The 113466-nt window shown below is 65.8% G+C and carries 103 protein-coding genes, 1 tRNA gene, 2 pseudogenes and 1 riboswitch (2 of these 107 cut by a window edge); of the genes and pseudogenes, 42 read left to right on the top strand and 64 right to left on the bottom strand.

What is annotated here, in order from left to right:
* Positions 1-774, bottom strand: partial view of a stage II sporulation protein M gene (locus ASPHE3_RS06050; RefSeq protein WP_181405761.1) — the 5' portion only. It extends 219 nt beyond the left edge of the window; the window shows 774 of its 993 coding nt (coding positions 1-774); its start codon is at positions 772-774; its stop codon lies beyond the left edge, outside the window.
* A 71-nt stretch (positions 775-845) separates the two neighbouring features.
* Between ASPHE3_RS06050 and ASPHE3_RS06045 the strand changes: the two genes are divergently transcribed.
* The gene (locus tag ASPHE3_RS06045) at positions 846-1646 is read left to right on the top strand and encodes an RDD family protein (RefSeq protein ID WP_013600346.1); all 801 of its coding nucleotides are present in this window, start codon (positions 846-848) and stop codon (positions 1644-1646) included.
* Positions 1647-1648: 2 nt separating this feature from the next.
* On the opposite strand, the gene ASPHE3_RS06040 is transcribed toward ASPHE3_RS06045, so the two are convergent.
* From ASPHE3_RS06040 to ASPHE3_RS06025, 4 genes are all read right to left on the bottom strand, one after another.
* On the bottom strand, positions 1649-2887 hold the full coding sequence (locus ASPHE3_RS06040; protein WP_013600345.1) for a L,D-transpeptidase: 1239 nt from the start codon (positions 2885-2887) through the stop codon (positions 1649-1651).
* A 63-nt stretch (positions 2888-2950) separates the two neighbouring features.
* Positions 2951-4429, bottom strand: coding sequence for an adenosylhomocysteinase (gene ahcY, locus ASPHE3_RS06035; protein WP_013600344.1), 1479 nt, complete (start codon positions 4427-4429; stop codon positions 2951-2953).
* A 9-nt stretch (positions 4430-4438) separates the two neighbouring features.
* On the bottom strand, positions 4439-4666 hold the full coding sequence (locus ASPHE3_RS06030) for a Trm112 family protein (protein WP_013600343.1): 228 nt from the start codon (positions 4664-4666) through the stop codon (positions 4439-4441).
* Between the two features lie 74 nt (positions 4667-4740).
* Positions 4741-5127 carry a DUF3499 domain-containing protein gene (locus ASPHE3_RS06025; RefSeq protein ID WP_013600342.1) on the bottom strand — a complete coding sequence of 129 codons (387 nt, stop codon included), beginning with the start codon at positions 5125-5127 and terminating at the stop codon, positions 4741-4743.
* Positions 5128-5245: 118 nt separating this feature from the next.
* On the opposite strand from ASPHE3_RS06025, the gene ASPHE3_RS06020 reads away from it, so the two are divergent.
* A complete protein-coding gene (locus ASPHE3_RS06020) occupies positions 5246-5758 on the top strand; it encodes a metallopeptidase family protein (protein ID WP_041652001.1) in 513 nt (170 codons plus the stop codon).
* 22 nt (positions 5759-5780) lie between these two features.
* Here the strand turns inward: ASPHE3_RS06020 and ASPHE3_RS06015 are convergent, their stop codons facing one another.
* The 3 genes and pseudogenes from ASPHE3_RS06015 to ASPHE3_RS21440 all read right to left on the bottom strand — a co-directional run bounded on the left by ASPHE3_RS06015 (position 5781) and on the right by ASPHE3_RS21440 (position 11419).
* Positions 5781-7454: a DUF5719 family protein gene (locus ASPHE3_RS06015; RefSeq protein WP_013600340.1), complete on the bottom strand. Its 1674-nt coding sequence runs from the start codon at positions 7452-7454 to the stop codon at positions 5781-5783.
* Positions 7447-10856, bottom strand: a pseudogene (locus tag ASPHE3_RS06010) (glycosyltransferase family 2 protein). Before ASPHE3_RS06010 ends, ASPHE3_RS06015 begins: the two are co-directional and overlap by 8 nt.
* Positions 10857-10885: 29 nt before the next feature.
* A complete protein-coding gene (locus ASPHE3_RS21440; RefSeq protein ID WP_013600339.1) occupies positions 10886-11419 on the bottom strand; it encodes a WhiB family transcriptional regulator in 534 nt (177 codons plus the stop codon).
* A 393-nt stretch (positions 11420-11812) separates the two neighbouring features.
* Between ASPHE3_RS21440 and ASPHE3_RS06000 the strand changes: the two genes are divergently transcribed.
* Positions 11813-12511, top strand: a complete 699-nt coding sequence (locus ASPHE3_RS06000) for a TIGR03089 family protein (protein ID WP_013600338.1) — start codon at positions 11813-11815, stop codon at positions 12509-12511.
* Between the two features lie 115 nt (positions 12512-12626).
* Here the strand turns inward: ASPHE3_RS06000 and ASPHE3_RS05995 are convergent, their stop codons facing one another.
* On the bottom strand, positions 12627-13193 hold the full coding sequence (locus tag ASPHE3_RS05995; RefSeq protein WP_013600337.1) for a GtrA family protein: 567 nt from the start codon (positions 13191-13193) through the stop codon (positions 12627-12629).
* Positions 13194-13369: 176 nt separating this feature from the next.
* Here ASPHE3_RS05995 and ASPHE3_RS05990 point away from each other — a divergent pair, with 176 nt between their 5' ends.
* The 4 genes from ASPHE3_RS05990 to manA are packed head-to-tail and all read left to right on the top strand — an operon-like array spanning position 13370 to position 18081.
* Positions 13370-14566 carry a 5-(carboxyamino)imidazole ribonucleotide synthase gene (locus ASPHE3_RS05990; protein ID WP_174266587.1) on the top strand — a complete coding sequence of 399 codons (1197 nt, stop codon included), beginning with the start codon at positions 13370-13372 and terminating at the stop codon, positions 14564-14566.
* Positions 14563-15147 carry a 5-(carboxyamino)imidazole ribonucleotide mutase gene (gene purE / locus ASPHE3_RS05985; protein ID WP_013600335.1) on the top strand — a complete coding sequence of 195 codons (585 nt, stop codon included), beginning with the start codon at positions 14563-14565 and terminating at the stop codon, positions 15145-15147. The genes ASPHE3_RS05990 and purE overlap by 4 nt, the downstream gene beginning before the upstream one ends.
* A gap of 10 nt (positions 15148-15157) precedes the next feature.
* The gene (locus tag ASPHE3_RS05980) at positions 15158-16801 is read left to right on the top strand and encodes an LCP family protein (protein WP_013600334.1); all 1644 of its coding nucleotides are present in this window, start codon (positions 15158-15160) and stop codon (positions 16799-16801) included.
* Positions 16802-16833: 32 nt separating this feature from the next.
* Positions 16834-18081, top strand: coding sequence for a mannose-6-phosphate isomerase, class I (gene manA, locus ASPHE3_RS05975; RefSeq protein WP_013600333.1), 1248 nt, complete (start codon positions 16834-16836; stop codon positions 18079-18081).
* An 84-nt stretch (positions 18082-18165) separates the two neighbouring features.
* Here the strand turns inward: manA and ASPHE3_RS05970 are convergent, their stop codons facing one another.
* Positions 18166-19221: a lipid II:glycine glycyltransferase FemX gene (locus ASPHE3_RS05970; RefSeq protein WP_013600332.1), complete on the bottom strand. Its 1056-nt coding sequence runs from the start codon at positions 19219-19221 to the stop codon at positions 18166-18168.
* A gap of 78 nt (positions 19222-19299) precedes the next feature.
* Entirely contained in the window at positions 19300-20322 is a 1023-nt protein-coding gene (gene glpX / locus ASPHE3_RS05965) for a class II fructose-bisphosphatase (RefSeq protein WP_174266612.1), read from the bottom strand.
* Between the two features lie 222 nt (positions 20323-20544).
* Between glpX and ASPHE3_RS05960 the strand changes: the two genes are divergently transcribed.
* From ASPHE3_RS05960 to ASPHE3_RS05950, 3 genes are all read left to right on the top strand, one after another.
* Positions 20545-21225 (top strand): DUF4245 domain-containing protein, encoded by a 681-nt coding sequence (locus ASPHE3_RS05960; protein ID WP_013600330.1) that lies wholly within the window; start codon positions 20545-20547, stop codon positions 21223-21225.
* 9 nt (positions 21226-21234) lie between these two features.
* Positions 21235-21849: a carbonic anhydrase gene (locus ASPHE3_RS05955; protein WP_013600329.1), complete on the top strand. Its 615-nt coding sequence runs from the start codon at positions 21235-21237 to the stop codon at positions 21847-21849.
* An 87-nt stretch (positions 21850-21936) separates the two neighbouring features.
* Positions 21937-23367: a class II fumarate hydratase gene (locus ASPHE3_RS05950; RefSeq protein ID WP_013600328.1), complete on the top strand. Its 1431-nt coding sequence runs from the start codon at positions 21937-21939 to the stop codon at positions 23365-23367.
* Between the two features lie 126 nt (positions 23368-23493).
* Here the strand turns inward: ASPHE3_RS05950 and ASPHE3_RS05945 are convergent, their stop codons facing one another.
* A complete protein-coding gene (locus tag ASPHE3_RS05945) occupies positions 23494-24042 on the bottom strand; it encodes a prepilin peptidase (RefSeq protein ID WP_013600327.1) in 549 nt (182 codons plus the stop codon).
* Positions 24043-24101: 59 nt separating this feature from the next.
* Between ASPHE3_RS05945 and ASPHE3_RS05940 the strand changes: the two genes are divergently transcribed.
* Together ASPHE3_RS05940 and ASPHE3_RS05935 are read left to right on the top strand one after the other, a co-directional pair.
* Positions 24102-24896 carry a hypothetical protein gene (locus tag ASPHE3_RS05940; RefSeq protein WP_013600326.1) on the top strand — a complete coding sequence of 265 codons (795 nt, stop codon included), beginning with the start codon at positions 24102-24104 and terminating at the stop codon, positions 24894-24896.
* Positions 24897-24938: 42 nt separating this feature from the next.
* Positions 24939-25586 carry a GNAT family N-acetyltransferase gene (locus ASPHE3_RS05935; protein WP_013600325.1) on the top strand — a complete coding sequence of 216 codons (648 nt, stop codon included), beginning with the start codon at positions 24939-24941 and terminating at the stop codon, positions 25584-25586.
* 157 nt (positions 25587-25743) lie between these two features.
* On the opposite strand, the gene ASPHE3_RS05930 is transcribed toward ASPHE3_RS05935, so the two are convergent.
* Together ASPHE3_RS05930 and ASPHE3_RS05925 are read right to left on the bottom strand one after the other, a co-directional pair.
* A complete protein-coding gene (locus ASPHE3_RS05930) occupies positions 25744-27162 on the bottom strand; it encodes a PhoH family protein (protein ID WP_013600324.1) in 1419 nt (472 codons plus the stop codon).
* Between the two features lie 240 nt (positions 27163-27402).
* Positions 27403-28164, bottom strand: coding sequence for an isoprenyl transferase (locus ASPHE3_RS05925; RefSeq protein WP_041652630.1), 762 nt, complete (start codon positions 28162-28164; stop codon positions 27403-27405).
* 275 nt (positions 28165-28439) lie between these two features.
* Here ASPHE3_RS05925 and trhA point away from each other — a divergent pair, with 275 nt between their 5' ends.
* The gene (trhA, locus tag ASPHE3_RS05920; RefSeq protein WP_013600322.1) at positions 28440-29102 is read left to right on the top strand and encodes a PAQR family membrane homeostasis protein TrhA; all 663 of its coding nucleotides are present in this window, start codon (positions 28440-28442) and stop codon (positions 29100-29102) included.
* Between the two features lie 44 nt (positions 29103-29146).
* Here the strand turns inward: trhA and ASPHE3_RS05915 are convergent, their stop codons facing one another.
* Together ASPHE3_RS05915 and mca are read right to left on the bottom strand one after the other, a co-directional pair.
* Positions 29147-29494: a hypothetical protein gene (locus ASPHE3_RS05915; protein WP_013600321.1), complete on the bottom strand. Its 348-nt coding sequence runs from the start codon at positions 29492-29494 to the stop codon at positions 29147-29149.
* A 101-nt stretch (positions 29495-29595) separates the two neighbouring features.
* Positions 29596-30501 (bottom strand): mycothiol conjugate amidase Mca, encoded by a 906-nt coding sequence (gene mca, locus ASPHE3_RS05910; RefSeq protein ID WP_013600320.1) that lies wholly within the window; start codon positions 30499-30501, stop codon positions 29596-29598.
* Between the two features lie 225 nt (positions 30502-30726).
* Between mca and ASPHE3_RS05905 the strand changes: the two genes are divergently transcribed.
* Positions 30727-31074 carry a DUF4307 domain-containing protein gene (locus tag ASPHE3_RS05905; protein ID WP_013600319.1) on the top strand — a complete coding sequence of 116 codons (348 nt, stop codon included), beginning with the start codon at positions 30727-30729 and terminating at the stop codon, positions 31072-31074.
* Between the two features lie 168 nt (positions 31075-31242).
* Complete coding sequence (gene greA / locus ASPHE3_RS05900) at positions 31243-31737, top strand: transcription elongation factor GreA (protein WP_013600318.1); 495 nt, start codon at positions 31243-31245, stop codon at positions 31735-31737.
* A 97-nt stretch (positions 31738-31834) separates the two neighbouring features.
* Here the strand turns inward: greA and ASPHE3_RS05895 are convergent, their stop codons facing one another.
* Genes ASPHE3_RS05895 through ASPHE3_RS05880 form a run of 4 tightly spaced genes read right to left on the bottom strand, consistent with a single transcriptional unit; the run spans position 31835 to position 36035 of the window.
* Complete coding sequence (locus ASPHE3_RS05895) at positions 31835-32455, bottom strand: rhomboid family intramembrane serine protease (RefSeq protein ID WP_013600317.1); 621 nt, start codon at positions 32453-32455, stop codon at positions 31835-31837.
* A 7-nt stretch (positions 32456-32462) separates the two neighbouring features.
* Positions 32463-33701, bottom strand: coding sequence for a threonine ammonia-lyase (gene ilvA, locus ASPHE3_RS05890; protein WP_013600316.1), 1239 nt, complete (start codon positions 33699-33701; stop codon positions 32463-32465).
* 3 nt (positions 33702-33704) lie between these two features.
* Positions 33705-35039 (bottom strand): AI-2E family transporter, encoded by a 1335-nt coding sequence (locus ASPHE3_RS05885; RefSeq protein ID WP_013600315.1) that lies wholly within the window; start codon positions 35037-35039, stop codon positions 33705-33707.
* 39 nt (positions 35040-35078) lie between these two features.
* Positions 35079-36035, bottom strand: a complete 957-nt coding sequence (locus tag ASPHE3_RS05880) for an aldose 1-epimerase family protein (protein WP_013600314.1) — start codon at positions 36033-36035, stop codon at positions 35079-35081.
* Between the two features lie 99 nt (positions 36036-36134).
* Between ASPHE3_RS05880 and galT the strand changes: the two genes are divergently transcribed.
* Together galT and galK are read left to right on the top strand one after the other, a co-directional pair.
* Positions 36135-37289, top strand: a complete 1155-nt coding sequence (galT, locus tag ASPHE3_RS05875; protein ID WP_013600313.1) for a galactose-1-phosphate uridylyltransferase — start codon at positions 36135-36137, stop codon at positions 37287-37289.
* A complete protein-coding gene (galK, locus tag ASPHE3_RS05870) occupies positions 37286-38473 on the top strand; it encodes a galactokinase (protein WP_013600312.1) in 1188 nt (395 codons plus the stop codon). The genes galT and galK overlap by 4 nt, the downstream gene beginning before the upstream one ends.
* Before the next feature lie 103 nt (positions 38474-38576).
* On the opposite strand, the gene ASPHE3_RS05865 is transcribed toward galK, so the two are convergent.
* Positions 38577-39491: a Bax inhibitor-1/YccA family protein gene (locus ASPHE3_RS05865; RefSeq protein ID WP_013600311.1), complete on the bottom strand. Its 915-nt coding sequence runs from the start codon at positions 39489-39491 to the stop codon at positions 38577-38579.
* 347 nt (positions 39492-39838) lie between these two features.
* On the opposite strand from ASPHE3_RS05865, the gene ASPHE3_RS05860 reads away from it, so the two are divergent.
* The 4 genes from ASPHE3_RS05860 to ASPHE3_RS05845 are packed head-to-tail and all read left to right on the top strand — an operon-like array spanning position 39839 to position 43967.
* Positions 39839-41131: a branched-chain amino acid ABC transporter permease gene (locus ASPHE3_RS05860; protein WP_013600310.1), complete on the top strand. Its 1293-nt coding sequence runs from the start codon at positions 39839-39841 to the stop codon at positions 41129-41131.
* A 9-nt stretch (positions 41132-41140) separates the two neighbouring features.
* Positions 41141-42109, top strand: a complete 969-nt coding sequence (locus tag ASPHE3_RS05855) for a branched-chain amino acid ABC transporter permease (protein WP_013600309.1) — start codon at positions 41141-41143, stop codon at positions 42107-42109.
* Positions 42106-43197, top strand: coding sequence for an ABC transporter ATP-binding protein (locus ASPHE3_RS05850; RefSeq protein WP_013600308.1), 1092 nt, complete (start codon positions 42106-42108; stop codon positions 43195-43197). Before ASPHE3_RS05855 ends, ASPHE3_RS05850 begins: the two co-directional genes overlap by 4 nt.
* Positions 43194-43967 carry an ABC transporter ATP-binding protein gene (locus ASPHE3_RS05845; RefSeq protein ID WP_013600307.1) on the top strand — a complete coding sequence of 258 codons (774 nt, stop codon included), beginning with the start codon at positions 43194-43196 and terminating at the stop codon, positions 43965-43967. The genes ASPHE3_RS05850 and ASPHE3_RS05845 overlap by 4 nt, the downstream gene beginning before the upstream one ends.
* Positions 43968-44035: 68 nt before the next feature.
* Here ASPHE3_RS05845 and ASPHE3_RS05840 read toward each other — a convergent pair whose 3' ends face one another.
* The 24 genes and pseudogenes from ASPHE3_RS05840 to ASPHE3_RS05725 all read right to left on the bottom strand — a co-directional run bounded on the left by ASPHE3_RS05840 (position 44036) and on the right by ASPHE3_RS05725 (position 68885).
* Positions 44036-45391 carry an ABC transporter substrate-binding protein gene (locus tag ASPHE3_RS05840; RefSeq protein WP_041651998.1) on the bottom strand — a complete coding sequence of 452 codons (1356 nt, stop codon included), beginning with the start codon at positions 45389-45391 and terminating at the stop codon, positions 44036-44038.
* 217 nt (positions 45392-45608) lie between these two features.
* Positions 45609-45682: transfer RNA gene (locus tag ASPHE3_RS05835), tRNA-Leu, on the bottom strand.
* A gap of 20 nt (positions 45683-45702) precedes the next feature.
* Positions 45703-46647 (bottom strand): N-acetyltransferase, encoded by a 945-nt coding sequence (locus tag ASPHE3_RS05830; protein WP_013600305.1) that lies wholly within the window; start codon positions 46645-46647, stop codon positions 45703-45705.
* 153 nt (positions 46648-46800) lie between these two features.
* Positions 46801-48306 carry an NAD(P)/FAD-dependent oxidoreductase gene (locus ASPHE3_RS05825; RefSeq protein ID WP_013600304.1) on the bottom strand — a complete coding sequence of 502 codons (1506 nt, stop codon included), beginning with the start codon at positions 48304-48306 and terminating at the stop codon, positions 46801-46803.
* 58 nt (positions 48307-48364) lie between these two features.
* Positions 48365-49753 carry a S8 family serine peptidase gene (locus ASPHE3_RS05820; RefSeq protein ID WP_013600303.1) on the bottom strand — a complete coding sequence of 463 codons (1389 nt, stop codon included), beginning with the start codon at positions 49751-49753 and terminating at the stop codon, positions 48365-48367.
* A 6-nt stretch (positions 49754-49759) separates the two neighbouring features.
* Positions 49760-50707: a Ppx/GppA phosphatase family protein gene (locus ASPHE3_RS05815; protein ID WP_041651996.1), complete on the bottom strand. Its 948-nt coding sequence runs from the start codon at positions 50705-50707 to the stop codon at positions 49760-49762.
* Positions 50704-51375: a DUF501 domain-containing protein gene (locus ASPHE3_RS05810; RefSeq protein ID WP_013600301.1), complete on the bottom strand. Its 672-nt coding sequence runs from the start codon at positions 51373-51375 to the stop codon at positions 50704-50706. Before ASPHE3_RS05810 ends, ASPHE3_RS05815 begins: the two co-directional genes overlap by 4 nt.
* A 28-nt stretch (positions 51376-51403) precedes the next feature.
* Positions 51404-52051: an FtsB family cell division protein gene (locus ASPHE3_RS05805; protein ID WP_013600300.1), complete on the bottom strand. Its 648-nt coding sequence runs from the start codon at positions 52049-52051 to the stop codon at positions 51404-51406.
* A gap of 123 nt (positions 52052-52174) precedes the next feature.
* Positions 52175-53455, bottom strand: coding sequence for a phosphopyruvate hydratase (gene eno / locus ASPHE3_RS05800; protein WP_013600299.1), 1281 nt, complete (start codon positions 53453-53455; stop codon positions 52175-52177).
* 133 nt (positions 53456-53588) lie between these two features.
* Entirely contained in the window at positions 53589-54179 is a 591-nt protein-coding gene (locus ASPHE3_RS05795) for a MazG nucleotide pyrophosphohydrolase domain-containing protein (RefSeq protein WP_041652624.1), read from the bottom strand.
* An 82-nt stretch (positions 54180-54261) separates the two neighbouring features.
* Entirely contained in the window at positions 54262-55392 is a 1131-nt protein-coding gene (locus ASPHE3_RS05790; RefSeq protein ID WP_013600297.1) for an adenosine deaminase, read from the bottom strand.
* 39 nt (positions 55393-55431) lie between these two features.
* A complete protein-coding gene (locus tag ASPHE3_RS05785; protein ID WP_013600296.1) occupies positions 55432-56160 on the bottom strand; it encodes a DedA family protein in 729 nt (242 codons plus the stop codon).
* Positions 56161-56284: 124 nt separating this feature from the next.
* Positions 56285-56914 (bottom strand): DedA family protein, encoded by a 630-nt coding sequence (locus ASPHE3_RS05780; protein WP_013600295.1) that lies wholly within the window; start codon positions 56912-56914, stop codon positions 56285-56287.
* A gap of 6 nt (positions 56915-56920) precedes the next feature.
* Positions 56921-58239, bottom strand: a pseudogene (locus ASPHE3_RS05775) (thymidine phosphorylase).
* Positions 58236-58685 (bottom strand): cytidine deaminase, encoded by a 450-nt coding sequence (locus tag ASPHE3_RS05770; protein ID WP_085930061.1) that lies wholly within the window; start codon positions 58683-58685, stop codon positions 58236-58238. Before ASPHE3_RS05770 ends, ASPHE3_RS05775 begins: the two are co-directional and overlap by 4 nt.
* Positions 58672-59994, bottom strand: coding sequence for an ABC transporter permease (locus ASPHE3_RS05765; protein ID WP_013600293.1), 1323 nt, complete (start codon positions 59992-59994; stop codon positions 58672-58674). The genes ASPHE3_RS05770 and ASPHE3_RS05765 overlap by 14 nt, the downstream gene beginning before the upstream one ends.
* A complete protein-coding gene (locus ASPHE3_RS05760; protein WP_013600292.1) occupies positions 59991-61364 on the bottom strand; it encodes an ABC transporter permease in 1374 nt (457 codons plus the stop codon). Before ASPHE3_RS05760 ends, ASPHE3_RS05765 begins: the two co-directional genes overlap by 4 nt.
* Positions 61357-62922 (bottom strand): ABC transporter ATP-binding protein, encoded by a 1566-nt coding sequence (locus ASPHE3_RS05755; RefSeq protein ID WP_013600291.1) that lies wholly within the window; start codon positions 62920-62922, stop codon positions 61357-61359. Before ASPHE3_RS05755 ends, ASPHE3_RS05760 begins: the two co-directional genes overlap by 8 nt.
* A 176-nt stretch (positions 62923-63098) precedes the next feature.
* Positions 63099-64208, bottom strand: coding sequence for a BMP family lipoprotein (locus ASPHE3_RS05750; protein WP_013600290.1), 1110 nt, complete (start codon positions 64206-64208; stop codon positions 63099-63101).
* A gap of 249 nt (positions 64209-64457) precedes the next feature.
* Positions 64458-65483, bottom strand: coding sequence for an NADP-dependent oxidoreductase (locus tag ASPHE3_RS05745; protein ID WP_013600289.1), 1026 nt, complete (start codon positions 65481-65483; stop codon positions 64458-64460).
* Entirely contained in the window at positions 65480-65908 is a 429-nt protein-coding gene (locus tag ASPHE3_RS05740) for an organic hydroperoxide resistance protein (protein ID WP_013600288.1), read from the bottom strand. The genes ASPHE3_RS05745 and ASPHE3_RS05740 overlap by 4 nt, the downstream gene beginning before the upstream one ends.
* 44 nt (positions 65909-65952) lie before the next feature.
* Positions 65953-66387, bottom strand: a complete 435-nt coding sequence (locus tag ASPHE3_RS05735) for a MarR family winged helix-turn-helix transcriptional regulator (RefSeq protein WP_013600287.1) — start codon at positions 66385-66387, stop codon at positions 65953-65955.
* A 107-nt stretch (positions 66388-66494) separates the two neighbouring features.
* Positions 66495-67694 carry an amidohydrolase gene (locus tag ASPHE3_RS05730; protein ID WP_013600286.1) on the bottom strand — a complete coding sequence of 400 codons (1200 nt, stop codon included), beginning with the start codon at positions 67692-67694 and terminating at the stop codon, positions 66495-66497.
* Positions 67695-67751: 57 nt separating this feature from the next.
* The gene (locus ASPHE3_RS05725; protein WP_013600285.1) at positions 67752-68885 is read right to left on the bottom strand and encodes a mannose-1-phosphate guanylyltransferase; all 1134 of its coding nucleotides are present in this window, start codon (positions 68883-68885) and stop codon (positions 67752-67754) included.
* A 281-nt stretch (positions 68886-69166) separates the two neighbouring features.
* On the opposite strand from ASPHE3_RS05725, the gene sdhC reads away from it, so the two are divergent.
* From sdhC to ASPHE3_RS05700, 5 genes are all read left to right on the top strand, one after another.
* A complete protein-coding gene (sdhC, locus tag ASPHE3_RS05720) occupies positions 69167-69547 on the top strand; it encodes a succinate dehydrogenase, cytochrome b556 subunit (protein ID WP_074446982.1) in 381 nt (126 codons plus the stop codon).
* A gap of 3 nt (positions 69548-69550) precedes the next feature.
* The gene (locus ASPHE3_RS05715) at positions 69551-70012 is read left to right on the top strand and encodes a succinate dehydrogenase hydrophobic membrane anchor subunit (protein WP_013600283.1); all 462 of its coding nucleotides are present in this window, start codon (positions 69551-69553) and stop codon (positions 70010-70012) included.
* 108 nt (positions 70013-70120) lie between these two features.
* On the top strand, positions 70121-71920 hold the full coding sequence (gene sdhA, locus ASPHE3_RS05710) for a succinate dehydrogenase flavoprotein subunit (RefSeq protein WP_013600282.1): 1800 nt from the start codon (positions 70121-70123) through the stop codon (positions 71918-71920).
* Position 71921: 1 nt separating this feature from the next.
* Positions 71922-72704 carry a succinate dehydrogenase iron-sulfur subunit gene (locus ASPHE3_RS05705; RefSeq protein ID WP_013600281.1) on the top strand — a complete coding sequence of 261 codons (783 nt, stop codon included), beginning with the start codon at positions 71922-71924 and terminating at the stop codon, positions 72702-72704.
* Between the two features lie 153 nt (positions 72705-72857).
* Positions 72858-73628: an alpha/beta hydrolase family protein gene (locus ASPHE3_RS05700; protein ID WP_013600280.1), complete on the top strand. Its 771-nt coding sequence runs from the start codon at positions 72858-72860 to the stop codon at positions 73626-73628.
* Here the strand turns inward: ASPHE3_RS05700 and ASPHE3_RS05695 are convergent.
* The 10 genes from ASPHE3_RS05695 to glyA form a co-directional block, all read right to left on the bottom strand.
* Positions 73585-74655: a YihY/virulence factor BrkB family protein gene (locus tag ASPHE3_RS05695; protein ID WP_081459891.1), complete on the bottom strand. Its 1071-nt coding sequence runs from the start codon at positions 74653-74655 to the stop codon at positions 73585-73587. The genes ASPHE3_RS05700 and ASPHE3_RS05695 overlap by 44 nt on opposite strands.
* Positions 74656-74752: 97 nt before the next feature.
* Positions 74753-75349 (bottom strand): 2'-5' RNA ligase family protein, encoded by a 597-nt coding sequence (locus ASPHE3_RS05690; protein WP_013600278.1) that lies wholly within the window; start codon positions 75347-75349, stop codon positions 74753-74755.
* Positions 75350-75419: 70 nt separating this feature from the next.
* Positions 75420-76463, bottom strand: a complete 1044-nt coding sequence (gene trpS, locus ASPHE3_RS05685; RefSeq protein ID WP_041651994.1) for a tryptophan--tRNA ligase — start codon at positions 76461-76463, stop codon at positions 75420-75422.
* 20 nt (positions 76464-76483) lie between these two features.
* Positions 76484-77317, bottom strand: coding sequence for an exodeoxyribonuclease III (locus ASPHE3_RS05680; protein ID WP_041652622.1), 834 nt, complete (start codon positions 77315-77317; stop codon positions 76484-76486).
* A gap of 10 nt (positions 77318-77327) precedes the next feature.
* Entirely contained in the window at positions 77328-77888 is a 561-nt protein-coding gene (locus tag ASPHE3_RS05675) for a hypothetical protein (protein ID WP_013600275.1), read from the bottom strand.
* 68 nt (positions 77889-77956) lie between these two features.
* Positions 77957-78790 (bottom strand): ABC transporter permease, encoded by an 834-nt coding sequence (locus ASPHE3_RS05670; RefSeq protein ID WP_013600274.1) that lies wholly within the window; start codon positions 78788-78790, stop codon positions 77957-77959.
* The gene (locus ASPHE3_RS05665) at positions 78787-79635 is read right to left on the bottom strand and encodes an ABC transporter permease (protein ID WP_013600273.1); all 849 of its coding nucleotides are present in this window, start codon (positions 79633-79635) and stop codon (positions 78787-78789) included. The genes ASPHE3_RS05670 and ASPHE3_RS05665 overlap by 4 nt, the downstream gene beginning before the upstream one ends.
* Entirely contained in the window at positions 79628-80587 is a 960-nt protein-coding gene (locus ASPHE3_RS05660; RefSeq protein WP_174266611.1) for an ABC transporter ATP-binding protein, read from the bottom strand. Before ASPHE3_RS05660 ends, ASPHE3_RS05665 begins: the two co-directional genes overlap by 8 nt.
* 137 nt (positions 80588-80724) lie before the next feature.
* Positions 80725-81627 (bottom strand): bifunctional methylenetetrahydrofolate dehydrogenase/methenyltetrahydrofolate cyclohydrolase, encoded by a 903-nt coding sequence (locus tag ASPHE3_RS05655; RefSeq protein WP_013600271.1) that lies wholly within the window; start codon positions 81625-81627, stop codon positions 80725-80727.
* 4 nt (positions 81628-81631) lie between these two features.
* Positions 81632-82930 carry a serine hydroxymethyltransferase gene (gene glyA / locus ASPHE3_RS05650; RefSeq protein ID WP_013600270.1) on the bottom strand — a complete coding sequence of 433 codons (1299 nt, stop codon included), beginning with the start codon at positions 82928-82930 and terminating at the stop codon, positions 81632-81634.
* 145 nt (positions 82931-83075) lie between these two features.
* A riboswitch (ZMP/ZTP riboswitch) is annotated at positions 83076-83161 on the bottom strand.
* A 43-nt stretch (positions 83162-83204) separates the two neighbouring features.
* On the opposite strand from glyA, the gene purU reads away from it, so the two are divergent.
* Positions 83205-84065: a formyltetrahydrofolate deformylase gene (purU, locus tag ASPHE3_RS05645; protein WP_041651993.1), complete on the top strand. Its 861-nt coding sequence runs from the start codon at positions 83205-83207 to the stop codon at positions 84063-84065.
* A 193-nt stretch (positions 84066-84258) separates the two neighbouring features.
* Positions 84259-84777 carry a gamma carbonic anhydrase family protein gene (locus ASPHE3_RS05640; protein ID WP_013600268.1) on the top strand — a complete coding sequence of 173 codons (519 nt, stop codon included), beginning with the start codon at positions 84259-84261 and terminating at the stop codon, positions 84775-84777.
* On the opposite strand, the gene ASPHE3_RS05635 is transcribed toward ASPHE3_RS05640, so the two are convergent.
* Together ASPHE3_RS05635 and ASPHE3_RS05630 are read right to left on the bottom strand one after the other, a co-directional pair.
* Positions 84774-86507 (bottom strand): flavin monoamine oxidase family protein, encoded by a 1734-nt coding sequence (locus ASPHE3_RS05635; RefSeq protein WP_013600267.1) that lies wholly within the window; start codon positions 86505-86507, stop codon positions 84774-84776. The two genes, ASPHE3_RS05640 and ASPHE3_RS05635, sit on opposite strands and share 4 nt — an antisense overlap.
* Positions 86504-88051: an amino acid permease gene (locus ASPHE3_RS05630; protein WP_013600266.1), complete on the bottom strand. Its 1548-nt coding sequence runs from the start codon at positions 88049-88051 to the stop codon at positions 86504-86506. The genes ASPHE3_RS05635 and ASPHE3_RS05630 overlap by 4 nt, the downstream gene beginning before the upstream one ends.
* A gap of 109 nt (positions 88052-88160) precedes the next feature.
* Here ASPHE3_RS05630 and ASPHE3_RS05625 point away from each other — a divergent pair, with 109 nt between their 5' ends.
* A complete protein-coding gene (locus ASPHE3_RS05625; protein WP_013600265.1) occupies positions 88161-89783 on the top strand; it encodes a PucR family transcriptional regulator in 1623 nt (540 codons plus the stop codon).
* On the opposite strand, the gene ASPHE3_RS05620 is transcribed toward ASPHE3_RS05625, so the two are convergent.
* The gene (locus ASPHE3_RS05620) at positions 89762-90556 is read right to left on the bottom strand and encodes a nitrilase-related carbon-nitrogen hydrolase (RefSeq protein WP_013600264.1); all 795 of its coding nucleotides are present in this window, start codon (positions 90554-90556) and stop codon (positions 89762-89764) included. The two genes, ASPHE3_RS05625 and ASPHE3_RS05620, sit on opposite strands and share 22 nt — an antisense overlap.
* Positions 90557-90760: 204 nt before the next feature.
* Here ASPHE3_RS05620 and ASPHE3_RS05615 point away from each other — a divergent pair, with 204 nt between their 5' ends.
* From ASPHE3_RS05615 to ASPHE3_RS05575, 9 genes are all read left to right on the top strand, one after another.
* Positions 90761-91951: an ROK family transcriptional regulator gene (locus ASPHE3_RS05615; protein ID WP_013600263.1), complete on the top strand. Its 1191-nt coding sequence runs from the start codon at positions 90761-90763 to the stop codon at positions 91949-91951.
* Positions 91952-92083: 132 nt separating this feature from the next.
* The gene (mmsA, locus tag ASPHE3_RS05610) at positions 92084-93640 is read left to right on the top strand and encodes a multiple monosaccharide ABC transporter ATP-binding protein (protein WP_013600262.1); all 1557 of its coding nucleotides are present in this window, start codon (positions 92084-92086) and stop codon (positions 93638-93640) included.
* A 44-nt stretch (positions 93641-93684) separates the two neighbouring features.
* Positions 93685-94974 carry a multiple monosaccharide ABC transporter permease gene (mmsB, locus tag ASPHE3_RS05605; RefSeq protein ID WP_013600261.1) on the top strand — a complete coding sequence of 430 codons (1290 nt, stop codon included), beginning with the start codon at positions 93685-93687 and terminating at the stop codon, positions 94972-94974.
* 51 nt (positions 94975-95025) lie between these two features.
* Positions 95026-96123, top strand: coding sequence for a substrate-binding domain-containing protein (locus ASPHE3_RS05600; RefSeq protein ID WP_041651992.1), 1098 nt, complete (start codon positions 95026-95028; stop codon positions 96121-96123).
* A 111-nt stretch (positions 96124-96234) separates the two neighbouring features.
* Positions 96235-97305 carry a Gfo/Idh/MocA family protein gene (locus ASPHE3_RS05595; protein WP_041652617.1) on the top strand — a complete coding sequence of 357 codons (1071 nt, stop codon included), beginning with the start codon at positions 96235-96237 and terminating at the stop codon, positions 97303-97305.
* 170 nt (positions 97306-97475) lie between these two features.
* On the top strand, positions 97476-98417 hold the full coding sequence (locus tag ASPHE3_RS05590; protein WP_081459824.1) for a hypothetical protein: 942 nt from the start codon (positions 97476-97478) through the stop codon (positions 98415-98417).
* Between the two features lie 84 nt (positions 98418-98501).
* Positions 98502-99752 carry a hypothetical protein gene (locus ASPHE3_RS21200; RefSeq protein ID WP_013600257.1) on the top strand — a complete coding sequence of 417 codons (1251 nt, stop codon included), beginning with the start codon at positions 98502-98504 and terminating at the stop codon, positions 99750-99752.
* A 290-nt stretch (positions 99753-100042) separates the two neighbouring features.
* Positions 100043-101269 carry a serine/threonine-protein kinase gene (locus ASPHE3_RS05580; RefSeq protein ID WP_013600256.1) on the top strand — a complete coding sequence of 409 codons (1227 nt, stop codon included), beginning with the start codon at positions 100043-100045 and terminating at the stop codon, positions 101267-101269.
* Positions 101266-101778, top strand: a complete 513-nt coding sequence (locus tag ASPHE3_RS05575) for a hypothetical protein (protein WP_013600255.1) — start codon at positions 101266-101268, stop codon at positions 101776-101778. Before ASPHE3_RS05580 ends, ASPHE3_RS05575 begins: the two co-directional genes overlap by 4 nt.
* A gap of 61 nt (positions 101779-101839) precedes the next feature.
* Here ASPHE3_RS05575 and ASPHE3_RS05570 read toward each other — a convergent pair whose 3' ends face one another.
* Together ASPHE3_RS05570 and ASPHE3_RS05565 are read right to left on the bottom strand one after the other, a co-directional pair.
* Entirely contained in the window at positions 101840-104062 is a 2223-nt protein-coding gene (locus ASPHE3_RS05570; RefSeq protein WP_013600254.1) for a catalase, read from the bottom strand.
* A gap of 167 nt (positions 104063-104229) precedes the next feature.
* The gene (locus ASPHE3_RS05565; RefSeq protein WP_013600253.1) at positions 104230-106449 is read right to left on the bottom strand and encodes an NADP-dependent isocitrate dehydrogenase; all 2220 of its coding nucleotides are present in this window, start codon (positions 106447-106449) and stop codon (positions 104230-104232) included.
* A 330-nt stretch (positions 106450-106779) separates the two neighbouring features.
* Here ASPHE3_RS05565 and ASPHE3_RS05560 point away from each other — a divergent pair, with 330 nt between their 5' ends.
* The gene (locus ASPHE3_RS05560) at positions 106780-107745 is read left to right on the top strand and encodes a trypsin-like serine peptidase (protein ID WP_013600252.1); all 966 of its coding nucleotides are present in this window, start codon (positions 106780-106782) and stop codon (positions 107743-107745) included.
* The gene (locus tag ASPHE3_RS22245) at positions 107729-107899 is read left to right on the top strand and encodes a hypothetical protein (RefSeq protein WP_167536975.1); all 171 of its coding nucleotides are present in this window, start codon (positions 107729-107731) and stop codon (positions 107897-107899) included. The genes ASPHE3_RS05560 and ASPHE3_RS22245 overlap by 17 nt, the downstream gene beginning before the upstream one ends.
* 134 nt (positions 107900-108033) lie before the next feature.
* On the opposite strand, the gene purH is transcribed toward ASPHE3_RS22245, so the two are convergent.
* Positions 108034-109719: a bifunctional phosphoribosylaminoimidazolecarboxamide formyltransferase/IMP cyclohydrolase gene (gene purH / locus ASPHE3_RS05555; RefSeq protein ID WP_013600251.1), complete on the bottom strand. Its 1686-nt coding sequence runs from the start codon at positions 109717-109719 to the stop codon at positions 108034-108036.
* A 142-nt stretch (positions 109720-109861) separates the two neighbouring features.
* Here purH and ASPHE3_RS05550 point away from each other — a divergent pair, with 142 nt between their 5' ends.
* A complete protein-coding gene (locus tag ASPHE3_RS05550; RefSeq protein ID WP_013600250.1) occupies positions 109862-111214 on the top strand; it encodes an MFS transporter in 1353 nt (450 codons plus the stop codon).
* Positions 111215-111283: 69 nt separating this feature from the next.
* Here the strand turns inward: ASPHE3_RS05550 and ASPHE3_RS22620 are convergent, their stop codons facing one another.
* Positions 111284-111802, bottom strand: coding sequence for an endonuclease domain-containing protein (locus tag ASPHE3_RS22620; protein ID WP_254362990.1), 519 nt, complete (start codon positions 111800-111802; stop codon positions 111284-111286).
* Between the two features lie 568 nt (positions 111803-112370).
* Complete coding sequence (gene purN, locus ASPHE3_RS05540; RefSeq protein WP_013600248.1) at positions 112371-112955, bottom strand: phosphoribosylglycinamide formyltransferase; 585 nt, start codon at positions 112953-112955, stop codon at positions 112371-112373.
* A 39-nt stretch (positions 112956-112994) separates the two neighbouring features.
* Here purN and ASPHE3_RS05535 point away from each other — a divergent pair, with 39 nt between their 5' ends.
* Positions 112995-113426 carry a hypothetical protein gene (locus ASPHE3_RS05535; protein WP_013600247.1) on the top strand — a complete coding sequence of 144 codons (432 nt, stop codon included), beginning with the start codon at positions 112995-112997 and terminating at the stop codon, positions 113424-113426.
* Between the two features lie 37 nt (positions 113427-113463).
* Here ASPHE3_RS05535 and ASPHE3_RS05530 read toward each other — a convergent pair whose 3' ends face one another.
* Positions 113464-113466 carry the final stretch of a cell division protein PerM gene (locus tag ASPHE3_RS05530; RefSeq protein ID WP_013600246.1) on the bottom strand. It continues 1311 nt past the right edge of the window, so only the last 3 of its 1314 coding nucleotides appear in the window; its start codon lies off the right edge, out of view; the stop codon is at positions 113464-113466.

The raw sequence follows: 113466 nt of genomic DNA, 5'->3' as shown, positions 1-113466 counted from the left end.
GGTGATCAGGGACCTGCCCTCCTCAGCCACTGCCCGCCCCCGGGTCCGGGGGCCCGGGGACACCATGGCCCAAAAGATCCGCAGTCCTGCGGCGCAGGCAATGAAGACGGCGGTGAGTTCCATCAGGCCGTGCGGAAGGATGTAGCTGAAGAACACGTCTGTCTTGCCGGACGCGGCGAAGAGTCCTGCTGCAATGCCCACGCCCTGGGCGTTGCTGAACAGGATCATCGGAACCCAGACGCCAGTGATGCCCAAGGCAACGGCCTGCGCGCTGATCCAGGCATTGTTGGTCCAGACGGCTCCCGCGAAGGACGCTGCCGGGTTCTCGGAGTAGTAGTCGATGAAGTCCTCCTCGACGTACTGCTGGACGGCCGCTTCGGAGGCAACCGCCCGCAGCGCCTCCGGGGACGTGCCGATCCATAGGGCGTACGCTGCCCCGATAAGCGTAAACGCCGCTCCGCAGGCCAGCGTGAGCCAGGTGAGCCGGTAGAACGCTGCCGGGAGCGCCACTGCAAAAAACCGTGCCAGGTCGGCCGCAAGGTTGGAGCGGGCCCCGGTGAACCTGGTCCTCGCCTGCGCCAGGGTTGCCGAAAGAGAGGCGGAAAGCCCGCTTTCGGGGGCCACCGACCGGATCAGGGACAAGTGCGCGGACGTGGACTGGTAGAGCGCCAGCAGTTCGTCAGCTTCACGCCCGGTCAACCTGCCCTTGGTGGCAAGCTGGTTCAGCCGTGCCCACTTATCCGCGTTAACAGCGGAGAAGGCGTCCATATCCACGGCACCAGCCTAGTGCCACAACACTAGACTTTGAGCGACGGCACCAGCGGCCGGAAGATTGGGGAGGAACTGTGGGTTCGATTGTCACCGGCGAGGCCGTGGTCCTGGAACTGCGTCCGGCATCGTTTGCTGCCCGGGCCCTGGGGCTGTTCCTGGACGTGGCCTTCCATGCCGTACTGCTCGTGGCCCTCCTGATCGGTCTCGCGGCAGCCGGCGAGGACCTGGACGAGGCAGCCTCGCGGGCGCTGGTCCTGGCCGCTGTGGTCTTTTGCCTGGTCATCGTGCCGGTGGCTGTCGAAACCCTGAGCCGCGGGCTGTCCCTGGGAAAACTCGCCGCGGGCCTGCGGGTGGTCCGTGAGGATGGCGGCGCCATCCGCTTCCGCCACGCCGTCATCCGCGGCCTCACGGGATTCCTCGAGATTTACCTGACCTTCGGAGGACTCGCCATCGCGGTGGCCCTGTTTAACGACAGGTCGCGGCGGCTCGGTGACCTGATGGCCGGCACCTACGCCATCCGCACCCGCGTGCCCGTTGAGCAGCCGGTCCCGGTCTTAATTCCGCCGGGGCTGCGCGCCTGGGCGGCGGCCGCGGACATTGGCCGGATTCCCGATGCCACCGCGCGCAGGGCTTCCCAGTTCCTCCGCCAGGCAGGACGGATGGCGCCCTTGTCCCGTTCCGGGATGTCGGCGTCGATAGCCACCGAACTGTCTGCCTTCGTGGCTCCGCCCCCGCCGCCGGGAACAGGGCCGGAGGACTACCTTGCCGCCGTCGTTGCTGAACGCCGGACCAGGGAACTGGGCCGGCTGAGCCGGTCACGCAGCCGCAACACTGAGGTTGGCGAGCGGCTTCAACGGCTGCCTTTCAGCGGCTGACGCTAGTTGTCGTACTCACTCCACGGGATGTTCCAGTCACCGAACCCGTCGTCGTGTGCTGCGTAGTCGCCTTCGGTGTTCACGATCTGGACCACGTCCCCGGTGCCCATGTTGTCAAAGACCCAGGCGGCGCCGTCGGGAGCGAAGCCAATGCAGCCATGCGAAACGTTCGTATTGCCGATGAACGGATAGGCGGATTCCAGCGCCTGGTGGATGTAGGCACCGCTGAGCGTGAGGCGGATGGTGTATTCCACGTCCACGTCACCGTAGTAGGCGGGATCGTCCGGCTTCAGTCCGATGCTGGATGCCCGGAAGTGGTCGTAGCGCTTCTTTTCCATCAGGACCCCATAGCCGCGGGCTGAAGGGAAGCGCTTGTCTCCCATGCTGACGGGCAGGGTCTTGACCACCTGGTCGTTGACGCTCAGCGTGAAGGTGTGCGCGGCGGCATCGGCCACTGCCACCTTCTTGTCACCGATGGCCACGTTGACTTTCTTGTTGAAGTTGGCGATCTGGCCGTTGCCAAGATCCACCCCGAAGAGCTTCATGTCCATGCTGATCGTGGAGTTAGCCGCCCAGAAGTTTTCCGGCCGGTACCGCACCATGGTGTCGCTGTGCCAGTGGAAAGCGCCCACCTGCCCGGCGCTGCTGGTGATGGTGATGGCTTTTTCCACGGCGTCGCGGTTGACCACAGGCTCGCTGAAGATGACTTGCAGCGGCTGCCCCACGCCCACCTTCATGCCGTCCAGCGGGTAGATGGCGGCATCGGCCTCGTGCGAACTGGACACGGTGCTGAAAGACTGTGTGGTGCTCGTTTCGCGGCCGGCGCCGTCCTTGACCACGTAGGTGTAGCTGTACTCCGTATTGAATTTGAGCGGCCCGGACGCCGTCCAGCCGGAACCGGCAGAATCGATGCGCCCCTCCACTGTTACCCCGGAGGTGCTGGTGAGGGTCACGCGTTCGATGGTGCCGTTGGTGACCTTCAGGGAGACCGGGGCTGCAGGATTCACCTGCTTGGCGCCGTTGGCCGGCGCGGCATCAGCTTTCACCGGTGCAATGACCGGCGCCGCAATGCCAGGAGAGGACCGCACGGCGGAGCCTGCCTCGGATTCGACCGCTCCGCGGGCGATGCCCGGCGCGACGGCGGCGAACACCCCGCCCACGGCCGCGAGGATGCACACCGCAACCACGACGAGAATTTTTTTGAAGGTACCCGGGCGGCGGGATTGGACTTCAGGCTCCATATGTTGATCCTAGGCGCAGAAAGTAACAGCCCGGGTGCGCACGGCACCCGGGCACTTCACTTCTTAGTAACGATAGTGCTCGGGCTTGTAGGGACCGGCCACGTCAAGGTCCAGGTATTCGGCCTGGTCCTTGGTCAGCTCGGTCAGTTCCACGCCAAGGGCGTCAAGGTGCAGGCGGGCCACCTTCTCGTCCAGGACCTTGGGCAGGACGTAGACCTGGTTTTCGTACTCGCGTTCGCCTGCCGGCTGGTCCTTCTTGGTCCACAGCTCAATCTGGGCAATGGTCTGGTTGGCGAACGAGTTGCTCATCACGAAGGACGGGTGTCCCGTGGCGTTGCCCAGGTTCAGCAGCCGGCCTTCGGAGAGGACGATGATGGAACGCTCGGCGGCAGTTCCTGCCTCGAAGACCCATTCGTGGACCTGCGGCTTGATTTCAACCTTCTTGATGCCGGGGATCCGGGCCAGGCCGGCCATGTCGATTTCATTGTCGAAGTGGCCGATGTTGCCCACGATCGCCTTGTTCTTCATGCCGGCCATGTGCTCTGCCAGGATGACGTCCTTGTTGCCCGTGGTGGTGATGAAGATATCGCCCTGCGCCAGCACCGACTCCAGCTTGGCCACCTGGTAGCCGTCCATGGCGGCCTGCAGTGCGCAGATGGGATCGATCTCGGTGACGATCACCCGTGAGCCCTGGCCCCGCAATGCCTCCGCGGCACCCTTGCCCACGTCGCCATAGCCGCAGACGACGGCGACCTTGCCGCCCATGAGCACGTCCGTGGCGCGGTTGATCCCGTCCGGCAGCGAGTGGCGGATCCCGTACTTGTTGTCGAACTTGCTCTTGGTGACGGAGTCGTTGACGTTGATGGCCGGGAACAGCAGTTTGCCCTGTTCAGCCAGCTGGTACAGGCGGTGCACGCCGGTGGTGGTTTCCTCGCTGACGCCCTTGATGGTGGCGGCCGTCCGGGTCCACTTCTTCGGGTCCGCTTCGAGGGAACGGCGGAGCACGTCAAGGAAGATGCCGTATTCTTCCGAATCGGTGGGGTCGGCGGACGGTACGTTGCCCACTGCCTCGAACTCCACGCCCTTGTGCACCAGCATGGTGGCGTCGCCGCCGTCGTCCAGGATCATGTTGGGGCCGAGCTCCGGGTTGGAGTCCGCGCCGGGCCAGGTCAGGATCTGCTCGGCGGTCCACCAGTATTCCTCAAGGGTTTCACCCTTCCAGGCAAAGACGGGGACGCCCTGCGGGTCCTCCACGGTGCCCTTGCCCACCACTACGGCGGCCGCGGCCTCGTCCTGGGTGGAAAAGATGTTGCAGGAAGCCCAGCGGACCTCTGCACCCAGGGCGGTGAGGGTCTCAATCAGGACGGCGGTCTGCACCGTCATGTGCAGGGACCCTGCGATCCTGGCACCCTTGAGCGGCTGGGTGGGGCCGAACTCCTCCCGCAGCGACATCAGGCCCGGCATTTCGTGCTCGGCCAGACGGATCTGGTGGCGGCCGGCTTCCGCCAGGGTGATGTCGGCAACCTTGTAATCAAAAGTCATGAAGGGTCCTTAGTTCGTTCCGGAAGCTGAATCGTGTTGGTCCGATCCTGCCGCTGTGGCAGCCGCCAGGAGTTCGGGGGGCAGGAGAAGGGGAATCCCGTCCTCGATGGCGTAACGGGGCTTGACTCCGGATTCCGCGGCGACGGCGGCAACCAATTCTTCGCCTTCCTGCACCAGCGCTGAGCCGGTCACGGGGCAGCGCAGGACGGACAGCAGTTCAGGACTGATTTTTGGCATTTCTGCTCCCTGGCGGGCGCGCTCGCGCCGGTAGCGGACTGATGTGCACCATCCAGCCTACCGCCAGATGGGCCTCAGGACGGCTCACGCAGCACCCGCAGGTGCCCCCTGCGGGTGCCTTCAGTCCCGGCGGGCGCCTCCAGCGCCGAGTGGGGCCCGCGCTGGGCGGGCTGCTGGGGCTGGGCGGGCAGGGCTGCGGCATCGCGGACCGCATTGGCAAGCGCAAGGAGGTCATCGGGGCCGGGCTGCTGGGGCGTGCTGGGCATGGCCAGGCGAAGGACTTCCCAGCCCCGGGGAACCGTCAGGGAGTCAGCGTGCTGCTCGCACAGGTCGTAGCAGTGTGGTTCGGCGTACGTGGCCAGTGGACCAAGGACAGCGGTGGAATCTGCGTAGACGTACGTCAGGGTAGCAACCGCAGACTGGCGGCATGCAGATCTTGAACACTGACGGATAGCTCCCACGACATCACAGACTACTCCGTCTTCGCGCAAAAACCGGGCATTGCCGCTCGGCCCGACGCGCCCCCCAAAGCCGGGAGTATGTATCGCATAAATGGTGCCCCGGGTTTACAGTCGATGTATGCAGTCATCGAACCAGAAATCAGGTTTCACGGTCCGGTTGGCTGATCCGGATGCCCCAAAGGCTGCCGGTACCGGCTCTCCGGGTAAGAGCTTCATGATGCGCCGCAGGAACCGGCATGGCCGCGGCCTCCGCGGCGAAGTGATGTTGCCCACGCACCCCGGATACCGGACGCGCGGGGACCGCTTTGATGACATGGTGCTGGATTCGGCGCAGCGGCTCCACGATATCTGGGGCAAGACCCTGGATGGCGTCCGGTTCGGTGTGGATGAGATTCCGCCGGACCTGGAGCAGTTGGCGGCGAACTCGTCCGCGGCCCCCATGGGCTCCTATACGCCCGCCTCTGAAGGGGACGGTCCCATGATCACCGTTTACCGGCGCGTGGTGGAGCAGGCGTGCCCTGGTCCGGAAGACCTGCAGGACCTGGTCCATGACGTGGTGGTGGAGCATACAGCGGAGATGCTGGGTGTTGCTCCGGAGACACTGGATCCGGTCTACCGCCGCCGCTACTGACAACCACACGCCGGCTGCCCGTTCAGTAGCTGAGTGTGACGGGGACTGTTTCCTGTCCTGCTGCTGCAGCCTGGAAGGCCAGGGATGATACGTCGTTCCTGCCGTCCTGCTGCAGCAGGACAGCACCGTACACGGCATCACCGGATGCGGACACCACGTAGCCCACGACGTCTGACTCCTCTACCTTGTCCGGGACGGCGATGGAGGACGTGGTGCCGCCGGCGATGTCTGCGCTTGCGGGAGCCCGCACTTTCCCGTCCGCCGTGATCGCGGCGTAGGTGATGGTGGCGCGGGTGTCCAGGGCGCCAAACACCAGGGTGCGGCTTCCTCCCTGCGGAACCGGCACCACGTGCTGGCTGCCGAGGCGAACTCCGGATGCTGCCCAGGCAACGTCCGCCGGCTGCTCCTCCTGCAGGCCGCGGGTGATCCTTGCCGCTGCCACGAAGGAAACATCCGATGTTGCGGCCACGGTGTATTGCCCTGCGGGAACGCCCGCGAGGGAAACCTCGGTAACGGTGCCCGCCTTGGCCGTGATCACTCCGCCCGAAGGCAGCGCCTTCTGGCCGTCACGTCCAAACAGCTTGATCTCGACGACGGCGTCCGTGGCACCTGGAACGGTGAGCTGGAGGGAAGGCGCCGCATCCTCATAGCCGGCCTTGCCGGTGAGCTGGGCGAGCCCGGCGGGGTCCTGGATGTCCACCCCCGTCATCACCTGCCGCACGGCCGGCGCTGCCCCGGGACCGATGAAGTCCACCCCTCCGGGAGTGAGACCCCGAAGGACGCTCTGCTGGATGACAGCGGCAACGGGCCCGCCTGCACTGCGCACATGGACGCTGAGCTGCGGCTCCGCGGGCGCCAGCCCGGCAAGGACGATGGACCGGGAGGTGCCTGGGGCCACCAGCAGGCCGCGGCTGCCCGGTGCCTGGATTTGTCCCTGTGACCCGAAAAGTTCCAGGCTCACAGTGGCAGGTGTGCTGGAGGCGTTGCTCAGCACCAGCACGGAGGTCCGGCCCACGGTTGTGCCCGCGCCGGCCAGCCACTGGTCGTTGGAGGGCTGCTGGCAGTTGGAGGCCGCGCTGCCTTGCAGGTCGCCGTCGGTGGCGGTGAACTTCATGACCCCTGCTGCAGATGCTTGCTGGTTTGCCAGTGCCTCGGCGCTCAGCACGCTGGCCTGTTCAACTGGCCGTCCGGCCACAACCCCTGCCACAAGTTCCTGCGCAGCAGCACCGGAAGCAGGCTGGGCAGGTCCCTGGGCGATGTCGACGGCGGTTGTTCCGTCCAGCTGCGACAGCCTGCTCTCCGGCAGCACGCCGGCCGCCCCAAGTACAGCACCTGTCACGGTGCTCACCGCGGTAGCAGATTTTGGACTGAACTGCGGGTCTGTTCCTGCCTCGGTGCCTTCCAGGAGACGGGCAGGGCCAGGGCAGACACCGAGGCTTGTGCCGGCAGGGACGGCTGCCGCAGCCGCAGGTATGCTTCGGCTCGATTCGGGCGCAGGCAGCAGCGAGCCGCCGGCCACCACGGCACCCGCCCCGGCGAGGACCAGCGCCGCGGACGCCAGTCCAACGAGGGCCGTCCTGCGTCCCTTGGCGGCCGGGGGCTGCCGGTCCTCCCCTTGGGCCGTGCCGCCGTCGCCGTCCGGTGCGTCGGCGGAGTGGGCTTCCCGCGCCTCAGCCGACATGGTGTGCTCATGCATTCTGGTGTTCCTTACGCAGGGAGCCCTCGTCCCGTGAGAGGCCGGTCCGTGGCCGCCGGGCCGGCATGGGGATGGCCAGCAGGACCGTCAGCCCGATCACCGTGGCTTGGGCGACAGAAGTCCAGACCGCCCAGGGGTTTTCGTAGCGGATAGTGAGCTGTCCCGCGGAAGCGGGGAGCGTGAAGGCCTGGGACCAGCCGGACGTGGTCGCCGTCAGCCGGCGGCCGTCAAGCCAGGCGCTCCAGCCGGGGTCTGCCCGTTCGGCCAGGACAACAAGCCGCCCCTCGGCGCCGCCGGGAACCGGCGCGTCCACCTCGTTATAGCCGGACGGTACCAGGCCCACGGCGGTGCCGTTTGCGTCCACAATGCGCACGCGGTGTGCAACATCGGCAGCCTGAAGCGCCGGCTGGTTCAAAGGCGTGATGCGCCAGAGCCATCCCACGTCGGTCTGGCCCACGGCCACCAGCCCGGGCACGGCGTCCATCCTGCTGGCGGTCAGCTGCGCCGCGGTGTCCGCCGACCGCAGCACCACGAAACCAACGCCCAGCTGTTCAAGGTCGGTTCGCGGATCAACGCCGTGGCCCGCGACGAGCGTTGCCACCACCCGGCGGACCGCGGCGGTGACATCGTCGTCGTCGCGGACCGTTTCGGCACCCGGACTGCCCATGATGCGGCGGGCGGAGGCGATGGTGGAAAGGCTGTCCAAGGTAGTGCCGGCACCCCTCATCAGCGACGCGTCAAAGGTGCCGTTGTCCCGCGTGCTGATGAGCAGGGTGCGGGTCTGTTCCGGTCCGGTTCCACGGTCGATCGCCGTGGCCGGAAGCGTCCGCGGGTTCGCCGCCTCAACCAGCCGGGGGTTCCCAGGGGACCAGCGTCCTGGACGCCTGTGGCAGTGGGGCCATTGTTGCTTGAGGGTTCACTGGTGGGCAGGGTGTTTGACAGAATGCCGGCAGTACTGGTCCCCGCGGCGGCCGTGGCCGGCCGGAGCAGGTTCTGGGCAGACCAGGCCGCCATCCCCGCCAGGGGTCCGGCGAGCAGGATCACCATTCCAGCCGCAACGGCGGTCCGCAGGAGTGTCCTGTGCCTGGCGTCGCGGCTTGCAGCTGATGTGTCTGCCATCGCGAGCAGGTGTTCCCCGCCCAGGACGCCCGCTGCCAGGAGGGCGAGGGCCGCCGCCGAGACAACCGGCCCGGTGAAGGGCGTGACCATTGTTTCCGCGTTCATGCCGGTAGCCACATGGCCCGCGAGCCAGCCACCGGCCAGGACCATGACTCCTGCAGCCCAGAACGCCATCACGGCAGACGTGCGGCTCCCGGGGATCACAAGCCCTGCAACGGCCAGCGCGAGGATGGGGGCAGCCACGAGCAGCGCCAGCAGCATGGCCCAGGGCACGGCTCCGGCGCCAAAGGCGGGAAGCCCTTCCAGCCCGCCCAGGGGATCAAACTGCAGGGGCTGGCCCAGAAGCTGCTGCCACAGCGGGGCAGCGTCAAAGGCCAACGGCAGCCCGGGATCCGCCAGCAGCGCCCGCGGCCGGTCAAGCACGGACAGTCCGAAGGGGATGAACAGCGCCGCGGCGGGCAACAGCGCCCACCAGACCGTGCGGCCCCGGCGGCCCAGCAGAAGGCCGCAGAGCACAATGACCACGGTGGCCGGGACCAGGAGCGAGGGTGCCGACGCCACGACGACGGCCAGTGCCAGGCCCGCGGCGGCGGCAGCTGTCCAGGACGGAGTGCCGTTGATGCCGGGCCTGGCCGCTGGCCTTTCCTGCGGCCGCCGGTCGTCCGGGGAAGGCGGAGCAAAGCGGCCATGGCCCACTGCCGAGCCTGTGGCCCGCAGCAGCGCCAGGACCAGGAGGGGAAGCATAATATGGGCAACCAGCGCGCCCACCCTTCCCTGGTTGAGCGCCACCTGGAGGGCGGGGGCGGCTGCCCAGAGTATTGCCGCGGCCAGCCGCAGCCGGCGGCGGGCTGTAAGTCCTCCCGCAGCAAACCACGCCGTCAGCGCCGAAAGGGGCGTAGCGAGGAGCAGCAGCCAGGCCATGGCGCCGTTCGCGTCACCGCCGCCCAGGACACCCAGGACCCAAAGGACGTATCCGAAGGGATCGCCGCGTCCCGGCAGCCCAGCCCCCACAGTGAGCCACCAGGTGGAGGCATGGTGCCAGATGTCCCCGAGGCCGGCAGAGACAGGAATGAGGGCGCCGCCTGATACGGCGTCGGCGCGGAAGAGTCCTGTCAGCGCCAGGAGCGATGCGATGGCGCCGAGGATGGCTGCAGCCAGGGCTCCGTTACCCACCCAGCCGCGCTTTGTGGTGGCCAGCGCCGCGAAGTCATCGGAGGCGTCGCCAGTGGGCTGGTGCGCCAGCGGATCCTGCACAAGCTCATCCGCAGCGGAGTTATCGGACCCCAGCGCCTCGATGAGCGATCGCCGGTGGCTCCAGACCTCGCGCCGGGGCGTCTGGAGCTTACGGATCACGGACCGCCGGATCCGGCGGGTTTGCCTGGCACTGCGGCGCGCCCTGGCTATGGCACCCGGCCTTCCCAGGGCGGCGAAGGTGGCGGCCAACTGGGAAACTCCATGCCCCGGATCCTTGACCAGGATACTGAGCACGAACCTGAAGAGGCTTCCCACCAGGGCACCTGCGCCGTGAACGGGAACCATCCACAAAGGTGCGTGCTTCAGGCGCAGGTGGACCTGGCCTTTCCGGGCCGCAGCGGCATTCCCCAGCGCATGGGGCCGGTGGGCCACATGGAACATCCGGGCTGCAGGCACCACAACCACACGGTGCCCCGCAAGGCGGTTGCGCCAGCAGAAGTCGACGTCGTCGCCGCTGCCGGGCAGGGCAGGGTCGAAGCCGCCAAGCTCCTCCCAGATGTCACGCCGCACCAACATCCCGGCAGAGTTAACGGCGAAGGTATCACTCCGGCCGTCGTACTGGCCCTGGTCGAGCTCATCCGCGTCGATCAGGGTGAGCCGTTCGGCCCACCTGCTGGTGGACAGGCCTACATCAATGAGTTTGCGCCCCGCATGCCAGTCCAGTTGCTTGCAGCCGGCAACGGTCACGGAAGGTGCGCGCTCAACAGCGCCCAGCAGTTCAGCCAGAGCCTGTGGTGCGGGGGCAGCGTCATCATGAAGCAGCCAGATCCACTCCACCTTGTCCCCGGCGCTGGCTCCCCGCCATGGAGACAGTTCGGCCAGGCCGGCGGACACTGCTGCCCCCATGCCGCTTTTGCCGCGATGCTGGTGGCTGACAACGTTGGCCCCGCCCAGGGCCTGCTCGAGGAGGGCTCTGGAGTCATCCCGCGATCCGGTATCAACGCCGATGGCGTAGTCCACGGGCCGGGTCTGGTCCGCTAATGCTGCGAGGGTTCGGGGGAGATAGGCACTGCCGTTGTGGGCAACCACAACGGCAGTGACATGGACATCCTGGTGAATTAGATTGCTCGCTTCCTCAGCCGCCGGCGCTCACGCTCGGACAGGCCTCCCCAGATGCCGAAACGTTCGTCGTTCGCCAGCGCATATTCAAGGCACTGCGAGCGGACATTGCAGGCACCGCAAACCTTTTTGGCGTCCCTTGTGGAACCGCCCTTTTCGGGGAAGAAAGCCTCGGGGTCAGTCTGGGCGCACAGGGCATCCGTCTGCCACCCCAATTCGCCCTCGTCGTCGAAATCCTGCTGGAACGGCAGGCCGATCCATACCGGCTGGCTTGCGCCTGCAGCAGCCAGTTCCATGGGCGGGTCCAGGAGGTCCTCAGGATCGGCGCCCCCACCCAGCAATGCCTCGTGGGCTGCGAGGAAAGCAGTAGCCTGGTCCTCCAGCACGCCGCCCGCATTCCTGTTGTACCGTTCTGCGGCATCAGGATCAGCAGGATCCACATACCAGTCGCTGGGTACCCCCCGTGCGCGGTATGTTGCCGTTGCCTGTCCGGCCACGACGGCATCTTCCTGGATACGCTCTGCTTGCCCCATGGCGACCCTCCTGCTGTTGCAGCCCCTGCATGGATACGTGGCACTCGGTGGTGTGCCGGCATTTACGCAGTTGCCTTTAGTTATCTAATTACACGCGTGTAACTTAGGCGAGTCAAGCCGCTGCCGGATAATAATCACTCAGCCTAACGAACGCGCCGCACGCCACGCCCGGGAATATTTTCGCGGGACACCTCGGAAGCAGCGAACGAGGGGCATGACGCCAGCCAAAGGCCGCGATTCTCCACCAACGGCGGGAAAATACCTGCAAAATCAGGAAATAGCAAGCAGGCTGAGTATCTCGTGTGAGATATGTCACACTCCCGCGAAGCCGGGTTTGCCAGCCTGTCAGCTGGCTGCCGTGACCATGCCGGCCGCCGGTGGCAGGATGGAGCCATGAGCATCCCGGCAGCTGACCTAATGGCATCCCTTCGTGCAGGAAACTCCACCTCCCCGCGCCTCACGTGGTACGGGCCGGACGCGGAACGCGTGGAGCTGTCCGGAAGGGTCCTGGACAACTGGGTTGCCAAGACCAGCAACCTCCTCCAGGACGAGCTGGACGCGGCCCCCGGCATGAGCCTCCGCCTCCAGCTGCCCGCCCATTGGAAGTCGATCGTCTGGGCGCTGGCCGCCTGGCAGCTCGGACTGCAAACCGTCCTGGAAAAGGGCGCCGCAGATTTCCTCGCCACCTCCGAGCCGGAGAGCGTGGAGGAGAAGTACGACGCCGTCATCGCCGTCGCGCTGCCTGCGCTGGCAATGCGCTGGCCGGGAGAGCTGGCGGCCGGGTGTATTGACTATGCTGCGGAAGTCCGCTCCCACGGCGACGTCTTCATGGCCCACGCCGATCCCGATCCTTCAGGATGCGCGGTTGTGACCGGCGACGGGCGCCGCCACCTCCACCAGGAGCTTCTGGATACTTTCGCGGCGCCCCACGACGACGGCGTTCGGCTCCATATTCCGGCCGGAAACGGGCTGGAGTCAGCGTTGGCCAACGCACTGGGTGCCTGGCGGCACGACGGCTCCGTTGTGGTCACCCATCCGGACGTGGAGCTGACGGACAAGCTTATGGCAGCTGAACGCATCCACGGCAGGTGAGCACGGGGCTGCCGGTCCAGCGGGGCTTTTGCGGCGGGAAGGCACCATCCAGGCACCACGCTTCAGACGCAGCGCAGCCAGCGGCAGGATAGGACCGAAGCACCTGCCTGCCCCGCTATTTGGTCGGACCCTCCGGCGAGGGCTCCCGGCTGAGCCTCTCCTCCGCCACTGGACTGTGGTCCTTGTGGTGGGGGTGGAGCTCGATGAGTTCGTGGTCGTGCGAGAACTCCGGCTCCTGGTCCAGTTCCTGGTTGAACACCAGGAACCGGTAGGCGAAGAAGCGGACCACCGTTGCCACCAGGATGCCCACCACGCCCGCGGAGAACAGCAGATTCTTGTCCGTGACGCCCATTCCGTACTTGGCGAGGGCGGTGAAGCCGGTGGAGATGCCAATGCCTATTCCGTTGATCAGGACGAACATCAGGAATTCGCGGAGCACGTTGGCCTGACGCCGGTGGCGGAAGGTCCAGAGCCGGTTGGCGATCCAGGAGAAAACCGTAGCCAGCGAGGCGCCAACAAACCTGGCCTTCGCCTCGCTGTCGGTCATGGGACCGTGCATGAGGTAGTAAGTGAGGCCGTTATCAATGACGAAGGCCACCCCGCCAACCGCTCCAAACTTTGCCACCTCGCGCCAAAACAGCGAGGCGAGCCCCCGGATACGGTCTGCAAGTGCGGTGAACATGGCCCTCCATGGCTGTGTGAACTGTGGGCCATCGGGCCAGAGGCCTATTTTAGCCCCCAAACCTGCAAGCCAGCCTCCCTAACCTTCAGCCGAAGGCGGTCCTGCTGCTGCAACACTCTTCCCCCATGCGTGACGGGAAGGCGGGATACCGGGCGGTCTTCGGTAGGCTGGCACATGTGACTTTTCCAGTAATAGGCGTGGTTGGCGGCGGCCAACTTGCCCGAATGATGGCCCCAGCCGCAACTGCACTCGGTTTCGAACTCCGTGTCCTCGCCGAAGGGGACGACGTTTCCGCGGTGTCGGCAGTCTCCTCCTCACCCGTGGGCGACTACAAGGACCTGCAGACCCTCCTGGACTTCGCGCAAGGCCTGGACGTCATGACTTTCGACCATGAGCACGTCCCCACGGCCCACCTCCGCGCCCTGCAGGATGCAGGCGTCAATGTCCAGCCCGGGCCGGATGCGCTGGTCAATGCCCAGGACAAGCTGGTGATGCGTGCAGCAATCGACCGCCTGGAGCTTCCCAACCCTGCATGGGCTTCCGTGCAGGACGTGGAGGCCCTGGTCAGTTTCGGTGAGCAGACAGGCTGGCCCGTGGTCCTGAAAATGCCGCGGGGCGGCTACGACGGCAAGGGTGTCCGCGTGATCTCCTCACCTGAGGAAGCTGCAGGCTCGGCTGAGTGGTTCGAAGCCATGAGTCCCCTGCTCGTCGAAGCCAAAGTGGAGTTCACCCGGGAATTGTCGGCCTTGGTGGCCCGGACGCCGGACGGCGAAGCCCGTGCCTGGCCGGTCGTGCACACCATCCAGGTGGATGGGGTGTGCGATGAGGTCATTGCCCCTGCCCTGGACATTCCGGTGGAGGTGGCCGCTGCCGCCGAAGACGCCGCTCTGCGGATTGCCAGTGAACTCGGCGTCACGGGGGTGCTCGCCGTTGAACTCTTCGAGACGCCCGGGTCCGGGGCAGGCTTCCTGATCAACGAACTCGCGATGCGCCCCCACAACACCGGCCACTGGACCCAGGACGGCTCGGTGACCAGCCAGTTTGAGCAGCACCTGCGAGCGGTCCTGAACCTCCCCCTGGGCGCCACTGATGCCCTCGCCCCCGTTGCCGTCATGAAGAACTTCCTGGGCGGCGACAACCAGGACCTGTTTTCCGCGTATCCGCTGGCACTTGCCAGCGAACCTGCCGCAAAGGTGCACTGCTACGGCAAGTCCGTCCGGCCCGGACGCAAGATCGGCCACGTCAACCTCGTCGGTTCATCCACGGCGGAGGTCGAGTCCGTGCGGCAGCGTGCCACCATGGTGGCGAACATCATCCGTGACGGCCGGCTGACGGCGGAAGAACCGCCCAGCACTTTTGAGGAGAACGCATGAGCGCCCAGCCCACTCCCGCCCCCGCCCCGGAGGCCGCCCCGCTGGTTGGCCTGGTGATGGGATCGGACTCTGACTGGCCAGTCATGGAAGCCGCAGCCGAAGCCCTGGCGGAGTTCGGCATTCCCTTCGAGGCCGACGTCGTGTCCGCCCACCGGATGCCCACCGAAATGATCCGCTACGGACAGACAGCCCATGAGCGGGGACTGCGCGTCATCATCGCCGGCGCGGGCGGTGCTGCCCACCTGCCTGGCATGCTGGCCAGCGTTACGCCGCTTCCGGTCATTGGAGTTCCCGTCCCACTGAAGACCCTGGACGGCATGGATTCGCTGCTGTCCATCGTCCAGATGCCGGCCGGCGTCCCCGTGGCCACCGTCTCCATTGGAGGGGCCCGCAACGCCGGACTCCTCGCCGTGCGCATGCTCGCTGCAGGCACGGACGAACTTGCCGCTTCCCTTCGCGCCGACCTCCTGGATTTTGCTGCGGACCTCAACGCCGTTGCTGCAAGGAAGGGCGCCAACCTGCGGCACAAGGTCAGCGAGGTCTTCGCCGAAGGCAACGGCGCCCTGCGGGGCAGCCGCTAGGCCGGCGCGTATGTCCAGCAGCAAGGTCCAGCAGCAGTCCCCCGCCGCCGCGGCCATGACGGACCCGGTCCGGTACCCCGCCGGCGCGTCCCCGCCCATGCGCACCAAGCGTGCGTTCGTACTGATCCTCCTCACGCTCCTGGTTCCGGGCAGCGCCCAGATTGTGGCCGGCGACCGCAAACTCGGCCGGGCCGCGCTGCGGGTCACGCTGGCTGTCTGGGCAGCACTGGTGCTGGCGGTGCTCCTGCTGGTCCTCAACCGGTCCTTGTTGATCAGCATCGTCACCAATCCCTTCGCTTCGCTGGCCATAGTGGTTGTGCTGGTGGCACTGGCCGCCGGCTGGGCAGTCCTGTTCATCAACACCCTGCGGCTCATCCGCCCGGTGCTGCTGCCACCGAAGGCGCGTCCCGGCGTCGCGGTCGCCCTGGTCCTGGCCCTGGTCCTCGGGACCGGCTCACTGGGTTACGCTGCGTACCTGCTTAACGTCAGCCGCAACGCCATCGGCAGTATCTTCTCCTCCGGGCCCGCGATCGACCCGGTGGACGGACGCTACAACTTCCTGATGATGGGCGGCGACGCCGGGGAAGACCGGACCGGCAGGCGCCCGGACAGCCTCTCCGTGCTCAGCGTGGACGCCGAAACCGGACAGACCGCCATCATTTCCGTCCCGCGTAACTTCCAGAACGCGCAGTTCAGCGAAGGTTCGCCCATGCGGGAGATCTACCCCGACGGCTACAACTGCGGGGACGAATGCCTGATCAACGCCATCAACACCGAGGTCACCAACGAATACGCGGACCTCTACCCTGGCGTGGCCGATCCCGGGGCGCAGGCCACTATGGAAGCCGTCTCCGGCACCCTCGGCCTGGAAATCCAGGCCTATGTCCTGGTGGACATGGAGGGATTCGCCACACTGATCGACGCCATGGGAGGGATCAGGATCAAGGCAGGCGGATGGGTCCCCATGAGCGGCTATTTCGACGACTACACCCAAACCCACGGCATGCCCCTCGGCTGGATCCCTGCCGGTGAGCAAACACTCGACGGCAACCAGGCCCTGTGGTATGGCCGGTCACGTGAGTACGTGGACGACTACTCCCGGATCCAGCGCCAGCAGTGCGTCCAGCAGGCCATGCTGAAGCAGCTGGACCCGGCCACGTTGCTGAGCAAGTTCGAGGACATTGCCAACGCCGGCACAAAGGTGGTGGACTCCAATATCTCAGCCACGCAACTGGGCAGTTTCGTTGACCTCGCCATTAAATCCAAAGGCCAGGAGGCCAAGCGGCTGACCATCGGCCCGCCGGACTTTGACGCCTCGTTCTCCACGGTCCCGGACTTCGCCCAGATCCACGAGCGCGTGGACCAGCTGCTGGCATCGGCTTCGGCCGGGGGCGCGCAGTCTGCGGGAATTGTCGACGACGTCATGGCAGCCCCCGCCGCCGGGCCTGTCCGGGCGGCAGGGGCTTCCCCGGCAATCCTGCCGGCGAGCGGCAGCATGGTTCAGCAGCCCACGCCGTCGGACTTCGTACCGGTGACCACGACGCCGGACGGCGAGCCGATCACCGAAGAGCTGCTGACGCAGCTCAAGCTCGAGGGCAACGAAGAGGCCATCCGCCAGCTCGTGGCCACCAACGGCCAATGTGCGGCTCTCTAGCCTGCAAACCAGACGAAAGAAACGGAACGGTTTTGTACGAGATTGAGAACGTCCTCCGCGACTACGCCTGGGGTTCGACGACGGCCATCGCCGCACTCCTTGGGAGGCCGGAGTCCGGCGGCCCCGAGGCGGAGCTGTGGATCGGCGCGCACCCCGATTCGCCGTCCGTTGCGCATGTCCCCGAGGACGGCTCAGCGACGCCGCTGGATGCGCTGGTTGCACGGGATCCCGAACATTTCCTTGGGGCCGAATCCGTGGCCCGGTTCGGCCCACGCCTGCCCTTCCTGGCAAAGATCCTGGCGGCTGCCCAGCCGCTCTCCCTGCAGGTCCATCCCAGCCTCGAACAGGCCCGGGCCGGTTTTGCCAGGGAGAACGCTGCCGGCGTGGCCCCGGACGCACCGCACCGGAACTACCGGGACGACAACCACAAGCCGGAGATGATTCTCGCGCTGACGCCGTTTGAGGCCCTGTGCGGGTTCCGCGCCGTCCAGGAGACGCGGAACATCCTGGCGCATATTGCCGCGGCGTTTGATTCCGTGGAGGGCGACGTCCCGCCGCTGCTCGGGAGGTTGCTGGCAGACCTCGAAGGCACCGATGAAAGCGCGGGCCTCCGCGCAGCCTTTGAGCGGCTCATCAGCGGCGGCCAGGCAGTTGCTGATGCCACTGCCCTGGTGGTGGCCGCCCTCATTTCCGGCGCTCCCCTTGCCCCCTACGAAGCCGAACTCCGCACGGTTATCAGCCTGAACGAAAAGTACCCGGGCGATCCCGGCGTCCTGATCTCCCTGCTGCTGAACCGCATCTCGCTCGAACCGGGCCAGGCAGTCTACCTCCCGGCCGGAAACGTCCATGCGTACTTGCACGGCCTGGGCGTTGAGGTCATGGCGTCTTCCGATAACGTCCTGCGCGGCGGGCTCACACCCAAGTTCATCGACGTTGCGGAGCTGTTGGGGACCATCGACTTCCATCCTGTGGCCGTGCCCATGCTCGCACCGGAGCGGACAGTGATGGACCAGGAACTGTTCCGCCCTCCGTTTGAGGAGTTCCAGCTCCAGCGCATCGACCTGGCACCCGGCTCTGCGCCCGTCCCGCTGGCACAGTCCGGCGCAGCCGTGGTGATCGTGGTGGCCGGGGACGTCTACCTGGATTCACCCAAGGGCGACCTCCAGCTTTCCCGTGGAGGCAGCGCCTTCCTGGCCGCTGCTGAGGCTCCCGTCAACGTCCATCCCGTGGCCGGCAGTACCGAACCGGCACTGGCTTTTGCGGTGACCACGGGCCTGTAGCGCGGCGCATCCCCTTACACCACTGAGCAAAGGGCGACGCCGGCACCTGGGTGGGTGCCGGCGTCGCCCTTTGCCCCAGGACAGTTAGCTGCCCGCGCGTACCTTCTGGATCAGCGGCCGGACCCTGCCGGCTGCCGTCTTCAGCAGGCGCCGGCCGGTCTGGAGTCCCCGGCGTGCCAGGGGCATGGCCTGGGCGTAGGCCGGGTACAGGGGCGACAACGGCTTTTCCCAGGTGCCCAGCAGCATGTTTTCATGCTTTGCGAACTGCTTCTTGAAGTCGGAGATGCCGTCGTTGAGGAGGCCGTTGAAATCGTAGCGGGAGCAGCCGTCCTCGCGCATGGCCTGCAGCGCGGCCCACTTGACGCCGTAGTTCACGCGCTGTTTCTGCCCGTCAGCGGAGACGCCGCCGTACAGTTCGAAGGCAGTCGAACCGCTCCTGGCAAGCCAGACGAACGCCAGCAGCTGCTCGCCGTCGAACGCGCCAATGATCGGTGACCCGTCTCCCATGTTCCGGAAAATGTCCCGGTAGTACTGGTCCTCGTGGATCCCGAACCCGGCACGCTCCGCCGTCTCGTGGTAGATGCTGAGCACCTGCTCAAGTTCGGCGTCGTTCTTCACCTTGCGGAATTCGACGTCGCTGCGCATGGCCTTGCGGATATTGGCCCGGGTGGACTTGGACATTTCGGCCATCAGTTCATCGTCAGAACGGGTCAGGTCCAGGATCAGCGTCCGCGGGATCAGCACGGTATTGGTGGAGGACCGGAAGCCGGCGGCGGCAACGGCACCGGCGTAGACGGAGTCCTGGTCCCAGTCCGGTTCGATGCTGAGGGCGACTCCCCGGTGCCGGACTGCAGCATGCTCGGCGAGGCGGTTGAGGACTGCCTGCGCATTCTCCGGGGCACACATCGGGCCCCTCGGAATGTAGACAAGGGCACGGAAGGGGAACGGAAGCCGGCGGACCAGCAACTGGGCGCATCCCAGGGTGTTGTCGCCGTCGTTGACCAGGACCCGGTCCACGGACCAGCCGTGCATGGCCTTGGTCTCGCCCCAGCCCCAGAGCTGTTGTGGATGTCCCTGGAACCGGTCAACGAATTCGTCCCAGAGGGCGCGGTCAGTACAGGGCACAACAGCAGGAATCATGGCTTCAACCCTATACCAACGCCTTAACGGGAGAGCCCCGAAGCACCATGGGCGCTCCGGGGCTCGTCTGGCTGGGCGTCAGCTCTTGCGGGCGTAGCCTTCCCACTTGTCGGCGCGGTGCTCGCCGTCCACGAACCGGATGGTGCCGGACTTGGAACGCATCACGATGGACTGGGTGAGGACCTTGTCCTTGGAGTACCGCACGCCCTTCAGCAGGTCACCGTCGGTGATACCCGTGGCCGCAAAGTAGCAGTTGTCGCTGGAGACGAGGTCGTTGGTGGAGAGGACCCGCTCGAGGTCGTGGCCGGCGTCGATGGCCTTCTGCTTCTCTTCGTCGCTGGTGGGCCAGAGGCGGCCCTGGATAACACCGCCCAGGGACTTGATGGCGCAGGCTGCAACGATGCCCTCGGGGGTGCCGCCGATACCCATCAGCGCATCAACACCTGTACCGGACCGTGCTGCAGCGATGGCACCGGCGACGTCGCCGTCCATGATGAACTTGGTGCGGGCACCGGCTTGACGGATTTCCTCCACCAGCGGCTTGTGGCGGTCGCGGTCAAGGATCATGACGTTGAGCTGGTTGACCTTGACGCCCTTCGCCTTGGCAATCAGGTGCAGGTTCTGCTTGACCGGGAGGCGAAGGTCCACCATGTCCGCGGCTTCCGGACCGGTGACGAGCTTCTCCATGTAGAACACGGCGGAGGGGTCGAACATCGAGCCCCGCTCAGCCACGGCGAGGACGGCGAGAGCGTTGTTGATGCCGAGCGCCGTCAGCCGCGTTCCGTCAATCGGGTCTACGGCGACGTCGCATTCGGGGCCGGTGCCGTCGCCAACGCGTTCGCCGTTGAACAGCATGGGGGCTTCGTCTTTTTCACCTTCGCCGATGACCACAACGCCGTTGAAGTGGACGGTCTGCAGGAAGGAGCGCATGGCATCCACAGCGGCGCCGTCGGCGGTGTTCTTGTCGCCGAAACCAACCCAGTGGCCGCCGGCGATTGCAGCCGCCTCGGTAACCCGGACAAGCTCGAGGGCGAGGTTGCGGTCCGGCTCGTCGTTGCCCACCGCCAGGGACGGGGAGATCGTGGAGTACTTCTGGGTCATGGACGCTGGTGACACGTGAACCTCTTCTTCGAGTGGCGATCATTGAACCCGCCCGCCGGAACAGCTGAGCGGTGATTCCTCTACTACTGATCATAGTCGCGGCGCCGTCCGTCGGATGGTGGATGACGCGGCCCCGCAATGTGCCCGGGCGGGGCAGGCTGCCCGACGGCGGCCAAATGGAACTTGCCTGCCGGCATAGGCGACTATAGAGGGGTGAATGACATGCAGGAGAAGACCAGTCCCAGCCCCGAACCGGCCGGATCCGAAGGCAGCAGCGGGTCCGGCGCAGCGGCAGGAAATGGGCCCGTCAAGCCTGTCATTCCGGCTGCCGCAGCCAAGCGCGCCAACGCCTCGGCGATAGGAATGATCATCGCCCTGGTGGTGAGCATTGCCGCGTTCCTGCCCATCCTCCTCATGAACCCGCTGCCCAAAAGCGATGGCTACCGGCCGGACATCGACGTTGCGGCAACGGCCCGGAACGCAACGGATGTGGCAGGATTCACACCTGTGGCGCCGGACACCGGCAGCACGTTCCGCCCCAACTACGCCCGGTGGGAATCCGGTACCGGAAGCGGCGTCCCCACCTGGGAAGTGGGCTACCTGACGCCCAGGGAGTCCTTCATCGCCCTGGTCCAGACGCGGAGCGCAAACCCGACCTGGCTGTTGCAGCAGACACGCAATGCACCCGTCACCGGTTCCCGCAACGCCGGCGGCCAGGAGTGGGAGCTGCGCGATACCGGAAAGGGCGAAAAAGCCCTGGTCCTGGACTACCGCGGCACCACGGTGGTCCTGTCGGGAGAAGCGCAACTGGAGGAATTCGCCGCACTGGCAGACGCCGTCGTCAAGTCCCTGGAAGCCAACCCGGCTGTCACAGTTTCACCCTCCGCGCCCGCAGCATCGTAAGGTAGGCGCGTGGCTACCTACCTGACTCCTGCACTCGCCTGGCGCCGCCTGCGCGAAGGCAATGAACGCTTTGTCAATGGCGAAACCTCGCACCCCAACCAGGATGCGTCCAGAAGGTCGTCCCTGGTGGAAAACCAGCACCCCTTCGCGGTGATCTTTGGTTGCTCGGACTCGCGGCTCGCCGCAGAGATCATCTTCGACGTCGGGCTCGGCGACGTCTTCGTCGTCAGGACGGCAGGGCAGGTTATTGATGACGCCGTCCTGGGCTCGCTGGAGTACAGCGTGGCAGTGCTGGGCGTGCCCTTGATCGTCATCCTGGGACATGACAGCTGCGGAGCCGTCAGCGCCACGAAGTCCGCAGTGGAAACCGGAGAGATGCCGGCAGGTTTCATCCGGGACCTGGTGGAGCGGATCACGCCCTCGGTCCTCACGTCCCTGCGCAACGACGAGAACGACGTCAACGACATGGTGGTGGAACACGTGAAGCAGACGTCGCAGCGGCTGGCGGACAGCTCCCGTGTGATTTCGGACGCAATCGAATCCGGTCGCACGGCGGTGATCGGCCTTTCGTACAGCCTCCAAGAGGGCCGCGCCAACCTTGTTTCCGGAATCGGCGAGCTCTAGCGGCTCCTTGGAACGGCCCCTGGCGGCCGCCCGTAGCAAGGAGTTCACGGTTTTCGGTGCGGCGCCGGTGCGTCCTAAGCTAGCCCCATGACTTCCACTGAAGAGTTCCGCATTGAACATGACACGATGGGCGAAGTCCGCGTCCCCGTGAACGCACTGTACCGCGCGCAGACGCAGCGGGCAGTGGAGAACTTCCCGATTTCCGGCAAGACCCTGGAACGCGCCCACATTGAGGCGCTGGCCCGGGTCAAGAAGGCTGCCGCCCAGGCCAACGCTGAACTGGGTGTGCTCGACGGCGAGCTGGCCAAGGCGATCGCGGACGCAGCTGACGAGGTGGCCGCCGGCAAGTACGACGGCGACTTCCCCATCGACGTTTTCCAGACCGGCTCCGGCACTTCCTCGAACATGAACACCAACGAGGTCATCGCCGAGCTGGCCACGCGCGCCCTGAAGGCTGCCGGAAGCGACAAGGTTGTCCACCCGAACGACCACGTCAACGCCTCACAGTCCTCCAACGACGTGTTCCCCACCTCCGTGCACGTCGCAGCCACCTCCGCCCTGATCAACGACCTCATTCCGGCCCTCGGCTACCTTGCCGAATCCCTGGAGCGCAAGGCCGTTGAATTCAAGGACGTGGTCAAGTCCGGCCGCACGCACCTGATGGACGCCACCCCCGTGACCCTGGGCCAGGAGTTCGGCGGCTACGCGGCGCAGGTCCGCTACGGCGTCGAGCGCATCAACGCCTCCCTCCCCCGCGTGGCTGAGGTTCCCCTTGGCGGCACCGCCGTGGGCACCGGCATCAACACCCCGGCAGGTTTCCCGGAGCGCGTGATCGAGCTGCTTGCAACGGACACCGGGCTCCCCCTGACGGAGGCCCGCGACCACTTCGAGGCGCAGGCCAACCGCGACGGCCTGATCGAGGCTTCCAGCCAGCTGCGCAACATCGCCATCTCCTTCATGAAGATCAACAACGATCTCCGCTGGATGGGATCTGGCCCCAACACGGGCCTGGGCGAAATCGCCATCCCCGACCTGCAGCCCGGTTCCTCGATCATGCCCGGCAAGGTCAACCCGGTCATCTGCGAAGCCTCCATCATGGTGGCCGCACAGGTCATCGGCAACGACACCGCCATCGCCTGGTCCGGTACCAACGGCGCCTTCGAGCTGAACGTGGGCATCCCGGTCATGGCCTCCAACCTGCTGGAATCCATCCGCCTGCTGGCCAACACCAGCCGCGTCATGGCCGACAAGATGATCGACGGCATCACCGCCAACGTGGAGCGTGCACGCTTCCTCGCCGAGGCGTCACCGTCCATCGTGACCCCGCTGAACAAGTACATCGGCTACGAGAACGCCGCCAAGATCGCCAAGACGGCCGTGGCCGAGGGCCTGACCGTCCGCCAGGCCACCGAGAAGCTTGGCTTCGTTGGTGAAGGCGAAGGCAAGGTTTCCGAGGCCGACCTCGACAAGGCCCTGGACGTCACCACCATGACTGCCCCGGCCCACAAGGCCCAGTAACTGCCCCACGCTGAAGCACGACGGCGGCCGGCACCTTTCGCAGGAAAGGCGCCGGCCGCCGTCGTCCCCAGGAGATTTTGACGGCGACCGGGACTTCCATGCCCCGCAACCTCCAATGCGGCGCGCTCAGGCCGGCAGAAGCATGGCGGCAGCGGTGCCGGCCAACATGAACGGACCGAATGGAATGGAGGACTTGAGCGTCCCCCGGCGGGCCGCAAGGATCACGATGGACCACAGGCCGCCCAGGAGGAAAGCGAGGAAGGTTCCCGCAAATACGTGGCCCCAGCCCAGGAAGCCGAGGTACATTCCCAGGACTCCTGCAAGCTTCACGTCGCCGAAACCCATGCCGGGCGGGTAGACGGCGCGGAGGATGAAGTAGAAGAGCCAGAGGACGGCGGCGCCGGCCAGCACCCTGGGGATTCCCAGGTTGAGCATCGACATGAAGGAACTGCTGCCACCCGGGCGGGTGGTGCCATCCGCGAATCCGGCTGCCGCAAGAAGGAGGACACCGGCAATGGCGTAGGACGGGAACACGATGCGGTTGGGCAGGAGGTGATGCCGGACGTCGATGACCGTGAGCCGGACGGCCATCACGGCAAAATAGGCACAGGCCACCAGCACCAGCCAGAAGGCCAGCGGCGCGCCCTGCCACAGTTCGACAAGTCGTTGGATCACCCTCGGATGCTACTGGATCCGCGCTCCTCCGCAGTACTGCCCGCGCGTAAACTGTGGATATGTCGACGTGGGAATCCCGTCACCGGCCCGATCCGGACAGTGCTGCCGCGCCCGCTGACCTGGCCGCGACGTTCCGGAACCTATGCCGGTCCTCCCCCTGGAAGTGGCAGTCCCTGCGTTTTGAGTACTGGGATGAGGCCTTTACGAACGCTCCCAGCCCTGCAGCTCCCCTGGTCCGTGCCTGGCTGCGACGGCCGGGAGCGCTCCGCCTGGAAAGCCCGGAGGGACTGGTCCTCCACAGCACCACGGGCATCAATGACTCCCGTGACGGCCTGTACGTCAGTGCCACCCGCAAGTCCTGGCTCCTGCCGCCCCACTTGGTGACGCCTGTGTACGACGACCGTGGCCTGGTGCGGCGCCGTCCGGAGGCGGCCTACGGTGAGCCCGGTTTCGGCAATGGCCGCTTCTCCGCGGCCCTGGACCCGGTGGAGCTGGCCGGCAACGCCCCGGTGCCCCTGGAGTTCCCGGGCAGCAACCCCGTTGAGGTGCGGGACGTAGCCCGGGTGGAGCATGAGGGCCGGCCGGCCCTTGAGGCCCTGGTGACTCCCACACCCGCATACCATCCCATAGACCCTGCTGCACCGCTGTGCCTGCCCGGCCGCAGCCGTATCCGGGTGGACCTGGGTACTGGTGTGTGCGTCTCCAGCCAGTCACTGGAGCCGGAAACTGACCAGTACGGGCACTGGCTGCGGATCATCGCCGTGGACGAATACATGCTGGATGACCTCTTCCTCGCCGAATCCATGAACCTCACCGATGTGCGCCGGCACATCAGCTGGGACGTCCCCGCCTGACTGTGACAGGCAGGTGCGTGGTTTCTCGGCTAGGCTTCGCGGATGACTACGCTGAGCTCCGTTTGGCCACCCTTCGGCCTGACCCTGGCCACGCCACGGCTTGAACTCCGGCCCGTCCGGGATGATGACCTCCCGGCTCTGGTGGAGGCGGCCAGCACCGGCATTCACGAGGCCGGCAGGAACCCGTTCAGTACGGCATGGGCGGAAGCTCCGCTGGAAGAACTGGGCCCCAGGATGGCGCAGTGGCACTGGCGCTGCCGCGCCGAATGCAGCCCGGAATCCTGGACACTCCTCCTTGGCATCTGGCACGGGAACGAGTTGATCGGCTGCCAGGACCTCGGTGCCAAGCACTTCGCCACACTGAAGACCGTGAGCACGGGATCGTGGCTCAAGCAGTCCATGCAGGGGCGCGGCCTCGGCAAGGAGATGCGTGCCGCCGTCGTGCTCTATGCCTTCGACTGGCTGGGCGCGGAGGTCGCCGAGTCCGAAGCCGCCAGCTGGAACGAAGCCTCCCTCGGCGTCTCCCGCTCCCTCGGCTACGAGCTCAACGGCACCACCCGCAAAGCCTGGGGCACCCAGGCTGAGACCGTTCAGTATGTCCGCCTAACACCGGACTCCTTCAAACGCCCCGACTGGACACTCCAGGTAGGGGGCCATGAGGCTGCAGCGAACTTCCTCAAGGTGACCTGACCACGAGGCGGGTTACGGTCCTTCGCGTAGGAGCGCATCGCCGACCAGAGCGATGCGCAGGTCGCCCAGCGACCGTAGCGGCGCGCCGGGAGGTGTCTAAGCGACGGCGAAGGGCCGTGGCCCGCCGAACGGAACCACGGCCCTCCAGCCACCCCGCCTAGCCTTCGAGCAGTTCTGTGACAAGGGCTGCGATCGGGGACCTTTCGGAGCGGGTCAAGGTGATGTGGCCGAAGAGCGGGTGTCCCTTGAGGGTTTCGACGACGGCGGCGATTCCGTCGTGGCGCCCGACGCGGAGGTTGTCGCGCTGGGCGACGTCGTGGGTCAGGACGATCTTCGAGTTCTGGCCGATGCGGCTCATGACGGTCAGGAGGACGTTTTTCTCGAGCGACTGGGCCTCGTCAACGATCACGAAGGCGTCATGGAGGGAGCGGCCGCGGATGTGGGTGAGGGGCATGACCTCGAGCATGCCCCGGTCCATGACCTCTTCCACTACCTCCTGGCTGACGAGCGCGCCAAGCGTGTCGAAAACTGCCTGCGCCCACGGGTTCATTTTCTCGGACTCGGAGCCGGGCAGGTAGCCCAGTTCCTGGCCCCCTACCGCGTACAGGGGACGGAAGACAATCACTTTGCGGTGCTCCCGCCGCTCCAAAACCGCTTCGAGGCCGGCGCACAGGGCAAGGGCTGACTTGCCGGTGCCGGCGCGCCCGCCGATGGAAACGATGCCGACGGCGGGATCCATCAGCATGTCGATGGCCAGCCGCTGCTCAGCGGATCGTCCGTGCAGGCCGAATACGTCACGGTCGCCCTTGACCAGGCGGACCTGCTTGTCCGATCCCACCCGGCCCAAGGCCGAACCTCGGTTGGAGAGCAGGACCAGGCCGGTGTTGACCGGCATCTCGGCCGCCGCGGGAATGAAGACCGGCTCGTGGCCATACAGCGTGGAGATTTCCTCCTCGCTGGCTTCGACTTCGCCAACGCCGGTCCAGCCCGAGTCCTTGACCAGTTCGTTGCGGTACTCGTCGGCCGTGAGTCCCATGGACGAGGCCTTGACCCGCATCGGCAGGTCTTTGGACACCACGGTCACGTTCCGGCCCTCGTTGGCCAGGTTTTTGGCCACGGCCAGGATCCGGCTGTCGTTGTCCCCGCTGCGGAAACCCAGTGGCAGCACCTCCGAGGAGATGTGGTTGAGCTCCACCATCAGGGAGCCGCCGTCGTCGCCGATGGGGATGGGCTGGTTGAGGCCGCCGTGCTTGACCCGAAGGTCGTCCAGGAGCCGAAGTGCCTTCCGCGCGAAGTAGCCGAGCTCGGGGTCATGCCGTTTGGCTTCCAGCTCCGTGATGACCACGACCGGAACGATGACTTCATGTTCGGCAAAGCGGAGCAGCGCCCGGGGGTCGGACAGCAGGACCGAGGTGTCGATGACGAAGGTGTTAATGTCGGCTTCCCTTCCGGAGACAGCAAAACCGGCCGCAGCTTCAGCTGCCGCACCGGCTTGTGAGGTGGCTCGCGTGGCGCGAGAGGTAGCTTTCCGTCCCTGGTCGAAAAGGACCTCGGGCAGTTGTTCAGAAGTAGCCACATCGACTCCAGCCCCGGGCGCAAGACCCGGATTTGTTAGTGGTGAGGCGGCTCGGCCACGAGGCCGGGTCCGGCCTCCCATACAACCGGTGCGATGTTTCGCTCCATGTACTGGCCTCCCCGATCAGCCGGCGGTTTTGCCTGCTGATGGATATAACGTAAATCCACCCCAAGTAATTTCCGCAACCATTACGCGGCGATTCCTGTTGCGGCTGCGTGAACTCGGGGTGAACCCGGAAGGTCAGGCGCCGAAGCGGCGCTGCCGCCCGGCGTAATCCCGGAGGGCGCGCAGGAAGTCCACTTTGCGGAAGGCGGGCCACAGGGCCTCGCAGAAGTAGAACTCGCTGTAGGCGCTCTGCCACATGAGGAATCCGGAGAGCCGCTGTTCTCCGGACGTCCGGATCACCAGGTCCGGATCGGGCTGCCCGCGCGTGTAGAGGAACCGGGAGATGTCATCCACGGTGAGTTCGTCGGCCAGCGCGGAAATGTCCGCGCCCCTGGCCACCGCATCATGCAGGAGCTCGCGCACCGCGTCAACGATTTCCCGGCGCCCCCCGTAGCCCACGGCTACGTTCACATGGATGTTCTCCGTCACCGGAGTCCGGGCCGTCAGTTTGTTGAGCCGGTCCGCCAGGTAATCCGGCAGAAGTTCCGGTGCGCCCATGGCGTGCACGGAGATGTTCTCGTCCTCGTCCAGGCGGTCCAGGGTGTTCGCGATGATGCCCATGAGGAGATCCAGTTCCTCGCTGGACCTGTTCATGTTGTCCGTGGACAGCATGTACAAGGTAACCACCTTGACCCCAAGCTCCTGGCACCAGCCAAGGAACTCGTGGATCTTATCCGCCCCAGCCTGGTGGCCCTGGCTGGTGGGGGCGTTGAACTGCTTGGCCCACCGGCGGTTTCCGTCCACCATCACGCCGATGTGCTGCGGGATACTGTCGCGGGCAAGGTCCTTGAGCAGCCGGCGCTCGTAAAAGCCATAGAGGAACCCGGGCAACTCCACGCGTTCACTCACCTGACTTCCTTGCTGACCGTACTTGCACATCCTAGGCTACCGTCCGCAGCGGCACCGGACCCCCGGGCCGTCATGCAGCGGGCCAGACGTCTTGCTACCGGCCGGTAACTTACCGGTGCGTAAGTTATTCTGGGAGCATGAACAGCGACACCCCGGACGCCCCGCGGACGCCGCAGCCACAGCCACAGCCACAGCCACAGCCACAGCCACAGCCACAGCCACAGGACAGCATCAGCAAGGACGGCGGTTCCGGAGCGAACGCCATGAACGAGGCCGCCGTGCGCCTGGCCGAGCTGCTGATGATCAAGCCGAAGTGGCGGGGCTGGATCCATACGGTCACCGCTCCCCTGGCCCTCGTGGCTGGAATTGTCCTGGTTGCCCTGGCGCCCACCCTCGACCGGAAGATCACCTCGGCTATTTACGCTGCCACCGGCGTCCTTCTGTTCGGGATCAGTGCGGTCTACCACCGGGGCAACTGGTCTCCGCGGGTCAAGATCGTCCTCAAGCGACTGGACCATACAAACATCATGCTGGTGATCGCCGGCAGCTACACTCCCCTGGCCTGGACACTCCTGGAGCGGCCCCAGGCCGTCCTGCTCCTGTGGGTCATTTGGTCCGGGGCGATCCTCGGCGTGCTGTTCCGGCTGCTCTGGACAGACGCGCCGCGCTGGCTCTACGTGCCCATCTACATCGCCCTGGGATGCGGGGCGCTCTTCTATCTGCCCCAGTTCTTCCAGGCAAGCGTTTCCGCCGCAGTCCTGATCTGCGTGGGCGGAATCCTCTACATCACCGGCGCAGTCTTTTATGCGCTGAAGAAGCCCAACTTCAGCTACCACCACTTCGGGTTCCATGAACTGTTCCATGCCCTGACCGTGGTGGCCTTCGCGGCGCACTTCACGGCCATCGCCATGGCAGTCCTCGGCTGATCAGGGCGCTTCCGGCGACAAGCGGCGGGCAGCGGCCTGCGCGGTCAGTGCCGCCGACCGCCCGTGCCAGGCTCCGCCCCGTCGTCGGACTGTCCCTGGCCTGAACCGTCCTGCGGCTGGCCGGCCGTCCCGGCATCAGCGGCCTCTGCCGCTTCCACGTCAGCAGCAGCCGCGGCGGCAAGGCGGTCCTCCTCCACCTGCGCGCGGTAGCGCACCCGGCGGATGCGCCGGACCATGTCCACGATCAGCAGGGCGGTTGCCACGACGAAGAATGCCGTCATGATGAACCCCAGCAGGCCCGGGGTTACCTGGTCCTCCGAAATCCCTTCCCGCAGCGTTGGCGTGGGCAGCGGCGTGGGAGTGGTGGCCAGGCTGAGGAGCAGATGATGCACGGTTTGGTTACCTTCTGTGGTGCGGGTGGCAGCGGCCGTGGAAAAGCAGCCGCGGCAGGAAGCCGCTATCTTCTACACGGCATAGAAATTGCGGGCTGCCTCTATCTTAGCCCTGCGAACAGATCCCGCTCGGGGAGCTCGGAAGGAACCCGGGAGCGGATCAGGGAGTAGTCCTCCCAAGGCCAGGCGCGCCGCTGCATCTCCGGCGAAACAGCGAAGAAGAACCCCAGGGGGTCCACCTGCGTCCGGTGGGCGCGGAGCGCGTCGTCGCGCACCTCAAAGAAATCGCCGCAGTCCACCTGGGTGGTGGTGGGGTGGGTGGCCGGAGGCGGCGTGTGGCCTTCGGCGTCGGATTCGAGCCAGGCGGCGAGCCGCTCGGCGTACGGGGACTGGAGGCCGGCCTCCTCGAGGGCAAAATGTAATGCCCGGAACCGCTCCGGGCTGAATGCCCTGTCGTAGTACAGCTTGCTCGGTTCCCATGGCTCGCCCGCATCCGGATAACGCGAAGCGTCGCCGGCGGCTTCGAAGGCCTCCACCGCCACCCGGTGGGCCATGATGTGGTCCGGGTGGGGGTAGCCGCCGTTTTCGTCGTAACTCAGGATTACGTGCGGCTTGAAGGACCTGACCAGCCGCACCAGGGGCGCCGCCGCCTGGTGCAGGGGCAAAGTGGCGAAGGACCCGGCAGGAAGCGGCGGAAGCGGGTCTCCCTCCGGAAGGCCGGAGTCCACGAAACCCAGCCAACGCTGACGGACACCGAGGATTGCCGCTGCCCGTTCCATCTCCAGGCGCCGTGCACCGGCCATGTCCCGCTTGGGGTGCGGCTCGTCCTCGACGGCCGGGTTCTGGATGTCGCCCCGGGAACCGTCAGTGCAGGTGGCCACCAGGACGTCCACGCCCGAGGCCGCGTACTTGGCCATCGTCGCAGCGCCCTTGCTGGACTCGTCGTCCGGGTGGGCATGGACCGCGAGCAGCCGCAGCGGCGCCGGGGAGTTGCTGGACGCTGTCATCGAAGGACGGCTCCTTATTCTTTTCTGCTGCCAGGGGCTGCCGGACGGATCGTAGGGGCGGGGCGGAACACCGGGACTGCTGTCAACAGCCGCTGCCGGAAAGGGCACTAAACTGGTCTGGTGACTTCCCCGGACCAGCCGGCCCAACCCGCGCCCGCATACACTAGCCTAGCCAATCGCTATGGTGCCAAAAAGCGCAGGCTGAAGCCAGGTGCCAAACGGATCATGGGAGGCGCCGCGCTGGCTGCAGGTATTGCGTTCCTGGCGTGGGTCTCCACGTCCCAGTCACTGAACGACGTCTCATTCAAGGACGTCGGCTACAGCACCACGGACGCCACGCTCGCGGAGGTGGACTTCCAGGTGACCCGCGAGCCCGGAACCGCTGTCAAGTGTGCGGTGAAGGCACTGGATTCAAAGTTCGCGGTTGTGGGGTGGAAGGTCGTTGACATCCCACCCGAGGACGACAACGGAACGGCCGACGGCGGGCGGACCGTTGCGCAGCGGGTGGCCGTTCGCACCGAGTCGCTTTCCGTTTCCGCCGTCGTGGACAGCTGCTGGGCGGCAAGCACATAGACGGTTGCGGGGATAAAAGCATGTGACGTGCACCGCTTCCTTGTTGGGTTAACTCCAAGGGATTGACTACAATAGAGCAATACCTTTACCCCGCTGAGCTGGTTACTGTTCCACAAGTGGCCACCGTGGCGGGGTCTTTTGCATGTAGGACCACTAGAGGAGAAGTCCGTGTCTACCACCAACAGCGCAGCTGCAGCCTGGCTCACCCAGGAAGCTTTTGACCGCCTGAAGGCAGAGCTGGACCACCTTTCCGGCCCTGGCCGGGCAGAGATCGTCCAGAAGATTGACCAGGCCCGGCAGGAGGGCGACCTCAAGGAGAACGGCGGCTACCACGCCGCCAAGGAGGAGCAGGGCAAGATTGAGGCCCGCATCCGCCAGCTGACCGTCCTGCTCCGCGACGCCCACGTGGGCGAGGCCCCGGCCGACGACGGAATCGTTGAACCCGGCATGATCGTCGTGGCCAGGATTGCCGGAGACGAAGAGACGTTCCTGCTCGGTTCCCGCGAAATTGCCGGCGACTCCGACCTGGACGTCTTCAGCGAGAAGTCCCCGCTGGGTGCCGCCATCCTGGGGCACAAGGAAGGCGAGTCGCTGAGCTACACGGCCCCGAACGGCAAGGACATCAAGGTGGAGATCCTGTCCGCCAAGCCCTACGCCGCCTAGCCTCCACAGGTACTCAAAGGCCGGCCGTCCCGGAAGGGACGGCCGGCCTTTGACTTTAACTTTCTCCCTGGGCTTCCGCCCTGAACTGCCGGAAACCCTAGAAGGCGGAGTCCGCAACCCTGCGGCGGTGGCGCAGCAGCAGTGCCGCCACCACTCCCCCGGCGGCGCCGCCCAGGTGGGCCTGCCAAGAGACGTAGCCTGCCACGATCGGGAGAATACCCAGCAGGATGCTCCCGTAGCCCATGAAGAGGACGACCGCCAGGAGGATCTGCCGCCAGCTGCGGTTGATGAATCCCCTGACCAGGAGGAACGAAAACAACCCGAAAACCAGGCCCGAGGCACCTACCGTCACCCCGGCGTCGCCAATCAGCCATACTGTGAGGCCGGAGCCAAGCCAGCTGAAGGCCAGTGCAGTCAGGAAGACCCGGACCCCCGAGAGGAACACCAGGAAGCCGAAGATGATCAGGGGCAGGCTGTTGGACAGGAGGTGGTTCAGGTTCGCATGCAGGAGCGGGAAGGTAAAGATGTCCAGCAACCCGTCCGCGCTCCTGGGCCGCAAGCCGAACGTCAGGTTGAGCGAGCGCAGCATCACCATGTTGAACAGTTCGATGACGAAGAGGAGGACCACGAAGGTGCCAAGCACCAGCAGGCCGCCTTTTGCCCGGGCAGCCGTAGTCCGGCGTTGCCCGTAGCTCCCGTTACCCGTCAGTCCGGCCATGGGTCTCCTAATGCACCACAATCGGTTGGAAGCCTTCGGCCCGCAGGGCACTGAGCACCTGCTCGCCGTGCTGGTGGCCCTTGGTTTCCAGGTTCACGGTGATGGAGACGTCGCCCATGCTGATCGAGCCACCCACGCGGGTGTGGTCGAGGCCGGTGACGTTCGCATCGTTCTCGGCAATGATCCTTGCGATGGTGGCCAGCGAGCCCGGCCGGTCATCAAGCATCATGCGGACCGTCATGTAGCGTCCGGCGGCGGAGAGGCCCCGCTGGATGACCTTGAGCATGAGCATGGGGTCGATATTGCCGCCGGACAGGACCGCCACCGTAGTTCCCGGATTCTCGATCTTGCCGTCCATCAAGGCGGCGACGCCCACGGCACCGGCCGGCTCCACCACCATCTTGGCCCGCTCCAGCAGGAAGATCAGCGCCCGGGCCAGCGAGTCTTCGCTGACAGTCACCACATCGTCCACCAGTTCGCGGATGATGCTGAACGGCAGCTGGCCGGGACGGCCGACGGCGATGCCGTCCGCCATGGTGGACACCTTCTTCAGGGGCACCAGCGCGTCAGCTGCGAGGGACGGCGGGTACGCGGCCGCATTCTCCGCCTGGACGCCGATGATGCGGATCTCGCGCCCCAGCTCCTTGGCCCTGGCCTTGACGGCGACCGCCACCCCTGCCAGGAGCCCGCCGCCGCCCACACCCATCAGAATGGTGTCCACGTTCGGGACCTGTTCGAGGATTTCCAGGCCCAGCGTGCCCTGGCCGGCCACCACGTCCACGTTGTCGAAGGGATGGACGAAGACCGTTCCCGTTTCATTGCTGTAGCGCTGGGCTTCGGCGAGTGCCTCGTCCACGTTGTGGCCGTGGAGGATAACTTCGGCGCCGTGGCTGCGGGTAGCCGCCAGCTTGGGCAGCGCAACGCCCAGCGGCATATAGATCCGGGCCTTGATGCCCAGGCTCTTGGCGGCAACGGCTACGCCTTGGGCATGGTTGCCGGCAGAGGCCGCTACGACACCCCGCTTCTTCTCTTCAGGGGAAAGCCGTGCCATGCGGACGTATGCACCCCGGACCTTGAACGAGCCCGCCCGCTGGAGGTTTTCACACTTGAAGTAGACCTCCCCGCCAACCATGGCCCCCAGGGCGCGCGATGATTCCACCGGAGTACGCGCAATAATCCCGTCGAGCAGCTTCTGCGCCTCCAGGACATCGTCCAGCGTGACGGGAAGGGTTTCAAGGATGTTCACGGACTATTCTCCTCTGGATTCGGCCCCGGCACCCGGCTCCGCGGCGGGAGGGGCATCAGGATGTTCTGCTGTTGTGCCGGCGGCGGCTCCCTTGCCGCGTTTGAGTCCTGCCGGCGGAGGGACATCCCGGATGGTGTGGTCCGCGGGCGCGCCTGCCGTCAGTGGCTCTCCGGTCAAAGCCGGCACCTGTTCATGTTCCCACGTTCTGGCGGCAATGTAGCGAACAGCCGAGTTTGCGACGGCGAGGATGGGCACCGAGAACAGCGCACCCGGGATGCCGGCCAGGTAGGATCCGGCGGCCACCGACAGAATGACTGCCACCGGATGCAAGGCCACGGCTTTGCCCATGACCAGCGGCTGCAGGATGTGGCTCTCGAGCTGCTGGACGAGCAGCACGATGCCAAGCATGATCAGGGCGTTGATGGGTCCGTTGGCCACGAGGGCAAGCAGGACCGCGATGGCCCCGGTGACGAGCGCACCAACAATCGGGATGAAGGAACCGATGAAGACGAGCACGCTCAGCGGAAGCGCGAGGGGAACCCCGATGATGGCAGCGCCGGCGCCGATCCCCACGGCGTCCACGAATGCCACGAACATCTGGATCCGTGCGTAGCTGACCATGGACGTCCAGCCCTTGCGTCCGGCACCGAACGCCGCGGCCCTGGCCTTACGGGGCAGCAGCCGCACAAGGAAGGCCCAGATCCTGTCCCCCTCGAGGAGGAAGAAAATCAGGATGAACAGCGCAAGGATGAGGCCGGCGGCAAAGTGGCCGGCGGTGCTGCCGAAGGACAGCGCTCCGCTGACGATACTGCTGGTGTTGTCCTGCAGGGCGGTGGTTGCTTCCTTCAGGTACTGGTCCATCTGGGCTGCGGTGAGGTGCAGCGGCCCGTCGGCCAGCCAGTCCTGGATCTGCTTGACGCCGGCGAGCGCCTCGGACCAGAGTTCCCCGAACCCCGATACCAGTTGCCTGCCCACGAGCGCCAGCGAGCCGGCGATCAGGCCGATGAAGCCCACCACTGTGACGGCAACCGCCAGCCCGGACGGCAGCCTGTAGCGCTTCAGCCATCCCACTACGGGGTTCAGGAGCCCGGCGAGAAGTGCTGCGACCATGACCGGGATGATGAGGAAGCTGATTTTGCTCAGCAGCCAGACCAGGGCTCCGCCTACCAAGAGGATAAGTCCCAGGCGCCAGGCCCAGGACGCCGCAATCCGAATGCCGTAAGGGATGTCCCGGTCCAGTTCGCGGTCCGCAGGGATGCGCACGGGCTGGCCGGAAACAGGCAGTTGCGGGCCCGGCGAAGGGCAGGTGGAAGTAACGGCATCCTCTGCTGGCGTCATAGCCCAATACTTCCCCAGCAGCGGCTTATTGCGAAACCGCTACCCTCCAGCTCCGGGGCTGTAGTCGATCCCCCATTCGATGGTGAAGGACCCGCCCGGCGGCAGCCAGCGGAGCCCCTCACCGGAGTTGAAGGCGTTCGCCGGCCCGGTCATCGGTTCAACGGCAAGGGCGCGCTTTCGGCCCGGGTACTCGGTGCTCACGAAAACGTGGACGTAGCGGCAGGACTCGTCCTGCCACAGGCTGACATGGCTGCCGTCGGGACCAGCCAGTGTGTGGCGCGCTTTTCCTCCGCTGAACTCCAGATCCGTAAGGGCGACGTCCACGCTGAGCGCGGCAATATTCCGGCCTCCCCTGAAATCCGTGTCCCCCTCCACGGGAGCGGAGCTGCGGGGAATCAGGCGCTCGTCTGCAATGAGCTGGGTACCGGCCGCCACGGTGAGCACCAGCTCTTCGACAGGCACGTCGCCCAGCCGCAGGTAAGGGTGGGCGCCCAGGACGAACGGCGCAGGTTCATTGGCGTCGTTCGTCAGGGTTTGCCGCACAACAAGCCCAAGGTCGCCGTCGAGGAGGTACTGGACCCGGTGGCGCACCAGGAAGGGGTAGCCGTGCTGGGGAAAGATGGTGGCCTCCAGCGTCACCGAGTGTTCCGCCTGGTCCACCAGGGCATAGGCGGAGTTACGGAGCAGGCCATGGCTGGCGTTATTCCGGGGCACTTCGGTGATGTCCAGCTGCTGCTTCCTGCCGTCGAGGAACCAGATGCCGTCCTCCACCCGGTTGGCCCACGGCGCCAGGGTAATGCCTGCCGCACCCGGCGCAATCCGGTCATCACCGTACGTTTCCGTCAGGAGGGTTCTCCCCCTCGTGTAGGAGCGGAGTCCGGCGGCCAGCTCGGTGACCACGGCCCGGGCATCCCCACGGCGGAGCTCGTACTGCCGGCCGGTGGCGCAGCGAAGGGTGGCAGAGGAATGTTGTTCGGGGGCGGTACTGGAAGTCATGAGGATTACGGTACCTCGGACACCTGTGGACGGCACCGGCCCAATGTGCGCTTTTGTTGTTAACTATTCTTTTTTGATCGAGTATGTCATCCTTTTCCCATGACAGGTATCACCAGCACCAGACTCTCCGACGGCAGGGAGCTGATCTACTTCGACGATGCAGCGTCCCCCAAAATGCGCACCGCCGAACTTACTACCGACCACCGGGCCCTGCCGCCAAGGGGTGAGCCCGGCGAGGTCCGTTATGACGCACTGACTGATGAATGGGTGGCCGTGGCAGCGCACCGCCAGGCCAGGACGCACCTTCCGCCGGCGGACCAGTGCCCCATCTGCCCCACCACCGACAGCAACCCCTCCGAGATCCCCGCCGCCGACTACGACGTGGTGGTCTTCGAGAACCGCTTCCCGTCACTCGGACCCGCGCTTGGTCCGGTGCCCGCTGAAGCCTCCTGGGGAACCAAGGGACCGGCCTATGGGCGCTGCGAGGTTGTGGCGTTCACCCCCTCGCACACCGGCTCCTTCAGCGAATTGGGGGAAGCCAGGGCGCGCACGGTCATCGAGGCCTGGGCGCACCGGACGGAGGCGCTGAGCGCCCTTCCCGGCATCAAGCAGGTCTTCCCGTTCGAAAACCGTGGTGCGGACATCGGTGTCACACTCCACCATCCGCACGGGCAGATCTACGCCTACCCCTACGTCACGCCCCGTGCAGGAGTTATGGGTGCTGCAGCAAGCAAGTTCCATGACGCCCACGACGGCCGCGATACCCTGACCGGATCGCTGCTCAGGGCTGAACGGGAAGATGGCAGCAGGATGGTCCTGGAAGGTGAGCACTTCAGCGCCTATGTTCCCTTTGCGGCGCGCTGGCCGCTGGAGATCCACCTGGTGCCCCACCGCCACGTGCCGGACCTCGCCGCGCTGAACGGTCAGGAAAAGGATGAGCTCGCCACCGTTTACCTTGACCTGCTCAAGCGTATGGACGCGCTCTACCCCACTCCCACCCCGTACATCTCCGCCTGGCACCAGGCTCCGCTGGATGCGGCCCTGCGGCCTTCCGGTTACCTGCACCTGCAGCTGACGTCTCCGCGGCGGGCGGCCGATAAGCTGAAGTACCTTGCCGGATCGGAGGCAGCCATGGGCGCCTTCATCAATGACACCACCCCGGAAAGCGTGGCCGAGCGCCTGCGCACGGTCGCCGTTCCGTCTTCCACCTCCCGCGCCGCGCTGGCGGCCATGCCTGAAGGAGCACGCGCTTGAATACCGCACCGCAGAACCTGGCCAGCCCTGCGCCGGCAGGAACCGGGGAGCTCGCTGCCCGCTTTGCCCGGGAGTTCGGCGGCACTCCGGAGGGCATCTGGCAGGCGCCGGGCCGGGTAAACCTCATTGGCGAGCACACGGACTACAACGAAGGGTTCGTCCTGCCCTTCGCCATTGACAGGACGGCGCGGGTGGCCGTCCGGGTCCGCCCCGACTCCACCGTAAGGCTGCTCTCCACCTACGGGGACCAGGGCGTAGTGAACGCAAGACTGGATTCCCTGCAGCCCGGCTCGGCCAAAGGCTGGACGAAGTACCCGCTGGGCGTAATGTGGGCGCTGCAGCAACGCGGCATTGAGGTTCCCGGCATCGACCTCCTGCTGGACTCCGACGTACCCCTGGGAGCCGGCCTGTCCTCGTCCCACGCCATTGAATGCGCTGTCATCTCGGCGTTGAACGAGCTGACCGGAGCAGGGCTGGAAGCCCAGGACATGGTCCTGGCCACCCAGCGTGCGGAGAACGAGTTCGTTGGCGCGCCCACCGGCATCATGGACCAGTCCGCGTCCCTGCGCGGTTCTGAAGGCCACGCCGTTTTCCTGGACTGCCGCGACCAGAACGCCCGGCTCGTTCCCTTCGAGACACAGCCGGCGGACCTGGTGATGCTCGTGATCGACACCAAGGTGTCGCACTCGCACGCCGACGGCGGCTACGCCTCCCGGCGGGCATCCTGTGAGCTCGGTGCAGAGGTGCTGGGGGTCAAGGCGCTTCGGGACGTGCAGGTGGGTGACCTGGCGGAAGCCAGCGGCCTCCTGGATGAAGTCACGTTCCGCCGCGTGCGCCATGTGGTCACCGAGAACGACCGCGTGCTCCGCACTGTGGAACTTCTGGAAAGCGAGGGCCCCGGTGCCATCGGGTCCCTCCTGGACGCAAGCCACGCTTCCATGCGCGATGACTTCGAGATCTCCTGCGCAGAGCTGGACCTGGCAGTCGACACCTCGCGTGCCAGCGGCGCCATCGGCGCCCGGATGACTGGCGGCGGGTTCGGCGGGGCGGCTGTTGCCCTCACTCCGGTGGCCTTGGAACAAGCGGTGCGCGACGCCGTCGTCAAGGCATTTGCGGACGCAGGCTACAAAGTGCCGGACATTTTCACGGTGTCGCCCGCAGCAGGTGCCAGGCGGATCGCCTAACGCCCCTGGCAAAAAGTTGAGTGGCAAAAAAAGTTGAGGGCCCCACCATCAGGTGGGGCCCTCAACTGTTAGGGCAGTACGACGGCGGGAGCCGCCTTGCGCGTTATTCCTCCCCGCGAAGGATGGCCAGCAGCCGGATGATTTCCACGTACAGCCAGACGAGGGTGACCGTCAGGCCGAAGGCGGCTGTCCAGGAGAAGCGCTGCGGGGCGCCGTTGCGGACGCCCGCTTCGATGCTGGTGAAGTCCATGACCAGGGAGAAGGCTGCGAGGCCGATGGCCAGGATGCCGATGACGACGCCGATGATGCCGCTTCGCAGGCCGAACGGTTCCGTGGTCAGGCCCGTCAGCATCATGATGAGGTTCACCACGGAGAACAGTGCGTAGCCAACCAAGGCGATCATGAAGAACTTCATGGCCTTGGGCGTGGCGCGTACCTTGCCGCTCTTGAAGAGGAGGAGCGTCACGGTGAAGACAGACAGCGTGCCGACGACAGCCTGCAGCCCCACGCCCGGGTACATGGTGTCCAGCACCCGGGTAAGGCCACCAAGGAAGAGTCCTTCAAGGCCGGCGTACGCAAGGATCAGCGCCGGTGATGGCTGCTTCTTGAACGTGTTGACCAACGCAAGGACGAATCCGCCGAGCGCACCGACGATCATCAGCATGGAGGCAAGCCCCAGGCTGACAGTCAGGGTGACAGCGGCACCCAGTACCACAAAGGCCAGGCAGGCGGCCGTCTTGACGATGACGTCGTCGAAGGTCATCCGGCCGGTGTCCGCCGGGCCGGCAGCAGGCTGGTTGTACATCTGCCGCAGCTGCTCGTCGGTCATGTTCTGTGGCTGGCCGTACGGCTGCTGGCCGTAGGGGGCCTGGCCGTAGGGATTCTGGCCGTAAGGGGCCTGGCCATACGGCTGCTGGCCGTAAGGCATGTTTCCGTAGGGAGCCTGCGGGACAGGCGGTGCCTGGGTGGCTCCACGGAAGCTCTTTCCGTTGAAGATCGGGTTGCCGCCAAGTGCCATTGCGGGATTCCTCCATATGGGATGTGTTGTGAACCTTAAGGTTTACGGTACCAATTCTCACGTAGTTGCACCCCGGAAAGTTCCCCGCGGCAAAAAGGGCAGTGAGTTGTTATCCGATCGCTACCATTGGCGCCGGAACCTCGTCATTTTCGGATACATCAGCGCTGTAGCATAAGCCAAGCAGGGTGACGGAACTCACACGTGTGACGGTGCCGGGCCTTAGGGCACCATCCTATCCCTGCATCCGTTCGCAGCGGCTGCAATGGCGCAGCCGAGACCGCCCCCAAGTGGAGGTTTTCAATTTGAGAAGTACACCCCAAAGCCGGCCGGCCGGAGGACGCCGCGGCTTGCTGGGATTACTGGGGGCCATCAGCGCTTCCATCCTGGCAATCCTCATCGTCGCAGCACCGGCTTCCGCCACTTCCCCATCACCGACACCATCCCCGTCGAACCAGACCTTCCAGAACAACATCAGTGGCTTCCTCCGTGATGACACCCGGGCACCCCTGGCAGACGTGACCATCACGGCCAGGAAGGGCGACTTCACCGGTACCACGAAGTCCACGGCGAACGGATCCTGGAACATCGGAGTGCCCGAGCAGGGCACCTACACAGTTGAACTTGACGAGTCAACGCTGCCAGAGGGCATCACCCTGGCCGAGGGGCAGGAGAATCCCCGTGACGTGACCTTCAGCCAGACCTCCAACCTGTCGGTCATCTTCGCCTTCGGCAAGGGCATCGTGGTGCAGCAGCAGGACTTCGGACAAAACCTGCTCAACCGGCTCGTAGCAGGATTGAGCTTCGGCCTCCTCCTTGCACTCGCCTCGGTGGGACTCTCCCTGATCTTCGGCACCACCGGCCTGACCAACTTCGCCCACGGCGAGATGGTCACGCTGGGAGCTGTGCTCGTGTTTGCCTTCAACGCCATAGGCCTTCCCTTCTGGCTGGCGATCATCCTGTCCCTGCTGGGCGGAGGCCTGTTCGGGTACGCCCAGGACCGGGGACTTTGGCGGCCCCTTCGCCGCCGCGGCACCGGCCTTGTGCCCATGATGATTGTCAGCATCGGCCTTGCCCTTGCCGTCCGGTACGTGATCCAGTTCTACTTCGGCGGCGCAACCCAGCAACTCCCCTACGCACAGAGCCCTGAAATCCAGCTGGGCCCGGTCTCCATTTCGCCCAACAACCTCTGGTCCCTCGGCATCAGCGCAGTGGTGATCGCACTGATCGGCATCGTTCTGCTGAAGACCAGGCTGGGTAAGGCAACCCGTGCCGTGGCCGACAACCCGGCACTGGCAGCAGCTTCAGGCATCGACGTGGACGGGGTGATCCGCCTGGTCTGGATCACCGGCGGCATGCTCGCAGCCCTCGGCGGCATCCTGTGGGCCTATTACCGTCCCGGGGTTACTTTCGACATGGGCTCGGCCATCCTCCTGCTGATCTTCGCCGGCGTTACCCTCGGCGGCCTCGGAACAGTCTTCGGCGCCCTGATCGGTTCCATCATCGTTGGCATCTTCGTGGAGCTCACCACGGTGTTCGGCCTCGCAGCAGACCTCAAGTACGTGGGAGCCCTCTTCATCATGATCGTTGTCCTTCTGTTCCGGCCCCAGGGCATCCTGGGCCGGCGCGAGCGCGTGGGTTAGGAGACAGCCATGGACTTTGGATTCATTCTTGCCAGCGCTGCCGGTGAAATTTTCAGCCCGACGACGGCCGCTTACGCCCTGGCGGCGCTTGGCCTTGCCGTCCATTTCGGCTACTCCGGCCTGCTCAACTTCGGCCAGGCCGGCTTCATGGCGGTGGGAGCCTACGGGTTCGCCATCTCCACGCTTACCTTCGGCGTCCCCTTCTTCGTGGGGCTGCTGATAGCCGTCATAGCTTCCGCGATCTTTGCGCTGCTCCTCGGGATTCCCACGCTGCGGCTGCGTGCCGACTACCTGGCCATCGTGACCATCGCAGCGGCGGAAATCGTCCGGTATATCGTGACCACCAACCAGCTCACCTCCGTGACCGGTTCCGCCAACGGCCTGGCCGCGTTCGAGGGCGGGTTCTATGCCATGAATCCCTTCCCCGAAGGGTCCTACTTCGGTATGAACAACCGCGACTTCTTCATCCGCGTGGTGGGCTGGGCACTGGTGGCATTGTGCTGCACGCTGGTGTGGCTGCTGATGCGCAGCCCCTGGGGCCGTGTGCTGAAGGGCATCCGCGAGGACGAGAACGCCGTGCGCTCCCTTGGCAAGAACGTCTACGCCTACAAGATGCAGGCCCTGATCATCGGCGGTGTCCTCGGGGCACTCGCCGGCATGGTCTTCACCCTCCCTCGCGGAGCAGTGCAGCCGGCCAACTACGGCACGGAACTCACGTTCTTCCTCTACACCTGCCTCCTGCTGGGAGGCCTGGGCACTGTGCTCGGACCGGTCATTGGGGCCATGATCTTCTGGGTTGTCCTGTCACTGACCCAGGGCGTCCTGTACGGCCTGATCGAGTCCGGTGCCATCACGTGGCTCAACACGGTCCAGGCCGGGCAGCTGCGGTACATCCTGGTTGGCGTTGCCCTGATGCTGCTGATGATCTTCAGGCCCCAGGGCGTCTTTGGAAACAAGAAGGAGCTGGCGTTCGCATGAGCATGCACAGCGAAGATCCCACCACAGCAGGCGAGGCCGGCGTGGACTACATGACCGACACCCGGCCCATCGCGGCCGGCGAGGCAGCACCGGGCTGCAAGAAACGGGACCCCATCGTGGTGGCGGAGAACGTGACCCGGAGCTTCGGCGGCATCAATGCCGTGGACGTGGAGTACCTGGAAATCCCCCGCCACAAGATCACCGCGTTGATCGGCCCCAACGGCGCCGGCAAGACCACCCTCTTCAACCTGCTTACCGGCTTCGACACCCCCAATACGGGCAAGTGGCAGTTCGAAGGCAAGAGCCTGGCCGGGGTGTCCCCCTACAAGGTGGCACGGATGGGCATGGTGCGCACCTTCCAGCTGACCAAGGTCATGGGCAAGCTGACAGTCATGGAGAACATGCGGCTGGGAGCCTCCAACCAGCCGGGCGAGCGGCTTTCCAAGGCGTTGTTCAAGGGCATGTGGGGCGGGCGCGAAAAGCAGATTACACAGGAAGCAAACGTCCTGCTGGAGAAATTCAAGCTGGACGCGAAGAAGGACGACTATGCCGCGTCCCTCTCCGGTGGCCAGCGCAAGCTCCTGGAAATGGCGCGCTCCCTGATGGTGCGGCCCAAGCTGGTGATGCTTGACGAGCCCATGGCGGGGGTCAACCCGGCTCTCACGCAGTCGCTGCTGGACCACATCAAGAACCTCAAGGCGGAGGGCATGACTGTCCTGTTCGTCGAACACGACATGCACATGGTCCGGCACATCGCCGACTGGGTGGTGGTCATGGCCGAAGGAAAGGTGGTGGCCGAAGGCCCTCCCGGTGAAGTGATGAAGAATCCTGCCGTCATCGACGCCTACCTCGGCGCGCACCACGACGTGGACCTCGGAGACTCCGAGGGCCTCAAGGAACTCGCAGCCGAGCTTGAGGCTGACGAGGAATCGATCGTGGGAACCGAGAATGCCGGAATTATCTCGCTGGACGTGGTGTCCAACGAGGCCGAGGAAGCCCGCCGGGGCGGGGACCAGGCCCGCGGTGACGGGCAACAGGGCAGGCACGGAAGCACGGATACGGGCAGCACCGGGAAGGACAGCCAATGAGCAGCACCAGCGCGGCACCGGCCGCACATCCAGTGGGCGACAGCGGGTCCGTCGTCAAAGTCACCGACCTTGTGGCCGGCTACCTGCCCGGCGTGAACATTCTGAACGGCTGCAGCATTGAAGCCCGCAAGGGCGAACTGATCGGAATCATCGGCCCCAACGGCGCCGGCAAATCAACCCTCCTCAAGGCCATGTTCGGCCTGGTGAAGGTGCACTCCGGCACCGTGGTGGTCCGCGGCCAGGACATCACGGGGCTGAAGGCCAACAAGCTGGTGAGCAGGGGCGTGGGCTTCGTTCCGCAAACCAACAACGTCTTTGCCACGCTGACCATTGAGGAAAACCTGCAGATGGGCATGTTCCAGCGGCCCAAGGACTTCGCAGAGCGGTTCGACTTCGTGACCAGCCTGTTCCCTGAACTCGGCAAGCGCCGCGCGCAGCGGGCCGGATCGCTCTCCGGCGGCGAACGCCAGATGGTGGCCATGGGCCGCGCCCTGATGATGGATCCGGCAGTGCTCCTGCTGGACGAGCCCTCCGCAGGCCTCTCCCCCGTGAAGCAGGACGAGACCTTCCTCCGCGTCCACGAAATCAACCGTGCTGGCGTCTCCGTCATCATGGTGGAGCAGAACGCCCGGCGCTGCCTGCAGATCTGCGACCGCGCCTACGTCCTGGACCAGGGCCGGGATGCCTACACGGGCACCGGCCGTGAGCTCATGAAGGACCCGAAGGTCATTCAGCTCTACCTTGGTACCCTCGCCGACACCGTCGAGTAGCACAACGCACAAACACGGAAGCCCCCGTCCTGCCGGACGGGGGCTTCCTTGTTGTTCAGAAAGGGTTCCTAGAGCTTGCCGAACTCTTCCTTGACTGCGGTGTACTTGTTGTCATCCTGGTACTCGTAGATGCCGATGTACGCTTCCGTGGGATCGCCGGCATCCGAGAAGCTCACCGGACCGGACTGGCCGTCGTAGTCAGCGTCCTTGCCTTCACGGATCAACGTGACGCAGGCAGCGTAGGAGGTGCACTTCTCGCCGCCCTCAGAGACTTCCTTGAGCTTCGCGGCGATGTCCACGCCCTTGGTGCTCTTGGCCGACTCAGCGGCAAGGGCAATCAGGTTCACGGCGTCGTAGGACTCACCCGCGTAGCTGTAGTCCTTCAAAGCCGGGTCGATGGCCAGCAGCTTCTTCTTGAACTCCTCCTGGGCGAAGGTGCCCGGGATGGTGCCCCGCGCGCCCTTCAGGGTGCCCGGCTGGAAGTCCTTGCTGTAGTCGGAGGTGTTGCCGTCCACCAGGAACATCTGGGTGGGCTTCACGCCCTTGCCCGTCATCAGCGGAACGATGCTCTTGGCCTGGTCAAAGGTGATCAGGGCAATGGCATCCGGCTTGGCGGCAATGACCTTGTCCACCTGGCTGCTGAACTGGGTGTCGCCCTCGTTGAAGAGTTCCTCCGCCACAACCTGGCCTCCGGCCGCCTCAAAGGCGGACTTGATGTTGGATGCCAGGCCGGTGCCGTACGCATCGTTCAGGACGATCATGCCCACGGTCTGGGCGCCACAGGTGGCCATGTAGTTGCCCAGCACCTTGCCCTGGAGGACGTCTGAGGGCGCCGTACGCCAGTACAGCCCCTTGTCATCCCAGGTGGTGAAGTCGGGCGAGGTGTTGGCCGGTGAGAACTGGATGACGCCGGCGCCGGTGATCTGGTTGATGACCGTCTTGGAGACACCCGAAGAAGCTGCGCCGATGATGGCGCTGACGCCTTGGCCCAGCAGTGCCGACGTGGACTGCGTGGCGATGTCCGTCTTGGTGTCACCGGAGTCGCGATGGATCACTTCAACCGGCTTGCCCAGGACACCGCCGGCCTTGTTGACTTCCTCGATGCCGAGGTTCACGCCGGCGATTTCGGGCGGGCCAAGGAAGGCCAGGGATCCGGTGGTGGGAAGGAGCGAGCCGATCCGCAACGGAGTGTCAGTGGTGGTGGTTGACGGCGGTACTGAGGGCGTCTCCGCAGGCTGGCTGGCTGCTGCGCCCCCACCGGCTTCGGGCGCTGGGCAGGCTATTCCTGCCGCTGATCCGGTGGCCGACGACTCGGTTGCCGTGGGTGTGGACGAACCGCCGCAAGCCGTCGCCATGAAGGCGACGCCGATGCCAAGCGCTGTCAGCTTGGCAACACGGGTTCCCGCCTGGGGGAATAAAGTCATTTACGAGCTCCTCGATCTAAAGGTGCGAACGGCCTTTGACACGAAAAACCAGGTGTTCCTGATTTAGCTTCAAGCTAATGCAAATAACAGCCGAAGATAAGTGAGAGAGGTCACATCCTTATAACAGTAGTTGCATATGCGGAATTAAACGCCGGAAGCCGCCCGCGGTCCGGACGGCTTCCCTTCACAACGCCTCAGAACGGCGCTCGATCTCCTGTACCCCAGGTGGGACTCGAACCCACAACACGCGGATTTTAAGTCCGCTGCCTCTGCCAATTGGGCTACTGGGGCGCCCGGTCAATGGTATCCCGTCAGACTGGCGTGAAGGGCGCGGCATACCGGAAGGTCCCGTGCACGCCGCCCGGCCAAAGCGCCAGGGGCAGTATTTGAAAGTGGTCGCCCCAGCCCTCGTCCGGTGGAAGCACCCCCAGCGACGCGGCCGGGACAAAGCCAAAGCGCGAGTAGTATTCCGGACTGCCCAGCAGGGCGATGCCGATCTCGCTCGCAGCGTTCGCCCGGTGGATGGTCTCCGTCATCAGGGCTGAGCCAATCCCGTGCCGTTGGAGCCTGGGGGCCACACCAAGCGGACCCAGACCGAGCAGCTCATGCCCATCCACCCAGCCCCGGGTACTGATCACGTGGCCCACCACCTCGCCGTCCAGGACAGCCACCACGCTGAAGCCGGGCAGATACTCTTTGGCGTCGAACAGGCCGCGCAGCACGCGGACCTCCACCGGTTCCCCCTCCACAGGGATGCCTGTTACCGGAGAGACGGCAAAGGCCTCGGCGGTCAAGGCCAGGATGGCGTCCCGGTCCCCCGGTTCCTCCGTACGCAGCAGGACTTCCGGCTGTGGCGCCGCCCTGTTCTGCGCCGACAATCCGGCAAGGACCTCCAAGGCCCGCGGCGCGTCCGCTACCGGCACAAGAATGTGGTCGTGGTGGAAACCTGCCAGCACGTTGCAGCTGATCCTGGCTTCGGTGAGCGCGCCGCTGACCGCAGCGGTAAGCCCAACGGCTTCCAGGGCCGAGTGGACCTGCAAGGTGATCCACGCCCCCACGAAGCCGTAGGGCAGGCCTTCCCGGTCAGCCACTGCCCGCGGCAGCACTACAGTAAGGCCCTCTGGTTCCCGGACGGCCGCCTCGATGCCCGGCACCAGGGGCTTACCCTCCGGCCATCGGACATAGACGTACTCGCCGTCACGCTGAACCGGATGCAGGGCCGCCAGCAGGACGCCAAGGTTCTTCTCGCCACTCATGGTGCCAGTCTAGGAGGCAGGGGACGTCCTTCCAGGGAATCGGGCCTGGCGGCGGCCTGCGGCGGTCCTTATTGCCAGCCAAACGCAAACGGCGGCTGCCCCCCCAAAGGGGACAGCCGCCGTCGGACGTTCTATGGCAGCGCGTTGCCGGCCCTACTTGGCCTTGGCCGCCACGGCTTCCTTGGCATCCGCGGTGGCTGGCGGGACGGCTGTGGAACCTGAGCCGCCTGCCGGGGGTGCGGCAGCCGGCGCGGCAGGGGCCGCAGGTGCGGCTGCAGCGGCCGGCTTGGGTGCAGGCGTGGCAGCTGCCACGAAGGCACCGCGCGGGTTGTCCAGGTCCAGCAGCTGGGTGGTGTCCCGGCCCGCGAAGAAGGCGATGATCCAGTTGAGGATCACGCGGAACTTGCGCTCGAACGTGGGCATGGCCAGGCCGTGGTAACCGCGGTGCGCGAGCCAGGCAAGGCCGCCCTTGAGGCCGATGCTGCCAACCAGGTTGATGTTGGCAACGCCTTTCCACTCGCCGAAGCCGGCTACGGCACCCAGGTTCTTGTGCTTGTAGTCCTTGAGCGGCTTGTCCCAGCGGGAAGCCCACAGGTTCTTGGCGAGGCGCTTGGCCTGGCGCAGCGCGTGCTGGGCGTTGGGGACGCAGGTACCGTCCGGCAGGCCCTTGCCGGTCAGGTCCGGAACCGCGGCGACGTCGCCGGCGGCCCAGGCGTTGTCGATGATGCCTTCGTCACCGGCGATGCGCAGGTCCGGCAGGACGCGGACGCGGCCGCGCGGCTCCAGCGGGAAGTCGGTGGAGCGGACCATAGGGTTGGCCTGCACGCCGGCGGTCCACACGAGGGTGTCGGCTTCGAATTCCTGGGCGGGGGTCTTGTCCGGAAGGTTGATCAGCTTGAGGGTGCCTTCGGCGCTGTCCAGCGACGTGTTCAGCAGGACCTCGATGCCGCGGCTGCGGAGGTGCTCCACGACCCACTCGGCCTGCTTGGCAGTGACCTCGGGCATGATCCGGCCCATGGCTTCGACCAGGACGAAGCGGACTTCCTCCTGCTTGACGCGCGGGTTGTTGCGGACGGCGGCCCGGGCGAGGTCCTCCATCTCGGTGATGCACTCGATGCCGGCGAAGCCGCCGCCCACCACGACGAAGGTGAGGGCACGGGCGCGGGCAGCCGGATCGGTCATGGTGGAGGCCAGTTCGATGCGCTCCAGGACCTTGTTGCGCAGCGCAACGGCTTCCTCGATGGTCTTCAGGCCGATGCCCTTGTCCGCGAGGCCCTTGATGGGGAAGGTGCGTGTGATGGCACCGGCGGCCAGGACGACGTCGAAATAGGGAACCTCGAACGGGGCGCCGCCGTCGGCGGGCGCCACCACAGCGGTGCGGTTCTCATGGTCGATCGAGGTGACGCGGCCCTGGATCAGTTCGGTCTGCTGGAGGTGCTTGCGGTGGGAGACCACAGCGTGGCGGGCCTCGATGTTGCCGCCGGCCACCTCGGGCAGGAAGGGCTGGTAAGTCATGTAGGGCAGTGGATCCACGAGGGTGACGATGCCACCGGCATTCGCGATCTTCTTCTGCAGTTTGAGTGCTACGTACAGGCCGACGTACCCGCCGCCGACGACGAGTACCCTGGGACGGTCCTGGAGCTCTGGGGTGGTTGCCATGGGTTTAAGAGTACAACAGTTTGTGAAAATCTTCACTAATGCCTCACAGCCCCGGAATCTAAGTGTTCTGGCCGGAGTCCACCTTCTCAATGACGCCGGTTTCGGCGTCCTCCCGAAGCAGCGCGGGGTTCCTGGCCGCGCGGCGCAGCTGGAGGAGGGCCGCAGCGATGATGGCCACAAACAGCAGCGCGAAGCCAATGACGACGGCGGCGCCGACGGCAGTGTCACGCTGTGAAGGCGCCTCCGCTACGGGCACGGTGGCCTCGGGCAGCGTGGGGACGGCGCTGGAGACGTCCCCCGTGGGCAGCGGGGCCGGAGTGCCCATGTTTCCGCGCCGGTGCACGCGGATCCATTCGGCGATGGAACCGAGCGGGTTCGCGCTGGCCTCCGGGACCTGATCCTTCAGGGCCGCCTCGGCATTCAGCACGCCGAAGCCGTACAGCGGGTCCTTGCCAGGCGCGCCGGCGTCCTTGGCGGTGGAGACGATCCGGTTGATGACCTGCTCGGCGCTCATGTCGGGCCACTTGGAGCGGATCAATGCAGCGACACCGGCCACAATGGGAGCGCTGCCGGAGGTTCCTGCCCATTCCGCGTACCCGCCGCCGGGAAGGCCGCCCAGCAGGTTTTCCGCAGGCGCGGCCACGCCGATACTGATGCCCTGGGAGGAGGCGTCAACGCTGGCTACGCCCTTCCGGTCCAGGCCTGCCACCGTGAGGACACCGGGGATGGTGGCCGGAGCCCCCACCTGGATGTTGCCGCCCACCCGGTTCCCGGCAGCCGCAACGATCACCACATCCTTCTGCTCGGCGTAGAGGAACGCCGCGTCCCAGCTCTGCGGCCACTGCGGAGTGGTGCTGCCCAGGGAGATGTTGATGACCTTGGCACCGTTGTCCACGGCCCAGCGGACAGCTTCCGGAATCTGGTCCTGGTCGCTCTTGCCGGAGGGATTGCTGGAGCCCAGCCACGTGGACACGGAGAGGAGCTGGGCTTCCGGGGCAACCCCCACGATCCCGTCCGGAGCCTGGCCGGAAGGCCCGGGCGACGGACTGGGGCTGGGACTGGGACTGGCGGGCTGGTGCCCGCGGCCGGCCAGCATGGTGGCCACCAGGGTGCCATGCTCGGGTTTGACGCCCACGCTCTTCTGTCCGTTCGGCTGCCCGGAACCGGACGCGTCGTAGCCGCCGGCCACCGCACCCTTCAGGTCCGGGTGCTGGGCGTCAATGCCGCTGTCGATGACGGCCACCTTGACGCCGGCGCCCTTGGAAACCTCCCACGCCTTGGTGATGCCGGACTCTGCCAGCCAGTACTGCTTGTCCCGCCATTCGTCGGCGCGGGCCCCGGGAGCCGTTACCAGGCCCGCCGACAGGCAGCAGGCAGCCATGAGCAGGGCAAGCAGGGCCCTTCCGGCCTTGTTCACTGGGGGTGTTGCGGTGCTGTAATTCTGCATGAGTGATCAGCCGATGCTCAGGGCGATGCCGTCAAGGATGTCGTGCTCACTGGCTGTGGCGGTGCTGATGCGCCCGCCGGTTATCCCGTCCATCTGCTCCAGGATGCGCCGCCACACCAGCCCGCCGGCTCCGATGACGTCTACGCGGCCGGGGTGCATGTACGGCAGTGCGGCGCGATCGGCCCGGGTCATCCCCAGCAGTCCTGTTGAGGCCGCACGGATGGTGTCCAGGGGCAGTTCCGTGCCATGGATCGCGTCCGGCGAATACTCGGTGAGTTCGAGCGCGTGCGCAGTGATGGTAGTGATGGAACCGGCAACGCCGACGACGGCGGTGGCACGTTCCAGCGGCACGTCCCGGCGGACACGGGCGATGGCTGCGTCCACGTCGGCTTCGGCGGCAGCAACCTGTTCGGCAGTGGGTGGATCATCCTTCAGGTGGCGTTCAGTGAGCCGCACGCAGCCGATGTCAACGGACTTGCCGGCTGTGACCCCGGCGGCTGTACCGAGGACGAACTCGGTGCTGCCGCCGCCCAGGTCCACCACCAGCACTTCCTGGCCGTCCAGGACAGGCAGCACGCTGCTGGCGCCGGCGAAGGACAGCGCCGCTTCCTCGTCTCCGGAGATGACTTCGGGTTCAACACCCAGCAGGTTGCGGACCCCGTCCACGAACACGTCCCGGTTCCGTGCATCCCGGCTGGCGGATGTGGCCACAAACCGGACCTTCCGGGCGCCGTGCCGACGGATGAGGTCTGCGTAGTCAGCAGTTGCCGCGAAGGTCCGCTCCAGCGCCTCCGGTGCCAGCTCTCCGGTGGCGTCCACCCCCTGGCCCAGGCGGACCACGCGCATTTCCCTGACCACGTCGGTGAGGCGTGCAGCGCCGTTGCTGCGGTCCACGTCTGCGATCAGGAGGCGGATGGAGTTGGTGCCGCAGTCGATGGCGGCCACGCGCGTCATTCGGCGGCCCCGGCCGTCCTGGCGGATTTCCGCTCCGGGGCCGGCCGCCCCACGATGTCCGGCAGGCCCTGCGGCCCGTGGCGGCTCAGGTCCCTTGAGGGCGCCTCGCCGGTGGTGTCCCAGGCGCCGTCGCAGTAGCAGCGCCCGGCGGTCCACCACTCCTGGATCTGGCGCAGCGCTTCGTCCCCCAGGGGGTTGACTCCGGGGCCGGCGGCCAGTGAGTGGCCCACCAGGACGTGCAGGCATTTGACGCGGGTGGGCATGCCGCCGGCGGAGATCCCGTCAATTTCGGGAACCGGGCCGATGCCGGAGCGCTCGCCAATCGCGTCGCGCGCGGCCAGGTAGGCGTCGTGGGCTGCCCGGTAGGCGGCAGAAAGTTCAGGGTCTCCGGCCAGCTGCCCGTTCATGTCGTTCATGACGCCTGCAGCTTCGAGCCGTGAGACGGCGGACGTGATGACCGGGTGTGTCAGGTAGAAAGTGGTGGGAAACGGCGTCCCGTTGCTCAGGCGGGGAGCGGTGGCGGCTACGAGCGGATTGCCGCAGATGCAGCGTGCAGGAATCTCCACCACGTCACGGACCGGCCGTCCCAGCTGGCGGCTCAGTACTTCAAGGTCGTGTGCTGATGGCTGGCGGGATTCGTCCCGGGCGGCTGCCGTGTTGTGTTCCACTGTGGCGGGCCGTCCTTCCTGTTGCGGTTCAGTCTGTAGCCGCGCGCGTGATGGACTCCCACAGGGAATCCACCCACGGCAGATCGGCGGGGTCTTGTGCTGCTGCACCGGGCTGGCTGCTGGTTTCTCCGGCCGGCAGATCGCTGCCGAAAACCCAGTAGCCGGTTTCTCCCGGCATAACCATGTTAATGCGGTCCCGGGCCTGCTGTTTCACGTAGTTGGGGTCCTGCCACCGTGAGACCTGCTGCCGGAGGACGTCCCCTTCCGCCTGGCGTGCGGCGATGTCGGCGTTCAGCGCATCGATCTCGGCCTTTTTGTCGAAGAAGATCTTGACCGTGGGCGCCAGCATGATGGTGATGGCAATCATCACCACCGCAAGGGCGAGCATCCGGCCGGAGAAGGCCTTGGCCGGTACCGGCTGCTGGTCTTCATCGCTTGTTGTTTCGGCGGCTGGTTTCCCTGGGCCGGCCGCCGCGCTGCTCCCGTTGCGGCCCGCGTATCCGGGGCCTTTTCCGGCAGGCTTCCCGGGACGGTGTGCCGCAGGGCCTGTGCTTTCCGGAGCGGGCGCGTCCTTGGCCGAGCCAAAATCCGCGCGGATGACGTCCGCGCCTTCGGAAGCTTCCTTTGGGGAGCGGGACGGGGCAACCTTGGGGACTTTGGGACGGCGGGTAGCCATGACACTCCTGAAACGCGCAGCCTGCCGGGGCCGCCACTATCTGGGCTGAACAAGTGCTGCTGAAACAGCAACGGTGGCTATGGTCTTTCAACCATAGCCACCGCCGTCCGTTTTACGCGGCTACTAGCCCTTGAAACGCGGGAAAGCCCCGCGGCCTGCGTAGCGTGCAGCGTCGTCGAGTTCCTCTTCGATGCGCAGCAGCTGGTTGTACTTGGCCACGCGCTCGGAGCGGGCCGGTGCGCCGGTCTTGATCTGGCCCGCGTTGGTGGCCACCGAGATGTCGGCGATGGTGGTGTCCTCGGTCTCGCCGGAGCGGTGCGAGGTGATGGTGGTGTAGCCGGCACGCTGGGCCAGGCTGACGGCATCCAGGGTTTCGGTCAGGGAGCCGATCTGGTTGACCTTGACCAGCAGGGAGTTGGCGGTCTTGGTGTCGATGCCGCGCTGCAGGATGGAGGGGTTGGTGACGAACAGGTCGTCGCCCACCAGCTGCACCTTGTCGCCGATGGAGTCGGTGAGGGTCTTCCAGCCGTCCCAGTCGTTCTCGTCCAGCGGGTCCTCGATGGACACCAGCGGGTAGTCGGCAACGAGTTCGGTGTAGTAGGCGCTCATCTCGGCGGAGGTCAGCGACTTGCCTTCGAACTGGTAGGCGCCGTTGGTGAAGAACTCGGAGGAGGCAACATCCAGGGCCAGTGCGATGTCCTTGCCCGGGGTGTAGCCGGCGTTCTTGATGGCTTCCTGGATCAGGTCCAGTGCTGCCCGGTTGGAGGGCAGGTTCGGTGCGAAGCCGCCTTCGTCGCCCAGGCCGGTGGCGAGGCCCTTTTCCTTCAGCACGGACTTCAGGGCGTGGTAGACCTCGACGCCCCAGCGCAGGCCCTCCGAGAAGGTCTCTGCACCCAGCGGGACAACCATGAATTCCTGGATGTCCACGTCGGAATCGGCGTGGGAACCGCCGTTGAGGATGTTCATCAGCGGAACCGGCAGCACGTGGGCGTTCGGGCCGCCCAGGTACTTGTACAGCGGCAGGTCAGCGGAAGCGGCGGCTGCGTTGGCCACGGCCAGGGACACGCCCAGGATGGCGTTGGCGCCGAGCTTGCCCTTGTTCGGCGTGCCGTCCAGGTCCAGCATGGCCTGGTCGATGCTGCGCTGGTCGGTGGCGTCGAAGCCGGTCAGGGCCGGGGCGATCTGGTCGATGATCGCGTCAACGGCCTTCTGGACGCCCTTGCCGAGGTAGCGGCCCTTGTCGCCGTCGCGCAGTTCAACGGCTTCGTGCTCGCCGGTGGAGGCGCCGGAGGGAACTGCTGCGCGGCCGATCTGGCCGTCGGAGAGCAGGACCTCAACTTCTACGGTCGGGTTGCCACGGGAATCGAGGATCTCGCGGGCGTGGATGGCATCGATAAGCGCCATGAATTTGCTCCTTATGGGCGATTAACGGGGGGATCTTGCAGAAAGACTCGACGTACTCGTCAGAGACCAGCGTAGTCGAGAGTGGTGCGGGTTACGGAAACCTATCCAGCCCCCGGACGTCATGATGGTGCGGCTATCCCTCGCGGGGCAGGCGGGCAGCGCCCTCCTGGTAGCGCCGGACTGCGCCGCGCAGCGCACGCTCGGCATCGAAACCACCGGCATGGGCGGAATGCACGACGGCGAGCAGCAGCTCCCCGAGCTCTTCCTCCGTCTCAGGCTGGGGTGCCGTCGGCGGGTGGACCTGCCCTGCGCCTGCCCGCGCGGCCCGGTCGATGGACTTCTGCGCCCGGGCGAGCGCCGGCAGGGCCAGCGGAATCCCCTCGAAGGGGTCCTGCCGCTCCGGCCGCTCCGCACGCTTCACGGCGTCCCACTTCTGCACGATCTCGTCCACCGTGGCCGGGAAGCGGTCGTGCAGGGAGCCGTCCGGCCGGAACACGTGCGGGTTGCGGCGGACCATCTTGGCACTCAGGCCGCGTGCGACGTCGTCGAACGTGAAGGCGCCGCGCTCCTCGGCGAGCCGGGCGTGCAGCACCACCTGGAGCAGCACATCGCCCAGCTCCCCCAGCAGTTCGGCGTCGGGATGCCCGGCCTCAATGGTCTCGGCCACTTCGAAGGCCTCCTCAAGGAGGTACTCCACCAGCGAGGCATGGGTGAGCGCGCCCATCCAGGGGCAGTGCTCGCGGAGGGAGGCGATCACGTGCAGGAGCTCGCCTACCGGTGTGCCGGCGGTATCGCTGCCCGGATGGTCAGCCAAGGTTTGCGTAGGAGTCGTTGATGTACTCCACCAGCGCTTCCTTCTCCTCGAGGGGCAGGAAGGCCGCTTCGGCCGCGTTCAGCGTCAGCTCGAGCAGGTCATCAAGGTCGTAGTCGAAGGTTTCCACCAGCAGGTTGAACTCGTCGGTCAGCGTGACACCGCTCATCAGCCGGTTGTCGGTGTTGATGGTGACATTGAAACCCAGCTGGTAGAGCATGTCCAGGGGGTGGCTTTCAATGCCCTCGCCGAACCCTGCGATGGCGCCGGTCTGCAGGTTGGAGGACGGGCAGATTTCCAGGGCGATGCCGCGGTCCCGGATCCAGCTGGAGAGGTCGCCCAGGGTAACGAGGCCAACAGTGTCCTCGTCGTCGTCGTCGAACTCCACCATGATGTCCTCGGCGATCCGGACGCCATGTCCCAGCCGGAGGGCCCGGCCGTCCACCAGGGCGGACTGGATGCTTTCCAGTCCCGCTGCCTCACCGGCGTGGACGGTGGCAGGGAAGTTCTGCTGCGCCAGGTAGGTGAAGGCGTCCTTGAAGCGCGAGGGCAGGAACCCGTCCTCCGCTCCAGCGATGTCGAAACCAACGGCGCCCTTGTTGCGGTGGCGGACGGCAAGCTCTGCAATTTCCTGTCCCCGGTCGGCATGGCGCATCGCGGTGATCAGCTGGCCCACCTGGATCTCGCGGCCGCTCTCCCCCACTGCTTCGACGCCTGCTTCAAGCCCTTCCTGCACGGCTTCCACGGCTTCGTCCAGCGTGAGGCCCTTCTGCAGGTGCTGCTCAGGCGCCCAGCGCACCTCACCGTAGACAACGCCGTCGTCTGCGAGGTCCTCCACGAATTCCTTGGCGACCCGGAAAAGGCCTTCGTAGGTCTGCATCACGGCCACGGTGTGGTCGAACGTTTCCAGGTAGCGCACCAGCGAACCGGAGTTGGCCGACTCGCGGAACCATTCCCCCAGGGCCACCGGATCGGTGGAAGGAAGCGTATGGCCGGCGGCCTCGGCCAGCTCGATGATGGTGGCCGGGCGGAGTCCTCCATCCAGGTGGTCGTGGAGGGAGACCTTGGGGAGGTTCTTCAGGTCGAAGTCAATGGCAGGGGCGGCGTCAACAATGGGCTCAGTCACGTTCCCACCTTAGGGTGGGCCCGAGCTCAATGCCAGCGGCTACTTGGCTGCGGGTCCGGTGTCCCCGGCGGCGGGCGCGAGCATGGCCCTGGTGCCTTTTGCTGCGCCGCGTGCACCGGAGGGACCGCCGTCGAGCCACTCATCAACCTCTTCGGCGTCGTTGCGGGCGAGGTGCTTGTGCCACCACCGGAGCCCGTGGTCGATGAGGATGCCCAGGACGATGGCGAACACCACTGCAATGCCCGCGCTGAGGAGCGGATTGTGGTGGAGCCACGGGAAGGAGCTGGCCAGCAACCCGATGCCGATGGAATAGCCCACCCACGTGATGCAGGCGAAAGCGTCGAGGAGGAAGAAGCGGCGGTGCCCGAACCCCGTGCTGCCGGCCACGTAGTTGACCGCCACCCTGCCCCAGGGAATGTAGCGGGCCGTGAAGATCAGCACTGCACCGCGCTTGTCCAGCTCGTACCGTGCCCAGCTGAAGGCTTTCTGGACCTTGGGCCGGCGCATCCACTTCCACCGGGTCAGGCCGATCCTGCGGCCCAGCATGAATGCCATGTTGTCCCCGGCGATCGCGCCGACCAGCGCGGTCAGGCCCAGGATCCACAGATTGGGTTCCCCGCTGTGCCGGGAGAAGGCCGCCAGGGCCACGATCAGGGTCTCGCTGGGGACCACCATGGCAAAGCCGTCAACGAAGAAGAACAACAGCAGGACCGGATAGATCCACCATTGGCCCGCTGCATGGAGCACGGCCTCATTAATAAACTCCACGCGGTCTTGCTCCTATGCAAAGTGCCGTGCCGTCAGCGGCGCAGCCAAAGCGGAAATCGTTCCTAAGTGTCCCACGGCCAAGCCGGGATTCGCTACGCCCTGGCTTCCTGGATCAACGGTTCAACTACGCCCCGGGTTCCTTCATCCGCTCCACCATCGGCGGCCGGCGCCGGACCCGGTTGATCACCAGGTCCACCACGATCCCCAGCGCCACGGCGCACACAATTGCGATCACTGCGCCCAGCAGGTGGTTGTCCTCGAACCACTGGCCAAAGAACAGTCCTATTCCCACTGAATAAGCCGCCCACAGGGTAGCCGAGAGCACGGTGAGGCCCACGAAGCGCAGGTGCGGATAGTGGGTCACGCCGGCAGTGAGGTTGACGGCAACCCGGCCGATGGGGACGAACCGGGCCACCAGGATCAGCGAGGCCGGCCGCTTCCGGAGTTCACGGCCCGCCCAGCGGAAGGCGCCTTGCATCCGCGGTCCGCGCATCCAGGACCATCGCCTGGTCCCCACTTTGCGGCCGATAAGGTAGGCGATGTTGTCCCCGGTGAAGGCACCGATGGCCGCGATCAGCATCAGGAGCCAGGGGTTGGGGACGTCCGCGGTGGCCGCGACGGCCGACAGCCCCACGACCACCGACTCGCTGGGGATGGGCGGGAAGAAGCCGTCAATGACACAGCACGCCAGTACCAGGACCAGCACCCAGGGCTGTCCGGCGGCGGCGAGGATGAAGTCATTGATGGCCTGCATGGGTCCCTATGCTATTCGGTCCAGGATCAGGCGCTGTGCCGGCCGGGATCCCTCGGGCGCGATAACCACTGCATGTTCCAGGGCTTCCCGGGCCCGGGCAAACCGTTCCGGCGTATCCGTGAGCAGTGTCATCAGCGGTTCACCGGCCCGGACCATGGCGCCCGGCTTGGCGTGCATCCGGACCCCGGCCCCTGCCTGCACCGCGTCTTCCTTGCGCGCCCGTCCGGCACCCAGCCGCCACGCGGCGATACCCACTGCGAGCGCGTCCAGTTCCACCAGGACTCCGTCCGCGGGGGCGTAGACCACCTCCGATTCCCGGGCCACCGGCAGCTTGGCCCGCGGATCTCCGCCCTGGGCCTCGATCATGCGGTTCCACACGTCCATGGCCCGGCCGTCCTTGAGGGCGGCGGCGGGATCGGCGTCGTGCACTCCGGCGCAGGCGAGCATCTCTTCGGCGAGCCTGACAGTCAACTCCACGACGTCCTCGGGGCCCCGCCTGCGAGCACCTCCACGGACTCTTCCACTTCAATTGCGTTGCCCGCGGTCAGTCCCAGCGGGGTGTTCATGTTCGTGAGCAGGGCCACCGTGTTGACGCCCGCATCCTTGCCCAGCGCCACCATGGTTTCGGCAAGCTCGCGGGCCTTCGCTTCGTCCTTCATGAATGCGCCGCTGCCTACCTTGACGTCCAGGACCAGGGAACCGGTCCCCTCGGCGATCTTCTTGCTCATGATGGAGGAGGCAATCAGGGGAATCGCCTCAACAGTGCCCGTGACATCGCGCAAGGCGTAGAGCTTCTTGTCAGCCGGCGCCAAGCCCGCGCCGGCTGCGCAGATCACGGCGCCCACGTCCTGGAGCTGGGCCAGGATTTCTTCGTTGCTAAGGTTTGCACGCCACCCGGGGATGGACTCGAGCTTGTCCAGCGTGCCCCCGGTGTGCCCCAGTCCGCGGCCGGAAAGCTGCGGGACCGCCACCCCGAAGACCGCCACCAGCGGCGCAAGCGGCAGGGTGATCTTGTCCCCTACCCCGCCGGTGGAGTGCTTGTCCGAGGTGTACTTCAGGCCGCCGTCGGGCCGCTTGAGGCTGGAGAAATCCATCCGCTCGCCGGAAGCGATCATTGCGGCCGTCCACCGGGCAATCTCCGCGTGGTTCATGCCGTTGAGCAGGATGGCCATGTTCAGGGCGGCCATCTGCTCGTCGGCAATGGCGCCCCGCGTGTAGGCGTCGATGGTCCAGTCGATCTGCTCGGCGCTCAGGACGCCCTTGTCCCGCTTGACGCGGATAATGTCCACAGCGTCGAACGGCTCGGCCTTGTGGTTCTGTGTCACCGGTTCTCCTCAAGGTGTTCGGGACCGAAGGCGTCAGGCAACACCTGGTCCATGGACTTGATGCCCTGGGTGGTCATGAGCTGCATGTCCGGGGCGCGGAACTCGTAAAGCAGCTGGCGGCAGCGTCCGCAGGGCATCAGGACATTGCCGCCCCCGTCCACGCAGTAGAAGGCGCGCAGCAGCCCGCCTCCGGTCATATGCAGCTGGCCCACCAGCGCACACTCGGCGCACAAGGTCAGCCCGTAGCTGGCGTTCTCCACGTTGCAGCCGCTCACGATCCGGCCGTCCCCGGTGAGGGCGGCGGCCCCCACCGGGAACTTCGAATACGGCACGTAGGCCTTTTGCATGGCGGCGATGGCAGCGGCCCTGAGCGCGTCCCAGTCCACGGTCCCGGAGTCCAGGCCGCCCGCGCCGGTCACCGGAACCACGCCGTCACCCCTTGACATAGGGAATACCGCTGGCCGCCGGTCCGCGCGACTTGCCCACCAGTCCGGCCACCGCCAGGACCGTCACCAGGTACGGCAACATGGCCATGAACTGGCTGGGGACGGGCGTGCCGATGATGGTGACGATGCTTTGCAGGTTGTCCGCGAACCCGAAGAGGAGTGCGGCGAAGAAGGCGCCAATCGGGTTCCACCGGCCGAAAATCAGGGCCGCCAGGGCAATGAAGCCGCGGCCGCCGGAAATCTCCTTGGTGAAACTGTCAATCGCCACCAGCGTGAAGAAGGACCCGCCAATACCGGCCACAGCTCCGCCCAGGGTGACGTTCCAGAAGCGGGTGGCGTTCACGTTGATGCCCAGGGTGTCGGCGGCCTGCGGGTGCTCGCCGACGGCGCGGACCCGCAAACCCCACCTGGTCTTGAACAAGCCCACCCAGACCACCAGCACGGCAACATACATCAGGTAGCCCACCAGCGACTGCCGGAAGAGGATCGGTCCGATCACCGGGATGCTGGACAGCACCGGGATCTCAATGATGTCCAGGCCGGGCGGGGAATTGAACTGGGCCTTGTTGGCCTGCATGACAGTGCTGAACAGGAACCCCGTGACGCCCGAGACCAGCACGTTCAGGACAACGCCGACAATGATCTGGTTCACCAGGTACTTGATGCTGAACAGTGCCAGCACCATGGAAACCACGGCACCGGCAACGGCAGCCGCGAGCAGCCCGATGAAGGGGTTCTGGGTCATGCTGGCCACGATGGCTGCGGTGAAGGCCCCGCCCAGCAGCTGGCCCTCAATGGCGATGTTCACCACGCCCACCCGTTCGCAGAGGACGCCGGAGAGCGAGCCGAACACCAGCGGAACGGCGAGGGTGACTGAGCCTGCGATCAGGCCGGCCAGGGAAATGCTCGGGGTACGGGCACCGCCCACCACCCAGATGAGGAACGCGGCCACGAACAGGACGATGAAAGCCACCGTCAGCCAGCCCGGGGCGGGCCTGTCCTTGGTCTTGAGGTAGACGGCGTAGCCCGCCAGGCCCAGCAGAAGGATGGACAGCACCAGGCCTCCGGCAAAGGCATTCACTTCGAGGGCCGGGAGCTGGAAGAAGTCGCTGCCGGTGGAGATCCCGAAACTGGCGGTCTGGTTGGGTGCGAGCAGGCCGAAGAACACCAGGGCGATCAGCCCGAAGGCTGCGAGGAGCACCGGCGTCTTCCAGCCCACCGGTTTCGCGGAGACGGCGGCGGCGCCGGCGTCCTTTTCGTTTCCTGGCTGGGGATTGCCGGGCTTGGGTGACGAGACTGCCGTGCTCATGCTGCACCTCCGGTGGTTGCTGCCTCGCGGGACTTGGCGGTGCGGGCGGGCTTCTTCCGCCGGGGGTTCAGGCCGAAGATGGCCCGTACCAGCGGCGGAGCCGCAATAAACAGGACAATCAGTGACTGGACCACCAGGACGATGTCGATGGGGGTTCCGGTCTGGATCTGCATCTGGACAGCTCCGGCGCGGAAGGCGCCGAACAAAAGACCGGCGGCGAAAGTCCCCCACGGCGTCGAACGCCCCAGCAGGGCAACGGTGATGGCGTCGAAACCGTACGTTGCCGCAACGCCGTCGGTGAGGACCTTCTCCGTGCCGGCCACCTGGGCCACGCCGGACATGCCGGCCAGGCCGCCGGCAATGGCCATCACCAGGATGGTGGCGCGGGAAACGTTGATGCCGGCTGTTTGTGCTGCCTTGGGGTTTGCGCCCACGGCACGGAATTCGAAGCCCACGGTGGAGCGGTTCAGGAGCCACCAGACCAGGACGGTGGCGGCGATGGCCAGGACAAAGCCGAGGTGGAGCCGGTACTGGGTGCCGAGGATCTGGGGGTAGACCGCGGTGGGATCCAGGATGGGCGAGATGGGGTTCGACTCCCCCGGCCGCTGGAACGCCGGGGTATTCAGCAGGTATCGCAGGAAGTAGAGCGCGATGTAGTTGAACATGATGGTCAGGATGACCTCGTGCGCACCGGTCCTGGCCTTGAGCAGGCCCACGAGTCCGCCCCAGAAAGCGCCGCCGACGATGCCGGCCACGAGGACCAGGAGGAGGTGCAGGCCCATGGGCAGGTCGAGCGCGAAACCCACCCAGGCGGCCAGGATGCCGGCCACGATGATCTGGCCCTGTGCGCCGATGTTGAACAGGCCCGCGCGGAAGGCCAGGGCTACGCCCAGGCCGGCCGTGATGAGCGGGGTGGCGATGGTGAGGGTCTCCATGAACGGGGCGAACTGGGCTGCCACGCTGTTGCCGCGGGGGTTGAAGACCGAGCCCTGGAACAGTGCGATGTAGGACCGGGTTGCCGCGTTCCAGACCGCTGTCAGGAAGTCGGTGGGGCGGGCGAAGAAGTAGGTGGACGTGGTGGCCACCTGCTTGTCCGTGCTGGCAATCAGCAGGCCGCCGATGATGAGCGCGAGCAGCACCGCAAGGACAGAAACCATGCCGCTTCCGGTGAAGATCTTACGGAGCAGGGTGTCCGGTCCGCCCGGGAGCTTCCCGCTTTGGGCGGTGGCCGGGACGGCGGACGGCTCAATGGCGCCGCCGGCTGTGTCAACGGATACGACGGCGGCTGCCTCCTCGACAGCGGGCGTGGCCTGCTGCGCGTTGCCGTCATCACCGCGGGCCGTGTGTTTGGGTGGGAGCTTTTCAGACATGGTCGCCTCCTTCGGCGTCGGAGGTGGTTGGCGTGGTTGCGGGGGCGCCTGCGTGTTCCTCCGGCGGTATCCCTGCCATCATGAGGCCCAGGACGTCGCGGCTGGTGCCGGCCGGAACCACTCCAACCAGCTTGCCCTTGTAGAGCACGGCGATCCGGTCAGCCAGTTCCATCACCTCGTCCAGCTCCGTGGAGATGATCATCACCGGCGTGCCTTGGTCCCGCTCGGCCACGATCCGCTTGTGCAGGAATTCGATGGAACCCACATCCACGCCGCGGGTGGGCTGGGAGGCGATGAACAGGCGCAGCGGGCGGGACAACTCGCGGGCCATCACCACTTTCTGCTGGTTGCCGCCGGACAGTGTTCCTGCGGCGAGGACACCCGAGGGGGTCCGGACATCGAACTCGTCGATCCGGCTCTTTGCGTTCTCCAGCACCCTGGCAGGGCTCATGCTGATGCCCTTCGCGAAGGGGGCTTGATCGTAACGGTCCAGGATCAGGTTCTCCGCGATCGAAAACGTGCCGATCAGGCCGTCGACGGAGCGGTCCTCGGGAACGAAGCCCACGCCCGCGTTGAGGATCTCCTTCACGGACCGGCCCAGCAGTTCCTTGCCGTCCAGCCTGACAGACCCCGTCACCCGCTCCTGCAGGCCCAGGATGGCCTCGGTCAGCTCTGTCTGGCCGTTTCCCTGGACCCCGGCGATCGCCAGGATCTCTCCCCTGGCAATATCGAAGCTGAGGTGGTCCACCACGTGCTGGCCATTGGGTGCAATGACCGTCAGGTCCCGGACCTCGAACGTCTTCTCCTGGGGCCGGGCAGGTGCCTTGTCCAGCGTCAGGCTCACGGCCCGGCCCACCATCATGGACGCCAGCTCCGTGGTGGAGGCGGCCGGCTCGGCCGTGCCCACCACCTTGCCGCGCCGGATCACCGTGATGGTGTCCGAGACTGCCTTCACTTCCCGCAGCTTGTGGGAGATGAACACGATCGAGGTGCCCCCGGACTTTAGCTGGCGCATGATGTCCAGCAGCTCGTCGGTCTCCTGCGGCGTCAGTACGGCCGTGGGTTCATCAAGGATCAGGACCTTGGCGTTGCGGACCAGTGCCTTGATGATTTCCACGCGCTGCTGCACGCCCACCGGCAGGTCCTCCACCAGGGCATCCGGATCCACGTCAAAGCCGTATTGGTCCGAGATTTCCTTGATCCGCCGGCGCGTTTCGTCCAGGTCCAGGAAACCGGCAGCTTTGGTGGGCTCGGCGCCGAGTGCCACGTTTTCCGCCACGGTGAACACCGGAACCAGCATGAAGTGCTGGTGCACCATTCCAATGCCGGCCGCCATAGCGTCACCGGGCCCCCGGAACGTCACGGGTTTGCCGTCCAGGAGGATTTCCCCTGCGGAGGGCTCATAGAGCCCGTACAGCACATTCATGAGGGTGGACTTGCCGGCCCCGTTTTCACCCAGCAGGCAGTGGATCTGCCCGGGCTCAACCACCACATCGATGTGGTCGTTGGCGAGCAGGCTGCCAAAGCGTTTGGTGATCCCTCTGAGTTCAAGTTTCAAAACTCTGACCAATCTCGAAGCGTCCGGTGATCGACCGGACGGGATATATGGCTGCAGCACCAGCCTAGTGGGTGCAGTCCTGGATAGGCGGGCTGCGGCCCGGTGAGGGGCAGCCAGCAAAAAGCGCCACCGCCCGGCCAGTCGGTAACCAGCCGGGGGTGGCGCTCACTCGGGGATCAGGCCTTCGGGCTGGCCGCGGACTCCACCTTCAGTTTGCCGTCGATGATGTCCTTCTTGATCTGCTCCAGCTCGGTCTTCAGCTCAGCGGGAACCTGGGAGTCAAGGTCGTGGAACGGCGCCAGCTGGACACCTTCGTTGGCCAGTGTGCCAACGTACGGCGTGTTGCTGAACTTGCCTTCCTTGTCGTCCTTCACCACGGCCTCCACGGCGTCGCCCATGGTCTTCATGACGGAGGAGAGCATGATGTCTTTGTAGTCGGGAGCGGTCAGGTAACCGTCGGAGTCAACCCAGATCAGCTTGACGTCCTTGCCGGCGGCCTTGGCCTCCTTGAGCGCCGAGCCCGCACCCTTGCCCACGGGACCAGCCACGGGCATCACGATGTCGGCGCCCTGGTCCAGGAAGTTCTGGGTCAGCTGCTTGCCCACATCCTGCTTCTCGAAGTCGCCGGTGAAGCTGCCGTCCTGGGCTTCCTTGTTCCAGCCAAGGAGTTTGACGTCCTTGCCCTTCTGCTCGTTGTAGTACTTCACGCCGTCCGCGTAGCCGTCCATGAAGATGGTTACGGTGGGAAGCTTGATGCCGCCGAAGGTGGCCACGGTGCCGGTCTTGGTGGTGCCGGCAGCCAGGTAGCCGGCGAGGAACGCGGCCTGGGCCGTGTCGTAGATGATCGGCTTGACGTTGGGGATCGGGGTCTCATAGCCGAAGTCCACAATCGCGAAGTGGCTGTCCGGGTTTGCCTGGGCCTGGGCTTTGGTGGCGTCGCCCAGCAGGAACCCGACGGTCACCGTGAGGTCGCAGCCGGCACTGACCATGGCACGGAGGTTGGGCTCGAAGTCGTTGTTGGTCTTGGACTCAACCTGGTTGACCTTGATGCCGAGGTCCGCTTCGGCCTTCTTCAGGCCCTCGTAGGAAGACTGGTTGAAGGACTGGTCGTCGAATCCGCCCGAGTCGGAGACGATGCAGCCGGTGTAGTCGCTGGCGCCGGCAGTTGAGCCGCTTCCGGCTTCGGGGGCTGCGCCACAGGCGGTCAACAGGAGTGCGGAAGCACCGAGGGTAGCCACGCCGGCCATTGAACCGCGCTTGAACCTTGCACGCAGTGAGTTCTTCAATTTTCCTCCAGGATGAAGAGAGTGGCGCTACGGCTCGAATTCAATGAGTGTCCGTTTCTGCACTGAAATTCTGTTTTCACTGAGGGCACGCAGCACTGCGCCGGAGCGCACTGATGGCACCAACTTTAGTGTCCTGCGCCACGTCCCAATAGCACGTCGGCAAGGTATCCCGGAGATTGTTTACAAGTTGTTACCAACCAGTAGCTGCGGGCAGGGGCGCCGTTCCAGGAGGCGCCCCTGCAGCAGGCGCTAATCGGCGGCCGGCTGGAGCCGGACCAGCATCTTTCCGGTGTTCGCCCCGTCCAAAAGATCCATGAACGCCTGCGGCGCATTCTCCAGCCCGTCCACGATCGTCTCGTCGTAGCGGACCGTTCCGTCAGCGAGCCAGCCGGCCATCTTTTCGGCGAACTCGGCCGCGTGCTGCCGCTGGCCGCCCACCAGGAAGCCTTTGAGCGTGAGCTGCTTGCCGATGGCCAGCATCAGGTTGCGGGGAGCGGGAGTAGGCTCGGTGGAGTTGTACTGCGCGATCGCTCCGCACATGGCCACGCGGCCGCCGACATTCAGGACGGCCAGCGCCGCCTCGAGGTGTTCCCCGCCCACATTGTCGAAGTAGACGTCGATGCCGGCAGGCCCGGCAGCCTTTTCCAGTTGTTCCCGGACAGGCCCGTCGTGGTAGTCAAAGGCGGCATCGAAGCCGAGTTCCAGCAGCCGGGCCACCTTGGCCGGCGACCCCGCGGATCCGATGACGCGGGAAGCGCCCATCGCCTTTGCGATCTGGCCAACCAGGGAACCCACTGCGCCAGCCGCGCCCGAGACAAAGACTGCGTCCCCCGGGGCGAACTCAGCCACTTTGAGCAAGCCGGCATAAGCCGTGAGTCCGGTCATGCCCAAGGCGCCGAGGAACGCTGACGCCGGGGCCAGGTCAGTGCGGGCAGGCTTCGTGGCAGCCGATTCCACCACCGCATAGTCGCGCCAGCCAAGGGAATGCACGACGACGTCCCCCTCCTTGTGCGCTCCGGAACGGGACGCGACCACCTCACCCACCGCGCCGCCGTCGAGCGCTTCATCCAGCGCGAACGGTGCCGAATAGGACTTCACGTCATTCATCCGTCCCCTCATGTAAGGGTCAACGGACATGAACAGGTTCCGCACCAGGATCTGACCGTCGCCGAGCTCCGGAAGCGGGGACTCGACCAGCCGGAAGTTCTCCGGAACAGGCCGGCCCACCGGACGGGAGGCGAGCCGGATTTCGCGGGCAGTTGCGGGAAGGCTCATGCGGCAAACTCCAGGATCTTGATGTCCACGCTGATGTTCCCCCGGGTGGCGTTGGAGTAGGGGCAGATTTCGTGCGCCTTGGCCACCAGCGCCTCGGCGGCCTCCAGGCCCAGTGCCGGCAGCGCGACTTCCAGTTCTGCCGCGAGGCCGAAGCCTGCTCCGTCCAGCTGTCCCAGGTGGACCTTGGCGGCAACAGCCGAATCCGTCAGGTCGGCCCGTTCCTTGCGGCCCACCAGCCGGAGTGCGGAGTGGAAGCAGGCTGCGTATCCGGCGGCGAAGAGCTGTTCGGGGTTGGTGCCGTGGCCTGTTCCGCCAAGCTCCACGGGGCTGGCCAGGCTGACCTCCAGTTTGCCGTCGCTGCTGCGCGCGGTCCCGTCGCGTCCTTCGCCCGAGGCGAGGGCCTGGGCAGTGTAAAGAGTCTTCACGGTAGATCCGTCCTTGTTGGGGTTAGAGAAATTTCGACGATGCGTCAGTGGGCCGCGTGGAGGGCGGCGGTGAGCTTGCCGAGCGTCCGGCGCAATTGCTCGAGTTCCGTGGCGGACAGCCCGGCGGCATCTGCCAGCCGCTGCGGGATGGCATTGGCCCGCGTACTCAGGGCGCGTCCGGCCGACGTCAGGTGGATGGCGACGCGCCGCTCATCCTCACCGGAGCGCCGGCGTTCCACCAGCGCCAAAGCCTCCAGCCGTTTCAGCAGCGGGGACAGGGTTCCGGAATCCAGGCCGAGCTCCTCGCCTATCTCCTTCACGCCGCGCGGCTCGCTTTCCCAGAGCACCAGCATTACGAGGTACTGCGGGTAGGTCAGGCCAAGCTCCTCCAGTACGGGCCGGTAGACGGCCGTTGCTGCCCGGGAGGCCGAGTAGAGCGCAAAGCAGACCTGGCGGTCCAGCCGGGGTGCATCAGTCATGGGAAAGACGCTAGCGCACAATTAGATTGTGCACAACTTACCTGAAGGCAGACGCGCTGCGAGAGTGAGGATGTGCAGGCGTCCGGCGACGGCTGGCCGGTCAGTGCCTAAATGTCGCGAATGGTCCGCAGGGCGGCCGCGGTAAGGACGCGAATGCCCAGGCCCAGCGCTTGCTCGTCCACGATGTAGTCGCCGCGGTGCAGGTCGTATTCCTCGCCGCCGGGGGTCTTGGTGCCCAGGCGCATCATGGCTCCCGGAAGCTCCGCGAGGAACCAGGCAAAGTCCTCGCCGCCCATGGACTGCGGTGTCAGCACCACCGCGCTTTCACCGATTTCCGCGCGCGCGGCAGCCTCGATGATCGCTGTTTCGTGCTCGGAGTTCACCACCGGCGGCACACCCCTGGTGTGCTCCAGCCGCACATCCACCCCGTAGGGGGCCGCCACCTGGTGCACCACCTCGTCCAGGAGCTCGCCCGCTTCGTGCCAGGCGTCGCGGTCCAGGCAGCGCATGGTCCCGGCCATGTAACCGGTGCCGGGAATCGCATTGGGTGCCGAGCCTGCGGAGATCTGGCCCCACACCACGGACACGCCGCTGCGGACGTCCACACGCCGGGAGAGGACCGCGGGGACGTTGACCGCAATCTGGGCGAGGGCGAAGACCAGTTCCTCCGTCAGGTGCGGACGGGAGGTGTGCCCGCCGCGGCCCGAAAGCTCGATCCTGATGGTGTCAGAGGCGGAGGTGATGGCACCGATGCGGGTACCGATCTTGCCCACCTCGATCCGCGGATCGCAGTGCAGGGCCAGAATCCGGGGAACGCCGTCCAGCACGCCCTGTTCAATGCAGGAGTGGGCACCGCCCGGCATGGTTTCTTCAGCCGGCTGGAAGATGATCCTGACGGTGGCGCCGAGCGGTTCCTCCTGGTGCATCCGGTGCAGCACCAGCGCAATGCCCAGCATGGTGGTGGTGTGGACGTCATGGCCGCACGCGTGGGTCACGCCGTGGTTCTTCGACGCGAAGGGCAGGCCCGTCTCCTCGATGATGGGAAGGGCGTCGATGTCGCCGCGCAGTGCGGTGGCGATGGGCCCCTCCCCCACATCCACCGTGAGGCCGGTTCCCTCCAGGCGGCGGGGGGCAAGGCCCGCAGCCTCGAGCCGCTCTGCCAGCTTGTCCGTGGTGCGGAACTCTTTAAAGGACAGTTCCGGGTGCGCATGAAGGTCCCGGCGGAAGTCGATCAGTTCCGGCAGGAGGGGCTCGAGCCACGGAGCCACCAGGGCGGTGGGCTCGGCTTCAGTAGTGTAATTGCGCACTGTTTCACTCTAGCGAGGCTCACGTGATTACCGGCCATCACGGGTCGCCGCGTTACATCAAAGGACGTCAGTGTCCCCGCTGGCCTTAAGGGCGTCGACGGCGGCCTTGACCCGCTGCGAATTGGCCATGGTGGTGACCAGCAGAGCGTCCGGGGTATCCACGATGACCACGTCCTGGATTCCGATCAGGGCAATGACGCGTTTGGTGTCCGTGACCACCACACCGCTGGAGTTTTCGGTGAAGACGCGGGCGCCTTCCCCCAGCACCGTGACATCGTCCACTTCCTTGGCGCTGTTGAGCCGGCCCACGGAGGCGAAGTCGCCTACATCGTCCCAGCGGAAGGAACCGGGCACGACGGCGACGTCCCCGGCTTCGGCGGCGGGTTCGGCCACGGCGTAGTCGATGGCAATCTTCGGCAGGGTGGGCCAGACGCGGGCGGTGACCTCATCGCGTGACGGAGTGTCCCACGCACGTGCGATTTCCTGCAGGCCCTGGAACAGCTCCGGCTGGTTTGCCTCCAGGTGCTTGAGCAGCAGGGCTACAGGTGCCACGAACATGCCGGCGTTCCAGACGTAGTTGCCGCTGTCCACGTACTGCTGGGCTACCTGCTCGTCCGGCTTTTCGACGAACTCCACCACGTCCTGGGCACTCGGAGCACCGTCGATGTGAAGGGCCTGGCCGGAACGGATGTAGCCGAATCCCGTGGAGGGATGCGTGGGCTTGATGCCGATGGTCACGATCTTCCCGGCGGCGGCCGTATGGATGGCCTCACGGACAGCCTCCTGGAAGAGGTGGTCGGGGCTGATCACCTGGTCCGCGGCAAAGGACCCCATGATCGTGTCCGGGTCGCGCTCGTGCAGGATTGCGGCGGCGAGGCCAATGGCGGCCGCCGAGTCCTTCGGTTCGGATTCAAGGACGAGGTCCGCGTCCTGCACTTCCGGAAGCTGCCGGCACACGGCTTCGCGGTGGGCCTTTCCGGTCACCACCAGCACTTTGCTGCCGGCGAGCGGGTGCAGCCGGTCGTAGGTGGCGCGCAGCAGCGTGCTGCCGGAACCGGTGAGGTCGTGCAGGAACTTGGGAGCCGCGGCTCGCGACAGGGGCCAGAGGCGGGTCCCCACTCCACCGGCCGGAATCACCGCAATGAAGCGGTCAAGGGGGGATGCCGGGCTTGTCACTTTGTCTGTACTCATCACCGCCTACTTTAGCGGACGGGTACCTGCCGCCCCCGGTGGGCACCCTGGGACCGGTTCGCGCGGGCAAGCACCGTCCCACGGAGGAAATGCCATGCAGTGTGTCCTTTGTCTCACTATTTCGCGGAATCCGCGCCACTGCTGGTCACCAAGTAGCTCCTAAATTGAATAAGCTGTTGGCGGAGCCTAGATTTAGGCCTGAGCTACGAGTGCTCTCGCAGCAGGCGTTCCCCCCGCGTGGATCTCATGCCAGCGCCGCTGTGTTGCAGGGAGGTTTATCAGTGCCGACAAAACCAGCTGGCACCTTGTACCGCGGCCGTGAAGGCATGTGGTCCTGGGTAGGACACCGGATTACCGGTGTAGTGATCTTTTTCTTCTTGTTGGTCCACGTTTTGGACACCTCCTTGGTGCGTGTGTCGCCCGAGGCCTACACCGCTGTGATCGGTGCTTACAAGAATCCCCTCATGGCGCTGGGCGAGACCGGCCTCGTCGCCGCCATTGTCTTCCACGCCTTCAACGGCCTGCGGATCATCGCTGTTGACTTCTGGAAGAAGGGCGCCAAGTACCAGCGCCAGATGCTGTGGGCTGTCCTTGGCCTCTGGCTGGTCACCATGGTGGCTTTCTCCATCCGCCACCTGTCCCTCGCCCTCGGAGGTCACTAAGCCATGAGTGCAACAATCGAGAGCCCCCGCAGCGGGCGGATCGCTCCCCAGTACCAGCGCCACGGGGGGAGCCGCGGCAACTTCGAAATGGTCGCCTGGCTCTTCATGCGGCTATCCGGTGTGGTCCTGGTGGTCCTCATCTTCGGGCACCTCTTCGTGAACCTCCTGGTGGGAGAAGGCATCAAGGCCATCGACTTCGGTTTTGTGGCCGGCAAGTGGGCTGATCCGTTCTGGCAGTTCTGGGACCTCACCATGCTGTGGCTGGCCATGCTGCACGGCACCAACGGTGTCCGCACCATCATCAACGACTACGCCGAAAAGGACTCAACCCGCCGCTGGCTGAAGACGGTCCTTTACTCGGCCACCGTCGTCATCATCGTCCTGGGCACCCTGGTCATCTTCACCTTCGACCCCTGCCCCGTGGTTGACGGTGTTCCCCTGCCGGGCGGATTCTGCCCTGCCTAGCACCAGCACCACCCCGGGCCCGCGGGTACTACCGCGGGCCCTGTTTTGCGGGGAAGGCGAAGCCGCCCCGTTGTTTTATTGCGAATTTTGAGAGAAAGAGCATCTGGTATGCAGGTCCATAAGTACGACGTCGTCATCGTCGGTGCCGGTGGCGCTGGCATGCGCGCCGCGATCGAGTCCGGTCAGCGCGCGCGCACAGCAGTACTGACCAAGCTCTACCCCACCCGCTCGCACACCGGTGCGGCGCAGGGTGGCATGTGTGCGGCCCTCGCCAACGTCGAAGAAGACAACTGGGAGTGGCACACGTTCGACACCGTCAAGGGCGGCGACTACCTGGTTGACCAGGACGCCGCTGAGGTCATGGCCAAGGAAGCCATCGACGCCGTCCTCGACCTGGAAAAAATGGGCCTGCCGTTCAACCGCACGCCCGAAGGCCGGATTGACCAGCGCCGTTTCGGCGGCCACACCCGCGACCACGGCAAGGCTCCCGTCCGCCGTGCCTGCTACGCCGCCGACCGCACCGGCCACATGATCCTGCAGACGCTCTACCAGAACTGCGTCAAGCACAACGTGGAGTTCTACAACGAGTACTACGTCCTGGACCTGCTCACGGTCGAGGAGGACGCGGTCCGCGAGGACGGCACCCCCTACAAGCAGAAGCGCGTTGCCGGCGTGGTCTCCTACGATCTTGCGTCAGGCGAACTGCACGTGTTCCAGGCGAAATCCGTGGTGTTCGCCTCCGGCGGCGCGGGCAAGGTCTTCAAGACCACCTCCAACGCCCACACCCTGACCGGTGACGGCATGGGCATTGCCTTCCGCCGCGGCATCCCCCTGGAGGACATGGAGTTCTTCCAGTTCCACCCGACCGGCCTCGCCGGACTGGGCATCCTCCTGTCTGAAGCCGCCCGCGGTGAAGGCGCGATCCTCCGCAACTCGGAGGGTGAGCGCTTCATGGAGCGCTACGCCCCCACCATCAAGGACCTGGCGCCCCGCGACATCGTGGCCCGCTCCATGGCCAACGAAGTCCGTGAAGGCCGCGGCTGCGGCCCGAACAAGGACTACGTGCTGCTCGACCTGACGCACCTGGAGCCGGCGCACATCGATGCCAAGCTGCCGGACATCACCGAGTTTGCCCGCACCTACCTCGGCGTGGAGCCCTACACGGAGCCGGTTCCGGTGTTCCCGACCGCCCACTACGCCATGGGCGGCATCCCCACCAACATCACCACCGAGGTCCTGCAGGACAACGACACCGTGGTCCCGGGCCTGTACGCAGCCGGCGAGGTTGCCTGCGTGTCCGTGCACGGTTCCAACCGCCTGGGCACCAACTCGCTGCTGGACATCAACGTCTTCGGCAAGCGCGCGGGCATCGCCGCTGCGGAATACGCAAAGACGGCCGATTTCGTGGAGCTGCCGGAGAACCCGCTGGCGTACACCACCGAACTGCTGGACATTGCCCGCAACGGCACCGGCGACGAGAAGGTGGCCCAGATCCGCAAGGAACTGCAGGACACCATGGACGCCAACATGCAGGTGTTCCGCACGGCCGAAACCCTGAACCAGGTCCTGCGCGACATCGCCTCCTTCGAGGAGCGGTACAAGCGCATCAACGTCCAGGACAAGGGCAAGCGCTTCAACCTGGACCTGCTCGAAGCCGTTGAGCTCGGCTTCCTGCTGGAACTGGCCAAGGTGATGACCGTGGCAGCCCTCTACCGCGAGGAATCCCGTGGCGGACACTTCCGCGAGGACTTCCCGGACCGCAACGACGAGAAATTCATGAAGCACTCCATGGCGTACAAGGATGACCATGCCCCGGCGGACGGATCGGCGGAGTCAATCGCCGGAATCCGCCTGGCCACCAAGCCGGTTGTCTTTACCCGCTACGAGCCGATGGTGAGGAAGTACTAAGATGTCAGCTGAACTTGCTGAGCCAGCCTCAAAGATTGAACTGCCTGCAGGCGTTGGCGGTGGCGGCGAAATCCCCACGTTCGATGTGCACATGCGCGTCCGGCGGTACAACCCGGAGGTCTCCGGAGAAGCCACCTGGGATGACTTCCACCTGACCATGTACGGCACGGACCGCGTGCTGGATGCCCTGCACAAGGTCAAGTGGGAAATGGACGGCACCTTGTCCTTCCGCCGTTCCTGCGCGCACGGCGTGTGCGGGTCGGATGCCATGCGCATCAACGGCCGCAACCGCCTGGCCTGCAAGACCCTGTTGAAGGACCTGGACACGTCCAAGCCCATCACGGTGGAACCCATCAAGGGCCTGCCGGTGGAGAAGGACCTCATTGTGGACATGGAGCCGTTCTTCCAGTCCTACCGCGAGGTCATGCCGTTCCTCATCAACAAGGGCCACGAGCCCACCCGCGAACGCCTGCAGTCCGCGGAGGACCGTGAGCGCTTTGATGACACCACCAAGTGCATCCTCTGCGCTGCCTGCACCTCCTCCTGCCCTGTGTTCTGGACCGACGGCCAGTACTTCGGCCCCGCCGCGATCGTCAACGCCCACCGGTTCATCTTCGATTCACGCGATGACGCGGGCGACATGCGCCTGGAGATCCTCAATGACAAGGAAGGCGTGTGGCGCTGCCGCACCACCTTCAACTGCTCCGAAGCATGCCCCCGCGGCATCCAGGTGACCCAGGCCATCGCCGAGGTCAAGCAGGCCATTCTCTCCCGCAAGATCTGACAAAGGACCAAGCAGACGACGGCGCCGTCCCCCACCCAGGGGGAGCGGCGCCGTCGTCGTTTCTCCCCACCCGCCCCCTGACCCCGCAAGCTCGGCCAGGGAACCCGGCGGGCGTGGGCCCACAGCCATTCGTACGATACGAAAGGGGACGCCTTGTCCCGCTCCGAAAAAGTCAGCTTTGAAGGTTCCACCGGCGAGATGCTCTCGGGAATCATCGATGTCCCGGAAGGCCCCGTCAAGGGCTGGGGTGTCTTTTCGCACGGTTTCACGCTGGGGAAGGACAGCCCGTCCGCGTCACGGATGTGCAAGGCGCTGGCGGACAGCGGCGTGGGCATGCTCCGGTTCGACAACCTGGGCCTGGGAGGCTCCGCCGGTGAATGGTCGGCCGGATCGTTCAGCCACAAGGTTGCGGACACGGTCAAGGCAGCAGAATTCATGCGCAGCCAGGGGAAGCAGATTTCCCTGCTGGTGGGCCACTCCTTCGGCGGCGCGGCCGTCCTGGCTGCCGCACGGGAGATTCCCGAGCTCGACGCCGTCGCTACCGTTGGGGCGCCCTTCTCGCCGAAGCACGTGGCGCACGTGTTCGATGCGGCCCTGGATAAGATCCTGAGTGAGGGCAGTGCAGAGGTGGACCTTGGCGGCAAGCGGGTGGAGATCCGCAAACACTTCGTGGAGGACCTGGAGAACGCGGACCTGACCGACTGCATCAAGCAGCTGCACAAGCCGCTGATGGTGCTGCACTCCCCCACGGACAACACCGTGGGAATCGAAAACGCCAGTACGATCTTCCAGACAGCCCGCCACCCGCGGAACTTCGTCTCCCTCGAAGGCAGCGACCATCTGCTCACGGGCAAAGGCCAGGCGGCGCGTGCGGCCAGGATTATCGCTGCCTGGGCCGACCAGTACCTCGACGCCGGGCAGTAGCAGGGGTGCCCGGGTCGGCGTAGGCGGGCCCTCTCCCCGGCTGGACGGGAACTTTGCCGGGCTGGACCTGGCGGGCGCCCCATGTGCCCTTCTCATGCGCGGGCCCGCCGCCCTTCAGGTCCGCTTCCCGCACGGCCGACCAGCCGGCCGCGATCAGGTACACCTGGCTGACCAGGTTGAACCAGATCAGCAGGCCGATGATGATGGCGAAGGGTGCCAGGATGGGGTTCCGTCCCGCACCCGCCAGCAGCTCTGTGCTGAAGATCTGCAGGATACTTGTGCCCAGGGCCGCCAGGATGGTGCCCTCCAGCAGTGCCCTCCGGGACAACTTGAGGCTGCCGGCAAGCCGGAACATGATGACGGCCGTAACCCAGCTCAGGACCAGCGGAACCGCGATCTTGACCGATGTGGTCAGCGGACCCGCCACGACCTCGTCCAGGCGCAGGAAATCCGTAACCCAGCCTGCAGCAGTGCCGAAGACCAGGGAAGCCCCTGCACTGATGACCAGGGCAACACCCAACAGGAGCAAGGTCCCTGCATCCCGGAGCTTCAGCAGGACCGGGTTGACCAGCAGCGGAGGCAGCTCCAGGACTCCCCGAAGCCCGTCCCGCATCCCCGCGATCCAGCGCAGCGACGTAAACACCGTCACAGCCGCGGCAATGGTTGCCGTCCAACCCAGGCCGTCCGGGTTCAGCAGGTCCTGCGGATCCACCAGCCCCTCTCCCCCGCTGACCTTCAGCAGCCCGGGAGCACTCTGTGCCACGCTGCTGACGATCGTGTCCAGGAGTGCCGGCTGGCTGCGCAGGACGAGCCCGGCGATGGAGAAGCCGGTGGTGAGCAAACCGGTAATGGAGAAAAACATGTTGAAGCCGATGCCGGCGGACATGAGCGGCCCGTGCTGGAGGTTGTAGTGCCTGAAGGCGCGCATGGGGCGCAGCGCATTCAGGCGGGCCAGCAGCCACTGGAACATCGCCATCACGGTGGGTACAGGACCGGCACCGGCCCTGCGTGCCTTGTTCCAGTCCATCCGCTTCTGGATGACCGCGAGCTTCAGGCGGGCATGCTCCGTGGGAAGGGGCTGCTGCTCAGCCTGCCTGGCCTGCGCCCGCAAGGGACTCCGGGAGTCAGCTGCCGCCGTCGTTGTCAGTTTGGGTCCCAAAGTCCAGCTCTTCCCGTAGCTGCCAGATGCCGTCGGCATCATGCTCGTAAAGTCCCATGCTAACCACCGGGAAGGTGGCCCTATAGTTCCTCAGCACCGTTTCGGCTTCGTCGAGGCTTTCCGGGGCCACGTCATGGGCAATGGTGACGTGGGGGTGGTAGGCAAACGGCAGTTCGCGGTGAAGGGGGCCCTGCTGGAGTTTTTCGTGCAGGTCAACGCAGTGGTCGAACCCGTCCTCCACGTTAATAAAGACCACCGGCGACACCGGGCGGAACGTTCCGGTGCCTGCGATGGTGACAGTGAAAGGCTTTTGCCGCCGGGCCACCTCGCGGACGTGCTCCAGGGTAGCCTCCCAGTCGCGGGTGGGGGTGGTGGTCACCAGGGTGATGTGGGCTGGAACGATGTCGGCCAGGGGGTCGCCAAAGGAGGCCCGCCAACGCTGCAGTTCCTCCGCGATTCCGGGAGGAAAGCCAAGGATCACGCCCACGCTGATGTCCTCCGGGCGGGAAACCGGGGTGACGGCCTCGGCACGGCGGCCCGCAGGTCCTCCCTGTGAGTTCACGGGCGTCCCTCCCACCCGGTGGGTGGAACGGGAACTCTGCCTTGCCGCGACGTCGCTGGACCGCATGGCGCTAGCGGACTCCGGCGAGGCTGAGGGACGGCAGGAAGCCCATGCGCTCGTACACCTGTGCGAGCGTGACCGAGGCGATTTCACGGGCGCGCTCGGCGCCGTGGGCCAGCAGCCGGTCCAGCTCCGCCGGATCGGCCATCAGCTCATTGGTCCGGTTGCGGAGGGGTGTCACGAAATCCACCACCACCTCTGCAAGATCCACTTTGAGGTGGCCGTACATCTTTCCCTGGTATTCGGCCTCGAGTTCAGCCACCGATTTTCCCGTGAGGGAGGAGTAGATGGTGAGCAGGTTGGAAACGCCGGGCTTCTCCTCGGCGTCGAACCGGATCTCCGTGCCGGCGTCGGTCACTGCGGACTTGATGCGCTTGGCCGCGATCTTGGGATCCTCAAGCAGCTGGATGGCGCCGTTGGGCGATTCGCCCGTCTTGGACATCTTGGCGCTGGGGTTCTGCAGGTCGTAGATCTTGGCGCTTTCCTTGACGATGGTCGCCTCGGGGACGGTAAACGTGGGACCAAACCGGGTGTTGAAGCGCTGGGCCAGGTTACGGGTGAGCTCCAGGTGCTGGCGCTGGTCCTCTCCTACCGGCACCAGGTCCGTCTGGTACAGGAGGATGTCAGCGGCCATCAGGGTGGGGTAGGCAAACAGACCCAGGGTGGCGGCGTCGGCGCCGGACTTCTGCGTCTTGTCCTTGAACTGGGTCATCCGGGAGGCTTCGCCAAACCCGGTGATGCAGTTCAGGGCCCAGGCCAGCTGTGCATGCTCGGGCACGTGGGACTGCACGAAAAAAATGCTCTTGTCCGGATCGATGCCCGCCGCGATGTACTGGGCCGCCACGATCCGGGTGCGCTTGGCCAGCTCGGCGGGATCGAAGTCCACGGTGATGGCGTGCAGGTCCGGGATGAAGAACACGGCGTCGTACTCAGCCTGCATGTCCACCCAGTTGCGGACGGCACCGATGTAGTTGCCCAGGTGCAGGGAGTCGGCCGTGGGCTTGGCGCCGGAAAGGATGCGCTTCTTGGCTGCGGGCAAAGTAGGGCTAGTCATGGGGAGGGAACCTTCGGGGCTTAGAGCTGGTAGTCCACTACCAACGGGGCATGGTCGGAGAAGCGGGTGTCCCACGAGGGCGCCCGGTCCACCACGGCGGAGATGGCGGACGCGGCCAGGGCGGGGGTGGCCAGGTGGTAGTCGATGCGCCAGCCGGTGTCGTTGTCGAACGCCTTGCCGCGCTGCGACCACCAGGTGTATGGCCCGTCGACCTGGCCGGCGAGGTTGCGGTGGACGTCATGCCAGCCGATCTCCTCGCCGAAGAACCTGTCGAAGTAGGCGCGTTCTTCCGGCAGGTGGCCGGCTTTCTTCACGTTGCCCTTTGAGTTCCGGATGTCCAGGGGCGTGTGCGCGACGTTGAGGTCACCCACCACCAGGGCATGGTCGCTGTGTTTGCTCAGCTCCGGGAGGCGCGTGGTCATGACATCCAGGAACCGGAACTTGTCGTCCTGCTTGGGGGTGCCCACTTCGCCGGAGTGGACGTAGGCGCTCGCCACGGTCAGCTGCACCCGTTCCCCTGCTGAGTCTGTAAGGCGGAAGTCGGCCTCCACCCAGCGGCCCGCCGTCGCGAAGTAGTCGTCACCAATGCCGTCACGGGTGGCCAGGGGTTCCTCGCGGGAGGCGATGGCCACGCCGGCGCGTCCTTTCGCCTCAGCCTCGGAGTGCAGGATGTGCCAGCCGTCGCCCAGCAGCTGCCGCACGATGGCATCGGGGGCGCGGACTTCCTGCAGGCAGAGGATGTCCACTTCGCGGGGCTCCAGCCACGCCGCCATACCGTTTTTGAAGGCGGCACGGAGGCCATTGACGTTGACTGATGCGATGCGAAGGTGGTCCTTCTTCAATGCCGAGCTCACCCGCTCCACTCTAGTCGATGATGGTTCCGGTGACCGGCTCCCCGCTGCCGGAGGACTTGATCATGTCCCTGGCATTCGTGGCAGTGATCTCGATGGTTTCCAACGCCCTGTTGATGGTGTCCTGGTTGGCGGCAGCACCCTTGGCCCGCTCCTCTTCCACCACCCGGATCTGCACCTGGACGATCTTGAAGGAGTGGTCCAGCTTGAGGTCGCGGACCTCGTCAGCCTGCGAGCGCTCGGCAACAACCCGGATTCCACCCTGGTCAGTCGGGGCGTACGGCCCGCGCCCGGCTGCGGACGTGAAGGCGTTCTGGGCTTCGCTCAGCTTGGCGCCGGCCTTTTTGGCGGCTTTCTGGATGCTGAACACCACGAAGGACGCGAGCGCCAGCCAGAAGAAGGCGATGATGGCAACAACCCAGCCCACGACGTCGTTCTGGTTGGCCGCGAAGATCACGGCCACAACGAACGCGGTGACCAGGACCATGAGTCCCGGCCCGCTGATGCGGAACATGGAGAATCCGCCCCGGGCGGGTTTGGAGGATGACGTGGAACTGCTGCCGAGGGTTCGCATAGAGCTATTCTCTCAAACCCGGGGAGGTGCTCCCGCCGCCTTCCACCCCCGGCGAACACGGCCCCGGGCTACTTCAGGAAGAGCTGGCGCAGGCGGACGGTGGTGAGCAGCATGCCGACGGCGGTCATCGCCAGGTAGTAGCCGATGTGGATGGACGTGGCGGCGGTGAAGGTGCCCACGCTGATCTGGCGCAGCAGTTCCACCCCGTGCCAGAGCGGCATGGCCTGGATGAGCCACTGGATGGCCTGCGGGTAGACGCTGAGGGGGTAGAACGTGGCACTGAACAGGAACATGGGCAGCATGATGAAGTTGATCCAGTCCATCTGCTGGAAGGTTTTGAGGAAACTGGTGATCCCCATCCCGATGCTGGCGAAGCCGAAGGCGATCAGCACCGACGCAGGAACCATCAGCAGCGCCCACGGGGTGGTGATGAGGCCCATCATCCCCATCACTGCCGTGAACCCGAGCGCATACAGCAGCCCGCGCAGCAGTGCCAGGAAGATTTCTCCCAGCGCCACATCCAGCGGCCCCAGCGAGGTGTAGAGCATCCCCTGGTAGAGCTTGGCGAAGTTCATCTTGAAGAACACGTTCCAGGTGGAGTCGTAGACGGCGCCGTTCATCGCCGAGACCGCCAGCAGTGCCGGGGCGATGTAGGCCGCGTAGCTGATCTCCCCGCCCCCGGGCCCCTGCACGGAGCCTACGATGGAGCCCAGTCCCACGCCCATGGAGACCAGGAACAGGACCGGTTCGAAGAACCCGGAGAGCATTACCAGCCAGTTGCTGCTCCTGGTCGCCAGCATCCCGCGGCCAATGACAGCCCGGGCATTGCGTGAGTACAGTGCCCCGAAAGTCCTGTTGCGTGCAGCCTCCGTGGCACTGCCCGCCTCGACGCCGGCGCTCATCGGCTCATCCTTGCCGCGAACCGCCGGCGGGTCAGGAACCAGCCCAGCAGCGCCAGGCCCACCAGCACCACGGCGTGCAGGACTGTCAGCAGCGGGGGCTCCTGGTAACCGTAGCTGAACACCCGTCCCAGTTCGGTGCCGTGCCAGATCGGGGAGATCCAGCCGATCCAGCGCACCGCCAGCGGCAGGGTATCCAGGGGAAAGAACGTTCCGGAGAACAGGAACAGTGGCATCACGATGAACCGCATCACCAGCGCGAACTGCCCCTTGTCCTCGGTTATTGAGGCGGAGTAGGCCATCAGCGGCAGGCCGAAGGAAAGCCCTGCCAGGGTAGCCACCAGGATGGTGACCCAGCCCCAGCCTCCAGGTGCCGCCCCGAACAGGACAATTGCGGCGAAGTAGACGGCGGACTGCAGCAGGAACCGCAGCGTCACCGCCATGATGTGCCCTGCCGCGATCTGTTGGGGAGTCAGGGGCGAGGCGTGCGGCCCGTAGTAGGTCCTGCGCCACTTGAAGCCGTCCATCACGGGAAAGGTGAACTCGTTGGCGGCCGTCATGACTGCCGCGGACACCAGCAGCGCCGGAGCTACGAACGTCACATAGCCCACTCCCCCAAAGGACCCCGCACCCTGCGAGTCCACCAGGGTGGCCAGTCCCACACCCATGGCAAACAGGTAGGCCACGGGATGGCCCACGCTGTACATGATGATGGACCAGCTGTACCCCTTCATGACGCGGAGCACCTGCTCGGCGTAGTAGAACGCACCCCAGCGCCGCGCCTTCGCGGCTGCCACGGCAGGGCTGTGCGCCCGGGCGTCCGCACCCGGCAGCGTTTCCTCAGTCAACGAGGCTCCTGCCCGTCAGCCGCAGGAACACGTCCTCCAGCGAGGACCTCCGCACCAGCGACGTCAGTGGCCGCAGGCCGCGGGCCGCTACCTGCTCAAGGGCGGACTCGCCGTCGTGCGCGTAGATCAGCACCCGGTCCGGCAGGACCTCCAGCCGTTCGCCGATGCCGTCCAGCTCTCCGGCTATGGTGGTGTTCCGCGCGGATCCGAAGCGCAGCTCCACCACCTCCCGGGTGGAGTGATCGCGGATCAGCCGGGCGGGTGAGCCCTCGGCCATGATCCGGCCCTTGTCCACCACGATCAGCCGGTCGCACAACTGCTCGGCCTCGTCCATGTAGTGGGTGGTCAGGATCAGCGTCACGCCCTGCTCCTTGAGCCGGAAAAGGCGGTCCCAGAGGATGTGCCGGGCCTGCGGGTCCAGCCCGGTGGTGGGCTCGTCCAGGAGCAGGATCCGGGGCTCGTTGATGAGCGAGCGGGCAATCGTGAGGCGCCGCTTCATGCCGCCGGACAGGGAATCAACCTTGGATTTGGCTTTGTCCGTCAGCTGCGCGAACTCCAGCAGTTCATCTGCCTTCGGCTTGAGGTAGCTCATGGGCAGGCCGAAGTACCGGCCGTAGACCAGCAGGTTGTCCCGGACCCGCAGTTCCTCGTCCAGGTTGTCCTGCTGCGGCACCACGCCCAGGTGCGCGCGCACCTCCGGCCCGTGGCTGTCCGGGTCCAGGCCCATGATGCGGAGGTCCCCGGAGGTGCGGCGGGTCACGCCGCCGATCATCTTCATGGTGGTCGATTTGCCGGCGCCGTTGGGCCCCAGCAGGCCGAAGGACTCGCCGGCTGGGACGCTGAAGGAGATCCCGTCCACGGCGGGCACCTCGCCGTACATCTTGGTCAGGTTTTCGGCTGCGATCACGGCGCCGGGCGCTCCTGCGCCGCCCGTCCGGATCGCGGAGGGCATGATGGCTTCGTTGTGCACCCTCCGCAGACTAGTTGAGCTGCCCGCTAAGTGGAAGTCCGGTCCGGGTTAAAATCCGACGGCGGCAGGCACCTTGAGCTGGAAGGTGCCTGCCGCCGTCGTACTGCTTTGCTGCAGAGCTAGGCGCTTGCCGCCGCGCGCTCCGCCGCTTCGACCACGTTGGTCATCAGCAGCGCTACGGTCATGGGGCCAACGCCGCCGGGGTTGGGCGAGATCCAGCCCGCCACCTCGGCAGCGGCCGGCTCGATATCGCCATGAACGCGGCTCTTGCCGGTCTCGGGATCCGTCTCACGGGTGACGCCGACATCGAGTACGGCAGCGCCGGGCTTCACGTCTGCCGCCTTCACGATGTGCTTGGCTCCGGCTGCACCCACGATGACGTCCGCCTGGCGCAGCAGTTCGGACAGGTTGGTGGTGCCGGTGTGGGTCAGCGTCACGGTGGCGTTGACCTCGCGCCGGGTCAGCAGCAGCCCGATGGACCGGCCGATGGTCACGCCGCGGCCCACCACCACCACATGCTTTCCCTTGAGGTCGTAGCCGTTGCGCACCAGCAACTCGATGACGCCGCGCGGGGTGCACGGCAGCGGCGAGGTGATCTCGCCGTTGACGTTCAGCACCAGCCGGCCAAGGTTGGTGGGGTGCAGGCCGTCGGCGTCCTTTGCGGGATCGATGCGCTCCAGGATGGCGTCGGTGTCCAGGTGCTTGGGCAGGGGCAGTTGGACGATGTACCCGTGGCAGGCGGGGTCCGCATTGAGTTCGTCAATGAGGGCCTCCACCTGCTCCTGGGTGGCGTCAGCCGGAAGCTCGCGCTGGATGGAGTTCATCCCGATCTCCACGGACTGCTTGTGCTTCATGGACACGTACAGCTGGGAGGCCGGGTCCGCCCCCACCAGCACGGTGGCGATACCGGGGGTGACACCACGGGCCTTAAGGGCGGCGACGCGTTCGGTCAGCTCCGCCTTGATGGCGGCTGCTGCTGCCCGTCCGTCGAGGATGCGGGCAGTCTTGGTTGCTTCAGTCATGGATTCACCACTGCTCGTGCTGCGGGTACAGCGGGAAGTCGGCGGCGAGCTTGTCCACGCGGGCCTGGAGGGATTCGACGTCGGCGCTGTTGCCTGCCTTCAGCGCGGTGGCGATGATCTCGGCCACCTCGGTGAATTCGGCGGCACCGAAGCCGCGGGTGGCCAGGGCCGGGGTGCCGATGCGCAGGCCGGAAGTGACCATCGGCGGGCGGGGGTCGAACGGGACCGCGTTCCGGTTCACGGTGATGCCCACCGAGTGCAGGAGGTCTTCCGCCTGCTGGCCGTCCAACTGGGAGTTGCGCAGGTCCACCAGGACCAGGTGCACGTCGGTGCCGCCGGTGAGCACGGAGACGCCGGCTTCGGCGACGTCGGCCTGGTTGAGGCGGTCTGCGATGATCCGGGCACCTTCCAGGACACGCTCCTGGCGCTCCTTGAATTCCTCCGTCCCGGCGATCTTGAAGGCCACGGCCTTGGCGGCGATGACATGCATCAGCGGGCCGCCCTGCTGGCCAGGGAACACATTGGAGTTCAGCTTCTTGGCCCACTCCTGCTTGGCCAGGATGACACCGGAACGGGGGCCGGCAAGGGTCTTGTGCACCGTGGAGGTGACGACGTCGGAGTGCGGCACCGGGCTGGGGTGCAGTCCGGCGGCCACCAGGCCGGCGAAGTGTGCCATGTCGGTCCAGAGCAGCGCGCCGACCTCGTCCGCGATGGAGCGGAAGGCTGCGAAGTCAAGGTGGCGCGGGTAGGCGGACCAGCCGGCGATGATCACCTGGGGCTTCTCGGCGATGGCCTGCTCGCGCAGCTTGTCCATGTCGATGCGGAAGTTGTCTTCCTCCACCTGGTAGGCCGCCACGTTGTAGAGCTTGCCGGAGAAGTTCAGCTTCATGCCGTGCGTCAGGTGGCCGCCGTGGGCCAGGGACAAGCCAAGGATCTTGTCGCCGGGGGTGATCATGGCGGAGAGTGCGGCGGCGTTGGCCTGCGCGCCCGAGTGCGGCTGGACGTTGGCGTACTCCGCGCCGAAGAGGGACTTGACCCTGTCGATGGCCAGCTGCTCGGCGATGTCCACGTACTCGCAGCCACCGTAGTAGCGGCGGCCCGGGTAGCCCTCGGCGTACTTGTTGGTGAGGACGGAGCCCTGGGCCTCCATCACGGCACGGGGGGCAAAGTTCTCGGAGGCAATCATTTCCAGGGTGCCGCGCTGGCGGCCGAGCTCCTGGTCAAGGACTGCGGCGATTTCAGGGTCAAGCTCAGCCAGAGGCTGGTTGCTGACGGCGGTAGTGGAGGTGGCTGTAGTAGTCACGAAGAACTCCTGGCTAGGGATACGGGCACTGCTTAGGTCAGGCTACCGGCTGGCGCAAATCCACGGTGCCTTATGACACCGCGTGAATGCGCCGGCGTGGTGCTGCGGTACTGACGGGGTGCAGCCCCAATTCCGGCAAGACATGACCCTCGGCCCAGGCGTACGATCCGTGGTCTTCGTGATTGCCGCTCCCTGGTGGTTAGCCACCCAACGCCAGTTGCGACCCTTTCAGCGTACCAAATTCGCGTACCCGCGCGCGGGTACGCTAGTACGTGTGAGTAATGAGCAGCTGAACCAAGCGTACGTAGTAACCCTGTCCTGCCCGGACCGCCCGGGAATCGTCCATGCGGTGGCCGGAGCCCTGCTGGTGGCAGGGTGCAATATTACGGATTCGCAGCAGTACGGCAGCCCCGTCACCGGCAACTTCTTCATGCGCGTGGAGGTCACGACGGCGGCCCCCGCCTCCGAGCTGCGGGCTGCCCTGGAACCGGTGGCTGGGGCGTTCGGCATGCAGTGGAGCCTGAACGCCGTGGGCCAGAAGGTGCGCACCCTGGTCATGGCCAGCACCTCCGCCCACTGCCTCAACGACCTGCTCTTCCAGCAGCGCAGCGGCACCCTGCCCATCGAAATCCCTGCCATCGTGTCCAACCACCAGGACCTCGCCGGCCTGGCCGAGTTCTACGGCATCCCGTTCCACTACATTCCGGTCACCAAGGAAACCAAGGCCCAGGCGGAGGACAAGCTGCGGGCCCTCATGGCGGAGCACGACATCGAGCTGACGGTCCTGGCCCGCTACATGCAGATCCTGTCCGACGAACTCTGCAGTGAGCTCACGGGCAAGGCCATCAACATCCACCACTCGTTCCTGCCATCCTTTAAGGGAGCCAAGCCCTACCACCAGGCCCACGCCCGGGGCGTGAAACTGATTGGCGCCACCGCCCACTACGTGACGGCCGCCCTGGACGAGGGCCCCATCATCGAGCAGGAAGTCATCCGCGTGGACCACGCCCGGACGCCGGAGCAGTTTGTCCAGATGGGCCGCGACGTGGAAGGCCGCACGCTGGTCCAGGCAGTGCAGTGGCACGCCGAGCACCGCGTCCTGCTGGACGGCAACCGGACCGTCGTCTTTAACTAGCGTGCCTTGCAGGACTGACGGCCGCAGGGGGCGCACTGGAGGCAGCACTGCCAGTTCCTGGTCCTCCACGCCCCTGCCCCTCCCAACTAACCCCTGAACCCAACTAAGTAGCGCCAAGTGTCGTTTTGCGGCCCCAAAACGACACTTAGTGCTACTTAGTTGGGCGCGGGGCCGGATGTCCTAGGCTTGGCCCATGGCTCCTCTCTACCCTTTCGCCGGGAACGCCCCGGCCGTCCACGACTCAGTTTTCGTTGCGCCCACGGCCTCGATCATTGGCAACGCCACCCTCGCTGAAGACTCCAGCGCTTTTTACGGCGTCTCGGTCCGGGCGGACACGGCAGCCATTACGGTGGGCGCCGGCAGCAACCTGCAGGACAACGTGGTGCTGCACGCCGACCCCGGCTTCCCCTGCACGGTGGGCGAACGCGTGAGCGTGGGGCACGCCGCCGTCGTCCACGGCTGCACGGTGGAGGACGACTGCCTGATCGGCATGGGCGCGACCGTCCTCAATGGCGCAGTGATCGGCGCCGGCTCGCTCGTGGCGGCCGGCGCCGTGGTCCTGGAGGGGACCACCATCCCGCCGCGCTCGCTTGTGGCGGGCGTGCCGGGGAAGGTGCGCCGGGAACTCACTGATGAGGAGTACGACGGCGTCCGGGCCAACGCCGCGCGCTACCGCGAGTTGGCCGCGGCCCACCGGGAGATGCACACCTAATCCAACGGGATCGGGCCGATAGCATCCAGCAGTTCCCCCGGCCCCGGGTTGCCGGGCGCCGACGAGCCGCCCAGGTGGTTCACCACGCCCCACACCGCATTCAGGCCGGTGGTCACGGCCCCCTCGGCCCAGCCGGCAGTGAACGAGACGTCGTCGCCGGCCAGGAAGATGCCCCGCTGGGATTCGGGCAGTTTGTCCTGCTTGAAGTGCGTAAACAGCCGCTGCTGGTACCGGTAGTGGCCCGGCAGGTTGGCCTTGAAAGCGCCCATGAAGTTGGGGTCGGCCTCCCAGGAGACGGTGATGGGCTGGCCCACAATGTGGCTCGCGATGTCCACGCCCGGGTAGATCTGCCCGAGCGAATGCAGCATCAGTTCCACGCGCTCGTCGGCATCCAGCGCCAGCCACTTCAGCGCGTCATCGTTCCAGGTGTAGGAGAGCAGGATGACGGCGGGCTGGTCCGGGCCGTTGTCCAACAGGTAGGTGGCACGGTTGAGCCGGTCGGTCAGGGTCATCGAGAGAACCTCGTTGCCGGTGTCCGGATCGATGTCCTTCCAGAACGGCCGGTCCACCATGACGAAGGTCTTGGAGGACTGCATGTAGTGCGAGCGCTCGATAGCAGTCCACAACTCGGCCGGGAACAGCGTCTCCTCAGTGTGGATGCGGGTGGACAGCAGCCAGGACTGGCACGTCGCCACGACGGCGGGGTAACTGGCTTCGCGGCCCCACCGTTCGCGGATCCGCAGGATTCCGTCCGCATCACGGCTGATCTTCCCCACGGCGCCGCGCGGCGACCCTGCGTGCAGCGAGGACAGTGACGTTCCTTCCGGCCAGTGCACCATGCCCGACGGCGCGTGCTGCCACAGTGCCTCGGGCAGCCGCTGGGCTCCCCCACGGATGAGGCGGTGCTGGTCGTCCGCGTCCGTGTAGACCACGCGGAGGATCTCCAGGATGGAGTTCGGGAAGTCCGTGTCCCAACCGCCGGTGCCGAAGCCCACCTGGCCGAAGGCTTCCCGGTGCGCGAACCCCGCTTTCTTAAAGGAGTCACTGGCGGCGATGAACCCGTAGAAAGTCTGCTCGTCCATCAGCGGCAGCAGGTCGTTCCAGAGCTCCTTGATCCGGGCCGTGTCGCGGGCGCGGATGGCTTCCTGCATCTCCACAAACTTGGCGCCGTCGTTCACGGCGGCCTTCCAAGCATCGGCCACTTCGCGGAAGAAGGGCGGCAGATCGCCCGGTTTTTCGGCGTAGTGTTTCTGGCCGGCCAGTTCAATGACGGTGCTGGAGGTGGCCGGGGACAACGGGTTGGGGAACTCCTGGGTGTCCAGTCCCAGCAGGTCCACGTAGTGGTAGAACGCCTTGCCGGACTCCGGGAACCTCATGCCGCCCAGGTCCGCCACCACGCCGGGCGCAGCCGGGAACGCAGCCGTGCGCAGGCGCCCGCCGATCTGGTCTGCTTCGTACACCACCGGCCGCAGCCCCAGCTTCATCAGCTCGTAAGCCGTGACCAGGCCGGAAAGTCCCGCACCGATGACGGCAACCTCGGTTCCGTACAGTGCCGGAGGCACCGACCCCAGGCCATCCGGGTGGGCCAGGTAGTGGTCGTAGCTGAACGGGAAGTCCGGGTTGAGCATAGTGATGGGGCCGGGGGCTGAGCCGTCCGGGGCAGGGGCCGCTGCCCTTGTTGCCGTGGTGCTGGACGGATCAAAGGCCGGCAGTTCGGTGGCGATGGTCATGGAAGTTCTGCCTTCGTCGGTTCGGGGTTTTGCTGGGATGAAAGTTGCGGTCCGGCAAGCTCACGGTATTCCTCGTTGCTGAGCGCCGCCACCCGGGAATTCCTGCGGCCGTAACCGAAGTACGCGGCGATCCCCACCAGCATCCACACGGCGAAGGTCACCCAGGTGTCGGCGCCCAGGTTGGCCATCAGGTACGCGCACATGGCGGCACCGAGGATCGGCGTGAGCGGGAATAGGGGCACGCGGAAGGTGCGCTCCAGCTCCGGCCGGGTCCGGCGCAGGTAGATGACGGCGACGTTGACCAGGGCGAAGGCGAACAGGGTGCCGATGCTGGTGGCGTCCGCCAGTGCACCCAGGGGCACCAGGCCTGCGGTGAGGGCGACGGCGATACCCACCAGGAGCGTGCCGGCCACCGGAGTGCCGGTGCGGCGGGAGAGGCGGCCGAAGACCTTCGGAATGAGTCCGTCACGCGACATCGACAGCAGGATGCGGGTCTGCCCGTACAGAACGGTCAGGACGATGCTGGCGATGGCCAGAACAGCACCCACCGCAAAGACCAGTGCGATCCATGGCTGGCCGGTGGTCTCCTCGAGGATCTTCACCAGGGCGGCCTCGGTGCCGTCGAACCAGCCCCAGGGACGGGCACCGATGGCGGCAACGGCCACCAGGACGTAGATGGTGGTGACGATCAGCATGGAAAGCATGATGGCGCGCGGCAGGTCACGCTTGGGATTGCGGGCTTCCTCGCCAGCAGTGGAGGCGGCGTCGAAGCCGATGTAGGAGAAGAAGACGCGGGACGCTGCGGCCGAGACGCCGGCTGCGCCCATGGGCAGCAGCGGTTCGAAGTTTCCGGCGTTGAAGGCGGTGAATGCCACGGCGCAGAAGAAGACCAGGATGCCCACCTTGACCACCACGATGGCGGTGTTGATCCAGGCGCTTTCCCTGGCGCCGCGGACCAGGAGGATGGTGGCCAGGACAACGATGACCATGGCCGGGATGTTGACCATGCCGCCATCTCCCGGCGGCTGCGAAACGGCATCAGGGAGGACAGTGCCGAACACCGCCAGGGCTTCGTTGACGTACTGCCCTGCGCCGACCGCGACGGCGGCCACGGACACTGCGTATTCCAGGACCAGGCACCAGCCGCAGATCCAGGCCATCCCCTCCCCCATGGTGGCGTATGTGTAGGAGTAGCTCGAGCCGGCCACCGGCACGAGGCCCGCCATTTCCGCGTAGGACACCGCTGACAGCAGCGCGGCCAGGCCCGCTATGGCGAAGGAGATCCAGATGGCGGGACCGGCCAGCGGTACCGATTCCCCCAGGATCACCAGGATGCCTGTGCCCAGGGTGGCGCCCACGGAGATCATGGTCAACTGCAGGACGCCGAAGCTGCGCACCAGGCGGGGGTCGCCGTCATTGCCTGCGGCTTCGCTGACCATCTGTGAGATCGGTTTCCGGCGCAGCAGTTGCGCGGCCAGCGCCGGGCGGCTGCCGGATCCGCTGTTCCCGGCCGGTGCGCGGCCGGAGAGTGTAGGCACAGTCATCGTTGACGTCCGTTCATGTCAGTGAGTGGTTGATCTGGTTTCCCCTCCCCAAGCCTAGGGTTGTGAGCCGCATCTCAACGATGTGCAAAGTGACCTGTAGTCTTCACTCATGAGTCGCAATGCACCACTAGCCGATGCCGGCCAGGACCAGCTCGACGCCGTGACGCTGGGACAGTTCCTGGCGGCACTGCCTGCAGGGGTGCTGGTGGTGAACGACGCCGGCAACGGCGATGCCCCGCTGCGGTGGGTGGAACCCAGCGAACTTGAGGATCCCACGCCGTACCTGCTGGACGGCGAGTTCGTCCTGACAGCCGGCCTGCCCTTCCGGGACGCCGGGGGCAGCGGCGCGGCGAGGGCGGACGAGTATGTCCGGCGCCTTGTCGCGGCCGGTGTAGCGGCGCTCGGCTTCGGCCTGCAGCCCTATTACGACGCCGTCCCGGACCACGTGGTGCAGGCCTGCCGCCGGCACGGCCTCACCTTGGTGCAGGTACCGGCGGACATTCCCTTTGCCGCCCTGGGCCTGGAGTTTTCCAAGCTCCTCGAATCGGGCAATGCCCAGGTGTTCCGTCAACTCGCGGAGACGAACCGGCACCTTATGCGGGCGGTACTCTCCGCCCGTCCGGAGCATGAACTGCTGGCGGCGCTGATCCAACGCGTTCCCGTGTGGGCCGTACTGGTGGGCACCGACGGCCGCGTCCGCGCCCGGGCGGGGGCCGCCGTCGGACTTTCCCAGCTCCAGCCGCTGCTCAAAAAGCTCCTTGGCGGCAGCGGGCCACGGGTGGAGACAGAAGCCCTGGAAACGCCGGCTGGCCCGGCGCTGGTGTTCGGCCATCCGCTGCGAAGCACCCGGGACGCCACGCTCGGCGCCCTGGTGCTCGGAACAGACAGGGCCCTCACCCCGGCCCAGAACAACGTGGTGTCCTCCGTGGTGGGCCTGCTCGAACTGCTGGTCCGGCAGCGGACCAGCGGTTCATTGGCGCCCAGCCAGCTGGCCACCGCCCTGCTGCTGCACCCCGGGAGCCTGTCCGGATCCAATCCCCGGGAACTGGCGGGCCTGCAGGAACTGCTGGCGCAGAGCGTTGCCGGAACACGGTCAGGTCCGGTGCGTGTGGTGCAGGGCGTCCGGGCCGAAATTCCTGCCGGGGCCGCCGCGGACGGACCGGTGCGGGAACTGCTCCAGTGGCGCAGGCTGTTCGACACCAAGATGGTGGAACTCACCGAGTACGGCTTCACCGCCGTGACGCGGCTGAAGGTGGATGCCGCCCTGCTCACCGAAGTGGAACAGCTGGGCTGGCGGCTGGTGGTGGGCGAACCCGCGGAACTTCCGGCCCTGCCTGCCGCGTACCGGCGTGCCAGCGCCCTGCGCCCGCGGGTTCAAGCCACCGGAATGAGTGTCAGGGAGGAAGAGCTGACCTGGTCTGTGACAGGCCTGCTGGGCGGTGACGCCGGCACCCTGCTCGCGGGGCGCCTGCTGGCACCCGTCCTTGAACTCGACGCCGAGCGCCGGGCAGCGCAGCTGCGGGTGCTCAGGTCCTGGCTGGCTGCCCACGGCAGCTGGGATGCCACAGCCAAGGACCTGGGGCTGCACCGCAACAGCGTGCGCCGGCAAATCAATGCGGCGGCTGAGCTTCTGGGGATGGATCTGGGCCAGGCGCAGGTCCGCGCCGAACTCTGGATTGCGCTGCAGTACGTCCCGGACCAGGAGCCGGCTCAGAAGCCCCAGGAGCTGTAGAGGTCCGGGCGGCGTTCCTCCAAGTACGGCACAGTGCGCCGTTCGCGCCCGGCCGCCCCCGGGTCCACCTCGGCGTACAGCAGCTGTGGCTCCCCGCCCGCCTCTGCCAGCAGCCCGCCGTCGGGCCCGGCAACAACACTTCCGCCCAGGAACCGGCAGCCGTCTTCGTCACCGCTGTGATTGGCGTAGGCAATCGTCAGCTGGCTTTCCAGCGCCCGCGCGCGCAGCAGGACCCGGGGAACGTCATCGAAGCCGTGCGCCAGTGCGGTGGGAACCAGCAGCAGCTCCGCGCCGCCAACGGCTGCTGCCCGCACGGCCTCCGGAAACTCCACGTCGTAGCAGATCACCATGGAGGTGGGGATGCCGTTGAAGTCCACAACACCGGGCCGTTCCCTGGCCGGGCTGAAAGCCGCACGCTCGTCGGGCCCGAACAGGTGGACTTTGCCGTAGCTGAGCAGGCTGGCACCGGTCGCGTCAAGGAGTGTTGCGCTGATCTGCCACTCGCCCTGTTCGCTAATGCGCGGCAGGCTGTAGACCAGTCCAATGCGGTTGTTTCGGGCGATGGCTGCCAGCCGGTCCCGGAGAGCCGGAAGCAACGCGGGAGCCAGTTCCGAACGTACCCGGCGGGGCGCGTAGCCAACTGGAAACAACTCAGGGGTCAGCAGGACGGCTGCACCGCGGGCGGCGGCAGCACGGGCAGCGGCAGCGATGGCGCTGCAGTTGGCCTCAACATCAAGGACTGCAGAATTAGCCTGCAGGAGTGCCAGCAGCACTGCTACCACCTTCCATCGTCGAAGGGCCCGTTGGTTGGGCCGCTCCTCCAGCGTAACGAGCGCATCGTCGGGCTGCCGGGCCTGTTTGCACCCCGGGCGGGGCGGGCAGGGTCAGATCGTCCTACCCACCGAAGGGAGGCCCCAAACCACAGGCTTGTGTTAACTTCTTGACTCCAAGACCGGCAATAGGGCAATCTTCTTAGCATGTCCGCAACCACGCGCTCAACGAGGAGCAAACCGAAAAATCCCGGGTCCCAATCGGCCCTGCGGCAGCTCAACCAGCAACGCATCATTGAAACCCTCATGGGCGGACCGGCCACGCAGGCCGAACTCGCCAGGCAGACCGGGCTTTCCACTGCGACAGTCTCCAACATCGTCAAGATCATGCTTGATTCCGGGCTCGCGTCGGTGGAACCGACCACGAGTTCCGGCCGCCGCGCGTTGAACGTCAGGCTGAACAGCAACGGGGCCGTGGCGGTGGGAATCGACTTCGGGCGCCGGCACCTCCGGGTGGTCCTGGCCTCGCTCAGCTATCACGTCATCGCCGAGGAATCCGTGATGCTGCCGCTGGGCCACCAGGCCGAGGAAGGCGTCCAGGCGGCGGTGGCCCTGCTGGACAAGCTGTTGCGGGAAAGCGGAGTTGAACGGAGCGCCGTGGTGGGTGCCGGCGTCGGAATCCCCGGGCCGATCGACCGGCGCACGGGGACCGTGGCGCAGGGCGCGATCCTGCCGGAATGGGTGGGGATCAACATCCTCCAATACCTTGAAGAAACGCTGGAAATCCCCGTATTCGTGGACAACGACGCCAACCTTGGCGCCTGGTCGGAGGTCACCTGGGGGCAGCATTCCGGGGTCAGCAACCTGATGTTCCTGAAGATCGGGTCCGGCATCGGTGCAGGGCTGATCCTCAACGGGGCCCCCTACTACGGGAACGTGGGCATCACCGGTGAAATCGGCCATGCAACCATCCATGAACAGGGCCTGGTTTGCCGCTGCGGCAACCGCGGCTGCCTGGAAACCATCGCATCCACCACCACCATGATCGAGCTCCTCAGCCGTGGCGAAGACCGCCCGCTGACGCCCGCTGACATCGTGCGCAAGGCCCTGGCGCGGGACTCCGCCACCCTGCGGGTCATTGACGACGCGGGCCTCGCCGTAGGCCGCGCGCTCGGAAATGTGGCCAACCTGATCAACCCTGAAGTGATTGTGGTGGGCGGACCGCTGGCAGGGCTGGGCAACATCCTCCTGGACCCCATCAAGCGGGGCCTGGTCCGGCACGCCGTACCGGTCATCGGCGAAACCACGACGCTGGCCATGTCCTCCCTGGGGGACCGTGCGGAAGCCCTCGGTGCGGCCGCCCTCGTCTTCCAGCACGCGGGGATCCGGAAGAGCTAGACCGTTTCGTTATCCGCCGGATTGCGTTAAAGACTTGACGACAACAGTAGTGATCAAGTTTACTTTTGGATCAGACGGCCCTGCGCTTTGCCGGCCGGACAAAGAAGTCATTGCATTGGAGGGTTAGGGCTCATGACGTCCCAGACCACGCAAACGGAACCGATCATCCTCGAGATGAGGTCCATCACCAAGGAATTCCCGGGCGTTAAAGCGTTGGACAACGTGAACCTGCGGGTGAAGGCCGGGGAAATCCACGCCATCTGCGGCGAAAACGGCGCCGGCAAGTCCACTTTGATGAAGGTGCTCTCTGGCGTTTACCCGTACGGCAGCTACGACGGCGACATCGTCTACCAGGGCCAGGTGCAGCAGTTCCGGGACATCCGGGCCAGCGAGCACGCCGGCATCGTGATCATCCACCAGGAACTGGCGCTGATCCCCGAACTGTCCATCATGGAAAACATCTTCCTGGGCAACGAGCCCACCAAACGCGGTGTTATCGACTGGGCCGAAGCCCGCCTGCGTTCCCTGGACCTGCTGGCCCGCGTGGGCCTGCGCGAGGACCCGGATACGCCCATCAAGGAAATCGGCGTCGGCAAGCAGCAGCTGGTGGAGATTGCCAAGGCCCTGAACAAATCCGTGAAGATCCTCATCCTGGACGAACCGACCGCTGCGCTGAACGAGTCCGACTCCCAGCACCTGCTGGACCTGATGCTCGGCCTCAAGGCCAAGGGCATCACCAGCATCATCATTTCCCACAAGCTGAACGAGATCGAGCAGATCGCCGACTCCATCACCATCATCCGCGACGGCAAGTCCATCGAGACGCTGAACGTCAAAGCCGACGGCGTGGACGAGGACCGGATCATCAAGGGCATGGTGGGCCGCACCCTCGAATCCCGCTTCCCGGACCACACGCCCAAGATCGGCGAGGTCTTCTTCGAGGTCAAGAACTGGACCGTGGCCCACCCCAACGTCCAGGACCGGCTGGTCTGCAAGAATTCCAGCTTCTTCGTCCGGCGGGGCGAGATTGTCGGGTTCGCCGGCCTCATGGGCGCAGGCCGCACAGAACTGGCACGCTCCGTCTTCGGCCGCTCCTACGGACGCTTCATCAGCGGACAGATCTACAAGGACGGCAAGGAAATCACCCTCAAGTCGGTCCGCCAGGCCATCGACGCCGGCCTGGGCTACGTCACGGAAGACCGCAAGTCCCTGGGGCTGAACCTGCTGGACGACATCAAGACCACCACCGTCTCGGCCAACCTCCGCAAGATCAGCCGCAACTTCGTGGTGGACCCGAACCAGGAATTCACGGTTGCGGAGCAGTATCGCAAGTCCCTCCGCACCAAGACCCCGTCGGTGGAGGAAGGCGTGGCGAAACTTTCCGGCGGCAACCAGCAGAAGGTTGTCCTGGCCAAGTGGATGTTCACCGACCCCGACCTGCTGATCCTGGACGAACCCACCCGCGGCATTGACGTTGGCGCCAAGTACGAGATCTACGGCATCATCCAGCAGCTGGCCAACCAGGGCAAGGGAGTCATCGTGATCTCCTCGGAGCTCCCCGAACTCCTGGGCCTGTCGGACCGCATCTACACCATTTTCGAAGGCGCCATCACCGGTGTCCTGAACAAAGACGAGGCCAGCCAGGAAAGCCTGATGAAACTGATGACCTCCGCCCGTAAAGCCGCCTGATCCCCTGGATCATCCCAGAACCTTCGGACCCAAGGACTGACACCATGAACGCCCTCAAAAAGCTGTTTGGCGGAAACACCCGCCAATTCGGCATGATCTTCGCCCTGGTGGCATTGATCGTCTTCTTCCAGATCGCCACCGACGGCCGGACCCTCACCCCCGGCAACGTCATCAACCTCTTCAATGGCAACTCCTACATCCTGATCCTGGCCATCGGCATGGTCCTGGTGATCATCGCCGGCCACATCGACCTTTCGGTGGGTTCCGTCGCTGCGTTTGTGGGCGTCACCGTGGCCCTGGCCATCCGCGACTGGGGCATCCCCTGGTACGCCGGCGTGCTGCTGGGCCTGGTGCTCGGAGCCGTCATCGGGGCCTGGCAAGGCTGGTGGACGGCCTACGTGGGCATCCCCGCCTTCATCGTGACCCTTGCTGGCATGCTCCTGTTCCGCGGCTTCAACCAGTTCGTGGGCAAGTCCAACACCATCCCGGTCCCCGCAGATTTCCAGTACCTGGGCGCCGGCTACCTCCCGGAGGTGGGCCCGAACACCGGCTACAACAACCTCACCCTGCTGCTGGGTATCGCCGCCGTTGCGTTCGTGGTGTGGGGCGAGCTCCGCTCCCGTGCCCGGGCCAAGGCCCTTGGCGCCGAGGTCCCGGAAATGTGGGTGACTGCCCTGAAGCTGGTCCTGATCGGCGGCGCCATCCTCTACGCCACTTACCTGTTCGCCACCGGCCGGCCCGGAACCTCCTTCCCCATCCCTGGCCTCATCCTCGCGGTGCTGGTCCTGCTCTATGGCTTCATCTCCTCCCGCACCGTGCTGGGCCGCCATGTCTACGCGGTCGGCGGCAACCGCCACGCTGCCGAGCTGTCCGGCGTGCAGTCCAAGAAGGTCAACTTCCTGGTCATGATGAACATGTCCATCCTGGCCGGCCTCGCCGGCATGATCTTCGTGGGCCGCTCCACCGCCTCCGGCCCGTTCGACGGCGTGGGCTGGGAACTGGACGCCATCGCAGCTGTCTTCATTGGCGGCGCAGCAGTGACCGGCGGCGTGGGAACCGTCGTCGGCTCCATCATCGGCGGACTGGTCATGGCCGTGCTGAACAACGGCCTCCAGCTCCTGGGCGTAGGTGCCGACCTCACCCAGATCATCAAGGGCCTGGTCCTCCTGATCGCCGTCGCCTTCGACGTCTACAACAAGAGCCAGGGCAAGAAGTCCATCATCGGCCTGCTGATGAGGAACTCCGGCGGACGCGCCTCCGGCGGCGGGCCCAGCAACCCGCTCCAGCCCGACGAAACCACCTCCACCAAGGAAGCGATCGCCAGGGAAGCCTGAGCTTTGCAGCCTGAATAGCGTTACACCACCACAAAGAAAGAGAAACCAACAATGCGAATGATTGGTAAAGCAGGAAAGGCAGCAGCTGTCGCTGCCATCGCAGCACTGGCGCTGACGGGCTGCGGACGGTCAGAGACCTCCACCGGCGGCGGCACCGAAGGTGCCAGCGGGTTCGAGCAGGACTCCTCGATCGGCGTCGCTCTTCCGCAGAAGACCAGTGAGAACTGGGTCCTGGCAGAGAAGCTGTTCAACGACGGCCTCAACGAGGCAGGGTTCAAGCCTGACGTGCAGTTCGCCAACGGCGGTGTATCCGAGCAGCAGAACCAGATCAGCGCCATGGTCACCAAGGGTGCAAAGGTCATCATCGTGGGCGCCATCGACGGCTCCCAGCTGGGCACCCAGCTCAAGCAGGCCAAGGACGCCGGCGCCACGATCATTGCCTACGACCGCCTGCTGCTGAACACCGAGAACGTGGACTACTACGTGGCCTACGACAACTTCAAGGTGGGTGAACTCCAGGGCCAGGCGCTGCTGGAAGGCCTTGAGGCGAAGAAGGGTTCGGGCCCCTACAACATCGAACTGTTCGCCGGTTCCCCGGACGACGCCAACGCCAAGGTCTTCTTCGACGGCGCCATGAGCGTCCTGAAGCCGAAGATCGATGACGGCACCCTCAAAGTGCTCTCCGGCCAGACCAGCTTCGAACAGGCAGTAACGCAGGGCTGGAAGGCTGAGAACGCCCAGCGCCGCGCTGACACCCTGCTCACGGGCAGCTACACCAGCGAGCCCCTGCACGGCGTCCTGTCCCCGAACGACACCCTGGCCCGCGCAGTCCTGACCTCGGTCAAGGCCGCCGGCAAGGAACTTCCTATCGTCACCGGCCAGGACTCCGAGGTAGAGTCCGTGAAGTCCATCATGGCAGGCGAGCAGTACTCCACCATCAACAAGGACACCCGCAAGCTCGTTGAGCACGCCATCACCATGGTGAAGGACCTCCAGGCCGGCAAGGAACTGGAAATCAACGACAAGGACTCCTACAACAACGGCGTCAAGACTGTTCCGGCCTACCTGCTGGAGCCCGTCATCGTCACCGCTGAGAACGTGAAGACCGCCTACCAGGGCGATCCGGTCCTCGAACCGATCACCAAGTAAGCAGCCTAAGCAGGAAATGCCCGGTCCCCTCGCGGGGCCGGGCATTTTTTTGCTGCCATTTCCGCAGGTCATTCCGGAATCCGCGCAGAACAGAATGAGAGGATGGTCACCATGAGTGCGCCCATCGCCACGCCGTGGTTGTCCAGCCAGTCCGACCAGGATCCCCGTTCCGCCACCGGCGCTCCCCTGCGCTGGGGAATCATTGCCACCGGCGGGATCGCCCGCTCCGTGTCACAGGACCTGGCACTGCTGGCCGATGCGGAACTCTATGCCGTGAGCTCCCGGGGCCAGGACACCGCTGACGCCTTCGCAGTGGCCTATGACTTCGCTAAGGCCTACGGGGACGACGGCGGGGTTCCCGGCTATGAGCGGCTGCTCGCGGACGAAAACGTGGACGTGGTCTACGTTGCCACACCCCATGCGCAGCACCACCAGATCGTCCTTGCCGCACTCAACGCGGGCAAGCACGTCCTGTGCGAAAAGGCCTTTACCATCAACGCCCGCGAAGCGGCCGAGCTTATCGAGGTTGCCAGGAGCCGGAAACTGTTTCTCATGGAGGCGGTCTGGAGCCGCTTCCTGCCGAGCATGCAGCGGGCCTTCGAGATCGCCGCATCAGGTGAGATCGGCGAGGTCCACTGGGTGACCGCTGACCTTGGCTTTCCTGCCCCTTACTCCCCCACCGCCAGGTTGTGGGCAAAGAAGGACGGCGGCGGCGCGCTGCTGGACATTTCGGTCTACCCGCTGCTGTGGGCGCTGGGCACCCTTGGCTTCCCGCAGACGGTAAGTGCCACCGGATTTATCAATGATGACGGGGTGGATGCCCAAAACGCCCTGACGCTGGGATACAACCACGGGGCCCAGGTGCAATTGACGTCCTCGCTGATGGCCCAGGGCCCCCGGACCGCCACTGTGGCGGGAAGCCTCGGCTTCCTCCAAAGCGTGGGCTCGATCAACAATCCGCGGGAACTGACAATCTCCACCGGCTGGGACACGAGCCGGACGGAAGCTTTCGAAGCAGTGGGCCGAGGGTATGTGTATGAACTGCGGGAAGTCACCCGGTGTATCCAGCAGGGCCTGACAGAAAGCCCGGTCATGCCGCTGGAGGACACGTTGAACACCATGCGCCTTTTCGATGGCGTTCGTGCCCAGCTTGGTGTCAGCTATCCGAACGACAGGCACTGACCGCAGCCCAGTTGCCTGTCAATGGCTTTACCAGTCGTGTCTCATCTGTCATGCGTACCACCGATGTTTTCACTTCTGTCGAGTAGTTTTCGCAAGCTCTGGACTTCCTGCAACATCCGGTCTTAGGCTGTAGCCAATCGTCGAATGCATCAGTACTGGGGGTGGTACGCATGGCTGGAGGTCGCTCGCCGTGGCGTGCACTCCGCCCTGTGTTCCTCGCCGGGGCAGCCACCATTACGTGGCTGACGCTCTCTTCTACCGCCGCTTCCGCCGATGCCCTTCCGGATACAGCTTCCCTGTTGGGGGGCGTCACCACCTCAGTTTCGTCGGTGACGGAAAAGCTGCCCGTGTCCGAGTCCGCCGCTCCTGCAATCGCGGAAGCGGCCGCACCCGCACAATCTCCCGGCCTGCTGCAGCCCATCGTGGGTGAGGTGTCCGCCACTGCAGATTCCATCGTGACGGCCGTCCCCCTGGTAACCCAGGTGGTTCCTGCGGATACCGTTTCGGCCATTTCGGTTCCTGTCGCCGGTGTTGTGGACGCTGCAGCTGCGGAAGTCGTGGAAACCGTGGTGCCGCCGGTGGCCGAGGCATTACCCGTGCTTAACCGGGTGTTGGAGCCGGTTGCCGGCCTTGTGGCTGGCGCGCCAGCCCTCCCGGTGCCGCTTCCGGAATCCCCTGCCGCCGCATTGCTTGGGGAAGGATCTGCCAGCGCCGCAAACAGTCCCGTGGACGGGGTGCGTGCCAGCGCACTTCCCGTGGCGGAAACCGGAAGTATTGCGGAGGTTGAGGCCGACGCCCAGGCAGACGCACCATCCGAGTCTGTTTCGCGTCGTCCCGCGCCAAGTCCGGTTGCTTCGGACGCGACCGTTTCCATGCCTCTGGCCACCCGCAGCGAACCCGGCACGCGCAGCCCTTCGCCGATCCCTGCCCAGGCTCCCCCGGCCACGGGCTCAGGTGCGGGAGGCAGCGGCTCAGCATCTTCCTCCGGCTCGGCGGCCTGGTTGAACCCCTTCGGCTTTGATCTTCCAATGACTGGCGCCCTGAGCGTCGGTGAACGTTCTGCGCACGCTCCTGCTCCGGTGTCATTCGACCCCGGTTCTTCTCCTGACTAGTTGAGTCCTTCCTGCCCATCGGGCAGAACGTGACCCCAAGGGTGCTGACCGGCGCCCTACTCAACTTCTTCAGGAGACACCACCATGAGTTCAACTCTTCGCAGGGGGCTGCTTGGCACCCTCTTTGCAGGCGGGCTGTTGGCCCTCAGCTGCACCGCGGCCAGCGCCGCGGACACCACCAGCGGTTCGGACCTTTCCGGATCCGCCCTGATCTCGGCGGCGGCGTCCGTTGAGTCGACGTCGTTGGGCCTGCTGGGTGGCCCAACGCCGGCTGCCTCAACTGACGTTGCCGCCGCAGTGGATGCAACGCTCGACGGCGGAACGGGCACCGTCGCGGACGGCACCACGGCGGACGGCACCACAGCCGACCTCGCCGCAGCAGCCGCCGTCGACCTCGGCCTGGGCACAACCGGCACCACCGACGCGGGCACCACCACCGCCGACGCCGTCATCGCCGCAGACGCAGCACTCGCCCTCGGAACGGGCACCGCAGCGGACGGCACCACAGCCGACCTCGCCGCAGCAGCCGCCGTCGACCTCGGCCTCGGCACAACCGGCACCGACGCGGGCACAACCACCGCCGACGCCGCCATCGCGGCAGACGCAGCACTCGCCCTCGGAACGGGCACCGTTGCGGACGGCACCACAGCCGACCTCGCCGCAGCGGCCGCCGTCGACCTCGGCCTCGGCACAACCGGCACCAGCACTGATGGCGGGCTGGATGCCCTCGTGGACGCCGCCGTCGGCATCAACCTCGGGGACAGCACCGGCACGGACGGAACCACCGGCGGGCTGGATGCAACGGTTGGCGCCGTTGCAGACCTGGGAACGGGCGGCACCAGCGGGCTGGAAGCCGGTGTGGGAATCGACGTCGGCCTGGGCCTGGGGACCTCAGGCACTGGCACGGAGAGCCCAGGGACCGGGAGTGAAGAGCCCGGCACCGATACCGGTGATGGCGGTACGGGCGGAGCCGGCACCGTCGATCCGGGAACCAGCAGCCCCGGTGCTGACGGCGGGAACGCAGGCGGTGATGGCACGGGTACGGACGGCGCCGGTACAGCCGACGCTGGCACCGCTGGCAGCACCACGGCCACCGGCGGATTCTCTGCAGCACCTGCAGCTGGCTCCACCGCGGTGGGCGGCGCCATCGCCGTCGATACCTCAACCGCCGGCACGATCACTTCCGGCACCAACGCCGGCGTGATTGCCCAGGGCACCTCAGCCCAGGGGACCTCAGGCCTGGCCAAAACCGGGATGGATGCCTCACTGGTCCCGCTCGCACTGTTGCTCCTGGTGGCGGGCCTCCTGATGCTCAGGAAGCGGAAGGTCTCCTGAAAGACCAGCACTGACAGCGCCTGCACCATGCGCCTGAAGCGGCAGCAGCAAGCAGGCTGAGGAGAAGGGAGGACCCAGGAAAAAGACCCGGAATATCATCACCAAACAAAAACATGTCATCAGCACACATGTCCTTGTAGCCGATGGTCCGGCGGCGGAAAAGTTGATTGGTCTCGCCGCCGGGCCCTCGGCGTGTCGCACAACCTTGGCCGCCGGTAGACCACAGCTTTACTCCACCCCCCGTATAATTTGAGATACGACAGTGCCGCAGCGCACCGGGAGGAACGGTCATGGTGGCGGAATCGCCTAGCTCCATCAAGAATGAAGTGGTCGGCGGACGTTATCGGTTGGGTGAAGTCATTGGCCGCGGCGGGATGTCATCGGTTTACTGTGCCCGGGACGAGAAACTGGGCCGCGATGTTGCCCTTAAGCTCTTCGCGCCCCAGGCGCCGGACGCCGACGAGCTCAAGCGCCAGGAAGCGGAAATCCAGCTTCTCGCCACACTGAACCACCCCGGTCTGGTGACCCTTTTCGACGCCGGGATCGACACCCGCATTCCTGACGAGCCCAGGCCGTTCCTCACCATGGAACTCGTTGAGGGCCAGGACCTCCGCACCCGGATCAGGCACAGCCGGGTCCCCCTGGAAGAACTGTCGGTGATCGGGGCTGGCGTAGCCGATGCCCTCGCCTACGTGCACGGTCTGGGAATCATCCACCGCGACATAAAGCCGGCCAACATCCTGCTGGTCCAGATCCGTCCCGGCGAGCCCCTGCGCCCCAAATTGACGGACTTCGGCATTGCCCGGATCGCAGATTCCACCCGGTTGACAGCCACCGGAACCATGGTGGGAACTGCCGCCTACCTCAGCCCGGAGCAGGCCCTGGGCAAACCGCTCTCCCCCGCCTCGGACATCTACTCCTTTGGCCTGGTGTTGCTCGAATGCATCAAGGGAACGGTGGAATATCCGGGCGGCGCCGTTGAGTCCGCAGTGGCACGCCTGCACCGCGCGCCGGAGATCCCCGAGGACCTGCCCTCCGAATGGGCCGACCTCATCCGTTCCATGACCGCCATCGAACCGCTTGAACGGCCCACGGCCGCCGACATCGAGACGGCGCTGCGGCAGGCCCTGGTGTCGCCTGCCTCCACGCCCGGGGAAGTCGTCCCCGAAACCACCCGGGTGCTGCCGGCCATGCCGTTCCACCCCCCGTCCATCACGGCCGAAGAATCGGTAGACGAAATTCGGGAAGCTGCAGGGCCCGGCGCGCCCCCGGTGCAAGGGCAGGTCCCGGACAGTACGACGGTGGCCCTGGCCCAGGAGCGCGCGAAGGACCTGAAGCCACGCACCAAGCGGTTTTGGCTGGCGGCGATCCTCGGCCTTGTAGTGGTTCTTGCTGCTGTAGCGGCGGTGTTCCTGACCTTGTCCGCCCAGTCGACGCCCGACGTCGTGCCTTATCCAACGGTGACGGGCGTCCTGGGCGAGCACCTGGAGGAACTTCAGAAGAGCGTTCAACCGTGAGCCCCGCACTGGTAAAGCCGCGGCGCATCCTGTTGGGGATTTCCGCTGCCCTGCTGGCTGCCGGACTCCTGGGTGGTTGCGGCGCCAACGAGACCGGCCTGCAGCGTGACGCCGCGCGGCAGCTCCAGGCACGCGTGCTGGAGGTGACCCAGGCTTCGTCGCAGAACGACCCCGCCGCCGCACTGAAGGCCTTGGAAGGCCTGGAAGCGGAACTTGATGCGGCCCAGGCGGAGGGCAAGATCTCGGAAGACCGGCGCCGGAGCATCAACACCGTGGTCACTGCAGTGCGCGCTGACCTCAACGAAGCGGTTGCGGCAGCCGAGAAGGCCGCGGCGGACAAGGCAGCAGAAGAGGCGCGCATCGCACAGGAACAGGCCGCCGCCGAAACTCCCCCGCCCGCCGTCCAGACTCCCGCGCCGGCACCGGTGCCGGTGCCGGCACCGGCACCGGCACCCGCTCCCGAGGCTGACAAGAAGGACAACGAGGGCAAGGGCAAAGGCAACGACTGACGCCACGCATGCCCCGGCCGACGATGCGCCTTCCAGCTATGGCATCGCCGGCCGGGTTCGCTCAGGACCGGGCCGACACTGCCGGGAACCGCTCCCATACCCTGTGGGCGGCCAACAGCGCGGTCAGCTCGGATACCAGCGACTCGGCGTCGTCCGCTGACACAATGCCCGGAGTGCCATGCGGAATGCCCGCTGCGGCTAGTGCCTCGGCGCCGGAATCCCAGGTGCCGATTGCCTTGGCGTGCCGGTAAGCTTCCGTGAGCAGCAGCACTGCCCGCGGGTCGGAGGCACCGCCGGGAGCGCCGGCCTTTGCGTCGAGGCCGGGTGCGGCGTCGTCAGCCGGGGCGGCTGCGCCCGCAACAATGATCGCGTCGAACTCGGTAGAACGTGCGGTGAGGTAGGTCCGCTGGACGGGGATCCCGCCGTCGTTCTCCGGTCCCAGGAAGCCGCCTGCGGGGGCGATAAGCAGCGGGACGACGCCCTGTGCATCGAGGGCCTTCCGTGCCGCGTTCACGGCGGCAAGGTCACTTCGCTCATCGGCAAGGATGCCGACTATGCGCCCGGCAACCGGCCAGGTCTTGCCCACCTGGGACATCGCCGGGCTGGGGTCTGAGTCCGGTACCTGCTCCGTTGCCTTCGGCGCGGGAAGGCCCAGGCCCTTTGCGACGGCGGCACACAGTTCCGCATCTATGTTGGCGAGGGCCGCGAGCTGGCGTTCACGGATGGACTTCTCGTAGCACTTGCCCAGTTCGAACGTGTAGGCCTGGATGACGTGGTCCTGTTCCACCGGGCTCAGGCTCCGGAAAAAGAGACCCGCCTGGCTGAAGTGGTCGTCGAAGGAGGCCGGGTTCTTCCGCTCCTTAATGGAGGCGGCCAGCTCCTCCGGGACGTCATTGAAGGCTCCCACATCCTGGCCGGCCAGGAACGGGCAGCCGCCGTCCAGCGAATTGGGCCGGTACGGGGCCACCCCGCCGTGGACTGCCTGCTGGTGCATCCCATCGCGCAGCATGTCGTTCACCGGAGCCTGTGGACGGTTGATGGGGATTTGGGCGAAGTTCGGTCCACCCAGCCGGGAGATCTGGGTATCCAGGTAGGAGAAAAGACGTACCTGCAGCAGCGGATCGTTGGTGACGTCGATGCCCGGCACCAGGTGCCCGGGGTGGAAAGCCACCTGCTCGGTTTCGGCGAAGAAGTTGGTGGGGTTCGCGTTCAGCGTCATGACGCCGATGGGCTGGACCGGGGCCAGTTCCTCCGGCACGAACTTGGTAGGGTCCAGCAGGTCGATGCCTTCGAACATCTGGTCTTCGGTGTCCGGGAAGGTCTGGACACCGAGTTCCCACTCCGGGTAGGCGCCTGCTTCGATGGCGTCGGCCAGGTCCCGGCGGTGGAAGTCAGGATCCATGCCGTTGATGATCTGGGCTTCCTCCCAGACCAGGGAGTGTACGCCCTGCTTGGGCTTCCAGTGGAACTTCACCAGCGTGGTCCTGCCCTCAGCGTTGACGAACCGGAACGTGTGGACGCCGAACCCCTCCATGGTCCGGTACGAGCGCGGAATCCCACGGTCCGACATGTTCCACATGGTGTGCGCCTGTGCCTCGGTGTGCAGGGAAACGAAGTCCCAGAACGTGTCGTGGGCGCTCTGGGCCTGCGGGATTTCCCGGTCCGGATGCGGCTTGGCGGCGTGGACGATGTCCGGGAACTTGATGCCGTCCTGGACGAAGAAGACGGGGATGTTGTTGCCCACCAGATCGTAGGTGCCCTCATCCGTGTAGAACTTGGTGGAGAAGCCGCGGGTGTCGCGGACGGTGTCGGCGGAGCCTCGCGAACCCAGCACAGTGGAGAATCGGACGAAGACGGGCGTCTCCACATCCTTGGCCAGGAAGCCTGCGCGGGTGATGTTGGCCGCGGTTCCGTAGGAACGGAACACGCCGTGGGCGCCGGCGCCGCGGGCGTGCACCACGCGCTCGGGAATGCGTTCGTGGTCGAAGTGGGTGATCTTCTCCCGCAGGTGGTGGTCCTGCAGCAGGATGGGGCCTCGGGAGCCGGCCTTCAGGGAGTGGTCCGTATCGCCAAGGCGGAGCCCCTGCGCGGTGGTGAGGTACTGCCCGGACTGGGCGCGGGCCGTGGCAGGTGCTCCGGTGGGGCTTCCGGTCGGCGACACGGCTTCAGGTGCCTGCTGGTCCTGCTTGGGCGGCAGGGGTTCCCGCGGTGTGGTGGGTTCTTCCAGGCTGGCGGGTTCGCTGGCGGGGACGCCGGGAACGTGGATGTTGCTCGCTTCTGGCACGGTTTTCTCTCCTCAGGATTGGCAACCTCAGCAGTCTTCGGCGCAAAACCGAGATACTAAGCGTACTTAGCACCCTAGCAACGATTCCTGCTGCCACAAGTTGTTGCCTGCCCTGGAAACCACAAAGCGGCGTCCCGGGGATCCGGAACGCCGCTTTGCCGCGGGCCCTAGCTGAGAGTTGCCAGGACCTTGTTGAGTGTTGCGGAAGGACGCATCACGGCTGAAGCCTTGGCGTCGTCCGGGTGGTAGTAGCCTCCAATGTCCACCGGGGAGCCCTGCACCTCGGCCAGCTCGCCCACGATCGTCTCCTCCTTGGAGGACAGCTCACTGGCGATGGAGCTGAACGCGGCGGCCAGGTCGGCGTCGTCCGTCTGCTTTGCCAGTTCCTCGGCCCAGTAGCGGGCCAGGTAGTAGTGGCTGCCGCGGTTGTCCAGCTCCCCTGCACGGCGGCTCGGGGACTTGTTCTCCAGCAGGAAGGTGCCGGTGGCACGGTCAAGGGTGTCGGCCAGGACCTGGGCGCGCTTGTTGTCCGTGGTGGTGGCCAGGTGCTCGAAGCTGACGGCCAGGGCCAGGAACTCGCCCAGACTGTCCCAGCGCAGGTGGTTTTCCTTGAGCAGCTGCTGGACGTGCTTCGGGGCAGATCCGCCGGCGCCGGTTTCAAAGAGCCCGCCGCCGTTCATCAGCGGAACGATGGAGAGCATCTTGGCGCTGGTACCCAGTTCCAGGATGGGGAACAGGTCCGTGAGGTAGTCGCGGAGGACGTTGCCCGAAACGGAAATGGTGTCCTCGCCCTTGCGGATCCGCTCCAGGGTGAAGGCGATGGCCTTAACCGGGGACATGATGCGGATGTCCAGGCCCTCGGTGTCGTGGTCCTTGAGATACTCGTTGACCTTGGCGATGAGGTTGGCGTCGTGCGCACGCTCCTCGTCCAGCCAGAACACTGCCGGAGTCTGGGAGGCGCGGGCGCGGGTGACGGCCAGCTTGACCCAGTCGCGGATGGGCAGGTCCTTGGTCTGGCAGGCGCGCCAGATGTCGCCGACGGACACCTGGTGTTCGATCAGGACGTTGCCGGAGCCGTCCACGATCTGGACGGTGCCGGCTTCCTGGATTTCGAACGTCTTGTCGTGGCTGCCGTATTCCTCGGCGGCCTGCGCCATGAGGCCGACGTTCGGAACGGTGCCCATGGTGGTGGGGTCGTAGGCGCCGTTGGCGCGGCAGTCGTCGATGACCACCTGGTAGATGCCGGCGTAGGAGCTGTCCGGCAGCACGGCCAGGGTGTCTGCTTCCTTGCCGTCCGGGCCCCACATGTGGCCGGAGCTGCGGATCATGGCGGGCATGGAGGCGTCCACGATGACGTCGCTGGGGACGTTCAGGGTGGTGATGCCCTTGTCCGAGTCCACCATGGCCAGGGCGGGGCCTTCTTCGAGGCCCTTCTTGATGAGGTTCTGCACGCCGTCGCGGACGTCCTCGGGGAGGTCCTCGAGGCTGCTCAGGATGGCGGCGAGGCCGTTGTTGGGGCTGATGCCGGCGGCGGCGAGCTGCTTGCCGTAGGTGTCGAAGAGCTCGGAGAAGTAGGCCTTCACCACGTGGCCGAAGATGATGGGGTCCGAGACCTTCATCATGGTGGCCTTGAGGTGGGCGGAGAACAGGACGCCCTCTTCCTTGGCGCGGGCAACCTGCGCCTTCAGGAACTCGTCCAGGGCGGCGGCGCGCATCACCGTGCCGTCGATGACCTCGCCGGCCAGGACCGGGAAGGCCTTCTTCAGGACCTTCACGGAGCCGTCCTCGCGGACCAGCTGGATGGCGATGGTGCCCTCTGACTCCATGACCACGGACTTCTCGTTGGAGCGGAAGTCGTCCTGGCCCATGGTGGCCACGTTGGTTTTGGACTCGGGGGTCCAGGCACCCATGGAGTGCGGGTTCTGACGTGCGTAGTTCTTGACGGACAGCGGTGCGCGGCGGTCCGAGTTGCCTTCGCGGAGCACCGGGTTCACGGCGGAGCCCTTGATCTTGTCGTAGCGGGAGCGGATCGCCGTTTCCTCGTCCGAGGAGGGGTTGTCCGGGTAGTCCGGGAGGGCGTAACCCTGGCCCTGGAGTTCGGCGATCGCTGCCTTCAGCTGCGGGATGGAGGCACTGATGTTGGGGAGCTTGATGATGTTGGCTTCCGGCGTCTTCGCCAGCTCACCGAGTTCAGCAAGGGCGTCACCGATCTGCTGCTCGGGGGTCAGGTAGTCACCGAAGACGGCGATGATGCGGCCGGCGAGCGAAATGTCGCGGGTCTCCACCTCCACACCTGCTGTCGAAGCGAACGCCTCGACGATGGGCAGGAACGAATAGGTAGCCAGCATCGGCGCTTCGTCGGTGTGGGTGTAGATAATCTTGGACATGCGCGGGCGTCTCCCTGTGGGTCGGCTTGGTTGTGAAAATTCGGTCTATTTCACCATCTACAACTTACCCGAGGACGCCCATTTGAACCGTACCGGGGCCCCTGCGTTACCCGCACGGTGAGCAGGATTACAGCGATGGAGAACGGCCGACGGCGGTACGCACCTGGGCGGGAAGGCCGCCGTCGCGCCTTCCACGGGATGAGTGGTGGCGCTGCCCTGCGGCGCTACATGATACGTCACTACTATTTACAAATCTGTCATATGACGATAGGTTCGCAGGGTCACTCCGGCCCTTCCCCGTGGCCTTTTCCCCGTTCAGACAGGACAACAATGACACGCACCAGGTCTCTGGCTTCCGGTCTTCTGACCCTCTCGGCCGCTGCCGTTCTGGCACTCACCACTGCAGGCGGGGCCACCGCAGCACCGGCGGAAGAGAAGGATAAGAACGCTTCCGTCACCAGCGCAGTCCTGGATGCGGCCGGCGTTGCCGAGTACTGGACGGCCGACAGGATGCGCAGTGCCATCCCGGGCGACGTCCTCGCCGGAAAGGCACTGGAACGCGGCAACCGTTCCAGTTCCGCCATCGTGGAAAAAGGCAAGAACAGCCAGGTCAAGGCTACCAAGGGCAGGCCCACCATTGCCCAGAGTGAGGTTCCCGTCAGCCACATCGGCAAGGTCTTCTTCACGCTGGGCGGCTCCAACTACGTCTGCTCCGGCAATGCCGTGTCCTCAACCAACGGAAGCACCGTCTCTACGGCCGGGCATTGCCTGAACGAGGGTCCCGGGGCTTTCGCCACCAAGTTCATTTTTGTCCCGGCTTATGAAAACGGCTCCGCACCCTACGGCCAGTGGACGGCCAAGTCCCTGCACGCCCCCACCCAGTGGAGCGGCAGCGGCGACATGGCCTACGACACCGGCTTCGCCGTGATGAACCGCGACGCCAGCAACCGGACACTGACCGAGGTTGTGGGCGGTTCCGGCGTAGCCTTCAACCAGCCGCGGGGCCTGGCCTACAAGTCCTTCGGGTACCCCGCCGCCTCCCCCTTCAATGGAGAGACGCTCAAGAGCTGCACGGGGACGGCCACGAACGATCCCAATAACCCGCAGTTTGGAACCCAGGGCATCCCCTGTGACATGACCGGTGGTTCCTCCGGCGGCCCTTGGTTCATCGGCACCGATTCCTCAGGCCTCCAGAACTCCGTCAACAGCTACGGCTACAACCGCTCGGCTGTGATGTACGGCCCGTTCTGGGGATCCGTCATCCAGCAGACCTACGACGTTGCCTCAGCATCCTAAGGACATTCCGGGCCGCGATTCCGTCAGCAGCGCCGAGCTGAACCAGACGCACGAGGAGATCCTCGAGTACTGGACCGAACAGCGGATGGCGGAAGCCAGGCCCCGGGAAATCCGGCTTCCGGAACCCGGGCCGCCTCCAGCCGACCAGGACTAAGCCAGCAGAACAACGACGGCGCCCGTCCCTTGCGAAGGGGGCGGGCGCCGTCGTCCGTTTAATTCATCGATTGCTCCGCATTTGTCGTTTCCACGCGGAAAACGACGAATACGGAGCAATCGACGTGCCGGACCTCAGTGGAAGAAGTGGCGGGCGCCGGTGAAGTACATGGTGATCCCTGCAGCGTTGGCCGCTGCGATGACTTCCTCGTCCCGGACGGAACCGCCGGGCTGGACCACGGCGCGCACGCCGGCGTCGATCAGGATCTGCAGGCCGTCGGCAAACGGGAAGAAGGCGTCGGAAGCAGCCACTGCGCCACGGGCCCGCTGGGGTGCCCCGCTCGCGTCGGCGTTGCTGGCACCGCCAGCACCTTCGACGTCGGACTCCACCGTGACGCCCAGCGTGTTGGCCCGTTCTACTGCCAGGCGGCAGGAATCGAGGCGGTTGACCTGGCCCATGCCAATGCCGACGGCGGCGCCGTCCTGTGCAAGGAGGATCGCGTTGGACTTGGCGGCGCGGCAGGCGGTCCAGGCGAAGGCGAGGTCCGCGAGCGTCTTCTCGTCGGCAGCCTCACCGGCAGCGAGCGTCCAGTTGGCGGGGTTGTCGCCGTCGGCATCGACCTTGTCCGCCACCTGCACCAGCATGCCGCCGGACACCTGGCGGAACTCCGTGGGGTAGCGCCCGTAGCCCTCAGGCAGGGCGAGCAGGCGGATGTTCTTCTTCTTGGACAGGATCTCCACGGCCTCCGGCTCGAAGCCCGGGGCGATGACCACCTCGGTGAAGATGTCCTTGACGGTGTTCGCCATGCCGGCAGTGACCGTACGGTTGGCGGCAATGACGCCGCCGAACGCGGAAACGGGATCGCAGGCGTGGGCCTTGGCATGGGCGTCGGCGATGGGATCGGCCGCATCCTCGGAACCGACGGCCACGCCGCACGGGTTGGCGTGCTTGATGATCGCCACGGCCGGCTCGCTGAAGTCGTAGGCGGCGCGGAGTGCGGCGTCGGCGTCCACGAAGTTGTTGTAGCTCATGGCCTTCCCATGCAGCTGGTCCGCCTGGGCGATGCCCACGGGAGCTGCCTTATCCACGTACAGTGCGGCCTGCTGGTGGGGGTTCTCGCCGTAGCGCAGCACCTCGGACCGCTCCAGTGAAAGGCCGGCGTAGGCGGGCCAGTCGATGACGCCATCGCCGTCTTCATCCAGGAACTGGCTGGCGGTCCAGGTGGCCACCGCGTTGTCGTAGGACGCGGTGTGGGCGAACGCCTTGGCAGCCAGCCGCCGTCGTGTCTTCAAATCGAAGCCGCCCTCGGCCGCGGCGGTGACCACCTGGCCGTAGAAGGACGGGTCCACCACAATGGCGACGGCGGCGTGGTTCTTCGCGGCGGAGCGCACCATTGCGGGGCCTCCGATGTCGATCTGCTCCACGACGTCATCCTGGGCCGCGCCGGACTTGACGGTCTCGACGAACGGGTAGAGGTTCACCACCACCAGGTCGAAGGGCTCGATCTCCATTTTGGTGAGCGTCTCCATGTGCGCTGGGACGCGGCGGTCTGCGAGGATGCCGCCATGGACGCGGGGGTGCAGCGTCTTGACGCGGCCGTCCAGCATCTCCGGCGAGCCGGTGACTTCCTCGACTTCCTGGACCGGAATGCCGGCGGCGGCGATCTTCTTGGCGGTGGACCCGGTGGAGACCAGTTTCACTCCCGCTGCGTGCAGGCCCTGGGCGAGCTCCTCCAGACCGGTCTTGTCGTAAACCGAGATCAGCGCCCGGCGGATGGGAACACGGTCAATGGATACGCGCTCATGCTGCGTGAAGCTCACAAATGTCTCCGTCTTATCTCGCGGAACAACGCCGCGGTTGGTGGGGATACGGCCCAGTTTATCCCGAAGCGCAGGTTGACCCGCCTGTCCGCGTGAGTGTGAACACCGGTGCGCCCGGCTAGAGTTTTCCCAGGAGGCGGCGATGAATACTTACACCACTGTGCCGAGCGGCGAACAGGTGGTCCAGGAACTGCCCTGGCGATGGAAAGTCCAGGGCAGGATCTTTTTGATCGGCGGCCTCGGCTTCATGTTCGACGCTTGGGATGTGACCCTGAACGGGATCCTGATTCCCCTGCTGTCCACGCACTGGGCGCTGACCCCGGGTGAAGTCGCGTGGGTGGGTACGTCCAACCTGATCGGCATGGCCCTGGGCGCGTTCGTGTGGGGCACTATCGCGGACACCATCGGGCGCAAGAAGGCCTTCACCGCAACACTCCTGATCTTTTCCCTGTTCACCGTGCTGGGCGCCTTCTCCCCCGACTTCATCTGGTTCTGCGTGTTCCGGTTCATGGCCGGGTTCGGGCTGGGCGGCTGCATCCCGGTGGATTATGCGCTGGTGGGCGAGTTCACGCCGCGGAAGCAGCGCGGCAAGGTCCTCACTGCGATGGACGGCTGGTGGCCCATCGGTGCAGCATTGGCCGGCTTTGTCTCCGCCGCCCTGGTGGCCCTGTTCGGAGACTGGCGGTTGACCATGCTGGTGATGGTCCTGCCAGCCCTGCTGGTGTTCTGGGTCCGGCGGAGCGTTCCGGAGTCCCCGCTGTTCCTGATCAGGAAGGGCCGGCGGGAGGAAGCCGCCAAGGTCATTGACGGGCTGGTGGCCGCCACCGGTGCGGAGCCCCGCGCCTACAGCCTCCCCGACGCCCAGGAGGTGCCCAGGTTGTCTGCCGGCAGCGCCTGGACCCAGCTCCGCTCTGTGTGGCAGTTCAACTGGAAGATCACGACGGCAGCGTGGGCCCTGTTCTTCAGCATCCTGCTGGTCTACTACCTGTCCCTTACCTGGATGCCCCGGATCCTGATTGGGGCCGGCTTTGCCGAGTACAAGGCATTCGTCACCACGGCGTCCATGGCCGCCGTCGGGCTTCTCGGCGTCATCGTGGCCGCCCTGCTGGTGGAGCGCGTGGGCCGCAAATGGATCCTGGCCATTACCGGGCCGCTCTCCGCGCTGACCCTGGTGATCGTGGCGTTCGTGGTGGACATCCCCACGGCCGCGGTGTTCTGGCTGCTTGTGTTCGGGTTTGTGGTGCAGGTGGCCATCCCGGTGCTCTACGCCTACGTGTCCGAGCTCTACCCGACGGAGCTGCGCGGCACCGGCTTCGGCTGGGCGTCCACGTTCTCGCGGCTGGGGGCCGGCTTTGGCCCGCTCATTTTCGCGAACTACTTCTGGCCGGAGCTCGGCCTGGCCACGTCCTTCGCCCTGGCCGGCGGACTGGTGCTGCTCGCCGTGCTGTGGATGGCGTTCTTCTCCCCCGAGACCAAACAGCGCCGCCTCGAGTAACCCCTCCCCCCTCCCAACTAGGTAGCGCTAAGTGTCGTTTTGAACCCTCATAACGACACTTAGCGCTACCTAGTTTTCTCTGTTGGGGTACCAGCCCCGACTCAGGAGCGCTGAACGGACCTTGGCCACCGCCGACCGGCCCTCCCTCTCCATGTGGCGCTTCGAAATCCTCACGAGCAGCCAGCCTGCCCGGAAAAAATCCTCATCGCGGGCAATATCACGGACAACCTGCGCAGCCTCCGAGTGTCCCTCGCCGTCATACTCCACTGCCACTTTCTGTTCCGGGTAGCTCAAGTCGGGCTGACGTACGACGCCGGCGCCCAGGTCCGTGCGCACGTTCAGTAGGGGTTCGGGCAGGCTCGCGTCCTCCAGTGCAAGCCGCAGCTTGGTTTCCTGCGCGGAATCCGAGCCCACCCGTGCCCGCTCCAGGGCAACCCGTGCCTTCCTGATACCGGGCGTTCCCTTATGCCGGTCAAGCATGTCATCGAGATCCTCCCGGGTTGCATAGGGCTCCGATCTGCCTTCGAAGTCGGGCCGCGGGACCCGCAGGAGGTGGTCGGCAACCACGGTCAACTCTTCGATGCTCATCTTTCGGGAACAGTCCAACCACGTCCTTACCCGGGAAGTGACCAGCAGTCCGTTATGGGTCACGATCTCATCCGCGAAGAACTGACCGCGGTGTCCCTTCACACCGGGCCGCCGCATGATGGCAACCGTGTCAGGCCGCGAGATGTGCAGCAGTGGCTCGTCACTGCCAGGGAGGAAGCCCGGAAATTCCCACAGGAGAAAGGCCGAGGCATGCGAAGCGGCGGCAAACTCGGTGACCAATGTATAGGGGCGGATGCGCGGGGCAAGGTGTGATGCGCTGCCCGCATCCGGAACCCGGACGCCCCGGCTTGGCCAGAGCAAGCCATGGTGACGCAGACGCCGCCGGCTGATTCCGGCGTCGACCGCTTCTTGAAAAGTGAAAGGGAGGGACGCCAACTGGCCGGGCAATTGAGTCGGTACCTTCATCCGCCCATGGTGGCAGGCGCGGCGGAATGCCGCAGAGGTTATCCACAGCCCGCCCCGCCCATGCCCAACTAGGTAGCGCTAAGTGTCGTTATGGGGGTTCAAAACGACACTTAGCGCTACCTAGTTGGGTGGGGGGGAGGGGTTAGGCGGGGAGGCCAGAGCGGTGGGCGGCGGCGAGGGAGGCCAGGGTGGATACCAGCAACCGCCGCTCCACCACCTTGATCCGCTCGTGAAGGGTCTCCTCGGTATCGGTGTCCTCGACCGCCACGGCTTCCTGGGCGATGATGGGGCCGGTGTCCACGCCGGCGTCCGCCCAGTGCACAGTGCAGCCGGTGACCTTCACGCCGTAGGCCATCGCATCCCGTACCCCATGGGCACCGGGAAACGCCGGCAGCAGGGCGGGGTGGGTGTTCAGGTACTTGCCGCCAAAAGCGTCGATGAATTCCGGGCTCACGATCCGCATGAAGCCCGAGGAGACCACGACATCCGGCTCGAAGGCGGCAACGGCCTCGGTCAGCGCCGCGTTCCACTGGGCCCGGTCCGGGTACGCCTTGAAGTCCACCACGAACGTGGGGATGCCTGCCGCTGCCGAGCGTTCCACCCCGTAGGTGCCCGGCCGGTCCGCACCCACGGCAGCGATGTCCACATCCAGTTCCCCTGCCTTCACGGCGTCGATGACGGCCTGGAGGTTGGAGCCGGTTCCGGAGACGAGGACCACGATGCGCATGGCTCTAGCTTATGGGCAGCCTCGCGTAGGCTGGAAAACATGAACACCACACCGGAACCGGCTGGGCAGCAGCGGACCAAACCGCCGCTCAGCGAGGCAGCCAAGGCCTCGCTCGCCAAGACCCATACCCTGTTCCGGATGTTCGTCGTCTCGGTCCTGGGCGCCTTCTTCGTCTACCAGCTGGACGTCAACTACCTGTGGCTGACAGGCATCCTGACGGCGGCCAGCGTGGCCCTGGGCATAGTCCTCCTGGTCCGGGCCGCACGGCTGAAGGAATCCCGGCTGGTCCTCATCGGCACCATTTCCGGGCTGGTGGTTTCCGCGATCATGGTGCTGCTGATCCTGGTCACCTCCGTGTTCTTCGACGAGGTGCGCGAGTACCAGGCGTGCGTGGGGCGGGCCCTTACGGACCAGGCCCAATCGGCGTGCCGCACACAGCTTGAAGGCTCCCTGCCGCAGCAGCTCCCCTAGCAGGCGTTACCAGCAGCACGAACACCGCACGCAGGGGCTA

This window comes from Pseudarthrobacter phenanthrenivorans Sphe3 (assembly GCF_000189535.1).
Lineage (GTDB): Bacteria > Actinomycetota > Actinomycetes > Actinomycetales > Micrococcaceae > Arthrobacter > Arthrobacter phenanthrenivorans.
Note: the sequence above shows the minus strand (reverse complement) of the source record. Positions and strands in the feature narration are given on the sequence as shown.

Excerpts from the sequence above, each read along its gene's own strand:
- ASPHE3_RS05745 (WP_013600289.1), bottom strand. The coding sequence starts at position 65,483 with ATGAGCCTTCCCGCAACTGCCCGCGAAATCCGGCTCGCCTCCCGTCCG.
- ASPHE3_RS22620 (WP_254362990.1), bottom strand. The coding sequence starts at position 111,802 with ATGAGCATCGAAGAGTTGACCGTGGTTGCCGACCACCTCCTGCGGGTC.
- ahcY (WP_013600344.1), bottom strand. The coding sequence starts at position 4,429 with ATGACTTTTGATTACAAGGTTGCCGACATCACCCTGGCGGAAGCCGGC.
- ASPHE3_RS05825 (WP_013600304.1), bottom strand. The coding sequence starts at position 48,306 with ATGGCAACCACCCCAGAGCTCCAGGACCGTCCCAGGGTACTCGTCGTC.
- mca (WP_013600320.1), bottom strand. The coding sequence starts at position 30,501 with ATGACAGCGTCCAGCAACTCCCCGGCGCCGCTGCGGCTGCTCGCGGTC.
- ASPHE3_RS06020 (WP_041652001.1), top strand. The coding sequence starts at position 5,246 with ATGCAGTCATCGAACCAGAAATCAGGTTTCACGGTCCGGTTGGCTGAT.
- ASPHE3_RS06040 (WP_013600345.1), bottom strand. The coding sequence starts at position 2,887 with ATGGAGCCTGAAGTCCAATCCCGCCGCCCGGGTACCTTCAAAAAAATT.
- ASPHE3_RS05845 (WP_013600307.1), top strand. The coding sequence starts at position 43,194 with ATGAGCAGCACCAGCGCGGCACCGGCCGCACATCCAGTGGGCGACAGC.
- ASPHE3_RS05840 (WP_041651998.1), bottom strand. The coding sequence starts at position 45,391 with ATGACTTTATTCCCCCAGGCGGGAACCCGTGTTGCCAAGCTGACAGCG.
- ASPHE3_RS05590 (WP_081459824.1), top strand. The coding sequence starts at position 97,476 with ATGGCTGGAGGTCGCTCGCCGTGGCGTGCACTCCGCCCTGTGTTCCTC.
- ASPHE3_RS21200 (WP_013600257.1), top strand. The coding sequence starts at position 98,502 with ATGAGTTCAACTCTTCGCAGGGGGCTGCTTGGCACCCTCTTTGCAGGC.
- ASPHE3_RS05655 (WP_013600271.1), bottom strand. The coding sequence starts at position 81,627 with ATGACTGAAGCAACCAAGACTGCCCGCATCCTCGACGGACGGGCAGCA.
- ASPHE3_RS05660 (WP_174266611.1), bottom strand. The coding sequence starts at position 80,587 with ATGCCCTCCGCGATCCGGACGGGCGGCGCAGGAGCGCCCGGCGCCGTG.
- ASPHE3_RS05885 (WP_013600315.1), bottom strand. The coding sequence starts at position 35,039 with ATGACGCCAGCAGAGGATGCCGTTACTTCCACCTGCCCTTCGCCGGGC.
- ASPHE3_RS05940 (WP_013600326.1), top strand. The coding sequence starts at position 24,102 with ATGTCGACGTGGGAATCCCGTCACCGGCCCGATCCGGACAGTGCTGCC.
- ASPHE3_RS05615 (WP_013600263.1), top strand. The coding sequence starts at position 90,761 with ATGTCCGCAACCACGCGCTCAACGAGGAGCAAACCGAAAAATCCCGGG.
- ASPHE3_RS05855 (WP_013600309.1), top strand. The coding sequence starts at position 41,141 with ATGGACTTTGGATTCATTCTTGCCAGCGCTGCCGGTGAAATTTTCAGC.
- ASPHE3_RS05805 (WP_013600300.1), bottom strand. The coding sequence starts at position 52,051 with ATGGCTACCCGCCGTCCCAAAGTCCCCAAGGTTGCCCCGTCCCGCTCC.
- glpX (WP_174266612.1), bottom strand. The coding sequence starts at position 20,322 with ATGACCCAGAAGTACTCCACGATCTCCCCGTCCCTGGCGGTGGGCAAC.
- ASPHE3_RS05600 (WP_041651992.1), top strand. The coding sequence starts at position 95,026 with ATGCGAATGATTGGTAAAGCAGGAAAGGCAGCAGCTGTCGCTGCCATC.
- ASPHE3_RS05795 (WP_041652624.1), bottom strand. The coding sequence starts at position 54,179 with ATGGGCGCGCTCACCCATGCCTCGCTGGTGGAGTACCTCCTTGAGGAG.
- ASPHE3_RS05715 (WP_013600283.1), top strand. The coding sequence starts at position 69,551 with ATGAGTGCAACAATCGAGAGCCCCCGCAGCGGGCGGATCGCTCCCCAG.
- ASPHE3_RS05735 (WP_013600287.1), bottom strand. The coding sequence starts at position 66,387 with ATGACTGATGCACCCCGGCTGGACCGCCAGGTCTGCTTTGCGCTCTAC.
- ASPHE3_RS05995 (WP_013600337.1), bottom strand. The coding sequence starts at position 13,193 with ATGTTCACCGCACTTGCAGACCGTATCCGGGGGCTCGCCTCGCTGTTT.
- ASPHE3_RS05950 (WP_013600328.1), top strand. The coding sequence starts at position 21,937 with ATGACTTCCACTGAAGAGTTCCGCATTGAACATGACACGATGGGCGAA.
- ASPHE3_RS05770 (WP_085930061.1), bottom strand. The coding sequence starts at position 58,685 with ATGTCAAGGGGTGACGGCGTGGTTCCGGTGACCGGCGCGGGCGGCCTG.
- ASPHE3_RS05625 (WP_013600265.1), top strand. The coding sequence starts at position 88,161 with ATGAGTCGCAATGCACCACTAGCCGATGCCGGCCAGGACCAGCTCGAC.
- ASPHE3_RS05960 (WP_013600330.1), top strand. The coding sequence starts at position 20,545 with ATGCAGGAGAAGACCAGTCCCAGCCCCGAACCGGCCGGATCCGAAGGC.
- ASPHE3_RS06015 (WP_013600340.1), bottom strand. The coding sequence starts at position 7,454 with ATGCATGAGCACACCATGTCGGCTGAGGCGCGGGAAGCCCACTCCGCC.
- ASPHE3_RS05880 (WP_013600314.1), bottom strand. The coding sequence starts at position 36,035 with ATGACTTCCAGTACCGCCCCCGAACAACATTCCTCTGCCACCCTTCGC.
- ASPHE3_RS05850 (WP_013600308.1), top strand. The coding sequence starts at position 42,106 with ATGAGCATGCACAGCGAAGATCCCACCACAGCAGGCGAGGCCGGCGTG.
- ASPHE3_RS05780 (WP_013600295.1), bottom strand. The coding sequence starts at position 56,914 with ATGCAGGCCATCAATGACTTCATCCTCGCCGCCGCCGGACAGCCCTGG.
- ASPHE3_RS05630 (WP_013600266.1), bottom strand. The coding sequence starts at position 88,051 with ATGACTGTGCCTACACTCTCCGGCCGCGCACCGGCCGGGAACAGCGGA.
- trhA (WP_013600322.1), top strand. The coding sequence starts at position 28,440 with ATGAACGAGGCCGCCGTGCGCCTGGCCGAGCTGCTGATGATCAAGCCG.
- ASPHE3_RS06030 (WP_013600343.1), bottom strand. The coding sequence starts at position 4,666 with ATGCCAAAAATCAGTCCTGAACTGCTGTCCGTCCTGCGCTGCCCCGTG.
- ASPHE3_RS05865 (WP_013600311.1), bottom strand. The coding sequence starts at position 39,491 with ATGGCACTTGGCGGCAACCCGATCTTCAACGGAAAGAGCTTCCGTGGA.
- ASPHE3_RS05935 (WP_013600325.1), top strand. The coding sequence starts at position 24,939 with ATGACTACGCTGAGCTCCGTTTGGCCACCCTTCGGCCTGACCCTGGCC.
- ASPHE3_RS05820 (WP_013600303.1), bottom strand. The coding sequence starts at position 49,753 with ATGCAGAATTACAGCACCGCAACACCCCCAGTGAACAAGGCCGGAAGG.
- ASPHE3_RS05970 (WP_013600332.1), bottom strand. The coding sequence starts at position 19,221 with ATGATTCCTGCTGTTGTGCCCTGTACTGACCGCGCCCTCTGGGACGAA.
- ASPHE3_RS05580 (WP_013600256.1), top strand. The coding sequence starts at position 100,043 with ATGGTGGCGGAATCGCCTAGCTCCATCAAGAATGAAGTGGTCGGCGGA.
- mmsB (WP_013600261.1), top strand. The coding sequence starts at position 93,685 with ATGAACGCCCTCAAAAAGCTGTTTGGCGGAAACACCCGCCAATTCGGC.
- ASPHE3_RS05830 (WP_013600305.1), bottom strand. The coding sequence starts at position 46,647 with ATGAGTGGCGAGAAGAACCTTGGCGTCCTGCTGGCGGCCCTGCATCCG.
- ASPHE3_RS05635 (WP_013600267.1), bottom strand. The coding sequence starts at position 86,507 with ATGACCATCGCCACCGAACTGCCGGCCTTTGATCCGTCCAGCACCACG.
- ASPHE3_RS05895 (WP_013600317.1), bottom strand. The coding sequence starts at position 32,455 with ATGGCCGGACTGACGGGTAACGGGAGCTACGGGCAACGCCGGACTACG.
- trpS (WP_041651994.1), bottom strand. The coding sequence starts at position 76,463 with ATGACTAGCCCTACTTTGCCCGCAGCCAAGAAGCGCATCCTTTCCGGC.
- ASPHE3_RS05980 (WP_013600334.1), top strand. The coding sequence starts at position 15,158 with ATGTCCAGCAGCAAGGTCCAGCAGCAGTCCCCCGCCGCCGCGGCCATG.
- mmsA (WP_013600262.1), top strand. The coding sequence starts at position 92,084 with ATGACGTCCCAGACCACGCAAACGGAACCGATCATCCTCGAGATGAGG.
- purE (WP_013600335.1), top strand. The coding sequence starts at position 14,563 with ATGAGCGCCCAGCCCACTCCCGCCCCCGCCCCGGAGGCCGCCCCGCTG.
- ASPHE3_RS05560 (WP_013600252.1), top strand. The coding sequence starts at position 106,780 with ATGACACGCACCAGGTCTCTGGCTTCCGGTCTTCTGACCCTCTCGGCC.
- ASPHE3_RS05725 (WP_013600285.1), bottom strand. The coding sequence starts at position 68,885 with ATGAGTACAGACAAAGTGACAAGCCCGGCATCCCCCCTTGACCGCTTC.
- ASPHE3_RS06000 (WP_013600338.1), top strand. The coding sequence starts at position 11,813 with ATGAGCATCCCGGCAGCTGACCTAATGGCATCCCTTCGTGCAGGAAAC.
- ASPHE3_RS05815 (WP_041651996.1), bottom strand. The coding sequence starts at position 50,707 with ATGACGCGCGTGGCCGCCATCGACTGCGGCACCAACTCCATCCGCCTC.
- ASPHE3_RS05670 (WP_013600274.1), bottom strand. The coding sequence starts at position 78,790 with ATGAGCGCCGGCGTCGAGGCGGGCAGTGCCACGGAGGCTGCACGCAAC.
- eno (WP_013600299.1), bottom strand. The coding sequence starts at position 53,455 with ATGGCGCTTATCGATGCCATCCACGCCCGCGAGATCCTCGATTCCCGT.
- galT (WP_013600313.1), top strand. The coding sequence starts at position 36,135 with ATGACAGGTATCACCAGCACCAGACTCTCCGACGGCAGGGAGCTGATC.
- ASPHE3_RS05705 (WP_013600281.1), top strand. The coding sequence starts at position 71,922 with ATGTCAGCTGAACTTGCTGAGCCAGCCTCAAAGATTGAACTGCCTGCA.
- ASPHE3_RS05765 (WP_013600293.1), bottom strand. The coding sequence starts at position 59,994 with ATGAGCACGGCAGTCTCGTCACCCAAGCCCGGCAATCCCCAGCCAGGA.
- ASPHE3_RS05565 (WP_013600253.1), bottom strand. The coding sequence starts at position 106,449 with ATGTCCAAGATTATCTACACCCACACCGACGAAGCGCCGATGCTGGCT.
- ASPHE3_RS05760 (WP_013600292.1), bottom strand. The coding sequence starts at position 61,364 with ATGTCTGAAAAGCTCCCACCCAAACACACGGCCCGCGGTGATGACGGC.
- sdhA (WP_013600282.1), top strand. The coding sequence starts at position 70,121 with ATGCAGGTCCATAAGTACGACGTCGTCATCGTCGGTGCCGGTGGCGCT.
- ASPHE3_RS05905 (WP_013600319.1), top strand. The coding sequence starts at position 30,727 with ATGGGAGGCGCCGCGCTGGCTGCAGGTATTGCGTTCCTGGCGTGGGTC.
- ASPHE3_RS21440 (WP_013600339.1), bottom strand. The coding sequence starts at position 11,419 with ATGGGGCAAGCAGAGCGTATCCAGGAAGATGCCGTCGTGGCCGGACAG.
- ASPHE3_RS05595 (WP_041652617.1), top strand. The coding sequence starts at position 96,235 with ATGAGTGCGCCCATCGCCACGCCGTGGTTGTCCAGCCAGTCCGACCAG.
- ASPHE3_RS05640 (WP_013600268.1), top strand. The coding sequence starts at position 84,259 with ATGGCTCCTCTCTACCCTTTCGCCGGGAACGCCCCGGCCGTCCACGAC.
- ASPHE3_RS05695 (WP_081459891.1), bottom strand. The coding sequence starts at position 74,655 with ATGGACTGGAACAAGGCACGCAGGGCCGGTGCCGGTCCTGTACCCACC.
- ASPHE3_RS05675 (WP_013600275.1), bottom strand. The coding sequence starts at position 77,888 with ATGCGAACCCTCGGCAGCAGTTCCACGTCATCCTCCAAACCCGCCCGG.
- ASPHE3_RS05535 (WP_013600247.1), top strand. The coding sequence starts at position 112,995 with ATGAACACCACACCGGAACCGGCTGGGCAGCAGCGGACCAAACCGCCG.
- purN (WP_013600248.1), bottom strand. The coding sequence starts at position 112,955 with ATGCGCATCGTGGTCCTCGTCTCCGGAACCGGCTCCAACCTCCAGGCC.
- ASPHE3_RS05550 (WP_013600250.1), top strand. The coding sequence starts at position 109,862 with ATGAATACTTACACCACTGTGCCGAGCGGCGAACAGGTGGTCCAGGAA.